We start from the raw sequence: 115,029 nt of genomic DNA on the forward strand, positions 1-115,029 counted from the left end.
AGGTGAGTATCGAGGGCACGACGCACGCACTCCCGCGCCCATTTCACGTGCTCGCAACCGCCAATCCCGTCGAAACCGAAGGGACCTATCCCCTGCCCGAGGCCCAACTCGACCGTTTCCTCATGCGACTGACCTTCGGCTACCCGAGCGCCGACGACGAATGGGATGTCATCGCACGCCGAATCGAGCGCCGCGAGGAGAGCATCGACGTCGAGCGCGTGCTCCAGGCGGGCGAACTCGAAAAGCTGCAGCGCTCAGTCGAAACAATTCACGTGAGCGAGGCCGTTGGCCGCTACGCCGTCGCGCTCGTGCGCGAAACGCGAGAGCACAGCGAGACCGCGATGGGGTCTTCGCCTCGCGGCTCGCTCGCGCTCATTCAGTGCGCACGCGCGCTCGCGCTCATCCAGGGCCGCGAATTCGTGATTCCTGAAGACATCAAGACTTTGGCCCACGCGTGCCTCGAGCACCGCGTTGTGATCCGGCCCGAACTGTGGCTCCAGAACATTTCACCCGCGAGCGTGATCGACTCGATTCTCACGCGCGTTCCCGCCCCCGAAGCTGCCGCTTGAGAATGCGTACAACCCAGGCCTACACGCGCGCGGTACTCGCAGCCGCGGCGTTCATCCTGTACGGCGTGCTCGGCTCACGCCTCGACGCCCTCCTTGCTGGGTGTGCGCTCGTTGCCTGGATTGCGGTCGCCCACATCATGCGGCCGAGCGAGGCGAAGCCGGCAACGCTCGAGGCCGCGGAAGCCAAAGTCAACGAGGGTGAGAGCGTCACGGCGATCGCTCGCGGTGCTCGCGGAACACTCGTGACCGTGGGCGTCCACATGAACAGCGGGCTCGAGTATTCGCCTCGATGGGCGGTCATCACGGGTCTCGAAAGTACGTGGGTTCGGGCGACGCCCCGGGTGTGGGGCACGCACGAGTTCGGCCCGTTCACCGTGCAAGAAACCGATGCGCTCGGGGCGTTCCGACGCCACCGGCACCACGCAGCGCGCAACGTTTCTGCCGTCGCGAGTGCAACGGCGAAGCCTCGCCCCCTTCCCCTTGAGCGCGTCCTCGGTGTGAGCGGTCCCCATACTTCCCGCACGAAAGGTGAGGGGACGGCGCTCGCCGACATCCGCCCCTACCGCGCGGGCGATCGACTCAAAACAATCAACTGGCGCGTGACCTCACGCCGGGGAGTACTGCACACGAACGAGACCTTTTCCGAACGAGACACGGACGTCCTCATCGTCGTCGACACGATGGCCGATATCCGGCCGATCGGTGCCGAGCCCGGGGATGGCCGCGCCTCGAGTCTCGATATGAGTGTTGAAGCCGCGACGGTGCTCGCGCGTCACTACCTCTCGCTCGGCGACCGCGTGGGCCTGCACGATGCGGGAGCGTTAATCGGGTCGATCCCCTTCGGCACGGGCGAGCGTCACATGCGACGCATCCTCGAAGCGCTTTCGGCCGTATCGCGCGACAAGTCCGTGTCTCCTCGTTTACGTCGGGCCCCGCGCATCCGCTCCGGCACACTCACCATCGCGTGCACTCCCCTCCTGAGCGAAGAGTTCATCGGGCAGATTGGCCTTCTACGCACGATCGGCGCGAACCTCACAATCATCGACACACTTCCCGCAGAACTCACGAATACCGCGCGCCTCACGGGTGCTCCCATGCGCCGCATCGACGGGATCGAGGACACTCATCTGTGGGACGAGGCATGGGTTATTCGCGGATTTGAGAGGCGCTTCGTCATCGCCGATCTTGAACGACGCGGGATTCCCGTGCGCCGCCTCGAGGAGGCTCTGTGATCCGTTCCCTCACCGATCATCTTCTCGATGCTTTCGACCTCGTTCGGGCCGTCTCTCCCACTCAGTGGTGCGCGAGGATCGGCGCGCTCGCCGCGCAAATCGCCGCTGCGCTCGTCGTCGCGGCGGGTGCAACGACTGGTTTTACGGCACCTCTCACGATGGGGATCATACTGCCGTTTATCGCGCTCGCCGTACTCAACCTTCTTCAACTAGCCCAGCCGGGATCAGAGGCGGGACTCGTCACGTTCGCGGTGTGGATCTTCGCTCTGTGGGCCTCGCCTCCGCTTTCGCTCGCACCGGCAATCGCCTTCGCGATCCTTGTGCTCGCGTCGCATTCCCTGTGGGCACTCGCCGCGCGTTCGCCCGCCCACGGGCGAACGAGCACGAAGGCCCTGATTCGCGTCGTCGGCGCGCTGAGCCTCGTACTCGGTCTCGCCGCGGCGCTCATTGCAATCGCCCTCGTTCCAGTCGCCTTCATGCGCCCGGAAGCAATCCCGAGCGTCATGATCCTCGTCGCGATCCTCGCTGTTTTCGGAGCGCTCGCGTGGCTGCTTCTACCGCGTACGAGCTCGAAGTAGCGGGGCGTCTTTCTCGCTTAATCGCCCTAGTCGCTCACGCGTTCGGCAAGGCCCGGCGCGGCGTGCATGATTTCGTCCATGTCGCACGGGCGCACGAAGGCCGACGCGCCATTTTCACGCGCGGGGTCGGCCGCCCGTCGCCGCGTAACCGCGAATGCGAAGCCGCGAGCCTCGCGAGCGGCGTAGCCAAGCTCGTTCCACGCGGCAAGGACGTGCCTCATCGATCTCTCGACCGCGCCCGCCGTCGCCAGGAAGCGAATCTCGACGCCTCTTTCTCGGGCGTCGGCAAGCGCCTCCCACGCACCACCAACGGCCGCGAGGTCTCTCGAGAGTGGATCGAGGGCGATACTACGCACCCCCGCATCGAGGGCCGCACGCACGATCCCCACTCGCGCGTCAACGGCGAGCGTGAGTTCTTCCGTTCCAATCCCCCGCTCGGCGGCCCCGGTTATGCAGGCCGAAAAAAGATCGGTGAGCCCCGTACGGCCTATGGCGCGGTGGAAACGATAACCGGAGGCGGTACGCACACGCCCCTCAACGGCCCGAAGTGCTCCTCGCTCATCGAGCATGACGCGCGGCCGTGCGCCAGATACGCGTTCGCGAAGCACGGAAACCTCGGAGCCGATGCCCTCGGCAATGAGGGTGGGAAGCTCCCGCACGAGCCCCGCATCGGCGAGCGCGAGCTCGCCGGAAGCCATAAACACCGAAGAGGCGCACGACACGGGCCCGAGGCGCACAAGGCTCAACGGCCCCTCATACTCGAAAAATGCGAGGCGAGCCGCGTCGAGGCGCGCAAAGGCCGCATCGCGGTTGGCGCGCCATCGTGCGCCTTCGCCCGGGCCGATCCGCCAACCGTACGGGGCGAGGTCTCCCGACACCGGCAGCATCGCGAGGCTCGCCGGAAGAACGTGATCGAAGGAGTCCTCGCCTCCGAGCGCGAGCGAGGGCTCCACCCCGAGACCCGCCTCAGGACTCGAACCGAGAAGGGAGCGCATCCGCGTCAATCGACCGAGGAGGCGGCCACCATCAATGTCCGCGGCGGACTCGGTGAGAGCGAGGGTGCCGTCGGAAAAAATCGTCACGAGCGAATCGGGCGCTCCCCCGTGTGCTGTCATGCGCGCGCGTCGAGAGTTGCCGAGGCGAGCACGCGGTCGCCCGCGTACAGCACGAGGGTTTGACCGGGCGCGACCCCGCGGATCGGTCGAGCAAGCTCGACACTGACAGAGGCGATTTCTGCCTCGCCCTCCCGGCCGGCCTCGACACTCGTAATGACGCCCCCTATCGCCTCGCCGTGTGCGCGAATCTGCGCCTCAACTTCGCGGCCCTTATCAAGATCCTCGAACGGCACCACATCGCTCGCGATGAGCGTGCGCGTCGAGAGCAGTTCGGCGGCCCCCACGACGACCTGACGCGTCTCGGGCTTGACGTCGAGTACATAGCGCGGCTTGCCATCGGCGGCTGGTCGGCCCAGGTTGAGCCCTTTACGCTGCCCCACGGTAAAGCCGTACGTGCCCGAGTGCTCGCCGAGCACCCGACCGTCCGTATCAACGATCTCCCCGGGCTGCTCACCGAGCTCACGCTCGAGGAAACCACGCGTGTCCCCGTCGGGGATAAAACAAATGTCGTAGCTATCAGGCTTGTGGCCGACGCCGAGCCCACGCCGATCCGCCTCGGCACGCACCTGGGCCTTATCGGCGAAGTCTCCGAGCGGGAACACCGAGCGCGCAAGCCCTTCGGGCCCCATCACCGCAAGCACGTAGCTCTGGTCCTTGAGCATGTTCGCGCTCCTGTGGAGCGAGCGCGCCCCTTTCGGGCCCTCGTTCCTAATCGAGGCATAGTGGCCCGTGCACACAGCATCGAATCCAAGCAGACGAGCGCGGTCCATGAGCGCCGCAAACTTGATCCGCTCGTTACAGCGCACGCATGGATTCGGGGTGCGGCCGCGCGAGTACTCCGAAAGGAAATCCTCCACCACGAGGTCGTGGAAGTCGTTAGAGAGGTCCCACACGTAATACGGAATCCCAATATGATCCGCCGCGCGGCGGGCATCCGAAGCGTCTTCGACCGTGCAGCACCCGCGCGAACCGTTGCGGGTCTGTTCGCGGTTTTTCGACAGCGCCATATGCACACCCACGACATCGTGGCCCTGCTCAACGGCGAGCGCCGCAGCCACAGCCGAATCGACACCGCCACTCATCGCGGCAAGAACCTTCACCTCGCGCCTTTCACTCGCATGCGTTGCAAACGCCTCCACTGTACAAAGCGAAAGCCCCGCACACACGATGTGCGCGGGGCATCTCACGAAAGAATCAGCGGTTCGACGCGACCGCTCGCGCCTGCTCGAGAACCCCCGGGAGGACGCGTACGAGCGCCTCGACATCCGCTCTCGTGCTCGTCCACCCGAGTGAGAACCGGATAGCGCCGCGCATCCGGGTCTCCGAGTACCCCATTGCGCTGAGCACGTGGGAGGCCTGCGTGACGCCAGCGTGGCAGGCCGATCCCGCCGAGCAGTCGATGCCTTCCTGGTCGAGGAGGAACAAGATCGCGTCCTGGTCGGCGCCCTCGAAGCACACGTGCACGACGTGCGCAGAACGCGGGGCGTTCTCGGCCGTGAAATGGGCGCGGGGATCGATCTGGCGGATGCTCTCACGCAAATACCCGGCAAGCGCCTCCCTTTCTTCGCCTTGTGACTGGCGCTCCTCGGCGCTCTCGCGAAGTGCCGCCGCGAGCGCGGCAGCGTGGGGCGCATCGAGCGTGCCTGAACGAATACCGCGCTGCTGCCCGCCACCTGTGCCGAATGCCGACAGCTTGATCGACGGGTCGGCGACGAGCAGGCCCGCGCCCACGGGAGCGCCGATCTTGTGGCCCGTAATCGAGCACAGCGGCACCTTCGCAAAGTCCGGTGGCGCCATGTGTGCCATGGCCTGCACCGCGTCGGTGTGGACGACGGCGCCATAGCGAGAGGCGAGCTCGGAAAGCGCCTCGAGGTCCTGGATGACTCCAGTCTCGTTATTCACGAGGGCCGCGCTCACGAGAGCGGCAGAGTCTCGCCCCTCGGAAGGCGCCAGGAGCTGCTCGGTCGCGGCGAGATCGAGGCAGCCGTCGGAATCCACCGGCGCGAGATCCCCGCCAAGCGCACGCACCGTATCCACGACCGCGGGGTGATCCGTCGCAAGCCCAACGACGCGCCCTCCGATCCCGCGAAGGGCGAGATTGTCGGCCTCCGTGCCACCGGAGGTCATGATGATCCAGCTGCGCGGAACGCCAAGGACATCCGCGATCTCCGCGACGGCGTCGTCGAAAATCCCGCGCACGCGGCGCCCCGAGGCGTGCTGGCTCGAGGGGTTGCCGAGGGTGCGGGCGGCCTGCGCGTACGCGTCGAGCGCGCTTGGGCGGATTGCCGTTGTCGCAGCGTGATCCAAATACACGCGAGTTCCTACCATGGTTTCGTTACTCCCTTGTCGTCGCCCTTGCCGTCTTCGTCTCCCTCGCCGTTCGAGGGGTCATCGCCGCCGTTCTGCTTCTTGAGCTCCTCCTGTTTCTTTTGCTCCTCGGGATCGGGCGTAGGGGTGTGGCCCTCGTTCCCCTTCCCCTTCGGGTCATTCTTCTTGGGATCGTTTTCGGGGTTTTCCTCGTCGTTTTTCCCTTTGTCGCTGGGCCCCTCGCGCTCCTCGTTCCCAGCTTCGCGGTCGGCTTCCTTCCGCTCTTCCTCGATCTGCTTGCCCGTTTTCCCGGTCGATTCCTTATCTTCGTTGGAATCCGAGGAGCTTCCCCCGTTTTGGCACGGCTCGAGGATCTCTTCGGCCCTATACAGAAGGTCCGCGCGCTCATTCGGGTCTTCAATAGCCTTCGCTTCTCCAGCCATCGCGACCGCGAGGTTGTTGCGGATCTTGCACTCGGCATGCGGTGGTTTGTTGAGGTCCTTCCCCGTCGTCCACTCGCTCAACGCCTTTTCAAGCTCTCCGCGCGCCTCGGGGAACTTGTTTTCGCGCAGGAACGCTGTGCCTTTCGTGAGATGCGGAAGGTAGGGCTCGAAAAGGTTGAGCTTTTCGACGGGACCGAGACGGTCGCGCGTATCTTCGTACTGCTCGTTCGAATACGCTCCCAGAGCCCACGCCTGGGTGAGCGGCATCGAGACGAAGCGCACGATACCCGCGAAAAGGAGGAGAACGGGGATCGCGATCAGAAATGTGCCGATCACCCGCAGGGTAAGAAAGCGCCCGCGATCAATTCCGAAGCCGCGCCCTTTTCGCGCCGAGCGGCGAAGGCCGAAGCGCTCTCGCACCGTAAGCCTCTGGTCGTGCGAGCCTTTCGACATGGCTATCTCCTTCCGGCACGCGCGACGTCCGCGCGAGACAGGGGCTTGGGCAGGCGCAGAGTGAGAGTGACAAGCTCCCACACCGCCAGGAGCGTGAGGAGGATCGAGGCGATCCAGTACCAATCCTCAAAGCTAGGCGTGGGTTGCTCCTCCGTCGAGTCGATGAACGTGAGTTTGAGGTCCTTCCACGTTTTCTCGAGGGTTGCTCCATCCTCGCCACCGGTGCGGTGGACGTAGGCAACGCCCATTTGCTGCGCGATGAACTGGAGGTTCTTTTCATCGATTTTTGAAAGTCCCCGACCGCCCGCAGGGTCCTTGATGTATTCGCCGTCATGCTCACCACCTACGGTTTTCATGGGGCCGCCCGCGGCGGTGCCGTATCCGAGCACTGCGCCGCTGTCGAGCTTTCCGCCGAGCGCCCCGAAGGGCTCGGATTCCTTCTGGTCGGTGTTTTCGCCATCGCTCAAGAAGTACACGATGACGCGCGATTCAGGGTCTTCCTTTTTGGTTTGATCCACGAGCTTCTGGAGGGCGCCTCGCGGGCGGTCAACGTTCGATCCTCGCGAGTAAGCGGTTGTTTCGGTGCGTGCCGTGTCGATCCACGACTTGACCGCGCCTGAATCGGTCGTGAGCGGAAGCTGCGCAGAGGCACTCGAATCAAACGTGAGGATTGAAAAACGCGCTCCTTTGAGGCCCTCCATGATCCGAGCCATGTCGGCTTTGGCCCCCTCGAGGCGCGGCTTCGAGCCGTCGTAATCTTCGGCGTTCATCGAGCCCGTGAGGTCCACAACGAAGATCACGTTCGCATTGAGGCGCTGGGTGCTCAGCGTTTCATCGCCCGTCACGGGCCGCAGAGCCACGACGGCGAGAACGAGCACCATAAGCAGGCGCCGCAACCAGTCGAGACGCGCCCCCTTGCGCACCCCGAGGAGCACGGCGCACGTGACCGCGAGCGGAACGAAAATGAGGGCGATAGCCCACCACGGCATGAGGGGATGCAGTCCAAAATTCATCGCTGCCTCCACCCTACGACGACCACTCCGATCAGCATTGCGAGGCAGAGCCCGAAAAACATGGCGGGATGGTCAGTGCGGATGACTCGCGCAATCGCGCCCATGTCGCGCGCCTGTGCCTTTTGAATCTGGGCGATAATCGCTGGAATCGCCCCCGGGTCAGACGAGGCCGAGAAGCCACCGCCCGATCGTTCTGTCTCGCTTTTGAGTTCATCCGCGCAGTGCCCCTGGCAGGCCGACGCCCCCGGATAGAAGGTCCACATCGTGATGTCGCGCTCGATCAGGGTGTCGACGGCTCCGGGGAGTTCGTAAATGCCGGTGCCGCCCGGTTCGTTATCCGTTGCGAGGACTACGAAGCGCGAGCGTTCCTCTTCCGCGTGGTCGAACAACTGACCGCACGAGGCGACGCCGTTACCAATAAGCGAGGGCGGGTAGGTCTCCGAGTAGGTGCCGCCCACGTAGTCCCAAAACTTCTGGATGTCCTCATCGCTGTACTGGGCCGTGCCGAGCCTGTGGGCGACGGGATTGTAGTTGAGAGCTTCGATCCCCCGCTTGAGCTCGCGTCGGATCAGACCGTAGTCATTCGTGAGCGGGAAGACCGTGCGCGAGTTCGAGTTAAAGATCGACAGCCCGACGCGCTCTCCCTTGAAGCCATCGACAAGCTCGAGGTAGCTTTCGAGAATTTCACGGTCGAAGGGGAGCATCGAGCCGGAAATATCGAGGCACAGCACGATGTCGCGGTTCTTGAATGACGGGGTTTCAACGCGTTCGCTTGCGAGGCGCCCGGAAAGGAGGGCCCCGGACAGCACGAGTATGCCCGCGAGCGCGACGCTCACGAGGCGCAGAACGCGCGAGGTTTTTTGTGCGCGCCGCACGCTCGGTAGGTGGTCGAGGTAGCTCGTGTTCGCGACGAACAGCGCGCGATTACGCACGGCACGGCGGTTGAGATAGGCGAAGGCCCACGCGATGAGGCCCGCGATCAGGAGGAGGCAGCTCACCCACCAGAAACTCATGACCATGCGCGCACCACCCCTCTAGCCGCGTGCAGACTTTCGGAAAGGCGCGTGCGACTGTCGCGGGCATAGCCTGCTTCGTGGGTGCGGGCGAGGAGATTTCCGACGGTCTGCGTGCGCGGGTCGGCCTGAATCCGTTCGACGGGTTCTTGGCGAATATCGAGCCCCTCGCTGCGAAGAACAAAGACACGCAGGATGGCTTCGAGATCGCGATGTCCCTCGCGCGCGCTCTTCTCGCCTGCGTCGACGGCTTCCCCGAGAGCGTTGATCGAGCGGAGGAATTCGGCTTTGAGGGCGTCAGTTGCGCCGGGGCGCTTCGCGTAGGCGCGTCGCTCAACGAGCCAGCGGGTGAGCTTCACAAGGGTCGTGATGAGCGCGATGATGACGAGCGCGCACAGCACCGCGAGGATGAGCCACGCAATCGAATACTGCGGCGGGTCGATGATCTCAAGGCCGTCCATTACGTGCCCCCTGTCTGCGAAACATCGCGATCATGTCGTCAACGATCTGAGAGTCGCCGTCGGTAAGGGTGTGGACGATCCCGAGGGAGTCGAGCATCGCCGTGATGTCAGCTTCGCGCTTCTCGCGAAACGCGTCTGCTTCCTTTTGCACGGCCGCGACCGTGCGCGTGTGGCGAAGGATTTCGCGCGGGTAGCCGGGGTCGATGAGTGCGGCATCGAGGTCCAGGCGCCCGAGCGGGTCGGCGTCGCGGATGCGCACGACCAGCACGTCGTGGCGCGTCATGAGACGTCGAAGAGCCCCTTCACATTCTGGTCCGGGGTTCGCCTCGTCGGTGATGAGGAGCATGAGACTTGAGCGACGCGTGAGCCTGAGGGCCCGCGTGAGTGCCCATTCAACATTCGCGGGGGCCCCGCCGAGGACGGTGTTCTTCTGGAGAGTTCTGAGGAGGAGTTCGAGGTGGCCGCGCGAGCTGCGCGCAGGAAGCTGGAGCTGATCGCCCGGGGTCCCCGCAACGAGTCCCACGAGATCGCCGTTGGAGTGGGCGAGGTAGCACAGCAGGCCCGCGGCGGTCACGAGGGCGTCGCGCTTGGAGGTTCCGTCGGCGGCGCTCGCTGCCATCGCACCCGACGTATCGCCGATGACGCACAGGTAGCGTACGCGCTCCTCGTTGAATTGGCGGATGAGCGGCTCGCCGCTTCGCGCGGTCGCCTTCCAGTCGATATCGGAGATTTTGTCGCCGGGCTGGTAGTACTTGAGGTCGTCGAAGTCTTCGCCGCTGCCTTTAAACAGGGAGCGCCCGCGACCCGAGATAAGACCACGCACCTTCTTGGTGGTCGTGATTTCTATCTTGGCCTTGACCTTTGTTAGAAGCGACGCCAAAGCGGCTCCTACGGAAGCGGAACCGCGGAGAACACCGCGTCGATGATCGTCTCGGGCGTAATTCCGCTCGCGAGTGCGTCGAAGGTCATCACGAGTCGGTGGCGCAACACCGAGTAGCGCAGGGCCCTCACGTCGTCGGGGGTAGCGTAGTCGCGTCCTTCGACGAGCGCGTGGGCCTGCGCGACGCGCATGAGTGCGAGCGAACCACGCGGCGAAGCACCGACGCGCACCGATTGGGTGATGTTTTGAATCGGGCGCGGGCCCGAGCCGCGGGTCGAGAACACGAGGTCGATGATGTAGCGCTTGACCGCGGCATCCACATACACGCGGTCGACCGCACGCTGAAGGAACTCGATGTCCTCGAGGCTCACGCTCGGCCTCGTGCTCTTTGGCGCAGCGAGCGTGCCCGAGGTCGAGCGATCGAGAATCTCATGCTCTTCCGCGGGCTTGGGATACGTGAGAATTTCCTTCATGAGGAAGCGGTCCATCTGGGCTTCGGGCAGCACGTAGGTGCCCTCTTCCTCGATGGGGTTCTGGGTCGCGAGCACCATGAACGGGTGCGGGAGTGGATAGACCTCACCGCCGATTGACGTCTGACGCTCCTGCATCGCTTCGAGCATCGCCGACTGGGTCTTTGCGCTCGAGCGATTGATCTCGTCGAGAAGGACGATGTTCGCGTGCACCGGGCCAAGCTGGGTCGTGAACTCACCGGTGCCATAGTTGAAGATCTGCGTACCGATAATGTCGTTCGGCATGAGGTCGGGCGTGCACTGGATTCGGCGGAACGAGCCGCCGATCGCGCTCGCGAGCGCCTGCGCGGCAGTTGTCTTCGCGAGACCGGGCACAGACTCGAGCAGCACGTGACCACCGGCGGCGAGGCTTGTGAGAAGCGCGAGCCGCAGACGCTCCTGGCCGACGACCCGCGTGCCGAACACCTCGGCGATACTCGCGACAATATGCGCCGCCCGTTCCCGCTCAGCGGGGCCGAGCACGGGGCTTTCCGGTTGGAACGTCCGCGTACGGGAGGGCCCCTGCCCCACCGGACGAGGCGAAGGCGCCTGACCATTCATACTCATGCACGTACCTCTTTTGCCGCTTCCCGATCGGTCACACGTGCGCGAGCGCGCGCACTACGGCATGACAATACCGAACCGGACTCGACGCCACGTCAAAAACACGGCAAACGCCAGATCTCTGAAACAATGTGTGCGTGACTGTCCCCCCTCCACCAACGACGCCCGGTCTCACCGTGAACGAGGCAGGCGTCGGAACGTATTCGATCCCTGCCCCGCGCGCCGAACGGATTGAGCTGTGCATATTCGACGCAGGCCGCGAGCGCCGCATCCCGCTCCCCCACGTCGACGCGGGCGTGCACTGGGGAGCCGTCGATGGCCTCACCGAAGGGACCCACTACGGACTACGCGCCTACGGTCCTTGGGCGCCCGAACTCGGCCTCGTATTCAATCCCAACAAGGTACTCGTCGATCCGTACGGGCACGGCATCGATCATGCCTCGGCGCTCCTCGAATCGATGTTCGCCCACACCGTCGATTCGGCACTTCGACCCACGCAGCCCCTCGAGCGCGATCCGCATGATAACGCCGACTCAGCGATCCACTCCGTCGTCACGCGCGTCAATCCCGACCGCTTCGACCCCGCGCTGCGCCCCCGCACCCCACTTCGGGACACCATCATCTACGAAGCGCACGTCCGCGGCTTCTCGAAGCTCAACCCGGATGTTCCACCCGAGCTTCGCGGCACCTACGCGGGCCTCGCCCACGAGGCCTCCATCGCCTACCTGCGCGAGCTGGGCATCACGGCGATCGAGCTGCTGCCGATCCACGCGGCCCTCGACGAAGTCCACCTCACGCGCCTCGGGCTGAGCAACTACTGGGGCTACAACACCCTCAGTTTCTTCGCCCCCAATCCGCGCTACGCCACCCAGGCCGCACGTGACGAGGGCCCGAGCGCAGTCCTCGCCGAAGTCCAGGACATGATCAACGCGCTTCACGCCGCCGGCGTCGAGGTCATCCTCGATGTCGTCTACAACCACACGGCTGAAGGCGCTAAAGACGGTCCGTGCGTGTCCTTCCGCGGGCTTGACGCGCGCGAATATTACTGGCAGGACTCGGGCCACCTCGCCGACTTCACCGGCACGGGCAATACCCTCGACGCGCGAAGCCCCTACGTCGTGGACCTCGTCATGCGCTCGCTGAGGTTCTGGGCAAACACCGTGGGAGTCGACGGGTTCCGCTTCGATCTCGCCACCACCCTCGCACGTGGTGAGCACGGCTTCGATGCACAGCACCCTCTTCTGACCGCCATGCGCACCGACCCCGCGCTCGCGGGCATCAAGCTCGTCGCCGAGCCGTGGGACGTGGGCAGCTTCGGGTGGCAAACGGGCAACTTCCCGGCGGGCATGAGTGAATGGAACGACTCCTACCGCGACGACATTCGAGGCTTTTGGCTCTCGAGCACCCGCGAGCTGAGCGAGAACGGCGCGCCGCAGCACCCCTATATTCGCGATCTCGCCACTCGGTTTGCGGGCTCCGCAGATATTTTTCGACGCGCCGATCCGCACGATCTACCCGAGGGTCGGTCGATGCGCTCGCCGCTCGCGTCGATCAACTTCGTGACCGCCCACGATGGCTTCACGCTCACTGACCTCACGACCTACAACGACAAGCACAACCTCGCCAACGGCGAGGACGGCCGCGATGGCACCGAGAACAACCGCTCCTTCCACCACGGCACGGAGGGTCCCGATGCGGCGCTCGAGGCCGTGCGCGATCGAAGCGCCCGCAACCTCCTCGCAACGCTCCTCACGAGCGCTGGCGTTCCTATGATCACCGCGGGTGACGAACGCTTGCGGACCCAAGAGGGAAACAACAACGCGTATTGCCACGACGGTCCTCTCACGTGGCTTTCGTGGGACTCGAGCGAGCGCATTGAACGCCACCTCGCCTTCACAAAAGCAGCGATCGCCGCTCGGCGCGCCCTCAGTTCCCTTCGCCCCTCCACCTTCTTCGACGACGCTAGCCTCGAGGATCGCGAGCCGGGAGGCATCAGGTGGCTCAAGGGCGATGCCTCGGCCATGAGCCACGCCGATTGGTTCAACCCCGAACGACGCCACTTGAGCATCGCGATCCCCAACCACGACGGCCTCACCATCGTGGTGATGAGTAACGAACAGGGACCTCGAGAGGTGCGCTTGCCCGCGAGCGCTTGGGGTGCCGGTCCGCTCAGCATCGCACTGGACTCTTCGCTCGGAGGCGCACGTCTCGACCGGGCGAACGAGAGCCTCCACCTCGACGGACCAACGGTCGTCGTCGTGCAATCCGACGGTTGGCGATCGCCCGCCTCTCGAGACGAAAGTGCAGACAATCTCCCAGCGCACCCCGATAAACTTTGAGGCGCAGATCACGACCATGCCGAGATTGGGAGGCACCATGGCCACGAAGGCGAAAGCAGCGATGACCACCGGGATCGGGCGAATCCCGATCACCTCTGTCTCACCGAACGTCGACGGCGGTCGCTTCCCCGTCAAAGCGGTCGTGGGCGAGCGCGTGCGCGTTCATGCCACGAGCTTTCGCGAGGGCCACGACCAGATGGGCGTGCAGCTCCTCGTGACGAATCCCGAGGGCGACACGGTTCGCTCCCCGATGACGTGCACGAATCCTGGACTCGACCACTGGGAGGGCAGCTTCCGCCCCGATCGTGAAGGCGAATGGTCGTACAGGGTCGAGGCCTTCGATGCCCCCTACCTCACGTGGGCCCACAACGCCGAAGTCAAAATCGCCGCTGGCGTCGACGAAGAACTCATGTGCGCCGAAGGCGTGATCGTGCTCAGGGCTGCGCTCGCCGAGATCCTCAAGAAAAAACGACCCAAAACGCACAGGGCCCGTCTCGAAGCAGCGATCGACGCTCTCACCAATACGAGCCTGCAACCGTCGGCCCGCATCGCCCCGGCCCTCGCCGCCGACATGCACGAGGCGATGACCGAATACCCCCTACGCCGCTGGCCCACGCGTTCCAAAAAAATTGCCGTGAGAGTCGAGCGCGAACGTGCACTGTATGGCTCCTGGTACGAGTTCTTCCCGCGGTCCGAAGGCGCGCACTTCGACCCTGAACAGGGTGGCTGGGTATCCGGCACGCTCGAAAGCTCACTCCCCCAGCTTGATCGCATCAAGCGCATGGGCTTCGACGTCGCCTACCTCACTCCCATCCACCCCATCGGCACAACGCACCGCAAAGGGCGCAACAACACGCTCACCGCGCTCGAGGGCGATCCCGGATCGCCCTACGCGATCGGCTCACCCGACGGTGGCCACGACGCCATTCACCCGGACCTCGGCACGATCGAGGACTTCGACCGCTTCGTCGCGCACGCGAAAAGCCTCGGCCTCGAAGTAGCCCTCGATATCGCGCTCCAGTGCTCCCCCGATCACCCGTGGGTCAAGGAGCACCCCGAATGGTTCGTCGTTCGCGCTGACGGCACGATCGCGTACGCCGAGAACCCACCGAAGAAGTATCAGGACATCTACCCCTTGAGTTTCGATACCGACTATCGCGGTCTGTACGAGGCGATTCGCGACGTCCTCGAATACTGGATTTCGCACGGCGTCACGCTCTTTCGCGTCGACAACCCGCACACGAAGCCGGTGCGCTTTTGGGAGGAGCTGCTCGCCGAGTTCCGCGAAACCCACCCCGAGGTGCTCTTCCTCGCCGAGGCCTTCACGAAGCCGGCGATGATGCACACGCTCGCCAAGGTCGGCTACCACCAGTCCTACACGTACTTCGCGTGGCGCCACAGTCCCGAAGAACTTCGCGAATACATGGAGGAACTCAAGGCCGCGGCCCACTACATGCGGCCGAGTTTTTGGCCCACGACCCACGACATTTTGACGCCTTTTATGTCCGACGGCGGCTGGAACGCATTCCGCCTCCGCGCGATCCTCGCGGCCACACTCTCCCCCACATGGGGAATCTACTCGGGCTTCGAGCTTGTCGAACACCAGCCGAGACCGGGGGCACAGGAGAACATCGATAACGAAAAGTACGAATACAAGCCACGCGACTACGAGGGCGCACTCCGCTCCGGCCGCTCGCTCGAGCCGCTCCTCACGCGGCTCAACGAGATCCGCAAGGCCCACCCCGCGCTCCAGACCCTCACGACGACCCGCTTCCACGGCTCAGACGACGACCGTGTACTCGTGTTCTCCAAGCACGTCGAAGGGCGCGACACCGAAAGCGGGCTCGACGACACGATCATCGTCGTCTCGATGACCGAGACACACGGGGGCACGTCAACGTGGGTCCACATCGACACCGAGGCGCTCAACATCCACTCCGACTTCATGGTCGAGGACCTGCTCACGGGTGAGCAGTTCCTGTGGGACCGCGACAGCTACGTCGAGCTGAACGCCGATTTCCGCCCTGCCCATATCCTTCGTGTTATTCGCTACTGAGCGCCGTCACCAAAGGAGATAGACATGAGCGCACCACTTCCCCTTCTGCCCGCAAGCGAACACGAACTCGGTTCAGTCGCGACCGGTTCGTACTATTCGCCGCATTCGATCCTCGGCCTGCACGAATACGAGGGTGGGTACACGATTCGCACGCTCAAACCGTTCGCCGACCAGGTTGTGGCCCTTGTTCGTCTCGAGAACGGCGAACGCCTCGAGATCGAACTGCACCACGAGTACGACGGCATCTTTAGCGCCGCCTTCGAGGCTCCCGATTCCCCGATTGTGCTGCACCGCTTGCGCGTGACGTGGCCCGGTGGCGGCACCGAAATCGTGGACGAGCCCTACCGCTTCCTCCCGACGATCAGCGACTTCGACCTGCATCTCATCCGCGAAGGGAGGCACGAGGAGCTTTGGCGTGCGCTCGGCGCGCACGTGCGCACCCTCGACGGTATTCAGGGAACCAGCTTCACCGTGTGGGCACCGAACGCCGCTGCCGTTCAGGTGATCGGCGACTTCAACGGGTGGAATGGTCGACGCACGGCAATGCGATCGCTCGGCGATTCGGGCGTGTGGGAGATCTTCCTTCCCGGAGTGCGCGCGGGCGCGGTCTACAAGTTCCGCATCCTCGGTGCCGACAGGGTGTGGCGAGAAAAGGCTGACCCGATGGCCCGCCTGGCCGAGGTGCCGCCCGCGACCGGCAGCGTCGTCGTCGAATCAGATTTCGAATGGAGCGACGATGCGTTCCTCGCCGAGCGCGCCGCGAAGAATCCACTCGAATCGCAAATGTCGATCTACGAGGTTCACCTCGCCTCGTGGCGCCCCTTCGCCTCCTACCGGGATATCGCCGAACCCCTCGTTAAGTACGTCAAGGGTATGGGCTACACGCACGTCGAGTTCCTTCCGCTCGCTGAACACCCCTTCGGCGGCTCGTGGGGTTACCAGGTCACGGGCTACTACGCGCCCACCTCACGCCTCGGTCACCCCGACGATCTCCGCTACCTCATCAACGCTCTGCACGAGGCAGGAATCGGGGTCATCATGGACTGGGTTCCCGCTCACTTCCCGAAGGACGAGTGGGCGCTCGGTCGCTTCGATGGCACCGCGCTTTACGAACACGCCGATCCACGCAAGGGTGAGCACCCCGATTGGGGCACCTACATTTTCGATCTCGGCCGCACCGAAGTGCGCAACTTCCTCGTTGCCAACGCGTGCTACTGGCTCGAAGAATTCCACGTTGACGGTTTGCGCGTCGACGCCGTCGCGTCGATGCTCTACCTCGACTATTCGCGAAACGAGGGCGAGTGGATCCCGAACCAATACGGTGGGCGCGAGAACCTCGAAGCGATTGATTTCCTCAAGGAGGTCAACGCCACCGCGTATAAGCGTGCCCCGGGCATCACGATGATCGCGGAGGAATCGACCTCATTCCCGGGAGTCACGAAGCCCACCGACCAGGGAGGCCTCGGCTTCGGGTTCAAGTGGAACATGGGCTTTATGCACGACACGCTCGAGTACCTTGGCCAAGACCCGATTTACCGCCAGTACCGCCACCACGAGCTGACGTTTGCGATGGTCTATCAGTACTCGGAGAACTTCATCCTGCCGATCTCTCACGACGAGGTCGTTCACGGCAAGGCACCGCTGCTGCGCAAGGCGCCCGGCGATGACTGGCAGCAGGCCGCGAACCTCCGCGCCTACTTGAGTCTCATGTGGGCCCACCCGGGCAAACAGCTACTGTTCATGGGCTGCGACTTCGCGCAGGGAACGGAATGGAACGAGAACCAGGCACTTCCCTTCTTGCTCCTTGACTTCCCGCTCCACCAGGGCGTCAACGATTTCGTGCGTGACCTCAACCGCGTACAGCGCACCTACCCGGCACTGTACGAGCTCGATCAGGAGGGTGCGGGTTTCCGATGGCTTGATGCTGATGCCGCTGGCCACAACCTCGTGGCGTTCGCACGTTTTGACCGCAAGGGCGATCCGGTCGTGGCAATCATCAACTTCTCACCCGAGCCGTGGCGCGGCTTCCGGATCGGCCTTCCCGAGGGCGGCGCGTGGGCCGAGGTGCTCAACTCCGACGCTTTCGCTTATGGCGGCAGCGGCGTGGGGAACCTCGGCCGGGTCCAGGCGGAGCCGGTCCCCTACGGCGGCCTCGACTACTCGGTTCGCCTGAGCGTTCCGCCGCTCGGTGCGGTGTTCTTTGTTCCGGAGCGCGCGGCAAAGCAGTAGCGTCGACGGATACGGAAGAGGCCTGTGCTCCCCGAGGGGCGCAGGCCTCTTCTCCAGGCGTTGCCGGTCTCTTGGTGCCTTAGAACATGAGGCGGCTGAGCTTCTTGCGGGCCTGAAGCACGCGCTCGTCTTCGACGCCTACGACGTCGAAAAGCTCGAGCAGACGCTCACGGATGCGATCGCGCTCCGAGGGAGTGTCGCGGAACGACGTCAGAAGGCGCGCGAAAGCATCATCGACGTGTCCCCCAAGCAGGTCGAGATCAGCGGCTAGGAGTTGAGCGTCGATGTCCTTCGGGCGCGAGGCCGCGGCCTCGCGCCCGGCCTGAAGGTCGACGCTTTGCGTACGGCGCATAAGGGCAATCACGGCGAGGCCCTTCTTCGCCTCCGAATCACCGGGGTGCTCGTCGAGGTACGTGGTGAAGGCCGTTTCGGCGTCGTCCATATCGCCGCTCTCCATCGCGGTGTAGGCCTTTTCAAGGGCTTCGGGCAGCGCGGCTTGCTCCGCAGTCTCGCGCGGGGCCTCGGTGTGCATGCCTTCCTTCGCGGCGAGACCCGCGAGTTCCTCCATGACGGGGGCAAGCTGCTCTTTCGTGACTACGCCTTCGAACAGCGGCTGGATCTGTCCCTTCATGAGAAGCACGGCCGTGGGCAGTGACTGGATCCGAAGTGCCGCCGCGACGCGCGGCTGCTGATCCGCATCGAGGATCGCGAGACGGATCGTGCCAGCATGCTTAGCCAGAACCGAACGTAGATCGTCCGTGAAGGCCGCTCCCCCGTTGACGCGTGCGCTCGTCACAAAGAGGATCGTGAGGTGCTGATCGGAGTCTTTGATGAGGCTCTCGAGGTTCGCCTCATTGACAGCGACTTCGCCCTCGAGAGGATCGGAGGTGCCGCCGGTCTGGTTTTCCTTTTTAAGCGTGTTGAAGTCCATCACGCCGTACGAGCTCGTCATCGTTTTCTCCTTTGTCGAGTCTTTCGTGGGGCGCTCAGCTGCCGGAGACCGACAGGAGCACCTTGTAGGCCCCGATTGGCTGGATCTTGGCGCCGGAGTCCGCCGCGGGAATGTGCATGAGTACGGTCGTGCCGTAGGTACGCACGAGCTCCTTCTCGAACTTCTTCGTACCCGCGAGCTTCGTGTAGAGGTTCTCCTCCGTGTAGGAGATCGATCCGGAATTCACGCTCACGCGCCGAGTCGAGGTGATGGTCCCCATGACAACGGCTCCGCCTTCGGCAGTGGCGAGGCCGAGGAACTCGCCGTCTTTGACCGCATATTCTTCGCGGACTGAGGCGACTTCATCCCAGTCCACGCCTTCGTTCATTTGCGCGCGCTCCCCTTGGATTTCAGCGTGGGCGCTCTGCTGGAACGGGTCCTCGTTAATGAGATCGTCCGGGTCGGCTTTGTCGTGGCCGTCCGTAAGCACAGCCGCATACTTCGCGAGGGCTTCCTTGGGGGTCAGCACCAGTCCCTGCTGCTCGAGGTCGACCTGTGTGGTGCCGGCCTCGGCACTCGGCACGGTCGGCATCTCGATACCGGCAGCCTGGCGGGCCCAGCCCCACGAGGTGTAGTCGGAGCGAGCGTCTTTCTGCTGAAGTCCCACGAAGAAGCGTGCCTCGCCCGCGTTTGCGGCATCGTCCACGAGCGCGAGGGCATAGCGGGGAAAGCCTTCCGAAGTCGAGGCGATCGGCACGACGAGCTTGTCGCTAGGCCTTTGGAGGGCGCTTTCATGTTCGGGAACTTTGCTGATGATCGCGTAGGTTGCGCGGCGAAATTCCGCGGCACTTCCCGAAATACGCGGGGCGAGAAGATCCGCGTTTTTGTCCGCATCGGCTTTTTCGAGCGCCTTCGCGTATTGGGTGAGAATCTCCCCGAGTTTCGTCCCCGTGAGTTCGGGGGTCGGGCTCGCGAGTTTCGGCCCGGGATCGACCTTCGGCGGTTTCTTTTCGCTTCCGCACGCGGTGAGCGCACCTGCGGCAGTGAGTGCAGTCAGCCCGAGGAGGCTGCGCCGTGAAAGTCCTGTCATCGTTCCTCCTCGATTCGCGTCGCGATGGGGTCGGTCATTGTTGTCGTGGCGTCAGAACCGTCGGCGGCGCGCCTGCGCCCATGCCGAGTGCTCACGCCGCTGCCACCCGTCTCGTGGTTCTCAAGTTCGAGCGCTTTGAGTCGGTCGGTCACATCGTCGGGAGTACCGCGGCGGCGTCCCTTACACGCGACGGTGACGGGGGTGTCCACGTCGTCGTGAGCCGGGCGAGCGTCTGCGGTCTCCTGCGGCACTCCCAGTGCGGGCTCGGCTTGCTCGGCTGGCTCGGCGTCGCCAACGGGCTCTGTCGCGGTAGCCGGTTCCGTTTCGGAAACGCTCGCGGTTCCGACGGCAGCCTGCGCACGACGGGAGCCCTTACCTTCGGGGGCTTCTGTCGCCTCGTCGCTCTCGCCGCTACCGGATTCGCGGCTCGTGTTGTCGCTCTGTGCGTCGGTTCGCGCCGTCGCAGCGTCGTCGTTGTCTGTCGCGTCGACCTCGGCGGAGCCAGCGTCGGACTCCCCTGCCTCCTCCTGCTGGCGGGCCTGACGCTCACTCATCATTTCTTCAAGCACGTCGTCATGTGTGGAACGCGAGCGCGACGTGAGCGCGATCAGAAGCAGCACGAGGCCGATGATGAGCAGCACTGCGCCGGCAGCGTACGCATAGGGCGTCCACGCGTTCGTGGCGTTGGTCGGCCACGTGATCTCCACCTTCGTGATGGTCGAGGCATCGCCATCGTTGGCGAGGAGGATTGCGCGATACGGCTGCGGCTTCTTCGGGTCGAGCTCCGCCTTCGACCAGTCTTCGATCGTGAAGGACTCGCCCGTCTTCTTGGGCTTGATGTCGGTCCACAGATCCGAGTTCTGGATACCGGCGGTGCCCTCCTTCTTATCGGCATTTTCGGTGCTCGTCGCGAGCGTTGCCCAGTTCGATGCGCCCGTAATTGCCGTGTATTTCGAGTTTTCGAGGTAGCTCTTTACGGTGCCCTCGGGGGCGGAAATCATGTAGTAGTCACCGCTCGACGTAATCGTCACGGTGCCTTTCTTTCCACCCACATACAGCACACCGGGATTGATCACCACGGCTGCACCGGGCTTCTCAAAGCTCGCGCGCGCGGTGTGGTTCCCTTTCGGCGCCCACACGGTCTGGCCGGCCCATCCAAGTGCAAGCCCCGCGAGACCCAGGAGGATGAGGACGCCCGCTAGCCACTTTCGCACGAGGACACGACCTTTCGCTCATTCGACGTCTACGACGCTGTCAAAAACAGTACTCACCCATTTTGGCGGAGTTTCCCGGCGGTGGGCTGAAGGCCACAAGAAGCAGTGGGCAGGTCAACATTTCATGTAAAGAGCATTCAAAGACCCATCGCGTAGTCTTTACCAGTGCGATTAGTTCTAGCGGAATGTTCTGTCAATTACGTCGGGCGGCTAACGGCGCACCTCGCGCGGGCCCCCCGGCTCCTCATGGTGAAAGCCGACGGAAGCGTGCTCGTGCACTCCGACGGCGGCAGCTACAAGCCCCTCAACTGGATGGCCCCTCCGTGCACCCTCACAATCGAGCCCGCAGAGGCGGAGGATGCACTCGAAACGTGGAAGGTCACGCATAAGAAGACCGGCGACAGTCTCGAAATCACGGTATTCGAGATCATTGAGGAAATGAGCCGCGACTTGGGCATCGACCCAGGGCTCGAAAAGGCCGGAGTCGAGGCGCATCTTCAAGCGCTTCTTGCCGAAAATATGGCGAGCATCGGTGAAGGGTGGAAGCTCGTGCGCCGCGAATACCCCACCGCGATTGGGCCCGTCGACATTCTCGCGAAGAACCCCGAAGGCGGCACGGTCGCGATCGAAATCAAGCGCCGCGGTGAGATCGACGGCGTTGAGCAGCTCACCCGGTACGTCGAACTCCTCAATCGCGATCCGCTCCTCGCCCCCGTGACGGGCATGTTTGCAGCACAGGAAATCAAGCCGCAAGCACGCACCCTCGCGAAGGACCGCGGCTTCGAATGCCTCACCCTTGATTACGACGAACTGCGTGGAATCGACAACTCCGAAATGAGGCTCTTCTAAATGACGCAACGCATCGACGGCACCGCTTTTATCTCCGGCTCTTTCCTTTCCGAAGCCTCGATCCTTATCGACGGCGACACAATCACGTACGCGGGGCCCGAGAGCGCACTCCCCTCGGACCTCAAGGCCTATGAGCACGTGCGCCACGATGGCCTCATTTTCCCGGGGCTCGTGGACATCCACTGCCACGGCGGTGGCGGATTCTCCTTCCCCGATACCGAGGACCCGGCGCAAGCGGCGCCGGCGATCGCGGAGCACCGCGCCCACGGCACGACGAGCATCGTTGCCTCACTCGTGACGGCCGCGCAGGACACGCTCATGTCGAGGGTGCACGCGCTACGGTCTCTCGTCGAGGCCGGCGAACTGGCGGGAATCCACCTCGAGGGCCCTTTCATCTCCCACGCCCGCAAGGGCGCTCACGACCCCCAGTTCATCGCTGAGGGGGACGCCGCGCGCACTCTCGCGCTCCTTGAAGCGGGAGGCGGCACGATCGCGACGATGACGATCGCCCCCGAAGCGGACCTCGATGGCAGCGTGTCCCGGGCCCTGATCGCGCGCGGAGCCCTCCCGAGCTACGGCCACACGGACTGCACGGGTGAACAGATGGTCACCGCAATCCAGAAGGCACACGAGGAGCTCGCAAGCGTCGGCCCCGTCGCCCGTTCCACGAAGCCAACCGCCACCCACCTGTTCAACGCGATGCGCCCCATCCATCACCGGGATGCCGGTCCTGCATTCGCCGCGATCGACCAGGCCGCCGCCGGCACGGTCGTCGCCGAGCTCATCGCCGACGGCGTCCACACCTCCGCCGACACCGTGCGGTACACGTTCGATCTCATCACCGACGGGCACATCATGCTCATCACCGACGCGATGGCCGCGACGGGGATGGCCGACGGTGACTACGTTCTCGGCTCGCTTCCCGTCACGGTCAAAGACGGCGTCGCGACCCTCACCGAAGGCGGCGCGATCGCGGGAGGCACCGCCCACCTGCTCGATGTCGTACGCTTCGCCCATTTCGAGGCAGGCGTGTCGCTCGAGCGCGCAGTTCTCGCCGCAACCGCGACCCCCGCGCGCGTCCTCGGCCGCCACGACATCGGCGAGATTTGTGAAGGTGCCCGCGCTGACCTCGCGCTCGTGAGCGCCGAGGGGCTCGAGCCTGAACGGGTCATGCATGCGGGTGAGTGGTGGAGTTCCGACGCCTCCTAAGCGGCCCCGTTCCTTTCGTTCTCGCACCGCGGCATTCGACCGCGTGGAAACACGGCACAGGAAAGCGGCCCCGCCGCGCACACGGTGCGCTGGCGGGGCCGCTTTTCACGGAGAGGAGGAAAGACCCTTAGTCGGTCTCGGCCTCTCCTTCGAGCTCTGATGACGGAGTAGAGCGTGCAAGAGCCGCCTCGCGGGCCGCCTCCTCGGTGAGAACCTCGTCGGCAACGACGTTCACGACTTCCGCATCAACGGAGCAGAAACCGCCCGTGACCTGGAACTCGTGCTTCGCTCCGCCGACTTCGGTAATCACCACGGGGCCCTCGCTCAGGAGCGCAAGGTGGGGTTCCATGCCGGCCATGATGCCCATCGCGCCGTCGATGGCGAACACCGAAACGTACTCGGCTTCGCCTTCCCAGATGCTGCCCTCGGCCGACACGAAGTTGACCTTCATGGCGCTCACTTCGAGGTTTCCTTCTGGATGCGGTCCCAGTTACGAAGCACATCGTCGATACCACCGACGTTGAAGAACGCCTGCTCGGCGATGTGGTCAAACTCGCCGTCGCAAATGCCCTTGAAGCCTTCGATGGTGTCGCGCAGCGGAACGTCCGAACCGTCGACGCCGGTGAACTGCTTCGCCATGTGGGTGTTCTGCGAAAGGAACTGCTGGATGCGGCGTGCGCGCGCCACGATGACCTTGTCCTCTTCGGAAAGCTCATCGACACCGAGCATCGCGATGATGTCCTGAAGCTCCTTGTTGCGCTGGAGAATCTGCTTGACGCGAACCGCAACATCGTAGTGATCCTGCCCGATGTAGCGCGGGTCAAGGATGCGCGAGGTCGAGGCGAGCGGATCGATCGCGGGGTACAGACCACGCGAGGCGATCTCACGGCTCAGCTCGGTCGTTGCGTCAAGGTGCGCGAAGGTCGTGGCCGGAGCCGGGTCGGTGTAGTCGTCAGCGGGAACGTAAATCGCCTGCATCGACGTAATCGAGTGGCCGCGGGTCGAGGTAATGCGCTCCTGGAGCACGCCCATCTCGTCCGCGAGGTTCGGCTGGTAACCCACTGCCGACGGCATACGGCCGAGCAGCGTCGACACCTCGGAGCCCGCCTGCGTGAAGCGGAAGATGTTGTCGATGAACAGGAGCACGTCCTGGTTCTGGACGTCACGGAAGTACTCCGCCATCGTCAGCGCCGAAAGTGCCACGCGAAGGCGCGTGCCCGGCGGCTCGTCCATCTGGCCGAACACAAGGGCGGTCTTCTCGATCACGCCCGATTCGGTCATTTCCTCGATGAGGTCCCAACCTTCACGGGTACGTTCACCGACACCTGCGAACACCGAGACACCGTCGTGGTTGTTCGCCACGCGGTAAATCATTTCCTGGATGAGAACGGTCTTGCCCACGCCGGCGCCGCCGAACAGACCAATCTTGCCGCCCTGCACGTAGGGCGTCAGCAGGTCGATCGACTTGATGCCGGTCTCGAACATCTGGGTCTTCGACTCGAGCTGATCGAAGTTCGGGGCCTTGCGGTGAATGGGCCAGCGTTCGTTGATCTCGAACTTCTCGCCCTCTTCTCCGTTGAGCACGTTGCCGACAACGTCGAACACGCGCCCGAGGGTGAAGTCGCCAACGGGGACGGAGATTGGCGCGCCCGTGTCGCGCACGGCCTGACCGCGCACGAGGCCGTCGGTCGGCTTGAGGGCGATTCCTCGCACCATGCCGTCGCCGAGGTGCTGGGCAACCTCAAGCGTGAGGGTCTGGGTGGCTGAGCCACCGTCCTCGTCGCCAGTGGGCAGCTCGATCTCGGTGACGAGCGCGTTGTACATGTCGGGGATCTGGCCCGCGGGGAATTCGACGTCGACAACGGCGCCGGTCACGCGAGCGACACGACCGATGGCGGCGCTAGCCTCGGTCTGAGCCGGGGCGTTTTCGGTGATGGTCATTCTTCTACTCCAAATGTGCTTTCTCGCTCAGCGTTCTTTCCTGCCGGAGGCATTGAGGGCGTCCGCTCCGCCCACGATCTCCGTAATTTCTTGCGTGATCTCGGCCTGGCGAGCGGAGTTCGCAAGGCGAGTGAACTTCTGAATCTGCGTTTCCGCATTGTCGGTCGCGGTCTTCATCGCCTTCTGCCTGCTCGCGTGCTCCGACGCGATCGACTGCAGAAGGATATTGATGATGCGCGATTCAACGTACCGCGGCACGAGCTGCTCGAACACCTCATCGGCGCTCGGCGTGTACTCATACAGCGGGTACTGGCGGGTCAACCGGCTCTCGGCACCGTCGGCACTCAGCTGAAGCGGGACGAGGCGCACGACGTTCACATCCTGGCGGAAACGATTCGTGAACCGGTGCCCCACGACGTACAGCTCATCGAGGTGCTCCTCGATCTCTTCCGCAAGGAGTGCCTCGCGGAAAAGTGCCGAGATTTCACGACCGAGCTTCGGAAGGTCTTCCTCTTTGACACCGATCCACGATTTTTCAGCGGGACGGTTGCGGAAGCGGTAGTACGAATCGCCCTTGCGGCCAACGACGTACAGGACCGGCTGCTTGCCCTCTTCGCGCAGCTTATTCGTGAGGTGTTCGGCCTCGCGGATCGCGCTTGGCGAGTAGGAACCGGCCATGCCGCGATCCGAGGTAATGAGGAGAACACCGACGCGGTTGGAGAACGTGCGGTCCGCTTCGAGGAACGGGTGGTTCGTCTCCTCCGCGTGCTGGACGACCGAGGCAATCGCGTCCGTAATCGCTTTCGCGTACGGGGTCGTGGCCTGCACGCGTGCGTGTGCCTTCGAGATTCGGGCAGCCGCGATCATTTCCTGGGCCTGGAAGATTTTCTTCATGCCCTTCGCGGAGCCGATCCGCTTCTTGTATTCCCTTTGCTGGGCTCCCATATCTCTCCCTCGTGACTAACGTTCTATTTCTCGAACATCCGCCACTACTTGGAGGACTTCAGGATCGACTCTTGCTCGATGTCCTCGTCTTCGATCACGCCGGTGTTGTCGTACACGGCGTCCTTCTGCTTCGCAGCGAAGTAGTCGCGCTTGACGTTTTCGATCACGGTCTCGAGTTCCGCTTCGGTCTCCGGGGAGAACTTCTTGCTCTCGCGGATCGTTTCGAGGATCGTGCCGTTGTGGCGCAGGAATTCGTGCAGGCGCTCTTCGAACTCGAGGATCTCGTCAACCTCGATGTCGTCGAGCTTGCCGCGCGTGCCGGCCCAGATCGACACGACCTGTTCCTCCATGGGCATGGGGTTGGCCTGGCCCTGCTTGAGGAGCTCGGTCAGGCGAGCACCGCGCGCAAGCTGCTGCTTCGAAGCGGCATCGAGATCCGAGGCGAACATCGCGAACGCCTCGAGGTCGCGGTACTGCGCGAGCGAAATCTTGAGGGTACCGGAGACGCCCTTCATGGCCTTGGTCTGGGCCGAGCCGCCGACGCGCGACACCGAGATGCCGACGTCCACGGCGGGGCGCTGGTTCGCGTTGAACAGATCCGACTGGAGGAAGCACTGACCGTCGGTGATCGAAATGACGTTGGTCGGAATGTACGCCGAGACGTCGTTTGCCTTCGTTTCGATGATGGGGAGACCGGTCATCGAGCCGCCGCCCATGTCGTCCGAGAGCTTTGCGCAGCGCTCGAGCAGACGCGAGTGGAGGAAGAAGACATCGCCCGGGTATGCCTCGCGGCCCGGCGGACGGCGAAGAAGAAGCGACACGGCGCGGTAGGCCTCGGCCTGCTTCGACAGGTCGTCGAACACGATGAGGACGTGCTTGCCTTCATACATCCAATGCTGGCCGATCGCCGAGCCCGCGTAGGGCGCGATGTACTTGAAGCCGGCCGGATCAGAAGCTGGGGCCGCAACGATGGTCGTGTATTCGAGCGCGCCGTTTTCCTCGAGGGTCGCACGCACTGAAGCGATCGTCGAGCCCTTCTGGCCGACGGCGACGTAGATGCAGCGCACCTGCTGTTCGGGGTCGCCCGATTCCCAGTTAGCCTTCTGGTTGAGGATCGTATCGACCGCGATCGTGGTCTTACCGGTCTGGCGGTCGCCGATGATGAGCTGACGCTGGCCTCGACCGATCGGGGTCATCGAGTCAATGGCCTTGATGCCGGTCTGGAGAGGCTCCTTCACGCTCTTGCGCTGCATAACGCTGGGGGCCTGAAGTTCGAGGGCGCGGCGGCCGGTCGTCGCGATCTCGCCAAGGCCGTCGATCGGGCGGCCCATCGGGTCAACGACGCGGCCGAGGTAGCCGTCGCCAACGGGAACCGAAAGGACCTCCCCGGTGCGGCGCACCTCCTGCCCTTCCTCGATGCCGGTGAATTCACCGAGCACAACGACGCCGACCTCGCGAAGTTCGAGGTTAAGAGCGAGGCCAAGCGTGCCGTCCTCGAAGCGCACGAGTTCGTTTGCCATGAGGTTCGGCAGGCCCGAGACGCGTGCAATGCCGTCTGCTGATTCGGTGACGCGGCCGATTTCTTCGCGACCTGCGTTCTGGGGCTGGTAATTCGACACCGCAGTGTCGAGAGCGTCCCGGATGTCTTCGGGACGAATGGTGAGCTCGGCCATCGCGCTCCGCTTCCTTCTTGGTCATTCCCGGTGGTACCGGGAGGGGTGATACGTGTTCTCGTTGGTGATTCTTAGGCGGAAATGCGTTCGCGAACATCGCGAACACGGCCGAAGATCGTGGCGTCGTAGAGGTCGTCGCCGATGGTGATGCGGAGGCCGCCAATCACGCTCGGGTCGATCTCGTAATTCAGGCTCAGCTCGCCGCCGTAACGGGCGGAGAGGATGCGCGTGAGGCGTTCCTGCTGCTCGGGGCTCAACGCGATCGCGCTCGTGACGACGCCGGAGCGGCGGTCGCGTTCGGCGCTCGCGAAGTTCGCGAACTCGAGCAGACGGGCGGGAACCTTGGCTTCGGGCTCGAAGCTCACCGCTTGCGCGGCAAGTGAGACGGTCGCCTTATCCACCTTGCCGCCCAGAAGACGTTCGATGATCCCTACGCGCGCCGAAACGTCGTCGCGCTTGGAGTCGAATGCTTCAGACAGCTCCGGGGTGTCCTCGACGAGGCGCGCCACCTGGAAGAGTTCTTCTTCAACGGCGTGCGCCGTGCCGCGCCCTCGAGCTTCGTCGAGAACGAGCGAAACACCCGCGAACTCGATGCCCTCGAGGAGATGGTTTTGCTCGGACCACGTGCACCGCGAGGCCTCAAGAAGAACCTCGAGAGCGGCCTCGCTCACGCGGCCGCCAAAAAGGCGCCGCACGACATCGGCTTTAAGGTCCTCATCACGACCGGGGTCGCTCAAGAGGCGCACGAGCTGGTTGCTCGAGTCAATGACGCGCACGGCTTCGAAGAGCTCGCTCGCGATTTCGGTGCTGGGGGTGTTCGCCGAGGTGGACTCCCCTGCGCGCCGTAGCACGCTCTGGAGCGACTTGGCGGAAACTCCGCGCATGTGCTGTGCCTTCCTTACTTCGCCGCCGTCGACGATTCGAGCTCGTCGAGGAACCGATCGATCACGCGGCGCGAACGCTCATCATCGGTGAGCGATTCGCCAACGATCTTCGAGGCGAGGGTACTCGCAAGCGAGCCAACCTCACCGCGAAGCTCGGCGCTTGCCTGCGCCTGTTCAGCTTCGATCTGCTGCTTGCCGAGCCCGATCATGCGTTCGGTCTCGAGGCTTGCGCGCGTACGTGCCTCTTCGATGATGCGAGCGCCCTCTTCGCGGGCCTTCTCGCGCATCTCTGCGGCTTCACGGCGTGCAGAGGCGAGTTCGCTTTCCTGCATTGCCTTGAGACGATCGGCCTCGTACTGGGCCTCCTCCGCCTTACGGATTCCTCCCTCGATCTTCGCTGCTCGCTCGTCGAGAACCTCGTTCATCTTCGGGAGCACGAACTTCATAAATGCGAAGGCAAAGATGAGGATGAAGCCGGCGCTCCAAACAATTTCGGGAACCTCGGGGATCAGCAAGGCGTACTTGCTGACCTCTCCTTCTCCACTTGCCAGATACATTCGGAATTAACCTCAGGAGAAGAGGAGGCCGGTCACAACCGCGAGGAGCGCGATGATCTCGACGAACGCCATGGCGATAAGCATCGTGGTCTGGAGCGAACCGCGGATCTCGGGCTGGCGCGCCATCGACTCGACGGTCTTAGCACCGATTAGGCCGAGGCCGAGGGCCGGGCCGAAAGCGGCGATGCCGTAGCTGAGCGAGGAGAGGTTGCCGTTGATTTCAGCGAGGATGGTGGTGCCCACGAGGGTATTCCTTTCAGTTTTCTGCCGCATTGCCGGGCAGGGTTTCGGTTGTGAGCCGAAGCTCGGGGTGGAAAATCGGAAAAATCTAGACGCCTTAGTGGCTTTCGCTCGTCGCCATGTTGATGTACACGGCGGAAAGCACTGTGAAGATGAAGGCCTGCAGAAGGGCAACGAAGATTTCGAAGCCGAAAATGCCAAGTGCGAAAGCCCCCGCGAAGGGGGTCGCGGCAATGAGCCATGTCCCTGAGAACAGGAGCGCTTGCGAGAGGGAGATGAACACGACGAGCATCATGTGGCCCGCGACCATGTTGGCGAGAAGACGCACGGTGAGCGAGAACCAGCGCACGACGGCGAGCTGGAGGAACTCGATCGGGGCGAGCAGGATGTACACAGGCTTCGGCACGCCCGGAGGCATGGTTTCGTGCTTGAAGTAGCCGAGGAAGCCGTGCTGCTTCATGCCGCAGTACACGTAGGTGCCGAAGGTCCACATCGCCAGCAGGAATGGCATGCCGATCACGGAGGTGCCCGCGAGGTTGAGGCCCGGGGTCACGCCGGCAAGGTTCATCGCGAGGATGAGGAAGAAGAGCGTGTAGAGCATGGGAGCGAAGCGGCGCCCCTTTGCCTTACCAAGGACGGGCTCGATCGCGTTGTCGCGAATGAAGCCCATGAAGATCTCAAAGATGCTTTGGATGCGCCCCGGCACAACCTTGGCGCGTGAGGCGATCGCGTACGTGATCGCGAGGCATCCCACGACCACGATGAGGCGAATGAGCTGCACGCGGTTGAACTCAAACGGGGTGCCCGCAAAGAGAATCGCATCGGGGAAAAAGTCGGCGAGGGAAGGGGTATGAAAATCCAGCCCACCTTCAGCGACAAGGCGCGAAGTTTCGCTAGGAATCAACTGCTCTTACTCCAGAGTTGTCGGCGCGCGTTTTGCGCGCCACGGGCACGGGACGATCTGGTCGAGGCGGTTTGCACGCCATGCAGGTGCATTCAGCACCTGTGCAGACTGCGCCGCTATTCGCTCAGCATTCTGAATCAATATAACAGAGGACAAGGCGGACCTTTGACTCAGTTCGGTGCCTCTTACACCTCAATTTTCGGTCGTGTTCGCGCGAGCAGCGCTCCTTCGACCGCAATCGGGGCGACAGCGCCGAAGAGAAGCGCAATCCCCACCCACTGCATTGAGAGCCATGTCTCCCCTTTGAGCAGGATGAGGCACAGGATGAGAGCAAGCATTTTGCCTCCCCACGTGCACGCAACCGTTCCGAGCATGATGAGCGGGCTTTGGGCGATACCCCAGTACGCGACGATGAGCGCTGGCAGCGTCACCACGAGAGACAGGAGAGCACCGACGATCGCGCCGTTGCGGGCGAGCGAATCGAAGCCGATCCAGGCAACGAGCACAACGACGGCAGCGATGACGGCCCCCACGATCACCGCGCTCACGATCGCTTTTTGCACCAGTGCGTTGTTGTACGCGCGGTTCTTTTCTGCGGTGCTCATGCGGTTTTCTCCACGTCTTGGTTGCGGCGAGCACGGTGGAGCGCTCGCAGGGGGTCAAGCGTCACGACTATAGCGACGACGAGCGAGCCGATCCAAATAAACGCGGCGGTCTTCGCTTCGAAGAACACGGGTGCGAGCAGGCACAGCGACACGAGTGCCGTCCACGTGTACATGATGAGAACAGCGCCGAGTTTTGAGTGCCCCAGGTTCAAAAGGCGGTGGTGCAGGTGCCGACGGTCGGCGTGAAACGGCGATTTTCCACTTCCCACGCGCCGGACAACCGCGAGCACCATATCGAGAGCTGGAAGGATCATCACGCCCACGGGCATGAGGATCGGGAGAAGCTGGCCAAAGGCATCGGCGGGGGCAAGGCGCGCCGGATCGACCTGGCCCGTGACGGCGATGGTTGCCGAGACCAACAAAAGACCGAGAAAGAGCGCTCCCGAATCCCCCATGAAGATGCGCGCTTTCGAAAAGTTGTGAGGCAGGAACCCAAGGCACGCCCCGATCATGACCGCAGTGATGAGAGCCGCCATCGAGGAGTAGTCGGTGGAGGATACGTCTCGCGTGAGGAGGTAGGCGTAAATGAAGAAGGCCAATCCGCCGATCGCCATGACTCCGGAGGCGAGGCCGTCGAGCCCATCGATGAAGTTCACGGCGTTCATCGCTGCCACAATCACGATGACGGTCAAGATGAGCGATGAGCGAGCGGAAATGAGCGTGAGGCCACCGATCGGGAGGGTCGTGAGTTGCACTCCTTGCGAGGCAACGAAGAGCGCGATGAGCACTTGACCGGCGAGCTTCGTCAGCCAGTCGAGGTCGAATTTGTCGTCGAGGCCGCCAAGCAGGCATATGAGTCCACCTGCGATGAGGATCGACCACACCTTGAACGAGCCCCGAAAGATCGGTTCGAGGAAGGGCACGTTCGAGGCAAGAAGCATCGCGACCGCGACCCCCGCGAACATCGCTACTCCGCCGAGGCGCGGTGTCACGTCCCTGTGCACGTCGCGTTCGCGCACGGCGGTCATTGCGCCGATGCGTCGTGCAACGACGCGCGCCGCGGGCGTCACGAGATAGGTGACGGCCGCGGCGATGAGCAGGAGAAAGAGGTAAACCCTCAAGCGTCAGCCTTATCCTCGCCGGCAGGTGACTGTTCTTGGGGTGCCTCGGCCCCCTCGCCTTCTTGTTCGTCTTCGGGTCGTGCGGGTTTTTCGGGGGTGAAAATCTCGCCGAACTTCGCGACGATCTCCTCTTCGCTCAGTGCGCCGCGACGGAGAATCTCAGGCGGATTCACGGTCGCGTCGATGATCGTGGAGGACTCGCCGATGCGACTCTTGCCGCCATCGACGTAGACCTCAACCGCATCGCCGAGTTGCACGGCCGCATCCATGACGCTCTTGGCGGCATCGCCGCCGTGCTTGTTCGCGCTCGAAACGGCGAGCGGTCCCGTTTTCTTGAGCAGTGCAATTGCGGCCTCGTGATCGGGCATCCGCAACGCGACGGTGCCTTTGGTGTTGCCGAGGTCCCAGTGCAAAGACGGCTGGGCTTTAACGATCACCGTGAGCGCGCCAGGCCAGTATTCTTCGACGAGGTCTTCGATGATCGGCGGAATATCGAACCCGAGCGCGTGCATGACATTCGGGTCGCCGATGAGTACGGGCGGCGGGAATTCGCGGCCTCGCCCCTTCGCGTCGAGGAGCGCCTGTACGGCGTCTTCATTAAAGGCGTCGGCGCCGATGCCGTACACGGTGTCGGTCGGCAAAACGATCAGTTTGCCATCCTTGACCGCGGTGGCAGCAGCCTCAAGGGCTTCGTCACGCGTGGATTCGTCGGTGTAGTCGTATACGCTCACGTGCGTCATTCTCTCACTTGTTGTGCTGCGCGCGCCACGAGGAAGCGGTCGCGTCCCGTGAGGTCGCGCGTGGTCTCAATCGTGTCAAAACTCTGTGTCTCTGCGGCGAGGGCCCGCGTCGGCGCCCCCTGGCTTTCGTCGTGCTCCATGATGAGCAGGCCTCGTGGCCGCAGCACGCGCGCGGCAAGGTTGATCACGGCGCGAGGAACGTCGAGGCCACTCTCCCCTCCCCCGAACAACGCCTCGTGCGGGTCGTACTCGCGCACCTCGGCCTCGGCGGGAATCGCGCGCGCGGGGATATAGGGCGGGTTCGCGAGGACGAGGTCGAGCGGACGATCAGGAATGTGCATGTCGATGAAACCGTCGAGCCCAGTGAGACCGGTGGGCAGTTCGGCGTGAAAAACGCGGAAGCGCCCCGGCCCGGATACGGCGCAGTTGCGCTGCGCAAGTTCCACGGCACGCGAGTTCACGTCGAACGCACTCACGCGGGCGGCAGGGAATTCGTCAAGGAGTGCTGCGGCGAGGGTTCCACTTCCGGTGCAGGCATCGAGAGCGTGCAGTGGGTCCGACGCTCGCCGGCCTTCCTCGCGCACCCAGTCGTGGGCAATATCGAGTGCCGTTTCGGTCTCGGGCCGCGGGATGAACACGCCGCGGGCGGTCTCGAGTGTGAGGTGCCGAAAGGGGGCTTGACCGAGGATCAGCTGAAGGGGCTCGCGCCTTTCGCGTCGCGCGAGGATCGCGTCGACGTCAGCCTCGAAGGTCTCGGGGAGCCGGTCAAGGAGCACGAGGGAAGTCTCGGCCTGCGCTGCATGGAGAACGATGAGCCGCGCTTCGGCTTCGGCTGAAGCGATGCCGGCCGCGTGAAGCCGCGCGCGTGCTCCTCGGCGTGCGAGCGCCACTCGCTGCGAAACGCTCAGGCCGTTGTGTGCAGCGGGGGCACAGTGTTCGTTCACGTGCTCTTACTCGTTCGAGCCCGCAGCGGCGAGCATCGCTTCGCGATCGGCATCCATGAGCGATTTGACGACGGGATCGAGTTCGCCATTGAGCACCTGGTCGAGGTTATTCGCCTTGTACCCGGTGCGGTGATCGGCGATGCGATTTTCGGGGAAGTTGTAGGTCCGGATGCGCTCGGAGCGGTCCACGGTGCGCACCTGGGAGCGGCGCGTCGCGGATGCTTCCGCTTCTTGCTCAGCGTGCACGGCATCGAGCAGGCGCGAGCGGAGGATGCGCATCGCCTGCTCCTTATTTTGGAGCTGGCTCTTTTCGTTCTGGCAGCTCACGACGAGTCCCGTAGGCAGGTGTGTAATGCGAACGGCCGAGTCGGTCGTATTCACGCTCTGGCCACCGGGGCCGGAGGAACGGTAGACGTCGATGCGAAGATTGTTCGGGTGGAGCTGTTCGGCGAGGAACTCGTCTTCATCGGCCTCATCGGCTTCGGGGACGACGAGGACACCGACGGCCGAGGTGTGAATGCGCCCCTGCGACTCGGTCACGGGCACGCGCTGCACACGGTGCACACCGCCTTCGTACTTGAGGTGAGCCCACACGCCTTCCGCGGGGCCGACGTTGCCTCGCGTGCGGATCGACATCGCGAGGTCTTTGTAGCCACCGAGATCCGATTCGGTCTCCGTGATGATTTCGGTGCTCCAGCCATTCTTCGTCGCGTACGCCTCGTACATGCGCACGAGATCCGCGGCAAAGAGCGCGGACTCATCGCCACCTGCACCGGCCTTGACCTCGAGGATCACGTCACGAGCATCATTGGGGTCACGCGGGGCAAGCAGCTCTTCGAGCTTCGCCGTGAGCTCCTCACGCGTGCGTTCGAGAGCGTGAGCTTCCTCCGCCATCGAGGGATCCTCTTCAGCGAATTCGCGAGCGGTTTCGAGATCCTCGCCCGCCGTGAGCCATTCGCGGTACGTGCTGACCACGGGCCCGAGTTCGGCGTAGCGGCGCCCCACTCGCTTGGCCTTGTTGTGGTCATTATGGAGGGACGGGTCGGCCATTTGCTGCTCGAGGGCCGAGTATTCGTCAACGAGCGAGGACACGTTCTCAAACATGAGGGTCTTTCTTGGCGTAATGAGGCGGACGTAGTGGTTTCGCGTACGCGAAAGCGGCGCCGGCATCCCACATGGAGGCGGGGTGCCGACGCCGCTTTGAAAAGCTACTTCTTGCGCTTGCCGTAGCGCGCTTCGAAGCGGGCCACGCGGCCACCGGTGTCAAGAATCTTCTGCTTACCGGTGTAGAACGGGTGGCAAGCCGAGCACACTTCGGAGTTGATCTTTCCGTCGGCTTTCGTGCTGCGCGTCACGAACGTGTTGCCACAGGTGCAGGTCACCGTGGTCTCCACGTATTCGGGGTGAATCCCCTTCTTCATGTGATGTCTCCTTTTCGATCATGGCCGCTGGGTCGGCGCCGGGATGCGGGCCGTGAACCAGAACCGTCGTTTAGTTTCCCACGAATGGGACTGCTAGCTCCAGTGCGCTGCCTGTAACTCTGCTTACAGACCCCGCTCGGAGCGGGGCTATTCGCTCTGGCGAGGAACGCTCGGGGTCGTCTTCGAAACGGCGAGAAGGAATTCGCTGTTCGACTGCGATTTCTTGAGGCGCTCGAGGAGAAGCTCGATCGCCTGCTGCTGTTCGAGCTGGCCGAGCACGCGGCGGAGCTTCCACATAATGGCGAGCTCTTCGTTGCCCATGAGCTCTTCTTCGCGACGCGTTCCCGAGGCGTTGACGTCAACGGCCGGGAAGATGCGGCGCTCAGCGAGCTTGCGGTCGAGCTTGAGCTCCCAGTTGCCGGTGCCCTTGAACTCTTCGAAGATCACTTCGTCCATCTTCGACCCCGTGTCCACGAGGGCTGTGGCAAGGATCGTGAGCGAGCCGCCATTTTCGACGTTGCGAGCCGCGCCAAAGAAACGCTTAGGCGGGTAGAGCGCCGAGGAATCGACACCACCGGAGAGGATCCGGCCCGAGGCGGGGGCCGCGAGGTTGTAGGCGCGGCCAAGGCGCGTGATCGAGTCGAGGAGCACGACGACGTCGCGCCCCATTTCCACGAGGCGCTTCGCGCGCTCAATCGCGAGCTCGGCGACGGTCGTGTGGTCGTCGGCGGGGCGATCGAAGGTCGAGGCGATGACCTCACCCTTGACCGTGCGCTGCATGTCGGTAACTTCCTCGGGGCGCTCGTCCACGAGAACAACCATGAGATGAACCTCGGGATTGTTCTGCGTGATCGCATCGGCGACCTGCTGGAGGATGATGGTCTTACCCGCCTTCGGGGGCGCGACGATGAGGCCACGCTGGCCCTTGCCAACAGGGGCAACGAGGTCGATGATGCGCGGCGTGAAATTCGTGGCCTTGTTCTCGAGGCGAAGACGCGTATCGGGGTACAGCGGCGTGAGCTTGTTGAACTCGACGCGCGCCTTAGCCTTCTCGGGAGTCATTCCGTTGACGGTGTCGACGCTTACGAGCGCCGCAAACTTCGAGTGGCGGTTGTTGTTGCGCCCGCGCCCGCGGCCTCCACCACCGTGGTGGAAATCCTGCTGGCGCTGCTGTTCCTCGCCATCCTTCGGCGCCTTGACCTGGCCGACGATCGCATCGCCCTTGCGCAGGCCGTACTTGCGCACCTGGTTCATCGACACGTAAATGTCGCTCGGGCCGGGCAGGTAGCCGGTCGTGCGCACAAACGCGTAGTTGTCGCGAATGTCGAGAATGCCCGCGACCTTGACGAGGACGTCGTCTTCGTGGATCTGCGGCTCGCCGTTATTGTCGTTGTCGCGACGGTTGCGGTTGCGGTTGCGGTCTCGTCCGCGCGAGCGGCGGCTACGGCGATCGTTGTTGTTGTCGTCGCTGTCGTTGCCGGAGCGGTTGTTGCGACCGTCGCGGCGGCCTTCGCCATCGCGGTTCTTCTGGTCGCCCTGCTTGGTATCGCGCCCTTTATCGTTGCCGCGCTCGCGGCGATCGGGGCGCTCCCCCTTGCGGCGATCGCGCGTGGTTTCTGAATCGGGAAGCTCGATGTCTTCAACGCGGCGGGGGCGTTCACTGCGGCGGCGGTCGCGGCGCTCGCCGCGCTCATTGTCGTCGTGCTCCTCGGCAGAGCGGTTTTCACGGTTCGATCCGCGCCCCTCGCTCGGTTCTTGCTCCGCGACCTTGCGGGAACGCGCGGGCTTCTCTGCCTGCTCAGTGCTCGTGTTGCTCTCGGCGTTTGCGGGGGCAGCTTCGGCCGCGCCTGCGTTCTCGGCGACGCTCGCTTTGGCGGCACGTGCGGCGGGGGCCGACGGTGCCTTGCCCGTACGGATTGCCTCGATCAGCTCGCCTTTGCGGAGCTTGCGCACGCCGCGGATGCCCATGGAAGTCGCGATGGCCTGAAGCTCAGGGAGCCTCTTTGCCGAAAGTTCGGCGGCGTCGGTGTAGTTGTCGTTCACCCGGGGTCCTTTCTGAGGTGTGTGTCCCGTGGTTGTACTCAGTTTCGTGAGATGACCGTGCTTTTTCGGGGGAAAACGCGCACTCGGGCACTGGGGCGGGAGGCTCGTGTGCTTCACGCCGAAATAGGGGCACCGGTCGGTGTGAGGAATGCTCGACCACCATGAGAGGTTCTCTTCTGCGAGCGCCTACCGCCGAGGGAAGGATTGTGGCTTTGCGCGGGGCGGTTTGCCAGCCTTCAACGAGGGCGGGGCCACGTTCGCGTGGCCGAGCAACCTCACGATAACACAGTGTGAATGCCCTCTTGTGCAAGCGGCACGCGCGCCAGGCGCCAGTCGTCGGGCTCTTCGACGACTTCGCGGACGATGCGCGCGATGTCGTCCGGTGCGTCGAGAGGGATCAGCACCGTCGGCCCCGCCCCCGAAATCACGGCGGGGACACCCTGCGATCGCAGCACGTGGACGAGACCCACGCTCTGAGGCATATGGGCGCTGCGTCCATCCTGGTGGAGGCGGTCTGCCGTAGCCGCGAACAGGCGTGAGGGATCCTCCGCAAGAGCGTGCACGAGAAGAGCGGCACGGGCGATGTTGTGGGTCGCGTCCCGGCGGCGCACCTCGGGGCTCAGTATCGCGCGAGCCGTGGTGGTCGCAAGCGTGCGGTTCGGGCACATGATGAGGGGGCGCAGAACGGGTCGACCGTCGGCAGCATTGGCGACGCGCACGCGCACGGTGTGGGGATTTTCGCCATCCATATAGCTAAGGCACACGCCGCCGTGGATAACGGCGGCGACACTATCGGGATGCCCCTCGATCGATGTTGCGATCTCGAGCATTGCGCGTTCGTCGAGCGCATTCGGTTCCTGAATTATGGCTCTCGCGAGGGCAATGCCGCCCACGATCGCCGCGGCGCTCGAGCCGAGCCCCGCGCCCTGGGGAATGACGTTCGTGCACGTAAGCCGCACGCCGATCTGGGGCGCGCCCACCCATTCGAGGCTTTCGCGCAGCGTGCGCACGATGAGATTGGTATCGTCGGTGGGCAGCTCGCCGGCTCCCTCGCCACGAATGGTGACCTCGGTTTCCCCGGTGGTGACCTCAAGCGTGTAACGGTCACGAAGCTCGAGAGCGAGGGCGAGGCTGTCGAAGCCCGGGCCGAGGTTGGCGCTCGTCGCGCACGGCTGCACCGTGACGCGTTCTCTCGCGATTCTCACACATCCCTCTCTTGCGCGCGGTGGTGCTCGCGGCGCTTCGCTTACTCACTCGCACGGGCCTATCGCGTGCGTGCATCACCTCAAGCGTAGCGAGTGTCGGGGACGAGGGCCCGACACTTCCCACTCCCCTACCGTTACCCCAGGTCGCGCGCGAGCAGGTCCTCGAGAGTTTCGCGGCGGATCATCTCGCTCACCTCGCCGTCTTTCACGGAGACGACGGCGGGCCTCAACGCACAGTTGTAGTTGGAGGCGAGCGCGTAGCAGTAGGCCCCCGTGACGGGTACCGAGATGAGGTCGCCTCGCTTCACGTCACCGGGCAGGTATTCATCTTTCACGACAATGTCGCCACTTTCACAGTGCTTGCCCACGACGCGCACAACGCGCGGCTCTACGTCGGAGGTGCGGTTTGAGAGCAGGCATGAGTAGTCGGCGTCGTAGAGGGCGGTGCGGATGTTGTCGCTCATGCCGCCATCGATCGACACGTAGAGGCGCTGTTGCCCGGCGCCGAGCTCGACTTCCTTGAGTGTTCCCACCGTGTAGAGCGTGTGCGTGGAAGGCCCGGCGATCGCGCGCCCAGGTTCGAAGCCGAACCTTGGGATCTCTAGCTCAAGTGCGCGGCAGGAGTTTTCGACGATCGCAGCGAGTTGCCCCGCCAATTGCTCGGCCGTTCGGGGAGTGTTTTGGGTCGTGTACATCACCCCGAAGCCGCCGCCGAGCACGATGTGGGTGATCGGGCGTCCGATCGTCTCGCGCCCTTCCTTCGCGAGCGCGAGCACGCGCCGCGCTGCTACCTCGAAGCCATTCGTGTCGAAGATCTGCGAGCCGATGTGCGAATGCAGGCCCTCGAGCCTGAGCGCGTCCGCGGCCTCGACGCGACGGATCGCTTCGAGGGCCTCCCCCGTCGTGATCGAGATGCCAAACTTCTGATCCTCGTGCGCGGTCGAGATGAACTCGTGTGTGTGTGGGCTTCAACGCCCGAGGTCACGCGCAACAGCACCGGCTGGGAGGTCCCTAGGCGAGCGGCAATGGCGTTGAGGCGCTCGATCTCGTCGAGAGAATCGATGACGATGCGCCCGACCCCGGTCTCGACGGCGAGGGTGAGCTCAGCATCGCTCTTGTTGTTTCCGTGGAAGGTGAGGCGGCTGGCGTCGGCCCCCGCGCGAAGCGCAATCGCGAGCTCCCCACCCGAGCACACGTCCAACCCGAGCCCCTCCTCGCGTACCCACCGCGCGACCATGGTCGAAAGGAAGGCCTTGCTCGCGTAGCTCATGTCCACGCCGGCAAGCGGCGCAAAGCTCGCTCGAACGTGTCACGGAAAAGCCGGGCGCGGTTGCGGAAATCTTCTTCGTCGATCACGAACGTGGGCGTGCCGAACCGTTCCTTGATCTCACGAACGCTCACGCCGGCGACCTCGACCTCTCCGCGTGAGTTGCGTGTCGTGTTCGCACTCCAGAGCCCTTCGATGAGGTGGTTGACGTCGCTTGGATAGGGCAGCCACTGGGGAACGAGATCATTCCCGTGAAGAGCTCCTGCCTCGTGTGCGCGCATGCCTACTCCTTGCTCTAGGGGACATTCGTTGGCCAAAACCCTAGGTCGAGGCCCCGCGGCTCCGAGGTCGTGTCCAGGTGCAAAGACGAACGCCTTTACATAAGCATCCATCCGGGATTGGTAGCGTCAGGAGGTGAAGCACGCGCCTCGGAAAAGGAGCATCATGTCCCGCGCATCCCTCGTTGTCGTCGCCAATCGCCTCCCGGTCGATCGCAAAACGGCCCCCGATGGTTCGACCGAGTGGGTCACGAGCCCGGGCGGTCTCGTGACCGCGATGGAGTCGGTCATGCGCAACGCGGAATCGGCCGCGTGGGTTGGCTGGGCCGGCGGCGCAGATGAGGACATCGATCCATTCGACATCGACACCATGCATCTCGTGCCCGTGACCCTCACGGCCGAAGAGGTCGAAAAGTACTACGAGGGTTTTTCGAACGACACGCTTTGGCCGCTCTACCACGACGTGATCGCCGACCCGAACTTTCACCGCACGTGGTGGGACGTTTACGTCGAGGCGAACCGGAAGTTCGCGAAGGCCGCTGCCGCCGCAACGGCTGAGGGCGGCACGATCTGGGTGCACGACTACCAGCTACAACTGGTTCCCGAGATGATCCGTAGCCTCCGCCCGGACGTGACGATCGGCTGGTTCAACCACATCCCCTTCCCCCCGTTCGAGCTTTTCGCGCAGCTGCCAAAGCGAGACTCGGTTCTGCGCGGTCTTCTCGGCGCGGATCTGCTCGGCTTCCAGCGCGAGCGCGACGCTATTAACTTCACGACGTGCGTGCGCCAACTGCTCGGCTACCGCGCGAACGAGCACCAGATCATCGTCCCGGGCCTCGGCCTTGAAGACGACCGGACGGTCGAAGCGCGCTGCTTCCCGATCTCCATTGACGTGAGCGTGTACGACGAGCTCACGAAGGACCCGGCCGTGCTCGCGCGGGCGAAGGAAATTCGCGAGCAGCTCGGCAACCCGAAGAAAGTTGTGCTCGGCGTCGACCGCCTCGACTACACGAAGGGCATCCGCCACCGCCTCAAGGCCTACGGCGAGCTCCTCAACGACGGCGCGATCGACCCGCACGAGGTCACGATGATTCAGGTCGCGACCCCGTCACGCGAAAGAGTCGATGCCTACAAGCAGCTGCGCGATGAAATCGAGCTGACCGTCGGACGCCTCAACGGTGACTTCGCCCCGATTGGCCGCCCCGCCATCTCGTACATGCACCGCACGTTCCCCCGCACCGACATGACCGCGCTGTACATGTGCGCGGACGTGGTGCTCGTGACGAGCCTTCGCGACGGCATGAACCTCGTGGCGAAGGAATATGTGGCTTCCCGCATCGATGAGCGCGGCGTTCTCGTGCTGTCGGAATTCACGGGCGCCGCCGACGAACTGCGCGCCGCAACCCTCGTGAACCCGCACGACATTGACGAGCTCAAGTCGGCGATTCTCCACGCTCTCGCGATGAGCGAGGAGGAGCAGCAAGACAACATGCGCTCTCTTCGCCGCCAGGTGTTCGATCACGATGTGCAGCGGTGGGCGTCGGACTTCCTCGAGGCGCTTGAGCGCGTGGGTGGGGATCGCGGTGCGGAAGCCAGGAAGGCTCCGGCCCGCCCCATTCTCGGTGCCGACGCTTGCCCGCCTCGCGCTGAGCTCGATTCTGCACTCGAGGCTTTTGCGGCCACGCCGCGCGTGCTGATCGCTTCAGATTTCGATGGTGTTCTCGCGCCAATCGTGGAGAACCGCGACGAGGCGCGTGCCCTTCCCGAGTCGCTCCAGGCGCTTCGTTCCCTTTCGGGCCTCGATGGCACGAACGTCGCACTCGTGTCGGGCCGTTCCCTCGAAGATCTCGATTCGCTCACGGAGATGCCGAGCTCGGTTGTGCTGATTGGTTCGCACGGCGCCGAGGTTGGGGCGCTCCCCGACAGCATGGATGCGGGAATTCTCGATTCGTCGTCGCTCTCGATGACAGATGAGCGCCGCTCGCAGCTCGCCTCGATCACGGCGGCCCTCCAGCGGATCTCCCGCAAGTACCCCGGCACGGATGTGGAGAAGAAGCCGACCGCGGCCGTGCTCCACACGCGCAATGCGAAGGGCCGCGGCGCCGCGAACGCGACTGAGGAAGCGCTGGAATACGCGCGCTCGATTCGCCACGCGAAGGTCACGCCCGGCAAGGCCGTCGTGGAGTTCTCCGTGATCCCCGCCACGAAGGGCGAGGCGATCGAAGCTCTCGCCCGCGCGTGCGCGTGCGATGCGTGGCTCTACCTCGGCGACGATGTGACCGACGAATCCGTGTTCCACCGCGCGAGCGATAGCGACCTCACGATCAAGGTTGGCGGCGGCGAGACCGCGGCGAGCTTCCGCATCGCCGATCCGGAAGAGGTCAAGGAGCTGCTCGGGCAGCTGCTCGCGAAGCGCGCGGAGTAGGGCGGGCGTGACACCTTAGGGCCTAAAGTGTCACCGCCGAGGCGTTCGTGAAACTTTAGGTCTCAAGGTTTCACCGCTCGCGCGGGATCATTCGCCTAGTAGTTCTGCATCGCGTACGTCGCGACGCGCTCGAAGAGCACCCCGTCAACGGGCAGGGCGTTCGCGACGAACTCAGCGCGGAGGACCTCGAACACGTTGGTGCTGCCGCGTGTTGTGAGCGCCTGATCGAGCTTCATCGCAAGTTTTTCCTCCACGATGCTGCCATCGGTGTTCTCGCGCAAAACATCAAGGAGTCCGCGAAGCCGCTTTTCGACCGCGGATTCCCCTTCTCGCGGCTCAATACCGTTTTTCTTGTCTTCATTTGCAGCGGCGGCGAGGCGCGACATTCCCTTGACGAAGATGTCGAGTGCGTCCTCGCTCCCCTGCATCATTTGCGAGAACTGTTCGTTGTCGCTGTCCACGCTGAAGAGTGCCTCGATGACCTTTCGGCGCATTGTGTGGGATTTCGAGAGCGCACTTTCCGAGTTCTTGCTCGCAAGCTGTTCAACCTCGTGATCGCCCGCGAGGCGCTCCCACACGGCACCGACGTTGCGCCGACTCGTCGAATTCGAAATGTCGATTCCCGCAGCAGCGAACAGCTCATTCACCTGCTCGACTGCCAGCTGAAATGCTCCCTGGAGCGGATCACTCTCACTGCCGGAGGACACGCGCCCATCGAAGCCAGGAACGGGAAGCGGCGTGCGCGCTTCATCGATGTCGAGCTCAAGAGACTCGCCGTGCTCGACGTCGCCTGTGACAGCGGTGGCGACGATGTCAACACCGGTCACGAAGTCTTCTGCTTCTGCGCGTTTTCCGAGTTTGAGGTTGCGCGCGAGGATGTCCGCGAATATTGCGCGCTTGTGGAGCGTGACTTCTTGGAAGTCGATGAACTGGCTGAGGAAGTCCCACGCGTGCACGTATTTCACGAGGTTTGCGCGGAAGTCGGTGGTAATGGCTTTGGCGTCAGCGTCGTCATTAAGGATGGCGGCGTGGTACATGTCCGTCCACCGCGTCACAATCGGGCCGATCCTGCCTTGAAGGAGCGAGTCCTTGCGCCTCACGTCGATGTCGCGATCGAGAATGACGTTCGCGACCGCCTCCATTTCGTCTCTGTCGTAAAAGGGCGAGGAGTCGAGCAGCCGCCCGAGATCGGGCAGCGCGTTCGGGTCGACGCTCGTGTCGATCGTCGCTTGCGAATAGTAAGGCTGGAATGCACCGAGGATCGCTTCGGGTGAGTTCACGAAGTCCACGACGTAGGTTTTGGTTTTATTCTTCGAGGGCAACGTGCGGTTCAGCCGCGAGAGCGTCTGCACGGCCAGAACTCCAGAGAGCGGCTTGTCGACGTACATCGCGGAGAGTCGCGGTTCGTCGAACCCGGTCACCAACTTGTTGGCGACGATGAGGAATTTATAGCTGTCCCCATCGAACATCTTGGTCGTTTCCATGCGCCGGGAACCGTCGGCTGCGTTCTCGTTGTTGAGCGAGGATTCGGTGACGATCTGCTCAACGTCGGGATCCTTGGAAACGTCGAGCGGCTGGGAGAACGCGACGAGGGCCTGCATCCCCTGGTACTTCGGATTACTCGCGATGACGTCCTGCACTGCCCTGAACCACGTGTAGGCGCCCATCCTGTCGTCGCACACGACCATGGCCTTCGCGGTTGAACCGAGCAGGGGTCGCACGTTGTTGTGGAAGTGTTCGACTGCCACTTCAGCCTTCGCATGAATGGTCTTTTCGTGCGAACGCACGAACCGCACGAGCGCAGCGGTGGCCTCCCCCAGCACGACGTCGTCTTCGCGGCCAAGCTTGTCTTCGATCCTCGCGTAGAGATCGAGGGAGATGTAGTTCTGCAGAACGTCGAGGATGAAGTTTTCGTCGATGGCCTGCGCCATCGAGTACAGGTCGAACGGGTAGCGCCGATCGACGTTCTCGGGATCTTTCTCGCCGAAAACGGCGAGCGTTCGCGCCTTCGGCGTCGCAGTGAACGCCACAATTGTGATGTTGGTGGCTTTCGCGACAGCCGAATCTTCGAGCCGAGTGCGGTAGTCCTTTTCGACGCGCGTCAGGCCGCCGTCGCTTTCCTCTCCCTCATCAGCGGCGTCGTCGGCAGCGCGTCGCGCGGCTTCCGCGACGTCGCCAGGGAGGTCCGAGAGCGTTTCGAGGAGGGAGCGCGAGGCTTTGCCGTGCTGCGAGGAGTGGGCCTCGTCGATGATCAAGAGCCACCTGCGCCCGCGCAGTGCCGGCGAGTCTTCGATGAGCTTCGCGAGGGCGGGGAAGGTTTGAATTGTGGTGGAGAGGATCCGCTTGCCTTGCGTGAGGTAGTGGCGGAGCTTTTCCGATTTTGAGGTGTCGTCACTCGTGATGTTTTGGACCATGCCTTCGGCGGCTTGCAAAAGCGAGAGACCATCGGCGACGTTGCGGTCGAGTGACGTGCGGTCGGTGACGACGATGACGCAGTCGAACAGCTTCGAGCCGTCTTCGTGCAGCATTTTGTTGGCGCGGTGGGCGAGCCAGGCGATGGTTTTTGTTTTGCCTGATCCGGCGGAGTGCTGGATGAGGTAGCGCCTTCCGGCGGCACCTTTGCTCATGTCTTCGGTGACGCGTTCCACTGAGCGCAACTGGTGAAAGCGTGGGAATACGAGCCTGCCGTCGTTGCCTTTGGAGGAGGGTTCCCAGAGCGCGTAGTCCTTGAGGATTCGCAGCAGCAGATCGGGCGAGAACACTTTCTCCCACAAATATGCGACGCGGTACCCTTCGGGGTTGGCGGGGTTTCCTGCGCGGCCCTCTTCGGTGCCTTGGTTGAAGGGCAGGAACACGGTGTCTTTGCCCTTGAGTTCGGTGGTCATCATGACTTCGCTCGAGGAGACTGCGAAATGCACGAGGCACCGACCAGGATTCAAGAGCGGGCGCGAAGATTTTTTGGGTTTTCGGTCGCGGCGGTATTGCGCGACGGCGTCGTCGATCGACTGGGTGTTGTCGGTTTTGAGCTCCATCGTGACAACGGGGATGCCGTTGACGAGCAGAACGAGGTCGATTTCGCTCCCGTTGCCCTTTTCGAAGTGGACTTGTTGGAGCACCCGAAGGCGGTTCGTCTGGGCTTTTTCTACGGCGTCTGTTTTCGCAGGGTCGTAGGGAAAGAATCCCGCCATGTCGGGAAAAGCTACGGTTCCGAGATCGGCCTGTGTGAACGAGAATCCGTCGCGCAACGTGCCAAGCAGCCCGCCGTCGACTTTCCTGGTGATCCCATCGAGGCGTGGTTTCCGATCGAGCTCTTTCGCGAGCCGCCCGAGCAGCCTGCTCTCTCGCGATTTTTGCTCTACCTCACTTGCGTCAACGGGAATTGCGCGCTCGTATTCGCGCGGGTATTGCGTGGCCAGCCAGTGGTGCACGTCTTCCGGGAACAGCCCGAGTTCCGGGTCGAAGCCGCGATCGTTCGCGCCTTCGTTCCAGATCCATCCCTGCGCCGCAAGAGCACGGCAGATCGTGAGCTCCATTGCCTCTTCGTGAATCGGGTTCACCATGATCTAAACCTTCTTCCGTCCCGTCACCACTTCAGTAATGAGCGCCGTCTTACGCGCCTTCAGATTCTCGATCAGCTCTGTGGCCTCCTTGATGAGGAAGTCCATCTCGGCAGTCTCGCGATCCAGCTCGTCCGCGATCTCCCGCTGCTTCTCAAGGGAAGGAACCGGGATCCGAAATCTCGACACTTTCTCACTAGTGAAATGAGGGATCGTCGCAGTGTCACACACCATTTCGATACGACCATTCATCTTGGCGCTTTGCAACATGTAGTACACGAACTTTGCGTTTACCATGGATTTTTTAACTCGAACCCGATTTACAGAGTTCTGAAATCCCATATTAGGTAGATCTTCAGAAAGCAACACACTACGTCCGTACCCGGCGCCGCCTTCCACGATCAAGATGTCCCCTTTTCGAAGGGAGAAGGCTTCACGCTCAGCCGCAGAGAATTCCATTCGCTTCTCTTCAACACTTAGATCCAGTCGACCAGCAGGTTGAATGTGAGCCGCACGCAAGTACGGCAAATCTTTGCTTTCTTCATCCGAGGACGCCGCAAGCATTTTACCGATTTTTATGTCTGCAATGATCCCAAGCGGCAAATCGTTGCTGCCTGAAGCATTCACGAGCGCATCAGTCTTCGCCCCCCTCCTCAGTTCCAGGTTTTCAATCAATTCACCAAGCTCTGTGGCGAGGTCGTCTATCTTGCGAACTTCATCGTCGAGGTAGTCCGCGATGCGTCGCTGAGTGGCATATCCGGGAACCGGAAGTTTCATCATGTCGAGCCACTCCGGACTCAAATCCCACTGATTAACACGAATACCCGTTGAGTGTGCTGCATAGTAATCAATAGAGTCTTGCGAACGTAACGCATAATGCATGAAAGTCGAATCATTGTCCAACAAAGGCTCGTAGACAAAATACGCAGGGGACACAATGCCTCGAATGGATGAAATCCCCAGCGACCCCTGCCATGCCTTCATCTTATTAAATACCAAGTCGCCTGGTCGTACAAGTTGATAATCTTCTAACGCGCCAGGTCGATTATGATTATCATCTCGATCAGTTTTTCTAATAACGCCGAAGTCTCTATAAACCGATAGCAGCTCTTCATGAGGATGCCCAATTCTTCGGGGAAGTCTCCGAAATAGCGCACCAAAAGGCGTTGGTTGCCAGTCAGTCATCTGAACGCACGTCCTTGAACTTCGTGTAGATCCGCTCGAGGGAGGCAGCTATTGCGGCGTCGAGCTCTTCGAGGGACCGGGTCTCCTCGGGTTTGTAGAACAGGCGGGTGAGGGGCAGCTCCGTGCCAACCTTTGCGGCAGATTCATCCCATTGCATGTCGGGGACGAACGGGAGCACTTCGCGTTTCATGTGCTCAGCAACGTTCTCGGTGTAGGGGATCCGCTCGGTGAGTTTAGTGGAGGAATCAATGACAGGATTCCCCTTCTCATCGAGCGATTCTGGTGCGTTTTCGTCAACGATTGCGAGTGCTGCCATGATGTGCTTCAGCAGAAGTGCGCCCATCTTGACCCCGTGCTTTCTCGCCTGGGCTTTCAGCGCCTTCGGCAGCTCGTTGTACGCTCGGCCAGCCATGTTGCGAACGACTGGCTCATGCTCGGAGAATGCCGACTTATGCTCAAGCGCCTGTTCGACCGTTTCATCGGTGACAGACACCGAATAGTGGGCAGTCTTGAACATCGGCACGTCGCGGTACGTGAGTTCGTCGGGAGTGACGATGATCGAGTGCTCGTTCGGTTCGAAGTTCTTATAGAGCTTTGTGATCTCCCGAATATTCGCATCACTGAGTTCCACGCGCTTTTGGCCCATGTTTTTGCGCATGGACGCGCACATCTCGGTCGCGTCAATGAACTGAATCTTCCCCCGCCTGCGGGGTTCCTTGTTGCGATCGAGAATCCACACGTAGGTCGCGATGCCGGTGTTGTAGAACATATCGTTCGGCAGCGCGATAATCGCATCCAGGATGTCGTTGCCGCCCTCGGCACCGATAAGGAATTTACGGATGCCATCAGGGCCCGACTCTGCATCGCCGGTAAACAACGGGGAGCCGTTGGTGACGACTGCGGCTCGCCCGCCTTTGGTAGGACCATCCGCGGGGGCGAGTTTGTGTGCGATGTGCATGAGGAAGAGCATCTGCCCATCACTTACTGACGGCAGACCCTCCGAAAACCGAGGATCACCCAGCTCTTGAAGCTCTTTGACTTTTCCCTGGAACGCCTTCCACGACGAGCCATAGGGAGGGTTCGCGAGGATGTAATCGAACTTTTGATCCTTGTACTGATCGTTCGTCAGGGAATTACCGAACTTGAGAACCTCCGGATCTCTGAACCCCTGCATGAGCAGGTCCGATTTGCCGAGTGCATACGACGACTCCTTGAGCTCTTGGCCCGCGATCACGACATCGATGCCCGGGTTGATTTTGCGGAGCGCGTTGCGCGCAGTAATGAGCATGCCACACGTGCCGGCCGTCGGATCGTAAACCGTGCGAATGATGCCGTCGTCTTCAAGCTCCGTGTCGTCCGAAGTGAACAGGATCGAGGTCATAAGCCGCACGGCATCGCGCGGCGTATAGAACTCACCGGCATCTTTCGCCTTGCGGGCGAACGAGCGGTACATGAGGTTCTCAAAGATGTCACCCATCGTGTGATCCTGGAGGGCTGCGTCGCTCATGTCGATCGAGGCGAAATGATTCACCATGTTCCACAGTTGATCGTTGCGATCAAGGAAGTCGATGAGCTTTTCGAACTCGAACGCATCCCAGATGCCCAGGATGTTTGCCGAGAACGAGTGGAGGTATTGCTTCAGCCCGGAGTTCAATTCGTCGTCCGAGGTTGCGAGACGCTCGAGCGATAGTTTCGAAGTGTTCCAGAACCGCAAATCAAACAGACTCTCGATCTTCATCGCAAGGACATGCGGAAGCGTACCCTTCGCGGTCTCGCGACTGACGAGGTCGAGTACCTGAGGCTTCGTAGGCTCGAGCCTTCCTTCGAGGCGACGCAGCACCGTGAACGGGATGATGTAATCGCCGTAGTTTTCCGCGGGAACGATGAGGCGAAGGAAATCGTCGGCAGTTTGCCACACCGCCCTCTCCAACACGTTCACCTTGGCCGTTTGTTTCGGAGTGATCGAATCGAGAAGTTCAGAAGTGTCGGTCATCGCCCGTTCCCGTAATTCATGCAACTGACCGTTCGATTCTCTCATAGCCGCAGGCTGGGATTAGCGGGCACCCTAGGCGAACACCTGGAACTACGCCGCGCTGCCACGAAGCGCGTCCAGGACTCGGATCCCGCGACCGTGACCTACGCGCCGAGCAAAATCACCACTCCAAGCACTGGACACGAAAGAGAAGATGGGTAGGCTGGCAGCATCAGGTCCAGTGGTTGCTGGACTCGTCCGGGAAACGGGCGGCGCACAACGCCGCGCTCCTTAAGTGGATCCGCCCCGGGGAGTCCAGGAGCTGCTGGATTTTTGACGAAGTCGCCCTTGCCAGCGAGACAATCGAAGGCGTCCACCTAATCATCCACAACAATCACTAAATGTCGAGTGGGCTCCTAACACTCCACTATCAACCGCCACACCAAACCAGCGATCGACGTAGTCGTGAAGATCAGCTTTCAGTGCAGTTAGACGTATCAAGTCTGTAATCGATCACGAATAAACACCGCACCGCCCCAAGCAACTTCACTCTCAAGACCAAGATCCCAGGGCTTGACACCATTCTTCCGATCATCTCAATTAGAAGATCATGATTGTGTAAACTTGAAATATGAGCAGCGAGCTAAAAGCTTTCATCATCGAAAACGGTGAAAATTGGATTCGCCGGATAAATAACCCAGGCGAAGCGCCACTGTCAGAGTCCGCGAAGCTCTACGACCCTACCCCTCTCCCTGGGGAGAAGATCGACCTGGCGACCTTCACATGGCGAATTCTTTCTCAAGGTGGCGAGGCATACGTTGCCCACCACAATTTCCTAATGGCGACCGCTGGGGGACTCTCCCTACGGCCCTCCTTCGTATTATCCCGCACAGCCGCGATTGCCGCAGTACGTACACTCTACATATTAAGCGGAGAATCACGCACGGAAAGACGAAAGAGAGCACTTCAGATCATGAATGACGACGCTGATACTCTTACGAAATTCTCAAAGATAGACTTTGATCACAAGAGTCGTGTCGATACCTCGTATCTGAGCAACACGGCTAAGTCGTATCAAAAAGCCATTGGTGATGAGTTGGAAAAGTTGGGGCTCAAAGCTCGCTCACACAAGTCCGACAGTGATCTTTTCGAGTTGGCAGCAGAGTGGTACGGCAGCAAACGATCTGAAGCTCTGGAGAATATCAGCCTTTATTGGAATCACTCGTCAGCAATTGTTCACGCACGCGCGCTTACTTGGAATACCGGCCTGGACACTCTTGAACTAGATGAGCAGCTTTGTAAAGCTTGGGGAGTGCCGGCAGAGCTACTCGAGTACGCATGGGATGCATGGCAAGCGGCCGTAGCACCGACCCGAACTCAATCGACCACGCCCGACGCACTTCCACTCGAACATAAACCCCTTAGAACACTTGCAAGGCGCCTGTTGACTAGGGGTCGCCGAGCAACCCGTTCATGAGACTCTGATCGGGTCTCATATCTTCACCTCCCGCTCCAGCACCCGATCAGGAATCATCACCTCACGGGCGGATTAGTCGAAGATGGGGACAGCGTAGACCGCGGTCTTTGCTTCTTCGGAGTAAACCTGGCTACTCGGGTAATGGGGGAGTGGATCACCGAAATTTCATCATCCTCCGGCTATTCGCGGCAGAGAACAAAGTGCACGTAGGAATCGTCGGACTTGGTATACCGACACTCGATGGTACTCTCTCCCCAACCCGGCCCCATCGAAGAAATCCAGCCCACTCACGACTACTATCGTGGCGGGCTGAACTGTTGGCGTCATGCTAGCAAAGTTTCGGCGCCGACGCGGCGGCGGCGACGCGAGACTCCTCAGGGGTTCTGCGAAGCTGCCCGCGGAAGCTACGCCACATTGAGCGTAGTTTGGCAAAAATGACTCGAGAATCAACCGTCGTTTCGGCGGGGAAATCGCAGGCAATTGGGGCTCTTGGGGGCCGTTACAGGATTCGAACCCACCATCGCTCAACGACCACTGCTTCTGCCTCAGCGGTGCCCTAGGTCATGCGAAGAACCCTCTCAGGCCAAAACGCCTTTGAGATTCACAAGTCAATTTCCCGCCCCAGCACCCAATCTGGAATCATCACCTCGCGGGCGTAGTAATCGAAAATGGGGGCGGCTTCTGCTGCGGTCCAGACATCCTCGGGATAAACCTGGATGCTCGGGTAGCGGGGATGGATCGCCGAAGTTTCATCGCCCTCCGGCTCTTCGCGACAGAGAACAAAGTGCACGTAGGTGCCGTCGGACCTGGTGTAACGAAACTCGATCGTGAGGCGCTCGGCAGTGCCCGCACACTGAAGGTACTGGTCGAGATAGTCGGGGATGGCAAAATCCTCGTCTGCCGGATAGTGCCACAGCACGAGCGAGTGGAGATTCTCGCCGTCCATGCGCTCGAGGGTGCGCTCTAGGCCGATTTCGCACTCATGCTTCGCCTCGTACGAGGTTTCACCATTGATCGTGAGGGCCGGTACCCATTCTGTATCCGTCATGAGGCGACTCTACCGCGACGGCAAAAAAATAGTGGCGCCCGCGACAGGACTCGAACCTACGACCTTCTGCTCCGGAGGCAGACGCTCTATCCACTGAGCTACGCGGGCAACCGTGCCAGTCTAGCAAGATCGGGCACGGGGCGCGCCCTGAGGGCGCGAAACGTGATGCGCTAGGCGGGAACAGGCAGCTGGGCGCCGTGAAGAACCGCCGACGGATCCGCCGCGATACCGAGGCCACTCGGCTCGGCGCCGCTGCGCACAAGAAGATCGCCGACGGCGGCAATCATCGCGCCGTTGTCGGTGCACAGGCTCGGCGGTGGCACACGAAGCTCAATGCCGAGCTTGTCGCACTGCTCCTGCGCCTTCTTGCGAAGATGCCGGTTCGCGGCGACGCCACCAACCATGACGAGGGTGCTCAGCTTCTTCTCCTGGCACGCCTTCACAGCCTTGGTCACGAGCACGTCTACGACCGCCTCCTCGAAGGATGCAGCAATGTCCGCGACGGGAACAGCGGCGCCGGTGCGCTCGATCTGCTCCACGGTCCGGGCCACGGCCGTCTTCACTCCCGAGAACGAGAACGTGTACGGGTGATCACCCGCACGGAGCATCGCGCGCGGGAACCGGAACGCCTCGCGGTCCCCCTCGAGGGCAGCCTTCGAGATTGCGGGACCGCCGGGGTAACCGAGACCGAGCAGGCGGGAAACCTTATCGAAGGCCTCACCCGCGGCGTCGTCGAGAGTGTCACCGAGGTGCACGATCGGGTCACGAACGAGGTCGCGAACCTCGAGAATAGACGTGTGGCCGCCAGAGACGATCAGGATGATGCTGTGATCGGGAAGCGGGCCGTGCTCGAGCGTGTCGGCAGCGGCGTGACCAGCGAGGTGGTGGACGCCGTACAGAGGCTTATCGAGAGCCCACGCGATCGACTTCGCCGCCGCGAGGCCCACGTGTACGGCCGTGGCAAGGCCCGGGCCGGAGGTTGCGGCGACGTGCGTGATGTCTTTCGGCTCAACGCCGGCGTCTTGAAGCGCGATCTGGAGAGTGGGGACAACCGCATCAAGATGCGCGCGTGCAGCGATCTCGGGAACGACTCCCCCGAATTCCGCGTGTTTCGAAGCGGATGAGGCAAGCCCCTGACCTAGAAGCTTTCCCTCACTGACAATGCCGAAGCCGGTCTCATCGCACGAGGACTCGACTCCAAGAACGACCGGGCTCAACGCCACAGCGACATCGGATCGACGTGGCTTTCGCCCTTCTTCAGGCCGAAGTGAAGGTGGCAGCCGGTCGAGCGGCCGGTGGAGCCAACCTTGCCCACCTGCTGGCCCTTCTCAACCGTGTCGCCCGCGCTCACAGATACGGATGAAAGGTGGTAGTACTCGGTCTGAGCACCGTTGCCGTGATCGAGCACGACGGCAATGCCGCTCCCGGAGCTCTTGTACCCGGCGATCTCGACGGTGCCGGACTCAGCGGCGTAGACGGGGGTGCCACAGTTCGCGCCGAAGTCAACGCCATCGTGCATTTTGCGATACCCGAGAGTCGGGTGAATGCGGTAGCCAAACGGTGACGTTATAGGCGCGCCAGGAGTGGGCTTTTGCCACTGACCCTCGCCGGCGACATCGCCAGCATTGAGAGCGCTTCCGGTGAGAGGCGAATCAGCCTTGGCCTCAAGGTTCCCCTCGATGGTGCTATCCGCGTAGCTGACCTGGTCAGTCTGGGTGGCTGCCGGGATCGCCGCGTTTGCAACGGGAGAAGGCGAAGCAACTTCCTGCGCCTTGGAGGCGACGGGCTGCGATGTGGCCTCGACACTCGAGGGAAGAGCCGTGCCCTGATCGGCGGCGGCAGCGGCGAGAGGAACGGCAATTGTCGCCGTGGCGAGGGCGCCCACAACGCCGACCTTCATGGCCGAGCTCGCAGCCTCCGAGTTGCGTCGTGTCCCCTGTGCCGGCTGGAGGGGCCTCATCTGTGCCCTTCCGGCTGCGCGATGCTTCGCCACGTTGAGTGTCCTTCTGCCTTGCCAATGTTCGGTGGTCGCGCGAGCATCTCTCGCGCGAGCTCTTGCGGAGGGGGAAGCTCCGCTTTTCAAGCCACTACTAACGTAGGCCCGCGAAGAGCCCCAACCGTCCCACCTGGCCGAGTGATTGCCGAATTTTTACCGTCGGCGTCTCTCCCATCACGGTTCAGGCGCGCAAAGCCCCTCCACAGCACTTAACTGCCCACAGTCACCCGTGACGAGCGTCACACGTCTTTACTGTGCGGGTGAGGGGCGCGCGGCCGTCGGTCGCGATCCCCCGAGCCGCTGACGCTGCATGACGTCATTGACTTCGCCCACGAGCTCTTCAAGGACGTCCTCGAGGAATACCGCGCCCACGCTGCGATGGTTCGCGGAGTCGACGCGAGCCATGTGCGCACCGTTGTACTGCATCGCGCGCAACACCTCTTCCACGTCGTCGTCGTCGGCAACCGACACGACCGCGCGCACCTTCCCGGGGCTTACCGGTGTGGTGTAGACGGCCGGGTCCTCGTCATCGAGCACGATCATGTCCTTGAGGTGCAGGTAGCCCACGAGGTCCCCCGCATCGTTCTTCACGCCGAGGCGGCTGAAGCCCGTGCGCGCCACGATCTCCTCGAACTCCTGGGGGGTGATGCCGTAGCCGACGGTCACCACATCATCCATGGGCACCATGACATCACCCGCAACGTGATCGGAGAATTGGATCGCTCCCTTGAGCAGACCCTGTTCATCGTCAAGGAGCCCCTCGCGTTCAGATTCGTCCACGATCGCGGCGATGTCCTCGGCCGTGAACTGTGAGGATACTTCGTTTTGTGGCTCAACTCCGATGAGACGCAGCGAGGCGTTCGCGGTGGCATTGAGAAGCCAAATCACGGGTCGGAGAATCTTGGTGAGCCACACGAGCGGGGGTGCGAGGAGCCGCGCCGAGCCCACCGGAAGCGCGATCGAAAGGTTCTTCGGCACCATTTCGCCGAGCACCACGTGAAGGTAGCTCGCGATCAGAAGCGCAATCGTGAACGAGATCGGGTGCACGAGCGCCTCGGGAACGTTGAAACTCTCGAAGATCGGTTCAATCAAGTGCGCGATCGCGGGTTCTGCAACCGCACCGAGCGTCACGGAGCACACGGTCACGCCGAACTGGGCGGTTGCGAGCATGAGCGAGACATGCTGGATCGCCCACAGCGCCGTCTTCGCGCCGGGCTTGCCTTCGGCCGCGAGTGGCTCGAGCTGACTGCGGCGCACACTCATGACGGCAAACTCGGCCCCCACGAAGTAGGCGTTACCAACGAGCATCGCAAGGCCGATGAGGAGCGCGGAAAGATCACTCATGGTCGTCCCCCTCCTCGTCGTCAACGCGTGCACGCGCTTCGTCAGAGAGCAGTTTCATATCGACCGTGTCCACGCGTCGGCCGTCGAGCGCAGTGACCGCGAATCGTACGCCGGGGACCTCCACGACGTCGCCAACCTGCGGGAGTCGCTCGAGGCGGTCCATGATGAGCCCGCCGAGCGTCTCGTAGTCGGGCGATTCGGGAACGATCACGCCCATATCGCGGCGAATTTCGTCGGGTCGCATAAGGCCCGAGAGGGTCCACTCGTCGATCCCGCCCTGCGCGAAACGTTCGGGCTCATCGGTGTCGTGCTCGTCAGATACCTCACCCACGATCTCTTCGATCACGTCTTCGAGGGTGACGATGCCTGCGGTTCCGCCGTATTCGTCGATCACGACGGCGAGCTGCGCACCCTGGGCGCGGAGGTCCTCGAGCAGAGAATCAAGACCGACGGTTTCAGGAACCCGTACGACCTCGCTCATGATCTCTTTCACGCTCGTGCTCGAGCGCTCGGAGCGAGGAAGCTTGATCGCCTGGCGCGCCTGCACGATACCCACAACGTCATCTTCGCTCTCGTCAGTCACGGGAAAGCGGGACTTGCCGGAGTCAGCGGTGAGGGCGAGCACTTCCGACGCCGGCTCGCTCATATCGATGCTGATCATCGCACCGCGGTGCGTCATCACGTCGGCGGCAGTGCGATCGGCCAGCTGTAGCGTGCGCGAAAGAAGAATCGCCGTGCCCTCATCGAGCGTGCCCGCCTGGGCCGAGTGCCTCACGAGCGAATCGAGCTCGGCGGGTGAGCGCGCAGCCGAGAGCTCCTCTTGCGGCTCGACTCCAAGCAAGCGCAAAAAGAAGTTCGCGGTCGCGTTGAACATCATGATGAGCGGCTTGAGCGCGATCGTGAAGCCGTGCTGAAGGGGCGCCACGATCTTCGCCGTTTCAAAAGGCGCGGCGATCGCAAGGTTCTTGGGGATGAGCTCACCGAACACGACCGAGAAACCGTAGGAGAGCACCATCGCGAGAGTGAGCGCAGTGGTGGCGACAAGTGATGCTTCCATGCCGGTGAAGGCGAGTAGGCTCGAGAGGACTTCGGTCAGCGGGTCTTTAACCGCGAAACCGAAGATCAACGTCGTGATGGTGATACCCACCTGGGCACCCGAAAGGTTCGTGGAAAGGTGCGTGAGAGCGCTCATGACGCCCCTCGCGCCTTTATCACCGCGCGCCACGGCCTTTTCAACCGTGTGCTTATCGAGCGCAACGAGGGAGAACTCAGAGGCCACAAAAATAGCGGTGCCGGCGGTGAGGAGAAGCCCCACGCCGAGGAGGATCCAGGTCATGATGCCCGCTCACCGCTCACGACACACAGGAATGAAGCGCCGCACGAGCGACCTCGGTGAGGGGGCATGCAACTTCGAGGGGGTGAATCGTTCTCGTTCATCGTAGGCGCCACTATAGTGCACGATTCCTTCACAGTGACGGGTCGATTCACACAATAGGCTTGGGAGCATGATGAGGACCTCAATCACCCCCGCGAGCGCCGCGGAGCACCACGCCCGGATCGTCGTTGTCGAGGATGAGCGCACGATCGCACGCACGATTAGCGACCGCCTGAGCGCTGAAGGTTGGGCTGTCGCCATCGCTCACGATGGCCCCTCGGGCGTCACGGCGATCGAAAACTTCAAGCCCGATGCCGTCGTCCTTGACGTCATGCTCCCCGGCTTCGATGGGCTCGAAGTGTGTCGGCGAGTCCGTGGTCTCGGCGAGTTCGGGGTACTCATGCTCACGGCCCGCGATGAAGAGGCCGACATGCTCGTGGGGCTCGGTGTGGGAGCCGACGACTACATGACCAAGCCCTTCTCGATGCGCGAACTCGTCGCTCGACTCAAAGCTCTCGTGCGGCGCGTGCGCCGAAGCTCCTCCGCACCCGCAACCGCCAATGCGCCCTCCACGATCGAGCTCGGCGACCTCCACATCGACCGCGATTCGAGGCGAGTCACGCGGGGCGGAACCGAGGCACACCTCACCCCCACCGAATACGACCTGCTCGTGTGCCTCGCACTCGCCCCCGGAACCGTGCTCACGCGCGAGCAGCTCCTCGAGGACGTATGGGACTGGGTCGATGCAACCGGAACGCGCACGGTTGATTCCCATGTCAAGGCGCTTCGCCGCAAACTCGGAAGCGATCTTGTGAGGACCGTGCACGGGGTCGGGTACGCGCTCGAAGTTCCGGAGGGCTCGCTCGCGTGAAGGTTCCGACGCAGGCTCTCGACGGATCGCCCCTTCAGCGCTTTGGCGCGTTCAAGGTCAAACTCGGGGTCATCGTTGCCGTCTCCGTGCTCGTTGCTGCCCTCCTCGGTTGGGCCGGATCGGCCGCAGGACTGAGCCCCCTGCTTTTCATTCCCCTCACGGTTTTCGCTGCGCTCCTCGTCACCCAGATCCTCGCGCGTGGCATGACGCGTCCCTTGCGGGAAATGACCGTCGCCGCAAAAGCGATGGCGATGGGTGACTATGGCAGGCGTGTCACGACAAAATCCCGCGACGAAGTGGGCCAGCTAGCGTCGGCCTTCAACTCAATGTCCGCCGAGCTCGCCCGCACGGACGAGCTACGCAGAGACCTCGTGGCCAACGTCTCCCATGAACTTCGCACGCCCGTCGCGGCGCTGAGGGGTCAACTCGAAAATATGGTCGACGGCGTTACCCCCGCCACGACGGAAAGCCTCGCGATCGCGCTCAATGAAACCGAACGCCTCACAAGGCTCGTGACCCACCTGCTCGACCTTTCGAGACTCGAAGCGGGAGTCGTGGATATCGAACGCGAGCGGATTGAACTCACGCCGTTTTTGCATGAGGCTGTCGATACCGCTCAGCTTGCCGCCCGGACCCAAGAGCGCGACGTGCGCTTCGTGATCGACGTGCAGCCGCAAGAATTGACCGTCGATGCCGATCCCGCACGCATCCACCAGGTCATCGCGAACCTCCTCGACAATGCGTCCAGGCATTCGCCGAGCAGAGGAACGATCTACGTGCGGGCGTGGAGGCTCGAGGACCGCGAGCATGTTGCCATAGAAGTGCGAGACCAGGGGCCCGGAATCGCCGAGGCCGACCGCGAGACCGTCTTCGAGCGGTTCGAGCGAGGTGGGAGCCCCGATCACAGCGGCGGTACGGGTCTCGGCCTCGCTATCGCCCGCTGGGCGGTCGAGCTGCACGGCGGAACGATCGACGTCATCGACCATCCCGGGCGTGGCGCGAGAGATCCGAGTTCAACGATTCGTGTCGTGCTACCGAGCACTCCCCAAAGTGAAGAGCGCACATTCCGTTAGTCTTGGTCGTTAGAAGTTTTCTCACATCGGAAGAGGCGATGGTCTGTGCATGAGGCCCACGAACAAGCATCGGACGAATCTTTCGGGCCGAATCAATGGCTTGTCGACGAGCTGCGCGCGCAGTTCGAGAAGGACCCCCGAAGCGTCGACCCCACATGGGCCGCGTATTTCACGTCCCACCCGCGCACGGGCACACACCCGGACCCCGAGACCGCCGCAACGACAAAGGCTCACGAGCCCGCTGAGGCACGCCCGGCTGCCAAGCCCGAACCCGCCGAACGCTGCTCGCGTGAAAAAGAGTCGACGGTGACCCACAGCCACAGCGGCATCTCGTCAGCGTCGGACCGCCCCCGCAACCCGACCACCGAAATCCCCGCCCTCACCGCGTTCGAACCAACCGAACCCGAGCCGAGCCGAATGCGCGGGCCCGCCGCCGCGATCGTCAAAAACATGGACGAATCGCTCACGATTCCCACGGCAACGAGCGTGCGCGACATTCCCGTCAAGCTCATGTTCGACAACCGCGAGGTCATCAACGGACATCTGCGCCGCATGCGCGACGGAAAAGTGAGCTTCACCCACCTCATCGGCTACGCGATGGTCGAGGCGATCAGCGAAGTCCCCGACATGAACAACGGCTTTGAAATGCGGGACGGCAAGCCCACGCTTCTCACGCGCGAAGACATCAACTTCGGCCTCGCGATCGATATTCGCAGGGCCGACGGCCGCCGAGGCCTCGTCGTGCCCAACATTAAAGGCGCCGGCCGCCTCTCATTCCGGCAGTTCCGCAATGAATACGACAGGATCGTGAAGCGCGCCCGCGCGGGCCAACTCACAATTGCCGACTTCGAGGACACGACGGTCTCGCTCACGAACCCCGGCGGCATCGGCACCGTCCACTCGGTGCCGCGCCTCATGAAGGGCCAGGGCGTGATCGTGGGCGTGGGCGCTATGAACTACCCGGCGGCGTTCCAAGGGGCAAGCCCCGAGACACTCTCACAGCTCGCCATCTCAAAGGTCATGACACTGACCTCGACCTACGACCACCGCGTGATTCAGGGCGCAACCTCCGGCGAGTTCCTCAAGGTCATGGCGGCCAAGCTCATGGGCCTCGATGGTTTCTACGAGCGCATCTTCACTTCGATGCGCGTACCGTACGAGCCGATCCAATGGGTTCCCGACAACCCGCTCAAAGATTCCGAGCAGGAAAAGTTCGCGCACGTCATGGATCTCATCCACGCGTACCGTACGCGCGGGCATCTCGTCGCCGACATCGACCCTCTCCAATATCGCCAGCGGAAACACCCCGACCTCGACGTCTCCACCTACGGCCTCACGCTCTGGGACCTCGACCGCACATTCCCCACGCGCGGCTTCGGCGGAACCGAGAGGGCGACCCTTCGCGACATCATCGAGAAGCTTCGCGATGCCTACTCGCGCACAACCGGGGTCGAGTACATGCACCTCACCGACCCCGAAGAACGACTCTGGTTCCAGGCGCAAATTGAGTGTCCTCGCGAGCCGTTCACGAAACAAGAGCTCACGCACATCATGGACCGCCTCAACGCCGCCGAGGCCTTCGAGCAGTTCCTTCAAACGAAGTACGTGGGCCAGCGGCGCTTCTCGCTCGAGGGCGGCGAAGCGATGATCCCGCTCCTCGACTCCATCATGTCGGGCGCTGCGCGCGCCGGGATGGACGAAGTGTGCATCGGCATGTCCCACCGCGGGCGTCTCAACGTCCTCGCAAATCTCGCGGGCAAAAGCCACGCGCAGATCTTCCAGGAGTTCGAAGGCACGGAGGATGCCGATGAACTCGGTTCGGGCGACGTCAAATACCACCTCGGCACCGAGGGCTCGTTCACGTCGTGGGATGGTCACAGCACAAAGGTGTATCTCGCCGCTAACCCGAGCCATCTCGAAGCCGTCAACCCCGTTCTCGAGGGGATCGTGCGCGCAAAACAAGACCGCTCCACGAACCGCACGCTCGACTTCCCCATCCTGCCGATCCTCGTGCACGGCGACGCGGCGTTTGCCGGCCAGGGTGTCGTGACCGAAACGCTCAACCTTTCCGAGCTTCGCGGGTACCGCACGGGCGGCACGATTCACGTAGTGGTCAACAACCAAATCGGATTCACGACATCGCCGGATTCATCGCGCAGCTCGTTCTATTCGACCGACATCGCGAAGGGCACGCAGCTGCCGATTTTCCACGTCAACGGCGACGACCCCGAGGCCGTCGTGCGGGCTGCTGAAATCGCATTCGCGTACCGTCAGCGCTTCCACCGCGACATCGTGATCGACATGGTGTGCTACCGCCGCCGCGGTCACAACGAGGGGGACGACCCGTCGATGACCCAGCCGCTCATGTACAAAATCATCGAAAACAAGCCGAGCGTACGCAATCTGTTCACGGCAACGCTGCTCGAGAGAGGCGACCTCTCCGACGACGAGCTTCAAGGCGTCGTCGAGAACTTCCACTCTCACCTCGAAAACGCTTTCGCCGGCTCCCGCGCGGGCGCCCGTGTGACGGGGGCGAGCGTTCGCGGGCTCGAGCTGCCCGACTCGCAACAGGCGAGCGAACCACCGCACGAAGCGCCCGCGTTCGACACGGGCGTGAGTCGTGACATCCTCGAGAAGATCGCCGACGCCCACGCCGCCTACCCCGACGAGTTCACGCCGCACCCCAAGATCGCGCAGCTCGCGACCAGGCGTATTGCGATGAGCCGCCAAGGCGGCATCGATTGGGGCTTCGGAGAGATCCTCGCATTCGGCTCTCTCCTCGTCGAAGGTTGCTCGGTTCGCCTCGCCGGCCAGGATTCACGGCGCGGCACGTTTACCCAGCGCCATGCCGTGTTCATCGACGGTAAAACCCAGGACACGTGGACCCCGCTGCAGCACATCGACCGCCAGCAAGCAACGTTCAGCGTGTTCGATTCCTCGCTGAGCGAGTTCGCGGCCCTCGGATTCGAATACGGCTACTCGGTCGAAGCGCTCGATTCCCTCGTGCTGTGGGAGGCGCAGTTCGGCGACTTTGCGAACGGCGCCCAAACGATCATCGACGAGTTCATCGCAAGCAGCGAGCAAAAATGGGGTCAGCGTTCCGGCGTGACGCTCCTGCTCCCCCACGGGTATGAAGGCCAGGGCCCCGACCACAGCTCCGCGCGCCCCGAACGCCTCCTCCAACTGTGCGCCGAACAGAACATGCGCGTCGTCGCCCCCTCAACGCCGGCGAACTACTTCCACTTGCTTCGCCGACAGGCAAAACGCCCACAAAAGCGCCCCCTCATCGTTCTCACGCCCAAGTCGATGCTGAGGAACAAAGCTGCAGCGAGCAGCGTCGAAGAATTCACCTCCGGAACGTTCATGCCGGTGGTTCCCGACCGAGGCCGCAACGCCGAGAGCGTGACGCGCGTGCTGCTGTGTTCGGGCAAGATCTACTGGGAACTCGACAAGGAGCGAAAGAAGCGCGGCGATGAAACCACGGCAATCGTGCGCCTCGAGCAGCTCGCCCCGCTCCCGAGCGACGCGCTGCGCGACGCCCTCGCTCCATTCGGCGACGTCCCGCTCACGTGGGTCCAGGAGGAGCCACTCAATCAAGGCGCGTGGGGCCACCTCGCGATGAATCTTCCCCGCGACATTTCCGCGCGGCTGCACGTGCTCGCACGCCCCGCCTCGGCGAGCCCCGCAGCGGGTACCATGAAGAGGCACCTTGTTGAGCAACGCGAACTTCTCGACCGCGCCTTCTCACAGGACACACTCGAGAGGTAGAGGGAAATCCCACTCGCGTAGGAGCACCATCGGGTCGTGGGCAAGCGTCGGAACCCCGCCCCAAGGCCTCCACCGCCGCAACCGCCATCGAAGCCAACCGAAGGGACCGCACGTGACTTCTTCCCCCGCCCCAGCACAGCCGCGCGTTCGCGTCATCGCGCTTGGCGATGAAATGCTCGCCGGCGCCGGCGACCAGCGCGCGATGGGATGGTTCACGCGCGCCCTCGCCCAGCACAATGGTTCGGGCGATCTCGTGGACTCCTACACCGCCGCGATCCCCGGCGAAACCACCGCGGAACTCGCACGGCGATGGGAAGCCGACGTCACTCGCTTGCTCGACACTCACAACACGGGCGAAAGCGATGACACGCAGCACCGCGTCGTGGTTGCTCTCGGCTGCGCCGACCTCGACGCTGGCATCAGCATCGCGCGCTCGCGCCTCAATCTCGCAACGGTCCTCGACGGCCTCGGCCACCTTCGGATCCCCGTCTTCGTCGTAGGCCCTGCCCCCTCGAAGGACCGTGAACGCACCGACGCGATCCTGGAGCTTTCGCACGCTTTCCACGACGTGTGCGCACGCCGCCGCATCCCCTACGTGGACCCAGCGGCCGCGCTTGCCCACCACGATCAATTCCTCGCCGATGTCGCGCGCTCGCCGCGCGATTTGCCGTCGCAAACCGGATACGGGCTCATTACGTGGCTCGTGCTTCACGGCGAATTCTCGGAATTCCTCGCGGCGCAGTAGGCATCAACCCCGCGTGATGTTGATCCCCTCGCGGCATGACCCCCGCGGTCACGCGCGTGAAGTGTGAGACAATACCGGGGTTGCCTTCGCACCTGATGTGCGGGCAGTGACTCACGAATCGAACGAGAAGGAGAGTGCCATGAGCAAGCGCGGACGCAAGCGCAAGTCGCGTAGGAAGAACAACGCGAACCACGGTAAGCGCCCCGGCGCCTGAGCAACGCGCTCGGCACGCGAATCCGTAAAACGCCCGGCTGACGATGTCAGCCGGGCGTTTCTTCGATGATGGTGGCGGAGCAGTCAGCCGCGCGCGGGACCCTCACTCGTGCGGGTAACGGCGATCGATTCACTGCGCACGGTGCCGTCGGGCCCATAGCTCACGCGCACCTCGCGATAGGTGAGGGTGCGCGCCGAGCCACGCACGCGCTCGCGAAGTTCTTCGGAGGCACGACCCGCGCATGACGCGCGCAAAAGCTGGCGTACAAGTCGCGCCTGCTCGATTTCTCGCGCACATGCGGCGCACTCTCCAAGATGGCTTTCGAGTTCAACCGCTTCGGCGTCGCTCAGCCGCCCGGTGAGGGCGCGATCGACCCGATCCATGAGGCGCTCAAGCGCTGGATCACCCACGAGTAGCCCCTTTCGTTGGTCTCAGCCCTGCCGACTCGGTGCCGCGTCTCGCGGCATTTACACGGACATTGAACGCCTCACATGCACCTTTTATTCCCCTCACGCTTGCGTCTCCTCGCCCGCGGCGGAATCGGAATCGCGCAAATAGCCGCGCTCGCGCGCGTACTGCTCGAGCGAAGCGCGCAGGAGCCCGCGCCCCCGGTGGATACGCGACATCACGGTGCCGATCGGCGTGCCCATGATCTCGGCGATTTCCTTGTATGAGAACCCTTCGACGTCCGCAAGGTAGACCGCTTCGCGGTAGTCGTCACGGAGGTCGTTCAGCGCGTCTTGAATATCGCCTTCGGGAAGGAGCGCGAGTGCTTCGGCTTCAGCGCTGCGAAGCCCCGTGCTGTCGTGAGAGGCTGCGCGGGCAAGCTGCCAATCTTCAACCTGCTCGCCTCCGGATTCCTTGGGGCGGCGCTGCGCTTTTCGATACGACGAGATGAAGGCGTTGTGCATGATGCGGAAAAGCCAGGCGCGCATGTTCGTCCCCGCCTTGAAGCTCGTGGAAGCGCGAAATGCCCGCACATAGGTATCTTGAACCAGGTCCTCGGCGTCGTGCTGATGCCGCGTGAGGCGAAGCGCACCCGAATACAGTGCGTCGATGTGACTGAGCGCCTCGTGCTCAAATTCCTCGGGGCTGAGCGTCGTGGGTGACTCGGTGTCCGCCTGTGCTGCGGCAGCCTGTTCATCGCGCTCCACAGCACCCTCCACATCGCTCCCCGGACCGGGGAACTTCTCGTTCTCGCTCATCGCTTCGACTCTACGCTGTTCAGGTGGGAGTTTCATGCGGTGCGGTAGTCTTGGCGTGTTCCGATTCGCATGGCTTTACAAAGGAAGCTGAGGAAAGCATGTCCCTCGTTCGCCGCATCGCACGCCCCCTTCTCGCCGCACCGTTCATCTTCGAGGGTGTGCAGACCGCCATCCGCCCGGATCGCGTTCTCGATGCTCTTCCCGTAACGATCGCCGACATCGACGAGCAGGTCTCCAAGAGCCCGCTCCCGACCGACGCCGAAACGATTCTTCGCGCCGCCGGTGGCCTTGCCGCTGTCGCTGGCGCTGCCTTCGCGCTCAACAAAAAGCCGCGCCTTGCCTCCGCCACCCTCCTTCTCACCACCACGGTCGGCCTCGCAGGCCGCAAGCGTGTCTGGGAGCTCAAGGGCACCGAGCGCACCGAGGAACTGCGTGCGATCGCCGGTGACCTCGGCCTCCTTGGTGGCATTCTCCTCGCGGCTGTCGACACCGACGGTAAGCCCTCGCTCGCCTACCGCGTCGACAAGGCCATCGAGCGCGCCCAGAAGTCCGCTGCCGAAAAGCAGCGCGAGCTCGAAAAGGCCGCTAAGAAGAACAAGAAGAAGTCGTCGAAGAGCCTCGACGAGCTCGACCGCACGCTCGCGAAGAAGATCAAGCGCGCTGCCTGAGTTCGAGGTTTTCCGTGTCTGACGTTCAGTGGACGGCGCCCGTTGCCCACGGGCCCATCGACGCTCACGTCAGCATTCCCGGCTCAAAGTCCCTCACGAATCGGTGGCTTGTGCTCGCCTCTCTTGCGAGCACACCCACCGCGCTCGTGGGGGCACTTGCGTCTCGCGATTCACACCTCATGATCGAGGCGCTCGAGGCGCTCGGCGGGAATGTGCGCAAGAGTGATCGCGCACTCGTCGTGGAGCCGCTCATGCCCGGCGCACCGAGCATCGATGACGAGACGCCGCTCGAGATTCACTGCGGCCTTGCGGGAACGGTCATGCGTTTCGTGCCGCCGCTTGCCGCGCTCTCGGGCCGACCCGTGACGTTCACGGGCGATGAGGGCGCGCTCGTGCGCCCCATGGCAGCGCTTCTCGATGCGCTTCGCCAGCAAGGCGTCGAGGTGACATGCCACGGCCAGGAAGGGTTCTTGCCCTTCACGGTGCACGGCAACGGCCTTCGCGGCGGCACGGTGACGATCGATGCGAGCGGCTCGAGCCAGTTCGTCTCTGCCCTCCTTCTCACGGCCGTCCGCGCCGATTCCCCCCTCACCATTCGCCATGTCGGCGAGCGCCTCCCCTCACTCCCCCATATCGAGATGACCCTCGCACTCCTTCGCGAGTGCGGCATCGACGCTCGCCATGAGGTCACGGATGGTCATCACGAATGGACCGTGACACCAGGCGAGCTGCGCCTGCCCGATCCGGTTACCGTTGAGCCCGATCTTTCCAACGCTGGCCCGTTCATCGCGGCGGCCCTCGTTGCCGGCGGCACCGTCTCGATCGAGAACTGGCCGGAACAGACAACCCAACCGGGAGATGAATTCCGAAGGATCCTCCCCCTCATGGGCGCGCGCGTCGAGCGCATCGGGCCGGACGTCGAGTTTTCGGGCACGGGTCCCCTTCGAGGGATCGATATTGACCTGTCGGCCGTCGGCGAGCTCACCCCCACCATCGCAGCCCTCGCCGCTCTCGCCGACACTCCGAGTCGCCTTTCAGGCATCGGACACCTGCGCGGCCACGAGACGGACCGCGTCCACGCCCTCGCCGTCGAGCTCACAAAACTTGGCGCGCGCGTTCACGAGGGCGAGGACTTCCTCGAGATCACACCGGGCCCCATGACGGGCACCGTTTTCGAAACCTACGAAGACCACCGCATGGCAACCGCCGCCGCGATCATCGGGCTGCGCGTTCCCGGCATTCGGGTCGTGAACGTCGACACGACGAACAAGACCCTTCCCGACTTCGTGGGGATGTGGACCTCGATGCTGCACACGGAAAGCCCCGCGGGGAACACGTGGTGAGGCGCGCAGGAAATCTCACAAACTACGAGGATTTTGATGAATCCTCGGTGCGCTCGCGCCCCAATCGTCGCGGCTCCCGACCCCGCACGAAGGAACGCCCCACCTATGCCGATGCCATCACCGCGCGTGTCGTGGGAGTCGACCGTGGCCGCTGGCGCACCATCGCTGAGGAAGGCACCGCGAACGAACGCGCAGTGACCGCCATGCGTGCCCGTTCCCTCGGGCGCACCCCCATCGTGCCCGGCGACCTCGTGCGTCTCACGGGCGATACCTCCGGGCGCACCGACACGATCGCCCGCATCGTCGAGGTTGGCGAACGCACGAGCTTCCTGCGTCGAAGCGCCGACGATGACGACGCGAGCGAGCGCCCCCTCGTCGCTAACGCTGACACTCTCGTGATCGTGACGGCCCTCGCGAACCCCGAACCGCGCGGAGGCATGATCGACCGCTGCCTCGTCGCTGCCTATGTCGCGGGCATCACTCCGCTGCTGTGCCTCACGAAAGCCGACCTTGCTGACCCCGCGACATTCCTCGAAAGGTACGCGCCGCTCGGCATTGAGCACCTCACCACTCACATGAATGCCGACGGCAGCATCGCCGGTATCGACGCGCTACGCGAACGCCTCAGCGGGCACCTGAGCGTACTCGTGGGCCACTCGGGGGTCGGCAAATCGACGCTCATCAACGCGCTAGTGCCGGGCACCGACCGCGCAACGGGCCATGTCAACGCCGTCACGGGCCGCGGGCGCCACACCTCGAGTTCCGCCCTCGCGTTGCGCCTTCCGGGCAGCGACGGCTGGGTGATCGACACGCCCGGGGTACGCTCGTTCGGCCTTGGCCACGTGAGCCCCGAAGAACTCGAATCCGCATTCGAGGACCTCGCTCCCCTCATGGAGGAGTGCCCGCGCGGCTGCACCCACATCAGTGCCGACGAGGGCTGCGCCCTCGATGCACTCGTCGCCGACGGGCGCGCGGGAAGCGCCGGCCCCGCCCGACTCGCAAGCTTCAGGCGCCTCAACTCGACGCTGCGCACCAATGACCCCTGGGCCCTGTAGCTGCCCACCAGAGCGAAGGAGAAACCACGTATGGCCTCGGCACACCAGGACGATATCCGCCTCGCCCACGTTCTCGCCGACTCCGTCGACCAGCTCACGATGTCGCGTTTCAAGTCTGAAGACCTCACGCGCGAGCGCAAGGACGACGACTCGATCGTGACCGATGCCGATCGAGCGGCGGAAGAACTCATTCGCGCTCAGCTTTCTCGTACCCGCAGCCGCGACCAGGTCATCGGCGAAGAGTTCGGCTCGCACGGCGAGAGCAACCGAAAGTGGATCATCGACCCCATCGACGGCACCGCGAACTTCGCGCGCGGCGTTCCCGTGTGGGCGACGCTCATCGCCCTCGAGGAAGACGGCGAGGTCGTCGTGGGCGTCGTGTCAGCGCCCGCTTTGAATCGGCGGTGGTGGGCAGCCGTCGGAGCCGGGGCCTTCACGGGCCCGCGCCTGTCTGCCGCCCAACGCCTTCATGTCTCCTCCACCGAGCATCTTGAGCAAGCCGTGCTGTCCTACGGGAGCCTCGAGGGCTGGGCCCGCGCCGGGAAACTCCGCGAGTTCGTGAACCTCCTTCAGAGAGTCGAACGCACCCGCGGGTTTGGCGATTTTTGGAGCTACATGCTCCTTGCCGAGGGGGGAATTGACGCCGCGATCGAACCCTCCCTCAAGCTCCACGACATGGCGGCTCTCGTACCGATCATTGGCGAAGCAGGCGGGCGATTCACCGATCTCGACGGCACAGACGGCCCCTACGGGGCGAGTGCAATCGCAAGTAACGGGCCACTTCACGGCGCGATCCTCGAGGCTCTGCAGTCCTCTCGCTAGGCTTCTGCCTCGGCAGACGCGAAGGAGAAAACTGTAGAATAGTGGCGCACACGTGCGGCGTTATCGCCGCGCACCACACCACCTGGGAAGGACCCTCATGAGCGTCAAGCGCGTTGCTCTCCTGACCGCGGGCGGTTACGCCCCGTGCCTCTCGTCCGCCGTCGGCGGCCTGATCGAGCGCTATAACGAGCTGAACCCCGAGATCGAGATCATCGCCTACAAGCACGGCTACTGGGGCCTGCTCTCCGGCGAGAAGATCGTGATCGACGATGAGGCCCGCAAGAACGCGCACCTCCTGCACAACTACGGCGGCTCGCCCATTGGCAACTCGCGCGTGAAGCTCACAAACGCGAAGAACCTCGTCGAGCGCGGCCTCATCAAGGAGGGCGAGAATGCTCTCGAGGTCGCTGCGAACAAGCTCAAGGCTGACGGCGTTGACGTGCTCCACACGATCGGTGGCGATGACACGAACACAACCGCCGCCGACCTCGCGAAGTACCTCGCCGACAACAACTACCCGCTCCAGGTCGTGGGTCTGCCGAAGACGATCGACAACGACATCGTCCCCATCCGCCAGTCGCTCGGTGCCCGCACGGCCGCTGAACAGACCTCCCTCTTCGCGCAGAACATCATTGCGGAGAACGGTTCGAACCCGCGCATGCTCATCATCCACGAGACCATGGGCCGCGCATGCGGCTACCTCACTGCGGAGGCCGCACGCTACTACCAGGATTGGCATTCGAAGCAGCAGTGGCTGCCGTCGATCGGCCACGATGAGCGTCGGTGGGATGTCCACGCCGTATTCCTGCCCGAGCTTGCTCTCGATATCGAGGGTGAGGCGGAGCGTCTCAAGAAGGTTATGGACGAGGTCGGTTGCGTCAATATCTTCCTCTCGGAGGGCGCCGGCATCCCCGAGATCATCGCCGAGCTCGAAGCCAAGGGCGAGGAGGTCGAGCGCGATCCGTTCGGCCACGTGAAGCTCGACAAGATCAACCCCGGCCAGTGGTTCGCGAAGCAGTTCGCTGAGCGCCTCGGTGCCGAGAAGGTCATGGTGCAAAAGTCCGGTTACTTCGCTCGCTCTGCGAAAGCTAACGCTGATGACCTGCGCCTCATCAAGTCGATGACCGACCTCGCCGTGCAGGTCGCCCTTGAAGGCGGCACCGGCGTGATCGGCCACGACGAAGAAAAGGGCGACCAGCTTCGCGCGATCGAGTTCGAGCGCATCGCCGGTCACAAGGCTTTCGACGTGGACCAGGAATGGTTCGCTGGCGTTCTCGAGCGCACGGGCCAGAAGCTCGTGAAGGCCGAGAAGCACTGATTTCTCCGCTAGGCGGGATGATCGCCTGAAGGGCCCGGGCACGTGCGTTTTGCGCTCGTGCCCGGGTTTTATTAACTGCGAAAGGGGTCCGACGCTTGATTCGCCACACGCTGACCGCACTCTTCCCGCCACATGCCCGCGAGAGTGGGGAGCCGCCGCTGGGGCCGCACGCTGATCACTACGAGGCTTGGAGCGGCGTCCTGAATTTCTCGCGGCGGCCGCGCCAGGGTTCCCTGGGCGATTGCTGGCTCATGGCGCCAATGCTCGCAATCCACGCGCTCGATCCCGAGTTTTTTGCGAACGCCATCAAGGTTCAGCCCGGGTCACCCAAAACGCTCGCGCGTGTGTTCGTAGAAGGCGCCCCGGCGTGGCGCAGCGTGAATATGCGCTTTCCTGCCACCGAAGGTGGCCACTTCGCCTACGCGACAGAAGAAGGGGGCGGCCCCGGCTGGCCCGGAATTCTCGAGAAGGCGTGCGCAGCGGAGTTCGCGGGATCATACGCCTGGATTGCGCGGGGCTTTGCGAAATGGGGCTTTCCGGCGCTTAGCGGCGTGCGCGCCTCGACGCGTCTCACGCTTCCCTCCCCCGGCGAGGTCGAGGATCTTCTCGCCAAGAAGCGGCCCATCGTCGCCTCCACCCACATGTTCTCCCCCGCGCTCTCGCGCGAGCGACAGTCGGGAGCTATTCCGCCGATGCACGTCATGGCGGTTGTGGGTGCGAAGCCTAATACCGGCGAGATCGTGCTGCGTAATCCGTGGCGCCCGGGTGCCTGGGTCACACTCAACAAGCGAGAGTTCCGCCGCGCGTTCCTCTCAGTCGACGTGCTTGACCAGCCACTCGGGCGCTCACGCAAAGGCTCGTAGGGTCAGCCCTTACAGTTGAACCCGTTCTGCTTCTTGCCGGTGCCGGAGCAGTAGGCGTGTCCGGCCTCGAGGCCTCCCGTGTTCAGGGTCAGCTCGCTGACCGTCACGGCAATGTAGCCGGCGTCGTTGAGCTGGCTGAGGATCTGCTCTGCCGCGTCCACGGTTGAATCGTGAATATCGTGCATGAGAGCGATCGGCTCGGCGTAGGCGTTTGCACCCTCGACGGCTGCCGCGATCGTTTTTGCCGTGTCCTTCGTTTTCCAGTCGAGAGTGTCGACGTCCCACTGGACGATCGCCATGCCGCGAGAGGCAACAATCTCATCCACGGTTTCGTTGTGGCTGCCATACGGCGGGCGGAACAGAAGCGGCTCGAACCCCGTGGTCTCGGCGAGAAGATCAGAGTTCTCGTTGACTTCCTTCTCCACGCGCTCGCGCGACTTGCGCTTGAGGTCGGGGTGGGTCACGGAGTGGTTGCCCAGTTCAAAGCCCGCTGCCGCGAGCATGAGAGTCGTCTTGCGGTGTTCTTTGATGCTGTTGCCCATTTCGAAGAACGTCGTTGCCGCTTTCGCCTTCTTGTAGACGTCAAGGAGCTCGGGAGTACGGGCGCCGGGGCCGTCATCGTAGGTCAGAGCGACGCAGTGCTCGAGGAACACGTCGTAGCCGATCGCGGTGGTCGGGCGCACAGCCCCACCGGGAGTGGGCGACGGTACCTCAGTCGAGGCGCCTTCGCCTTCGGCGCCGTCGGACTGCCCTCCATCCGATGCCGCGGGGCTTGCCGCTTCGGAACCGTCCGACGGTCGGTTCGGCGAATCGATCGGCTTTGCAACATGGCGCTTAGGCGTGAAGTGTTCGAGTTCTTCGCTCGGCTCACCCGTGAATTTCGCGGGCTTTGCGCTCGCGTCCTTCGCGAGCTTTCCAAGATCAGAAAGGAACGGTTCCGCGTCGACGACGAGCCGTGCCGGGGCCGCACCGGCCGCTCCCGTACGGAACGCGAGCACGAGTTTGCCCTCGGGATTGAACGCCATCGCCGGACCATTGCCGTACGGGGCACTCTTGTCAATGAGAGCTTTATCGACGGCCGAGGCATCAACCTTGGCCTTGCCTGCGGCATCGTGGACGGCTTTCGCAAACTCGCCCCACTTCGCGGCCTCGATAAGCGCGGCTGGGGCAAACGACTGCTTCTTTCGTGCGTCGTACCAGATCGAGCAGGGCACATCCGCCTCGTCGCCGAGGCTCCCCACAACCGCGACGCCCACGACGTCCTGAGCGGCGGCGAGAATCGTAGCCTTGATCTCGACCTTCTCGATGTCGCCCCAGTGCGCCTCGCGCAGCAGACGGTTTCGCACGACCTCGGTCGCCTGGGTCAGATTGCGTGCCTTCGGAAATCGCGGGGTCGTGACGGTCTTGCCTTCGGCTTCGGGGTTGAGCGTAACGTCAACCGTTTCGAGGAGCGAAGCATCTGCGCTCGTCCACTCGGTCGACGGTTCGGGACTCGTGCTCGGTGACTGCGCGCCACCCTTACCGGAGGCCTTATCGCCGTTCTTTCCATCCCCTGCATTCGAGCAGGCAGCGAGGCCGGCGACGGCACCAGCTGAAAGTCCGGCGAGAGCGGTGCGGCGGCGAATAGGACGGGTTTCAAGAAGCGGCGACACAATTCTTCCTTCGTCGAAAGTGTTGGAAAGCGAGTACTCGCACGAACCTGCACAGCTAAATAACATTGTCCGCGCGCGCCTCGCCGCCCACGAGTGTACTCCCCTGCGATTCACGAACCATCACGCCCACGCGCATCGCGAGCCCGGATTGATCCCGGAGTCCGCCAGCCCTCCCGAACATTGGAAACTTCGAGGTCGAGCCGTCGCTCGGCGCGTGGTGGTGCCGGTCCATCCTCCATAAAGAAATCGGCAAAAAAGAGGCCCTCGCCAGTCAATGCTGGCGAGGGCCTCTACTGGTAGCGGGGGCAGGATTTGAACCTACGACCTCCGGGTTATGAGCCCGGCGAGCTACCGAACTGCTCCACCCCGCGTCGGTGATCTCTAACTTAGTAGGCCTCCACCGCGGAGTCTAGTTTTGAGCGCGTAAACGTTCCGTAGTTCACGTTCACGCCCCGTTTACACTCCCGTTTCCTCTCTAATTCCCGCCATTAGAGAGCTGGGCGTTTGCCGCATCGGCGCGCTCAATGGCATCCTTCAGACGCTTCTGTGCCTCGCCGTACTTCGCCCAATCACCCTGAGCACGCGCAGACTCGGCGTCTTTCCAAGCGGCATCAAGATCCTTGAGCGCAGCGTCAAGATCTGCCTTCGGGTCGCCCGAACCTTCAGCCGGCGCCGGTGGTGCCGGGGCATCGCTCGGGCTGGGGCTCGGCTCGGGGCTTGGCGATGGCGACGGTTTTCCGTCGTTGCCGCCCTTAGCCGGATCCGAGACCGCGTCTTCGACGGCTTTAGCCTCGCCCGTCGTGGGGACCTCGGCGTCGCCTGCACTCGCGCCCGAATCGCCGCCAAAGACGGCATCGAGCGCCTCGTCGAGCGTGTCAGCGTAGCCCACCTTGTCACCGAAACTCACGAGCACCTTGCGCAGCAGCGGATACGAGGTGCCACCACCTGCACTCGAGCTCATGACGTACACCGGCTGGACATACAGGAGACCGCCGCCAACGGGAAGCGTAAGCAGGTTGCCGTTGATGACCTTCGAGTTGCCTTGCCGCAAAAGGTTCAGCTCATTCGAGACCTGCGGGTTGGAGTTGAACGTATTCTGCACCTGGCGCGGGGCACTCACCGGATTCGAGCTCGGGAGCACGAGGAGCGTGAGCTTGCCGTAGTCCTTCGCGGGATTGCCCGCCTTCGTCCCCGTCTCGGAATTGACAGCGAGCAGGCCCGTGAGAACATCCTGGCCGGATTCGGGGATATAGCTCGAGGAGAGCGTGAACTGTGGCGCGCTCTCGTCGGGCATCTGCATCGTGAGGTAGTGCGGGGCTTGAAGCGGCGCCGAGCCACTCTCGCTATCGCGCGCCTGGGTGGGGTCCGGGGTGGTCTGCCAGAAGTCCTGGCCCACGTAAAAATCCTCGGCTTTGTCGATGTGGTACTTACCGAGAATCGAGCGCTGCACCTTGAAGTAATCTGCCGGGTAGCGAAGGTGGCTCATGAGTTCACCGGAGATGTCGCTCGAGGGCTTGACGGACTCCGGGAAGGACTTCTCCCACGCCTTGAGGATGGGATCTTCCGTATCCCAGGCATACAGGGTCACGCTGCCATCGAAGGCGTCGACGGTGGCCTTCACCGAATTACGCATGTAGTTCACGCGCCGCTCACGAAGACCGGCCGTATCGGCGCCGTTAACCTTCGAGTCGGTCACGACAGCGTCGAAATTAGTGGCCTGTGCGTACGGGTAGCGATCGCTCGTGGTGTAGGCATCGATGACCCACTTGAGCTTGCCGTCCACGACTGCCGGGTACATCTCGGTGTCGAGCGACAGGAACGGCGCAACCGTTTTCACGCGCTGCTGCGGGTCGCGATCGTAGAGGATCTGCGACTTTTCGTTCACGTAGCTCGAAATCAAGATGTTGAACTCGCGGAACTTAATGGCAAACAGCATTCGGTTAAAGAAGTTGCCGACACTCGGGCCACCGTTACCGGTATAGGTGTTCGAAACCTGGCTGCCCTGATCATCGCCATCTGTTCCGGACTGGTAGTCGAACTCCTGGGGATCGGCGCCTTCGGGGGCACCGACGATCGAATAGCTCGGCGAATGACGCCCGAAGTACACGCGCTCTTGGAAGTCGCCGAGCTTGCCCGAGCCGGGAACACCGGACTGATAGAAGGCGGGCTCGCCATCGGGGCGCCGCTGGTTACCGTAGGCCGCAGCAACGCCGAATCCGTGGGTGTACACGACGTGCTGATTCACCCACGACTGCGAGGAGAGCTCGAGCTTGTCGGGCCGTAGCTCGCGCACGCCGATCACGGTGTCTTGTTTTTGCCCGTCGATGTCGTAGCGGTCCACGCTCAGTGTCTCTTCGAACCCCCAGTAGCGTCGGTTCGCCTCGCGCTGGCCGAATGTTGGCGACACCACCGCGGGGTCGAGAAGGCGGATCTGCGCCGTCGTCGCGGCATCCTCGCGCAGCTGACCCGACGTTGCCGTCGACTTTGCGCGATAGGAAATCTCGTTGACGTCTTCGAGCCCATACGCCGCGCGCGTGGCAGCCATGTTCTCTTCGATGAACGGCTTTTCGAGATTGCGCTCGTTCGGCTCCACCTTGAACGTCTGAATGAGGTAGGGGTAGACCATGCCCACCGCGACTGTCGAAAGCACGATGAGGCCCGCCGCGGCAGCGGGAAGTTTCCAGTTGCCCTTGAGGATCCACGCGAGCAGAAGGAGTGCGACGATAATCGCCGAAATCGCGAGAATCGTTTTCCCCGGGATCAGCGCGTGAACGTCGGTGTAGGCGGCGCCATCAAACTTCTCGTGCGAGGCAGTGAGGGCCGCATACCGTTCGAACCAGTGCTGGGCCGCAAGCACAAGCATGTACGCCATCGCGATGATGCCCACGTGCGTGCGCGCTGCGCGAGTAAGTTTGAGGCCCTTTTTCTGATCCCACTCGATGCCGCCGTAGATGAAGTGCCCGAGAACGGCGGCGAACGCGCTCGCGAGAATCACGAAATTGACGAGCCCGAGCGCCGTCTCGACCACGGGAAGGGTGAACACATAAAACGCGATGTCTTTATGGAAGATCGGATCGGTTTTCCCAAACGGCTCCTGGTTGAGCATGAGCAGGATCTCTTGCCACTGCCGAGTCAGGGTCAGTCCACCAAAAATCCCGAGAATTACCGGGGCAGCGATAGTGATGATCTTGCGAAGCGGCTCGACCGCGTCGCGGAACCCCGCGATCGCGATGTCTTCACGGGTGACGGGCACGATCTGCGGCCTGTACTTGTGGCTCACCCACAGGCATACGAAAATCGGGGCGGCAACAGCCACGAGCCCCACGAGGAACAAGATCCCCTCCGTCACCCACTTCTTCACGAGGAAGTCGTTGAAGCCGAGCTGGTCGAACCACATGTAGCTCGTCGCAACCTCGGCGAACCATGCAAACGCCACGATCAGCGCAACGATCACGACGAGTGTGATCGTGAGCGGCGAAACTTTCTTCGCGTTCTTCTTACTCGCCGAGCCCGCGGGCCTTGGACCTGGCTGGGCAGCACCGGCAAAGGGATTCGTAAAACTCAACGGCGACCTCGGCTCACATCGTGGGGAACTATCGTGGGAGGAGTACTCACCCCGCCTAGAGGCAAGTGCCACTATTGTCCCAGTAAGGAGCAAGCGCTGTGCATTCAGAAACGCGAGACCTCAACTTGAGCGAAACCGAAGGGGCCCTCGCGGCCGCGGTACTCGAGCTCGTTCGCCACACGCGCGAACAGGATTCCCCGGGACCCGAACACATCGCGCGCTTCGCCCTCTTCAGCACCGAAGCCCTTCTCGAGGAACGCCCCGAGCTTTCTCGCCTTCTCCCGCAAGAGACGCTCGACCTCGCCAGCGGCGACCCCCACCATCTCACGAGCATCGAGACCGGCACACAGCATGGCGATGTCGCCGACGAGCTCGAACACGCGCTCTGGCCCGAAGGCTGCGCGGGCGGCTACATTCAAGCCCGCATCCGCGGCGCGATCGATGGCGCGCCCGGCGCAGGTCCCGCACCCGTGTTCGTCGCCGCGGGCGCCTTGAACACGGGCGAAACGTTCAGCGCGGTCGCACGTGAAGGCGAGGATCTCCGCGTTGGCCGCGACCTGATCCCCGAACTCGTCGCGGCACTCTGCGCGAGCCTCGGCATTGACTCACCGAATGCTCGCGCCGCAGCGCAAACCGAGTAAACGCGCGAAACGAGCAAGCGTCGGACCCCGCACCCCCGCATAAGCGCACGTGCGGAAGCCGACGCTCCACTCCACGTTCAGGCGTAGCTGGGTTCCTCCACCTCGGTGAGCGCCTCGAGATCGCTCTCACTGAGTTCCCCCTCAACGCCTGCATGGCTCTCCAGTCGAGCATGCACCGTTTCATTCTCCCCGGCCTCTGCAGCCTCATCTTCGGCATCGGGTGAAGTGGTGCGAACCTCACCGGTGTTCTCATCCACCCACGACGGCGCACTTTTCGCGTACTGCGCGGTTCCGTAGGTGAGGTCGATCGCGACGTGATCGGCGTGCATGAGAAGCTCCGTGCGAGTGTTGCCGTCACGGTCCTCCCACGTCTGTGTCACGAGGCGGCCCGTGCACAGGAGTGGCTGGCCACGCTTCACCGATAGCACAACGTTGTTCGCAAGCGATTCGCGTCGCACCTGCACGCGCACGTATTCCGGCTTGCGTTCCTTCCATTCCTTCGCCTGCACGTCGTAGTACCGATCATTGACGGCGACGGTAACGGACGTGCGGCAGCCGCCACCATCAAACTTGAAGATTGTGGCATCCGCGGTCGCGTTGCCCTGGATGGTTGTGACGATTGCGTTCATTGAAGTTCCCCCTGGGATCGGTCGCCGCCTGGTGCGGCGCTCACCCACGAGCATGCCGCTCGCTCGCGTCCTCGAAAAGAGCCTCATACATGTACGTGGAGGGCACTGCATTGTGGAGCGCGAGCCGCCGCGCATTCGGCTCCACCGTGCGCTCCCGGTACACTGGATCCGCCCGCGCGGCATGCCTCCATAGCTCAATGGATAGAGCAACGGCCTTCTAATCCGTAGGTTGCAGGTTCGAGTCCTGCTGGGGGCGCGAAAAAGCGCCAGTGTTCTCCACTGGCGCTTTCGCTTTGTGATCCGTGCGGATCAGTGGGCTCCCGGCTTGCGGGATACGAGAGGGTTAGCCGCTTCGGCCGACGGTTGCCGCACCTGTAGCGGACGCATCTGCTGCGGCTCGGGGTAGGACTGACCGAAGGGGAAGCGACCAAACTGTTCCTCCCCGATCACATGCCCCTCTGCCCGGGCCCGGTCAAGGAGTGCGAGCGCCTCCTCGGGGGTCGGGTACTTGCCGCTGAAGGTGGAGCCGGCGGGAAGGTAGGGCTCGAAGATTCGATTCTTGGGACGCAGCCACATCCGCCCGGGCTTGGAGCGATCTCGTAGAGCGTGGGCGCGCCACGTGATGACCGGGTGGGTCACCGAGAGGTTGACGAGGTGGATCCACAGGCCTTTTTCGGTTGCGGCGCGATCGGCGAGCTCATGCACGTTGACGTGCGCGTTGAGGTACTTTCCTCCCGAGAGAAGGGCCATCGTTCCGGGTGCCCCCGCGGGCACGTGGGCGTAGCCGTAATTGTCGGCCGTGTACTCCTGGGCACGAGACAGGGCCTTGCCGAGGATCGGAATGCGCATCATGAAATTCGAAAACAGCAGGCGGAAATACGAGGTGTGGCCGGCAGCGTGGTGGCCAACCTCGTGCGCGATCACAAAGCGAAGGGCCTCGGGGTCGCGGACTTTGCCGCCCACTTCGAAGAGGTCGGAATAGACACACACGAAGCGCCTATAACCGTGGCCGGCGGCAAAGGCGTTGATCATGCCGTTACCGGAGAGCACATAGGCGTCGGGTACGCGGCGCATTCCGAACTGTTCGGCAGCTTCGGCGACCATCCGGTATCCCTCGGGGAACTGCGTGGGGCTCATGCGCACGCCGGAGGCTCGAAGCTGCGCGTACATGAGCGCGCGGGCGATCCATAGCACCCATGGGATCAACATGAAGGCAACGAACAGCTGGATCCCGATGGAGATGGGGCTGTAGGGGTTCGAGAGCCCGCCGTCTGCCGACTCCCCCTCGAAGGCGGGCTGGATGCTCGACCACTTTCCCGTCGCCGCCATGTAAATGATGAACACGACGGCACCGACCCACGCGACGAAGAGAAGGCACGTGATGAGAACTCCCACGGCAAACAGCGGGATGTCCCACGGATGCCGAAGGGAAAGATCCCCCAGCAGCCCGTGGCGCGTGGAGCCGTTAAAAAGGCCCGGCTTCCCTGCCGGTTTCGTGTGCTCGCTTTCGAAGGTGGGCGGGTCTTGAGATTCGATTTCGGTCATGACTCCACCGTAACAACAGCGACCTTCCGATCCCTACCGCACCACCAACGCGAGAAGAGTGGCGGCGGAAGAATGATTGTGGCGTGTTGGTGCCTGCTGCCGATGGGGCATAGCGCGCGAAAGCACAAAGGTGGGGCGCCGCCGTCGCGACGCCCCACCCACACAATTGAGATGCTCAGGCCACCGGGGTGATGAGGCCCTTCGTCTGGGAGGTCGCGCGCGAGAAGCGCTCAGCGACATCGGCCCAGTCGACGATGTTCCAGAATGCCTTCACGTAGTCAGCCTTGACGTTCTGGTAGTCGAGGTAGAAAGCGTGCTCCCACATGTCGAGGAGGAGCAGCGGCACGGTTGCCGCTGCAAGGTTGCCCTGGTGGTCGTAGAACTGCTCGATGATGAGCTTCTCGCCGAGCGAATCCCATGCGAGGATCGCCCATCCGGAGCCCTGAATGCCGAGCGCGGCAGCGGTGAACTGGGCGCGCAGGCCATCAAACGAACCGAAGAACTCTTCGACTGCCTGAGCGAGCTCACCCTCGGGCTTGTCGCCGCCTTCGGGCGAAAGGTTCTCCCAGAAGATCGTGTGGTTCACGTGGCCGGCGAGGTTGAACGCGAGGTTCTTCTGAAGCTGGTTGATCGTGCCGAAGTCGTTCTTGTCGCGAGCTTCCGCGAGCTGTTCGAGCGCCTGGTTCGCGCCGTTGACGTACGTCTGGTGGTGCTTATCGTGATGCAGCTCCATGATGCGGCCCGAGATCGAGGGCTCGAGAGCGGCGTAGTCGTATCCGAGATCGGGAAGAGTGTATTCAGCCATGGTGGCCACCTTTCTTCGACGCTGACGTGCGGGGCATGCGCAAAGCACATACGCACAGGTGAAACCCTATCGAGTCCCATTGGGTGTTCAGTGTGAACTCGGGTTTACGATAGAGGCGTGAGTTCTACAACGACGAAACCAGGTAACGACCGCATCATCTGGGTGGATTGCGAGATGACGGGCCTCGATAAGACAAACGATGCTCTTATCGAAGTCGCCGTTCTCGTGACCGACGGGGACCTCGAAATCCTCGGCGAAGGGGTGGATGTCGTCATCAAACCCCCGGCAGGCGCGCTCGAGTCGATGGATGATTTCGTGCGGAACATGCACACGACTTCGGGTCTGCTCGAGGAGCTCGACGGTGGCATCACCCTCGTCGAAGCCGAGGAGGCGTGCCTCGCCTATGTCAAGGAGCATTGCCCCGAGCCCGGCAAGGCGCCTCTCGCGGGCAATTCGGTGGGCACCGACCGTGCTTTCATCGACCGCGACCTCCCGGAGTTTGCCCAGTTCATGAGCTACCGCACGATCGACGTCTCAAGCCTCAAGGAACTCGCCAAGCGCTGGTTCCCGCGCGTGTTCTTCAATACGCCGGAGAAACACGGCGGCCACCGCGCGCTCGCCGACATTCGCGAGTCGATTCAGGAGCTCAAGTACTACCGCGAAGTTCTCTTCGTGAAGGAGCCCGGCCCCACGAGCGACGAGGCCCGAGCAGCCTCGAAGAAGTTCGAGATCGCCCCTCAGTAGACTCTTCCCGCACTCTCACACCACACAGGAGTTTTGACAATGACGACACCCCTCCTTCTCGAGGCAATGAAGACCGACCCCGCGCATGCCGCGTGGCTCGAGGAGGTGGGGACGGATCTACTCGAGTGGGGCGCGGCTTCGCGCACGGAGCATGGCTTCGGGTGGCTCGATTCAAACGGCACTCTCGACCCGGATCACGACCTTGAACTGTGGATCAATTGCCGCATGACGCACTGCTTCGCTCTTGCGAGCATCCGCGGCACCGAGTCCTCTCGCGATTTTGCCGAACTCGCAGCCCACGGGCTCTCGGCGCTTTCGGGCGCGTTCCACGATGACGAACACGGCGGTTTCTACTCGATCATCGCCCGTGAAACGGGTGAGCCGGTCGATGATTCGAAGCAGGCTTACGCCCACGCGTTCGTGGTACTCGCCGCTTCGAGTCTCGTCGAGGCACAAATCCCCGGCGCCGAAGAGCTCCTCGAGACCGCGCTCGAGGCGCATGCACGCTTTTTCGAATCCGAACACGGGATGTTTGCCGACACCTACTCGCGCGATTTCTCGAACTGCGAGGACTACCGCGGGATCAACGCGAATATGCACAGTGTCGAGGGGCTTCTCGCAGCCTCGGCAGCGACCGGCCGCCTCGAGCTTTTCGAGCGCGCCGCGGTCATCGTCGAGCGCGCGCTCGCATTCGCGAAGGACAACGGCTGGTTCCTGCCCGAGCACTTCACGACCGCGTGGGAGCCCCGCCCCGACTACAACCGGGAGGAGCCCGCCCACCCGTTCCGTCCCTATGGTGCGACGATCGGCCATTCGTTTGAATGGGCGCGCCTCGCCCTGCACACCGCAGCCGGTTTCGAGGGGCAGTTTTCCGACGCCACCCGGGCCCAGGAACGCGCCTCAGCTTTGCGCGATGGCGCGCTCGCCCTCGCCGAGAAAGCGTGTGAGACGTGGGGCATCGATGGTGACGGCGGCTTCCCGTACACGGTGGACTGGGATGGCTCACCCGTCGTGCACGAACGCATGCACTGGGTCGTCGCTGAGGCCATCGGTGCGGCCGCTGTGCTGTTCCGCACGAGCGGCGATGCTGCCTGGGAAGAACGCTATGAGTCCTGGTGGCAGTGGGCGAAGACGACAACCATCGTTCCCGGCAGGCTCGGCAGCTGGGTCCACGAGCTCACCGCCACGGGCGAGATCAGCGAAACGACCTGGAAGGGCCAGCCCGACATCTACCACGCCTACCAGGTCACGCTTATTCCGCGCCTGCCCGCATGGCCGCCTCTCGCTCACGCCGTCGCTACGGAAGCTCGCTCTCGATAAACCGCGCGTTCGACCCCGCGAGCCTTCGCTGCATCACGTCGAAGGCTTGCGGGTTCGAGTCGATCGCAAGGAACCGTCGGCCCAGTTTGTGCGCGACCGAAGCGGTCGTACCCGAGCCGGCAAAGAAATCGAGCACCCAGTCGCCCTCGCGACTGCTCGCTTGCACGATTCGCCTGAGAATCCCCTCGGGCTTTTGGGTCGCGTAGCCGGTCTTTTCGCGCCCCGTGGGTGACACGATCGTGTGCCACCACACGTCGGTGGGAAGTTTGCCCCGCTCCGCTTTTTCTTTCGTGACGAGGCCAGGCGCCATGTAGGGCTCGCGATCGACGTCCTCCGAGTTGAAGAAATAGCTTTTTGGATCCTTGACGTACACGAGGATCGTGTCGTGCTTCGCGGGCCATCGCTTCTTCGTACGCGCTCCGTAGTCGTACGCCCAGATGATCTCGTTGAGAAACGACTCGCGGCCAAAGAGCGCATCGAGGAGAACCTTCGCATAGTGCGCCTCGCGATAGTCGAGGTGGAGGTAGAGCGTTCCCGACTGGGCGAGCACGCGATGTGCCTCGATGAGCCTCGGTTCGAGGAACTCCCAGTAGTCCTCGAACGCGTCGTCGTAACCGTAAAGGGCGCCCTTGATGCTCGTGTAACTGCGCCCTTTGAAACCGACTCGCGAGCCCTCGGTGCCGTCGACTGCGCGCACAGTCTGGAGGGACTGGCGCTGTTGGCGCCTGCCCGTGTTGAACGGCGGGTCGATGTAGATGAGCTGGATCGACTCGTCCGGGAGAGTGCGGAGTACCTCGAGGTTGTCGGCGAGCACAACGCTCGAGGCAGCGCCCTCTCCCACGAGGGCCTTTGTGTCGCTCATGTGTCCTCATTTCGCGAGTGCCGGTTTTGCGCGCTTAAAGGAAAGAGCCCCTCGCTCGAGGGGCTCTTTAGCGGGGTGATCGACGGGATTTGAACCCGCGACCGCCTGGACCACAACCAGGAGCTCTACCAACTGAGCTACGACCACCATTGTGCGGGGTCTCCCGCAACGGATAAATACTTTACCCGGCCACCCCGGGACTTCGCGAATCCTTGCAGGAGAAAGGGATGTGAATCTCACCGCATGTCAGAAAGCGGGGCGAGGGCGCGGAACGTGCGGATAGCCGCCTCGGCCGCGGCATAGCCAGCGTCCTCGCTCGCGCCTTCCACACCCGAACGGTCAACGGCCTGTTCGCGGGTATTGACCGTGAGCACGCCATTGCCCACGGGGGTGGACTCATCGAGGGCGACGCGTGCGAGAGCCTCCGTCGTCGCGCCGGAAATGTACTCGAAATGCGGGGTCTCGCCGCGAATCACGACGCCGAGCGCAACCACGACATCGCACGTGCGCGCAAGCGCTTGCGCGGCAACCGGGAGCTCGAACGAGCCGGGCACACGAACTTCCGTCACCGTGCAGCCCGCATCGGCGGCCGCGCGCCTGGCACCGTCGAGCAAGCCATCCATGATGTCCGCGTGCCAGCTCGCCGCCGCGATACCGATCGTCGCCGGGCCGGCATCATGCGTGCCAAGCGCCGCGGAGGGGGTGCCGTATCCAGCCATAGGGTTCTCCTTCGATGTCGTGGGGTTAGTCGTGCGAGGGGGCGAGGCGATGCGCCATCTTCTCGCGTTTGGTTTCAAGGTAGCGCCTATTTGCCACGCGCGGTGCGATGACGCTCGGCACGATCTCGGCAACGTCGATGCCGAGGCCCGCAAGCGCGCCGTCCTTTTCGGGGTTATTCGTCATGAGACGCACGCGCCCCATGCCCAGGGCGCGAAGAATGTCCGCCGCATCGTCGTAGCGGCGCGCGTCGACGGGCAGGCCTAGGTGGACATTCGCCTCGACCGTGTCGTCACCGAGATCCTGAAGGTGGTAGGCGCGAATCTTCTCGAATAAACCGATGCCTCGCCCTTCGTGGCCGCGCATGTAGATCACGGCCCCGCCTTCGCGCTGGATCGTCTCGAGCGCTTTTTCCAGCTGCTCGCCGCAATCGCACCGGTACGAGCCGAAAATATCGCCCGTCGCACATTCGGAGTGCACGCGCACGAGAGGAGGCTGGGAAGCGTCGGACCCCTCCCCCGGCCAAGCGGCGCCACGCGCGAGCAGACTCACGTGTTCCGCATCGCGACCCCGCCACGCACGCACCTCAAACGTGCCGAGAGGCGTTGGCATCTGAATCGGCTCAGTGCCGCAAACGCGCACCTCGCTCACTGGGCTGCCTCGCGGGCGTCGCGATCCTCAAGATACGCCGTGAGCTGCTCAATCGTGATGATGCCCAGCCCGTGCTCGCGAGCGAACGCCGCGAGGGCTTCCGCGTGCATCATCGATCCGTCGTCATACACAACCTCGCCGATGAGCCCCACGGGCCTCAGGCCCGCAAGCCGCGTGAGTTCAACAGCGGCCTCGGTGTGGCCGGGGCGCTCGCGCACGCCGCCGTCCTTCGCGATGAGGGGAAGGACGTGACCTGGGCGAATGAGGTCTGCCGCGCTTGCGGTCGCGAGCGTACGCGCAGTGATCGCCCGATCCACCGCGGAAATACCCGTCGCTTCAACCGCGCGCGCATCGCAGCTAATCGTGTAGGCGGTGCGCAGCGGATCCTCACTGTTCGGAACCATGAGCGGAAGCTCAAGGGCAGCGGCGCGCTCAGCGGTCATGGGCGCACACAGGTACCCGGAACTGTGCCGCACAAAGAAACCGACCTTCTCGGGGCTCGCGAGCTCGGCGGCCATGATGAGATCGCCTTCGTTTTCACGGTTCTCGTCGTCGAGCACCACGAGGATCTCTCCGCGCGCCAGCAGGGCGAGCGCCTCGTCCATAGGAGTCAGGTCAATCGCAAAGCTCATTTCGTGCACTCCTTGCGAGCGGCGCGCACGGCTACTAGACGCGCCGTGTATTTGGCGATTACGTCGGTCTCGACGTTCACTCGGGTTCCGACGGTTGCCTCGCCGAGCGTCGTAGCCTCGAGCGTCTCGGGGATGAGGGCCACCTCGACGAACGCGGGGCTCTCCCCCGGCGTATTCACGGCCGTGACGGTGAGCGAAACACCATCGAGGGTGATCGAGCCCTTTTCGGCGACCTGCTCTTCAAGGTTGTCGGGGATCTCGATGCGCATGCGGCGCCACGTCCCCTCATCGTCAATGCGGGCAACGGCTCCCACGCCGTCGACGTGCCCCTGCACGATGTGGCCGTCGAGGCGGGCGCCGACCTCGGTGCAGCGCTCGAGATTCACGCGGCTTCCGACGGCGAGGTCGCCGAGGCTCGTGCGCGCGAGGGTCTCCCCCATGGCGATCGCGGTGAAGCGAGCCTCCTCGCCCTGGGTTTCGGGCGTTTCAATCGCCGTCAGGCACACGCCGTTCACGGCGAGAGATCCGCCGAGCGCGAGGCCGTCGAGCAGAGGTGCCGGTGCCGCGAGGGTGAGGCGCGCCGTGTCGTCCGCCCCTTTCTCAAGCCCCGTCACGGTGCCCTTCGCGCTGATAATTCCTGTAAACATTGTTCACTCACCTTTCGTGGGAGTTTGCTGCCGCGCACGCGGGATCGCGTGGAAGAGAAGATCTGAACCGCTCACATGGAGTGATTCGGGAACGATGTCGAAGTCGAGCCGGTTCTTGAGGGTTCCGATACCGAGGCCCGCGACGGAGGGCGTGCCCGCGCCGAGCATGGTCGGAGCCTGATGGATCCAGAGGTCGTCGACGAGGTCGAGCTTGAGCGCCGCGGATATGAGGCGCGGACCGCCTTCGATAAGGAGGTGCTCAACTCCGTGGTCGGCGCGCAGGTCTTCGAGCACGCCGCGAATATCGCGCGTGCGATAAAGAAGGGGGCGTGCGTGTTCAGGGCCGTGTACGGCTTTCGCGAGCCGTGAGTGCGGCTCGAGCGGGCTTTCACCGATCACCACGCGGCGCGGTTGACGAGCGCCGAGGCGGCCGTGCGCGTCGCGTGCCGTGAGTGCAGGGTCATCGGCGCGCGCGGTTCCCGTGCCCACGGCGATCGCATCCACGACGCTCCTGAGCGCGTGGCCCTCTGCGCGGGCATCCTCTCCGGTAATCCACGCGTTCGTGCCATCGGCCGCTGCGACGTATCCATCGAGGGTTTGCGCGATCTTTGCGGTGACGAACGGACGCGACTCACGCGTGGCCTGGAACCAGCGGCGGTTCAGTTCCGCTGCGCGGGCAGTGAGGTCCCTTCCGACGCTAGCCGGCAGCGCGTCACTCCACAGACGGGTGTCGATGCCGGCGCTACGAAGAATGGCACTACCGTTCGCGGCGACGTCGTGCGGGTCGCGAACGGCGTAGAGAACGCGGCCGATGCCGGCGTCGACGAGAGTGCGCGCGCACGAGGGCGTACGGCCGGCGTGGGCGCACGGTTCAAGAGTCACGATGCAGGTCGCACCGTGCACATCGAGGCCACGTTCCCGGGCGGCTAAGAGGGCATCTGCTTCGGCATGCGGGGTTCTCGCTCCTCGGTGAAAACCTGTGACAAGGAGCTCCCCGGAGGGACTTAGGAGCGCTGCGCCAACGCGCGGATTGGCACCGAGGGGTCCGCGGCGCGCCTGTTCAAGCGCGCGCTCACACCCCTCAAGCAGGGCGCTTTCGCGCGCGGCGTCGTGAGGGGGCTGATTCATGCCCATGGTCCTCGCCTCCCGCATCGCTCATCTCAATCGATGATCCGGGAGAAGGGAAACTTGCGAGAGCACGGCGCGTAAAAGCGGCATGCTTCGCCCGCATGAACCTCCCATCCAGACTGTACTGTCGGCACCGGAATTCCACCGGTCAGGCCCAAGGCTCGCCCCACGGAGTGAAACGCGCCCGGGTTAGCGGGCTTTCACCGCCAGTTCGGAATTGCACCGAGTTCCCGGAACATGCGCCACCAGTTTAGCGCGCATGCGGGAGGGAACGACAAAACCCCCACTCTTTCGAGCGGGGGGTTTCCGTGTCGTGCGCCATCAGGGATTCGAACCCCGGACCCACTGATTAAGGTGTTCTCCCACCCGAGTCGTTTTCCTCCGTGTAATTGGCCGTGTGCATATCCTTCGCGAGCGGGATCGACGCGCACTGGCGGAGCCGAAGCCCCTTCGATGGCGTCAACAAAGCGGTCGCGGGCCGGACGAGTCGAGGAGCCGCTCTCTCCCCTACATCGAGGAGAACCCCCATGTTTTCCGCTCCTTCATCATCACGGATCATGACGAGGTCGAAGGTGACCGAATTGCCGAGCTAAAAGGGCTCCCTGAGCCCTCCTCCATCGCGCAGAACCCGTACACCGCAGCCGAACACGACGTTATGGGTGAGCTCTTCAGCCGCGGCCGCAGCTGCGCAGCCGCAATAATCGCGGAAGAGTCTGTTGCGACCTCTCAAAAGACCAAGAAAATCATCACTTCCATTCCGCCTGCCCGCAGTGCTGCTAAAATGCACCAAGATGGAACGCATCACCTTTGGTTGGGACTACACGAGCTGGCCGATATTTAGCAGCACGACCGGCAGCGATCCGTATCCAGACATCCGCTCCCAAATATCTCCCGATCTCGCCAATGCTCTCGCGCAGTGGGCCGAAGAGATGTGCGAAGCGTATGCGGATGAGACTGGTCTCGTCCGACCATCACCTTCAACAGCCGCCAAACTCGATAACAAGTTTGATGAGCTGACTTCACGACTTCTCGCTGAAGGAATCGACGTTGAGCAAGACGCTCGTTGGTGGCATTCGTAACCACTGGGGGTGTCAATTCATCCGGCCTACGACCTACGTGGGTTCAATGCAGGCCGCATGTTGCCGTACCTTTGCGAGGGCAAGCGCTGCGGGTAGGGGTATGTGCGCCGCGTTCCCAAGGGGCAGTTTTGGCATGCGCGCGGAAATAAACGCGCAGGGAAACAATCATGCTCAAACGCAAGTGCTCACAGCGGCATAGGCGACTGGAGACCAGAACCGGTCGTTTCACATAGCATTTGGGGCACTTTGCATCCGGTTGCAACAAAAAAACCAAATGACACTACAGCACAACGCGGGTCAATCCACATATCGGAAGGCCCTAGGAGCTGCGTAGAGATAGTTCAATTCGTTGGCGGCTCTGGGTCGAAGCGCAAGATGTCTCCGGGCTCGCACTCGAGCGCCTGACACAGAGCCGCCAACGTGGAGAACCTAATGGCCCGAGCATGACCATTTTTTAGGACACTTAGATTTGTCGGAGAAATATCTACACGCTCCAACAATTGCTTAACCGTCATTTTCCTCTAGACTAGCAAAATGTCTAAATCTACTCTGATGGTCATCAGACTAAACCTTGCATGTCAGATTGCAGAGCAAGGTAGGACCGTGCGGAGGCCCTCAGGGCGAGAGTAAAGCAGACCGACGCTACACCAACAATGACATTCGCTGCCAGAAGTAGAACAATCCCTGGCCCACCTACCTGCACGACCGCAAGAAGATGAAGTAGCACTAAAGCTGGAATTCCGAATACTCCACAGAAAAGGACACCTATACCCAGCAGAAAATCTGGAGTTCGCAGTGGCAGTAGCTGCTTTGCTCGCAGTTCCCGCACGAGGAAAAAAGTAATGACAAGCACGCACTCGAGGCAGAAGAGAGCTGCTATTCCCGCAAGCGCGTAGGGAAGAGTGAGAGGCGCGGTCTCCGCGTACGCCCCTCCGAAGGCCTCGGTTAGCTCGGGAAGAAGGATCTGGAGCAGGAGGCAGCCTAGGAGCAGTGCTATGAGTGCGCCTTCACTGGCGCGGCCAACCAATCGTGACATGTAACGATTATCGGTAATGACGTAACGATAGTCAGTATGCATCCGAAAGCGAACAACCTCAAGACTTGAATGAACTGGTCACCGTGGGCGGCGTTGCCGGGGATGGGCACGGGTGAGCCAGGAAGGAACACTTGGCCACCCGCACCCATGGTGTTCGTGTGAGCGGGGTCGGCGGTTGCCGTCATCGATATCGGCCTGGCGGATCCATTTATGGAGCGCCATCTCGTGGATTCCGAAGTCCTTCGCGATCTGCGCGAGCGTGACGCCGTCCTCACGGGACCGGGCCACCCGTACGACGTCATCGCGGAACTCTCGAGGGTAGGGAGCGGGCATAGGGCACATCGTTCCAGGCCGCCCTGCGGGCAAGCCAGATCAGATGTCACCTTTCCGCGCAGCAGTCCCTCCTGATTGCTTTTCAAATCGCGCTTAAACTCCTGCGCCGAGGAAGAGCCTGGTGCATACGTTGTTGGGAGGTGCTCGTGCGTCGGCTACATCTGCCTGTTGATGGGTGCGCTGCCGAATGTGATCGCATCGGCAGCGCACCCGCCGCGGGGGCGTTTTCAGCCGCCCGAGGCCCTAGGAGTCGACCCGGTTGGGCTCTGCCGCAGTGCGCGTGCTGCGGTTCGGTCCGCGTTCTGCCTCTCGTGGCGGCGACGGCTGTGAGTGTGCACTGCGTGCCTTGAACACGAAGCCCCCGGTCGCGACAAGGACTGCGAGTGCCCCAATGCTGGACCAAATAGCATGCGTCTGTTGAGTGAAGGCATCACTTACTGCGATGGAACTCGATACGCCCAAGCATATGCCGAATAGCGCACCGATTAACCGGTCTTTCATCATGGCGGTTCCTATCTCTCGGGCCGTCGTGTTAGGGAAGGCGCATGCACGGAACGCAGACATTGGGGGCGCCAAACTTTGAACAGCATGCTCGCAACGCGGGACCGCATGAAGCGAAGGCGCACGCTAGGCAGAGGGCGATACCGGCGCCGGTGGGAGATGAGGCGCATGGTGCCGCGCATGTAGCGCATCCTGCTGCTCGCTCCAGACACTGCATGACGTTCTTTGACTGGCAGGATCCACTCACCTGATAGTTCGTCTTCGCGCAACCGCCACAAGGATCTTTCTTTGATGCTCTCGCTGTGTGAGCATCGTACGTGGCAGCTAATTGGGCAGCTGGGATTGGCTTTTCCGCGCGACCATTGACACTTGCGGCTGAAAGGGAGAGAGCGTCGTTTTCCTGGTCATACCTATATATTTCGACGCCGACTCCGGTGGAGCCGTCTTCGGCGGTCTCTTTTGTATAAACGAGGAACCGAGAGTCGGGAAGCTGGAGGGCTGCGACGGACCGGTGGGAGCCGTCGCTGAAGCTTGTCCGGGCGAACTCCGATTGCATTGCTTCGGGCGCATCGGGACGCTGCCCGGCCTCGGTGGCCTCCTTACCACGTAATCCCTTCTGAGCGATGGCTGTGCTCCGCGGGAGACTCGTTGCCAGGTCGAGGTCAAGTGCGGCGAGGGCAGCTCTTGTGTTGCTATCTTCCGAAAGCTCTTGCATCAGCTCGTCGATGCTGGGCTGGTCGAGACCACTAGTCTTGGACTTTAGCGGCTTCGGCTCGAGGGCATGCGCCACCCCTGAGCCAACCCGTGTATGGATGGTTGCAATGGTAGCGACGGCCGCGAGCCCGGCTGCGCTTTGAAGCGCGGCGCGCCTACTGAAGAACCGTCGCTCCGCATGAGGAGTAGTAAATGCTAGATGTTCATTATTGCGGTGAACTCCGATAATTCGGGCCAACAGAAGGGACGTAGTCGGGCCAAAGCGGCGGGCCATGAGAGCAACAAGCCGCGGGCCTGAGTATACCTTTGGGGTAGTACGATTGAACGTGATCGCCACGGGGATGTGTGGCGGGTTTGGGCCGAAGTGGTTGATGCGGATCTGTTCGACCTCTGGGTCGGAAAGAGGTCGTGCGAGGAGTTTGCCGTTGGTTTCCTGCTCCAGTGAGTGAGAGATGGCGCTACATTCCCCGCACCCTGAATCAAAGGCGATGTAGGTTTCCGAATAGTCCAGTGAGTCCTGCGTCATTACTGTACTCCTGTGGCTTTTTCGGAAGGCACCGGTTGGTCACCCCTGAGTCAAACTAGCAGCCGACTCTAGTGTGGTCAAGATCTCAAGTGAGCTTCCTCTGAACTCCGGGCCAGTTCTAAGGACCAAGCATGGGGAGTTGGTCAAACGTGTTGCTCTCGGAGATCGGTTTGGATTTCGTGAACAAACGAGGTGTGTAGTCGGGCGGCGATAGCCCTTTGTGGAGGCGCATACCGCCGAGGCTATTTCCCGACTAACCTGGCCGCGATGACGTCGTCCGTGTCGCCCTGAACCGTGAGCACGGCACCCACCTGAAGGACATCGCCGAGGACTTCGGCACCAGCTTCTCCTGCCTGACGAACTGGGTCCGCCAGGCCGAGGCCGAGGCCGGCAACAAGTCCGGCACCACGAAAGCCGAAGCCGAAGAACTCCGCGCCGCATCCCCACGCCCCCAGATGCCCATGAGCACCACTGAAACGTGGCAACCGAGCCACCCGCGACACCACGAGCCCACGCATCCTGCATCAGCACATGGTCAAAACCGTCGCCGTCATCAGCACGCGACAGCTCCGAAAACCGTGTCACCGCCTCAACTCCAGGCCCCACCTGACGAGACCCAACCCCCATCACGTCCTCAACCGCAGCCCGATCAAGATTCGTCGCGACACTCGTAATCACGTAACCGAGAGGGTTATCCATCGCCAGCAACCGCGCCGCGAAAACCCCTAAATCACCGCCACCGCAGCCAGCCACAACCAAGACCGCTTCGCTCACGCAGTCCCCACTGCATTCGAGCGTCGAAGACTTAGCTGAAAGCACTTCACCGATGAGCTCCACGAACTCAGGACCTGCTTCGCCGTGCCAGCCGTCTTCGGCTAGCCCGCCCAAGATTCCCCGAAACCTCGCTTGGTCAGTCATCGCGCTACCGCCTACTGCGCCGAGCCCTCGTCGGACTCACGCGCTTGCTCGGCAGCTTCACCCCATCGGCGAAGCATTTGGCCGCGAACGTTAATTTTTTCGTCAGTCGCGGCTCGTAAGGACAATGCGACTTCGTCCCAGGTCGCAGGCCGAACGGAACGCCTTTGGTCCATTGCCCAGTCATAAAGTCCGGGGTAGCCCTTTTGTGTGAGCAGGATGTCTGCAATTCGAGCACTAGTAGTCATAAGGACAACGGACTACTATTTTTAGTAATCTCGCACCATCTTAAATACAAATTGGTAACGATGCAGTTAGCGCCCACCCTGAGGGTATGTTGACACTGAATCAGGTAGGAATCATAAAGCAAACGGTAGACGAACGAATTTCTGCGGCCACTCGCGCACTGGTAGCACTCCACGGCATGAGGAACGCCGACCTAGCAGATGTGCTTGGCATCGGGCAGAACTCTGTGTTTATGAAGTTGCGCGGCGACTCACCTTGGAAGGCGGCTGAGGTGGCACTGGTGGCGGAATACTTCGGTGTGCCGATCTCTATCATTTTCGATGGGATGACTGCCGTTAACAATGAAGAAGCCCCCGCTCTTCCGAGCGGGGGCTTCCGTGTCGTGCGCCATCAGGGACTCGAACCCCGGACCCACTGATTAAGAGTCAGTTGCTCTAACCAACTGAGCTAATGGCGCCTAACGAAGAAATACTTTACGCCGCACTGTGCCGCTTGCGCCAATCGAGCCTGGCTTTTTATGCCGAAGCACACATTCAGTGCCGCCACTTAGACTGTGACGGTGAGTCGTAGCCGAACCATAAGGAGCTGAGCGGTGAGGATCGCAGTCACGGGTGCCACGGGAGTCCTTGGGCAGCAGGCTGTCGAGGCCCTCGTCGCGGCCGGGCACGAAGTCACGGGTGTCACGCGTCGCGAGCGCGGCCTTCCCATTGTCGAGGGGCGCGGCGCTCACGGCGTCATCGCCGATGTCTTCTCCGCAAGCGACCTCGAGCGCGCCTTTCGCGGCCACGACGTCGTGATCAACACCCTCGCGAAGATCCCCACGGGAATGGGCGCACTTCGCCCCTTCGCCTGGCGCGAGGACGACCGTCTCCACCTCGAGGCTTCCGCAGCAATCGCGAAAGCAGCCGCACGCGCGGGCGTTCGCAAACTCATCCAAGAATCCTCGATGTTCATGTACCCCGATAACGGGAGCAAGTGGATCAGCGAGGATCACCCTCTCGCCGTGAAAAACCAGGCCTTCAAACCCCGCGTGCGCGAAATGCGCGCGGCGGTCGACTTCGCGGAAAATGGACGCAGCGCCGTCATCCTCCGCCTCGGGCAGCTGTACGGCCGCGACCCGGGCACCACCTACGCTCTTCGCAAGACTCGCGAGGGCGAAGCGGTTCTCCTCGGCAAGCCGAGCGACTACATCACTCTCGTGCACCACATCGACGCGGGCCGAGCCTTCCTCGCGGCCCTCGATGCCCGATCCGGCTTCTACAACGTGGGCGGCGAGCCCATTACCCGTGCACGATGGGCGAAGGACCTCGGTCGTGAGGCGCGCGCGGGCATGGATGCGAAGTTCTTTCCCGCAGCAACCCAGGCCGTACTCCCCGCAAAAATGGACGTGCAACGCCGCTCGCTGCGGGTCTCCTCGATTCGATTCATGCGCGAAACGGGCTGGCGACCCACGATCGGGCCGTCGAGTCTCGGCTGGTCGCGGATCTAAACCGCCGACGCACGACGATTCATGACACCTGTCACGTCAATGTCGTGACAGGTTCCGATAGCGAGAAATTCGTGCCTGAAAAAGACTTGAGGCATGAACGAAGTAGCAGTGGAGATCACGGGGATCCGTAAACAATTCCCCTCGGTGCTTGCCGTCAACGACATCGACCTCACGGTCGAGCGCGGCGAGATTCTTGCGTTTCTCGGGCCGAACGGCGCGGGAAAAACCACGACGCTCGACATGGTGCTCGGCCTCTCGCACCCCACGTCGGGAAATATCCGGGTGTGCGGCACCACGCCGCACGAAGCGATCAAGGCCGGCAAAGTCTCCGCGCTTTTGCAGACGGGCGGACTCATTGCCGACATCACGGTGGGAGAAACCGTCGATTACATCGCCTCGACCTTTCCGAAGCCCACGATGGGCCGGCGTGCTCTTGAGCTCGCGGGCATCACGGACCTCGCGGATCGCAAAGTCAAGGCGTGTTCAGGCGGCGAGCAGCAACGCCTCAAATTCGCGCTTGCTCTCCTGCCTGACCCCGAAGTGCTCATCCTCGATGAGCCAACGGCCGGGATGGACGTCACCGCTCGCCGCAGCTTTTGGGATCGCATGCAAGCCGAAGCAACCGTCGGACGCACCGTCATTTTTGCCACCCACTACCTCGAGGAGGCCGAGCAGTTTGCCCGGCGCGTCGTTTTCATCTCCGAGGGCTCGATCGTGGCCGACGGCCCCACGGATCAGATTCGCGATCTCACCGGCGCGCGCGAGGTGCGCGTGTGCGCGAACCATCCCGAAACTGTCATGGCCGCCCTTCGCGGGCGTTTTCCGAGCCAGCGCGTTGAGATCAATGGTTCGAGTGTGGCGACCGTCAGCAGCGAAAGCGACAGCGTGGCCCGGTTCCTCCTCGCCATGGATGGCGTGAGCGCACTCGAGATTTCACGCCCCTCCCTCGAAGACTCCTTTGTTCGCCTCACACAAGATCGGAAGGTCAGCTAATGTTTGCGATCGAACTCAAGCGCCAATTCAGGGATCTCGTCAATCTTTTCTTCATCGTCGGTCTGCCGGTCATCATTTACATCGCTATCGGTACCACGAATGAATTTGCCGATATCGAGATCGGCGATGGCAATATCGCAATGACAATCATGATTGCCCTCGCCGCGTACGGAGCCGCAAGCGCGACAACCGGCATTGCCACGCAGGCTGGCGTTGAAAAAATCCGTGGTTGGGGCAGGCAGCTCGGACTCACGCCGCTGAGCGACATGCGCTACGCCGCGGTCAAGGTGGGGGTTGGAAGCGTCATCGCTCTACTCCCCCTCGTGATCGTGTATGCGATCGGTGCCCTCACCAAAGCCGAGGCCCCGCTCGAGGATTGGATCGTCTCGTTCCTCATTCTCTTCGTGGGGTCAATGATGTTTGGCTTCTACGGCCTTATTTTTGCCTTCGCCATGCGAAGCGAGGGCGCTGCCAACGCCTCCACCGGACTACTCGTGCTGTTCGGCTTCCTCGGGAATCTCTTCATCCCCCTCAGCGGCACGCTTCTCCAGATCGGTCGATTCACGCCCCTTTACGGTTACGCGATGCTCGCGCGATACCCCGTCACCCATGGGAAGATGTATTCCACCGGCCCGGGCTTTTACGAGGACCCACTGTGGTACGGCCTCGTCAACGTAGCGGTGTGGCTCGTGATCTTCGTGGTCCTTGCCCTCGTGCTTGCCCGGAAGACTCGCGAAAGGCAGTAATGCTCGAGAACAGGGACCAGGGAGCCACCGTGGAGCGCAGGCGCGTCATCGCGTATGCCATGTCGCTCGTGTGGCTCCTTTTCCTCACCTTTCCGCTGGTGACGGCTTTTCAGGGAGGGCCCCCGACGCTTGCCGGCGCACTGTCGATCCTCCTGACGCTCGCGTTTGCCGCGCTCTATGCGATATCGATGATTCGGCACTTTCGCGATCCCGATAGGATCACCGAATCGCTCACGTGGCAAAGCGTCGCGTTCATCGCGCTGCTCATCGCGATGTGCGTCGCGCAAATGTTTCTGATCGGCACGGATGCCTTCTCACTCGCGGTATTCGTCGTGCCCGTGACGGTCTTCCTCCTCCCCCCCCCCGCGCCCCGGCTACATCGCAGGCGCGTGCGTCGTGATCGCGATTCTCGCCTACCCCGTATTCGCCCGAGAGTTCTGGCTATTGCCGTTCGGCATCATCGCTTCGGGCGTGTTCCTCGGCTGCGCGGGCTCGGTTTTCTTCACCAAGGCTGCCCTCGACGATTCGCGAGTCGCCTCGCAGGAGGCTGTTTTGGACGAGCGTGAGAGAGTTGCGCGCGATATCCATGACGTTCTCGGGCACACTCTCACCGCGATCGCGCTGAAATCCGAACTCGCTGAGCGGCTCGTGGATAAGGATTCGGCAGCGGCGAAACGCGAAATCGCCCTCATCACCCAACTCTCACGCGAGGGCATTGCCGATGTGCGCTCCACGGTGCTCGGTCTTCGCGTGCGGCAGCTCGAGGCTGAGCTCGAGCAGGCGCGAACCGTTGCGCGCGAAGCCGGGATCGAGCTCACGGTACGCGGCGACGCCACCGACGTCGACCCGCAGTACAGGACCCTCTTTGCGTGGGGCCTGCGCGAGGCCTTGACGAACATCGTGCGCCACTCGCACGCCAAAAAAGCGGTCATCACGATTCATCCCCGCAGCATCGATATCGAAGACGATGGCGTAGGGTTCTCGGGCACGAGCGGAAACGGCCTGCGCGGCCTACGCGAAAGGGTCGAAGACGCGGGCGGAACGCTCACGCTCACGGGCGGCGACGACGGAACGACAGTACAGGTGCGAATGTGATCAGGGTTCTTATCGCGGACGACCAAGCAATGGTACGAGGCGCACTCGCGGCGCTCCTGAGTCTCGAAGACGACATCGAGGTCGTCGCGCAAGCGGCACACGGCGAAGAGGCACTCGCGATTGCGCGCACAACCGACATCGACGTTGCGCTCCTGGACATCGAAATGCCCGGCCTCGACGGCATCGAGACGACTGCCGCGATCGCACGCGAGGGACTCGATGTGCGTTGCCTCATCGTGACGACCTTCGGCCGTCCCGGCTACCTTCGCCGCGCGCTCGATGCCGGCGCAAGCGGCTTCATGGTGAAGGAAACTCCCGCCGATCAGCTCGCCGAAGCCGTCAGAAAAGTTCACGCTGGCGGGCGCGTCGTCGATCCCGCGCTCGCGACCGAGTCGCTTTTCGACGGAGCAAACCCCCTCACCGAACGCGAGCAAGAAATCCTGCGCATCGCCCGCGACGGCGACAAGATCTCGACCATCGCGAAAAAGGTTCACCTGAGCGAGGGAACGGTGCGAAATTACCTGTCCTCAGCTATCCACAAAACCGGCGCCGCGACGAAGGCTGCCGCCGCAAAGCGCGCCAACGAACGAGGATGGCTCTAGAAGGAAGGCAAGCGTCGGGCACCCCACTCACACGCGCGAACGCGCGTTGACCTCGAACCTATCGAGCATGTCCTCTACCGCGTGAAACGCGTGATGAGAGTAGGCGCCCACCGACCGTTCCTCTTCGAGGGCAAGCCGAAGTGCTTCCAGATAGCGCGTGAAGAGCGCCCAGTAGACATCGCGCGTATCCCTCTCGAGCCGAAGAGCTTCCGTGTTCGTGCGGTTATTGAGCGCCGCCATTCGCCTTTCAAGCTTCGTGATGACGTGCGGCGGAACGGGCTCCCCGTCGATCGTTTGCTCGGCAAGGGGCCCGAGTTCTCGGTTCACGGTCTCGAGCATGCTCCGTACGAGCATCTTCTCCTCGTTCCTGCGCTCATCAACGCCGGGGGCCGCGAGGCCAGTGGAACGGATCACGAACGGGAGCGTGCCGCCGAAGAGTAAGAGCGAGGCTACGGCCACGAGAAAGGCCACGAGGATCACGGTGCCGCGATGCTCAACGAGCTGACCACCGGCAACGTACGGAAGCGTTTGAATCGCAGCGAGAGTCACGACGCCCCTCATACCGGCCCACGCGAGCACAACCCCGCCCTTCGGGGAGATCTGTTCAGTGAGCGCGTAATCAATATCGGCGCGCGTGCGGTTGAGCCAACGAGAACTCTCGAGCTCCCAGTTCTCTCCGAAGCGCGCACGAGCACGCTCCTCGCCCTTTTCAGGAAGCCCATCCTTGAGGTAACGGCCGAGGGTTCGCGCGCGGGCCTCGCGATGGTTCGACATCCACACCACGACCGCCACGCCAATGGCACGCAGAACAATAAGCACAACGAGGACCACGAGGGCCATGAGCCACACGCGCCCCATGCCGCCACTCGAGCTGGAATCGCTCACGAGCAGCGTGATTTGCATGCCCATGAGGAGGAACACCGCGTGTTCGAGCACGTAGCTCACGGTCGCCCACGTCGACCTCACCATGGTCCGTTCCTCGGCATTGAGCGAACGCGGCGCAAGGTGCGTCATGACAACCGAACTGACGACGACCGCAATCACGCCCGAGGCGTGCACTTGCTCCGCGGGGATGTACGACGCCCACGGGCTTGCGATCGTCGCGACCGTCACGAGGATGGGATCGCCAAGGCGGCCACGCGCCCAGTTGATGATCCTGCCAACCACGTGCCCGATCGCGAGGCCACCGACAACGGCCCACAGGAAGCCGAGGCTCGCCTCGACGAAAGAGAACCCCGCGGCGAGCGCCGCGACGGCCATGCGCATCGTCACGAGTGCCGCGGCGTCGTTAAAGAGACTCTCGCCCTCGAGCAGGGTCATGATGCGATCGGGCAAGCCGAGCCTTCGGCCTATGCTCGTCGCCGCAACCGCGTCGATAGGAGAGACCGCGGCGCCCAGAGCGATCGCGAGCGGGAGCGAGATCTCGCTGAAGAGCGCGTTCACGATGAGGCCCACGACGACCGCGGGCACAATCACCATGATGATGCTGAGCCACGCGATCGGCTTCAAATTGCGCCGAAGCTCAATCACGGGGACGTTGCGCCCCGAGGCGAAGAGGATCGGCGGGAGGATCCCCAAAAGAACGACCTCATTCGAGAGCTCGACGTCCGGAACCCACGGGATGAAGCTCGCGGCAATGCCGAGCACGAGCAAAAGCAATGGCGCCGCGATCCCCGTTCGCCGAGAAAAGAGCGCCGAAGCAACGAGGACGGTGAGTCCGATGAGGGCCAGAACAATGAGTTCCATAACTTCCTTCTACCCCAGGGCTCTCGCCCCTCACATCCTTAGTTCGACTGCACCTGCGCGAGGAAGTCCTGTGCGCCGCCCACGAGCTCAATGTGCCCCGTGGGCAGGTCGGCCGTCGCGAGCTTCGCGATCTCTTCTGCAAACTCGCGCACCGAGTACAACTTCCCGGCTGCCTCGCGACGTGCCTCGAGCGCACCCGGCTCCATGCGGTTGAGGAGGGTTGCCGTGACCGTTCCCTCGATCATGTCGCCCGAAACGACAACGAAGCTCACGCCTTTTTCGCTCATCTCGGGGATGCGCGACGTCAGCTCATCCTCGCCCGCGCGCTTCGACTTCGCGACCGCATCGTACGCGTCCATGGTGTCAACCTCGTTGATGAAGTGCGCCTGGTGGCTCGTCACGAAGATGACGCGACCGCCGGGATTCATGCGCGAGAGCGCAGCGGTGAGTGCGTTCGATTGTGCGTCGCGGTTGAGGCGAAGCGCGTAGTTGTCGCCGAGATCCTTCTCCATACCGCCCGAGGCGTTGAGAACGAGCAGATCGAGCGAACCAAACTCGTCGATCGCCGTTTGCATGAGGCGGTCGAGATCCTCTTCGTTCGTGAGGTCGGCGCCCACGGCTACGGCGCGACCGCCGGCCTCTTCGATTTCTTTCACGACCTTGTTCGCCCGCGGCGCCTTTTGACGATAGTTGACGACGACGTTGTAACCTTCCGCGGCGAGAATCTTCGCGGTGTCAGCACCCACGCCTCGCGACGAACCTGTGATGACGGCGGTTTTTGTGGTGGTCATGAATGATTCCTTCCAATCGGAGGAGCAAGAGGTTCAGAGATAGAGGCCGGTAACGTCGCCTTCGTGCGCATCTTCGTACACGGCGTGTACGTCGCGTTCGCGAAGGAGCACGTATACCTTCGCGTCGAGTTCGACCTCGGCACGGTCACCCGGATCAAAGAGCACGCGATCGCCTACGCGCACCTGGCGCACGTTGCTACCGGCGGCGACGACGTTCGCCCATGACAGGCGAGTCGACACGCTTACGGTTGCCGGGATCAGAATCCCGGACTTGCTGCGGCGCTCGCCCTCGGGATCCGGCTCGACCAGGAGGCGGTCGTGAAGCATCCGGAGCGGAAGCGCGGGTGTGTCACTCACTTCTGACGGTAGTCCCGGTCGAAGTAGTCGCCGTCCTTCGGCGTGCGCGTCACGAGGACAATCGCGCCAGCGGTGATCGCGAGGAGGCCGAGAGCACCACCGATGAGGCCCGCGACCGGTGCGGGCTTCACGGCGCCGCTATCGGCGACGAAAAAAGACTTCGCGGTATCCGAAGCTTCGTTCTTCCAGCGCTGGATGGCGTTGACGGGGTTGATGCGGTCGAGCAGCTCGTCGATGTCAGCGGCGAGATTGTCCTGGCGGCGCAGGGCCTCGCCCTTCATCTCCTCGAGGCTTTCCTTCTTCTTTCCCACGAGTTCCTCCCGGGATGTATGGTCGCGTGGTCGTACCGCTCGAGTCTACCGGTCGTCGGCTGGACTTTCACCGCGACCCCTTGGCCGGGTAGGCTAGGCGGGTATGCGCACGTGGCGGAATTGGTAGACGCGCTGGATTTAGGTTCCAGTGCCCTCGGGCGTGGGGGTTCAAGTCCCCCCGTGCGTACTCCCTCTCATCTCGACAACGCGCCAGCGTTGAGGAGGAAGCGATGACCCTGATTGGCCTCGTCCGTCACGGCCAGACGGACTGGAACCTCGCGCACATCTTCCAGGGGGCAAGCGATGTTCCCCTCAACGCGACCGGGGTTGAGCAGGCCCATCGCGCTCTCGATTCCACCCCGGAGTTCGCCTGGGACGGCGTCATGAGCTCACCTCTCATTCGTGCCCGCCTCACCGCCGAAGTGATCGCGACCGACCACAGCCTTCCGTTGATCGGCGTCCACGAGGGGTTCCGCGAAGTCGATTTTGGCTGGGCGGAAGGCAAACCCAGCGCCGAGGCCTACGCGGCCTATCCAGAGCGTGATTTTCCCGACCGGGAAAGCGTCGATGCCGTCCTCGAGCGCGTATGCGCAGCGGTGCGCGACGTATCGGCGCAGCACCCCGATGGACGGATTCTCGTGGTCGCGCACGGGACTCTCATTCGATACCTGGCCAGTGCCGTCGCACAGCGCGACTTCACCTCGCTCCCTAACACCTCGCTCACGCTCCTCGAGGTCTCCCCCACGCTCTGGCGAGTCCCTATGATCGCGGGCTATTCGCTACGCGAACCATTCGAATGGGCACACGAGGAGGGTGCGCTCCCCCGCTTCGATCCCGCCTGGGACGCGCCAAGCGGCATTGACCCGGCCACCCTCCCGCTCGCCGAACGCTCCGCACTCGAGGAGTACCGCCCGACAACCGAAAAAGCACCGAGCCACACCGCCGAGGAGTCACGATGACGCGCACCGCAGTGGGAACCGAATCCAACTGGTTTGACGACGACGAGATCCGTGAGCTCCGTCGTAAGCTCCCGATCCTCTACATCGATGTCGTCCCCGTTCGACTCGACCCCTACGGGGCGATCAAGGACATCGGTCTGCTTCTTCGCGCCGACGGTTCCGGGCGCATCATTCGCTCCCTCGTCTCTGGCCGCGTCCTCGTGCACGAGAGCCTTCGCGAGGCCATCATTCGCCACGTCGAGAAGGATCTCGGTACCGTGGCGCTTCCGAAGGTCCCCACGTCGATGGTGCCTTTTACCGTTGCGGAATACTTCCCCACCCCGGGCCAGTCGCCGTTCGTGGACCCGCGCCAGCACGCGGTTTCACTCGCGTACATCGTTCCCGTCGAGGGCGACTGCGCCCCGCAAGAAGATGCACTGGATCTCGGGTGGTTCGATGCGGCGACGATCCTTGAGTCAGCCGTCATGAACGAGCTTGAGCAGTCGCATGCGATTCTCGTGCGCCGCGCCCTTGCAGCCGGGGGCATCAACTAGCAGCACACGCCTAGCGTCTCAGGCACGCAAGCGCCCCGCGGGAATCAGATCAGGTTCGCGAGTCGCCCGGCCAACGCGCGAAACGCCTTGCCGCGGTGGCTGATCGCGTTTTTCTCCTCGGCAGTGAGTTCAGCCGACGTCTTCTCGTACCCCTCAGGGACGAAAAGCGGATCGTAGCCAAAACCTCCCTCACCGCGCGGCTCACGAAGGAGGGCCCCTCTCATCGTGCCGAGCTCGACCACCTCTCGAGCGCTGCCACCGTCGGAATGGGGAATGACCGCCGCGGCCGCACACACAAACTGCGCCCCGCGGTGGGCCGGCGCGATATCGGCGAGCTGAGCGAGAAGGAGGGCGTTGTTGGCGGCGTCATCGCCGTGGCGGCCCGACCAGCGGGCACTGAAGATCCCCGGGCTTCCGCCGAGAATATCAACGGCAAGACCCGAGTCATCGGCGATCGCGATGAGGCCGCTCTCTCGCGCCGCCGAACGTGCCTTGATCAGAGCGTTCTCCTCGAAGCTCACGCCATCCTCAACCGGGTCGGTGAGACCCAATTCGGCACTGGAGACGACAAGAGCCGGGTCGAAGCCGTCGATCGCCCCCGCGAGTACCTCGCGCAGTTCCTTGAGCTTCTTGGCGTTGTGGCTCGCGAGAACGATCTTCGCGTCGGTACTCACTGGCGTTCCTCAAAGGCCGCGAGCTGCATCTGGATCAACTGTTCACAGCCCTGGGAAGCAAGGCCAAGGAGTTGGTTCAGCTCGTCGTAGCTGAAGGGTGCTCCCTCGGCTGTTCCCTGTACCTCAACGAACTCGCCCGAACCGGTCATGACGACGTTCATGTCGGTTTCAGCCTTGACGTCCTCGCGGTACTCGAGGTCAAGCATCGGGATGCCGTCGATGATGCCGACGCTCACCGCCGACACGGAGTCGCGCAGGACATCGGCGAGCACCGGGATCGAGGCATGGCGTTTGCCCCACGTGATCGCGTCGACGAGGGCGACATACGCGCCCGTGATTGCTGCGGTGCGCGTTCCACCGTCGGCTTGCAGAACATCGCAATCGAGCTGGATCGTGTTCTCGCCAAGCGCCTTCATATCGACGACGCTTCGAAGCGAGCGGCCGATGAGTCGCGAGATTTCGTGGGTGCGCCCACCGATCTTGCCCTTGACGCTCTCGCGATCCGAGCGGCTCCCGGTCGCGCGCGGAAGCATGGCGTATTCCGCCGTAACCCAGCCCGTGCCGCTGCCCTTCTTCCAGCGCGGCACACCCTCCGTGAAGCTCGCCGCGCATAGCACGCGCGTGCGTCCAAATTCGATCAGGCAGCTGCCTTCGGCGTGGTCAAGCCAACCGCGCGTGATCCTCACGTCGCGGAGCTGATCGACGGTGCGTCCGTCGACTCGGGTGATCTGCTCGGTCATGGCTTTCTCCTCGTTGGTCGCGAGCTGGGAATTAAAGCGTGTAGGTGCGAAGTGACTCGGCGAGTTCGAGAGGACCGTCGAACTCGGCCCTCGCCTCTTCGAGCGGGACTTTGCGATCGGTCCACGGCGGGATGTGGGTCAGCACAAGCTTCTTCACCCCGGCTTCGCGCGCCAGAATTCCCGCACGCTTGCCCGTCAAGTGGATGCCCTGGAAGTGGTCGTCGCGCCCCTCAACGTACCCGGCCTCGCACAAGAGAAGGTCAACGCCACTTGCGAGAGCCGAGGCGCCCTCACACACGTCGGTATCGCCCGTGTAAGCGAGTACGGTGTCGCCCACGGCGATACGGAAGCCGAATGCGGGAACGGGGTGCTCCACGGGCACTGCCGTGATGATCGCACGCCCCGCTTCGATACTGTCCCCCTCCGATAGCGCAATGAACTCGTAGGGGGCGCGGATTGCGCCGGGCGGGATGGGGTCGGGATTGCCGGTCGCGGCGCTCAAACGTTCGTCGATGCCTTCGGGCGCGAAAACGCGGACCGTCGGACAGTTGACGAGCGGGTGATAGGCGAGGTAGACCTCGAGTCCCGCGAGGTCGAGGAAGTGATCCGCATGCAGGTGCGAGATGAGAATGATGTCGATGTGAGACGGGTCGATGACCTTGTGAAGGTTAGAGAGGGCACCATTGCCGCAATCGATGAGGATGCGAAACGGCTTACCGCGTTTACCGGGCACGGTCACGAGGTAGCACGAGGCCGGCTCGCCCGGACCCTCATAGCTGCCGGAGCAGCCCACCACTGTCAATTCGATGCTCATGCATTCTCCTCACGGGCGGGGATGGAGGTCGTGTGGGTAATCGCGGGGCCGAGGAAGCGCTGCGAGAGGCGCGCGAAGTTGCTCGTGCGGCCCACGCGCGGCGCCGTCTCAGCGAAGATGTGGCTCGGCGCGGTGGCCGCCGTGCGCATGAGGTTTTCACCCTGAAGTGTGCGGTACACGTCGATTGCGGTTTCTTCCGAGGACGACACGAGCGTGACGTCCGGCCCCATCACGTAGCTGATGACGCCGGCGAGCAGCGGATAGTGCGTGCAGCCAAGCACGAGCGTGTCCACGCCCGCTGCTTTGAGGGGCGCGAGGTACTCCTCCGCGGCAGCGAGGACCTCCTCGCCCGAATCGGTCCCGCTCTCGAGGAACTCGACGAAGCGGGGGCAGGCTGCGGCCTCCACATGGACGTCAAGCGCCGCTGAAAAGGCATCCTGGTAGGCCCCCGACTTCACGGTCGCGCGCGTACCGATCACGCCGATCCGCTTGTTGTGGGTCACGGACACGGCGCGGCGCACGGCCGGTTTGATGACTTCGAGAACGGGAACGCTGTAGCGCTCGCGCGCGTCGGCGAGAACCGCCGCGGTTGCCGTATTGCATGCGATCACGAGCATCTTGACGTCGTGCTCGACGAGTTCGTCCATGACCCCGAGAGCGTATTCCCGCACCTTCGCGAGCGGTTTGTCGCCATAGGGCGTGTGGGCCGTGTCGCCGATGTAGAAAAGCTCTTCATTCGGCAACTGATCGATGATCGCGCGTGCGACAGTGAGCCCGCCGATCCCGCTATCAAAAATCCCGATGGGTGAATCGTTCACGCTTTCAATCTATCGATCTGCGCGCTGACCGAGAGTGCTTCGGCCCACCCGTGCAAGGGATCTCACAGGCATCTAGGAGCGAGCGTTCAGGGCCCCGATCAACGTCGCCTGGAGCCACGAGGCGAACTCATACAGTGTCGCGAGGAACTCCAAACCGGCAACTCCCGGCTCGGCCTCAACCTGTTCGAGGTCGTTCGAACACAAAAGCTGGAGCGCTTCGAAGTCACCGTCGTTCTCGATCCCCATGCGGTCCGCGAGAACGAGGCGAATAACATTGAGCGCCTTGAGCCATGAGACCGCATCGGAGCGCTCGATCACGATCTCATCGTGCGGCCCTTCGCCCCCGATGTCGCCGGCAACTTCCAGGCTCGCGCGAAGCACGCTCAAGTTCGCGATATGGGCATCGGCGAGGTTGCCTTGCGTGAGGCGCCGGTACTCGCCCGCCTCTTCATCGTTCTCGCTCGCGGGCGGAAAAAGCCGTTGAGTTGCGCTGTCGCGCGGGGCCTCCGTCCGCGCGCGCGAAGTTTCAGCCTCGAGCCTCGCGAGCGGGTCCTCTGACATCACCTCGCTCGGGCGTTGCCCGGTCTCATCACTCTCGCCGATTTCAAGATCGGCGCGAATGAGGTCGGTAATTTCGCCCGCTACTTGCGCGAGTACGGCGCGCTCTTCCGCTTCGAGCCTGCACATCAGTCGACCGTCGGCCCGCGCGATGAACGAATGCGCCACTACGCCTCCTCGAGGATCGCGAGGAGGCCGAATTCGTGCATCGCACCCACGTGAGATTCAGCGGTCTCTCGCCCGTCGCACGACACGATCGCACGCCCCTGCGTATGGACCTGCATCATGAGCGCGTGGGCCTTGGAGCGGGCGTACCCGAAGTGAGTGCGAAACACGTAGGTCACGTACGTTTGCTCGTTCACGGCGTCGTTTAGCACAACGGTGTTCCACTTTCGGTCGGTTTCAGTTCCGACGCTTGCCAGGGACTCGCTCTGGCGGTCTTCGCGCACGGCGTTTCCTCCCTCGCCTCTCAACTTCGGGCTCCACTACGGGTATGAACACTAAGACTACCCGGCTTCCTCGTTTAGGCTTGCTCTGTGCCAACGACCTCACTAAAGACCGATTTGTACGAACTCACCATGATCCAAGCCGCGCGTGATGCCGGTGTCGCGGATCGCCAATGCGTGTTCGAGGTGTTCACCCGCTCGCTTCCCGAGGGGCGACGCTACGGCGTGTTCGCAGGGATTGGCCGTATTCTCGATGCGCTCGAATCGTTTCGCTTCGAGGCTGAGGATCTCGATTTTCTGCGGTCGACGGGGCAGTTCACCGAGGACGTGCTCGCCTATCTCGCGGACTACCGGTTTGAGGGCAGCATCGATGCGTATGCGGAAGGCGAGCTCTTTTTCCCGAGCTCCCCCGTCGTGCGCGTCGAAGGCACCTTCGAGCAGTGCGTGCTTCTCGAAACTCTCGTGCTCTCCATCCTCAATCACGACTCGGCGATTGCGTCCGTGGGCTCGCGCATGATCCAGGCTGCGGCGGGGCGCCCGTGCATCGAGATGGGTTCGCGGCGCGTGCATGAGGATGCCGCCGTCGCCGCCTCGCGGGCCGCGGCCATCGTGGGATTTTCGTCAACCTCGAACCTCGAGGCCGGTCGAACCTACGGGATTCCCGTCGTGGGCACCTCCGCCCATGCCTTCACTCTCGTGTTCGATACCGAAGCGGAAGCCTTCCAGGCTCAAGTAAACTCGCTAGGTGCGCACACGAGCCTGCTCGTGGACACATTCGATATCTCCGCGGCGATCGAGTCCGCGGTAGCCATCGCGGGCCCCGACCTCGGCGCGGTGCGCATCGACTCCGGCGCCCTCGGCGAAACGGCCCGCGAGGTGCGTGCCCAGCTCGATGCGCTCGGCGCGACGCGCACCTCAATCACCGCGACAAGCGACCTCGACGAATACCGCGTATTTGCACTTCGCGACAGCCCCGTCGACAGCTACGGGATCGGCACTCGCCTCGTGACCGGCGGCGATCACCCCGCGCAGGGCTTCGTTTTCAAACTCGTCGAACGCGAGAACTTATCCGGCGAGATGGAGGCCGTCGCGAAGAAGTCCGCGCAAAAGGCCACCGTCGGGGGAAGCAAACGCGCCTATCGTGTGTGCGGCGCCGAAGGTGAGGCATGCGCCGAGCTCGTCCTCGCCGATAACCAGGGCGATCAGCCATCGCAAGCCCCGGGCTCCCGGCCTCTTCTCACACGCCTCGTCGAGCGCGGCAACGTTCTCGACTCACGCAGCCAATGGGAGCGTATCAAAGCCGCACGCAGTGTGCACGAGCGTGCTCTCGACGAACTTGCACTCGCCGATCCGCATATCCGCACGGGGCAGGACGGCGATGTCGCGCTGCCGGTCGTCCACTCCCTCGAGGAGCTTGCCTACCTGCGAAACGCCGGGAAGCGATAGTTCCCGGCAAGCGTCGGGCTACTTCTTGCCCACGAACCAGCCGCGAAGAATGTCGATCCTCTTTTGAATCTGCTCCGCGCTCGCCTGCGGAACCGCAGGGCCACCCGAGCGGCGGCGCAGTTCGTTGTGCACCTGACCGTGCGGGGTTCCGGTGCGGCGCGCCCAGCCCGATACGAGCGAGCTGAGCTCCTTGCGAAGCGCCGTCACGTCGCGGTGCGTTGCTGCCGCGGGCGCGCTCGAGCGCGCTGACGAACGCCGTTGCTGGCTCTTTTGACGCTCGCGCAAGAGCGTCGTCACTTGCTCTGGCTCAAGCAGGCCTGGGATTCCCAAAAACGCCTGCTCTTCCTCGCTCCCCGCCATCGCGAGGGTCCCGTACTCGCCACCGTCGAAGAGGACGCGGTCAAAGTGGGCATCTGATTCGAGGGCCTCGTAGCTGCCCTCAAGCTCACTACTCGCCTTCTCCTCGCGATTGGCCTCGCGCAGCGCCTCCTCATCGAGGCCTGTCTCCGGGTCAAGCTGGTCTTTTTCGCGCATATCGAGGACGTGGTCGCGCTCGACCTCCATCTCGTTCGCGAGGCCGAGAAGAACGGGAACCGAGGGAAGAAACACGCTCGCCGTTTCACCACGCGTGCGAGAGCGCACGAAGCGGCCCACCGCCTGCGCAAAGAACATCGGGGTCGAAGTCGACGTTGCATACACGCCCACGGAAAGGCGCGGAACGTCGACTCCCTCGGACACCATACGCACCGCGACCATCCAGCGATCCTGCGAGGTGCTGAACTCTTCGATCTTGCGGCCCGCGGTCGCGTCATCCGAGAGGACGAGAGTGGGTTTCTCACCCGTGATGCGCTCGAGAATTTTCGCGTACGCGCGCGCAGTGGACTGATCCGTCGCAATCACGAGACCGCCCGCGTCGCTCACGCCGCGACGAACCTCGGTGAGGCGTTGATCGGCGGCCGCAAGAACAGTGGGGATCCACTCGCCCTTCGGATCGAGCGCCGTGCGCCACGCCTGCTGCATGATGTCTTTCGTTTCGAGGCCGCCAAGCTGCGCCGAAACCTCGTCCCCGCTCTTCGTCCGCCAGTGCATTCGCCCCGAATACGTCATGAACAACACGGGCCGCACCACGTGGTCCTGCAAAGCCTGACGGTAGCCGTACGTGTAGTCGGCCTTTGAGCGCATGAACCCCTCGGCGTCAGGTTCGTAGCGCACAAAGGGGATGTGGGCATCGTCCGAGCGGAACGGGGTACCCGTGAGTGCGAGGCGACGTTTCGCGGGGTCAAAGGCCTCGCGGACACCATCGCCCCACGTGAGCGCGTCGCCCGCATGGTGGATCTCATCAAGGATGACGAGGGTCGGAGCCGCCTCGGTTCTCGCTCGGTGCAACCTCGGGTTCGCCCCCACTTGCGCGTAAGTGAGGGCAACGCCTTGATAGTGATCGCCGTGCCGACCCTGGGAATTAGAGAAGTTCGGGTCGATCTGAATGCCCACGCGTAGCGCGGAATCCGCCCACTGGGTCTTCAGGTGCTCGGTCGGGGCAACCACGGTGACGCGGCGCACCACCCCTTCCTTGAGCAGGCCCGCGGCGATCTGCAAAGCAAAGGTTGTTTTGCCGGCGCCCGGGGTCGCCACGGTCATGAAGTCGCGCGGCTGGCGCTCTTGGTAAAGGTTCAGGGCTTCGGCCTGCCACGCACGGAGCTTCGGCGCCGTGCCCCACGCTGCGCGCTCGGGGAATGCGGGCGGCATCTGCTGCGCCGCAAACGACGAGGGCTTGCGGGGGGTCGACTGGGTGTGCACAGCCGGCGCGTGTTGCTCGCTGGTGCGCGTCGACTCCAGATAGCTCGAGAACAGGTCGGGCGAAGCGGAAGAATCGTGGGCATTCATAAGCGCCATCCACGATAAACCCGGCAGCGGCTAGAGCATCTCAGCGACCCGAGCCGAAAAGCCCCCGAAAGCCGCCAAAGCCGCCTTTACCTCGGCCTTTATCCTCGCCGTCGCCCGAGTTGCTTCCGTCACCAATGCCGTCGTAGATCTCTTTGCACTGCGGGCACACGGGGTACTTCTTCGGGTCGCGGCCAGGAACCCACACTTTGCCGCACAGCGCGATCACCGGCGAGTTGTTTAGCGCGGCCTTCGCGATCTTTTCCTTCTGCACGTAGTGAGCGAAGCGATCGTGATCGCCTGGATCGGCGTCCTCCGTCTGTTCCTCACGTTCGAGCACCGCTGTCGAGCTCGGCGCAGCGCCGGGGGCAGCGGGTGCCTGCGGGGCACCGTGGTCCGGGGAGTTCGGGTCCGAGATCGAGGCCGTGAAGCGAATGCGTGTCGTACTCATGCCTCGATCCTAGCGGGGCTCCCCCGCGCGGGCCACGGCGCGCGCAACCGCGGGCGTGACGCGCTCGTCAAACACGCTCGGCACAATGTGGCGCGCTGAAAGCTCGTCGTTGCTGACAACGGAGGCGATCGCCTGGGCCGCCGCGAGAAGTGCCTCGTCGGTGACCTCGCACGCGTGGGCGTCGATAAGCCCGCGGAACACACCGGGGAACGCAAGGACATTGTTGATCTGATTCGCAAAATCACTGCGTCCCGTCGCTACGACGGCGGCGTGCTTCCAGGCGATCTCAGGGTCGACCTCGGGCACGGGGTTCGAGAGCGCGAAGACGATCGCGCGCTCGTTCATGCTCCTCAGCATCGACTCATCGAGAATGTTCGGGACGCTCACACCGATAAACACATCGGCTCCCTCAACGGCCTCGCGCAGCCCACCCTCCACTTTGCGAGGGTTCGTGTGGCGAGCGATCCACTCGAGACGATCTCCGGCCTCGCGACCCTCTCGAACGATGCCCTTCGAGTTTGTGACGATCACATCGCGCGCGCCCGCCGCAAGGAGAAGCCGCAGGATTGCCGTGCCCGCAGCGCCCGCACCCGACATCGCGATGCGGACCTCTTCAATCGGCTTTTCCACGATCGTGAGCGCGTTCGTGAGCGCCGCAAGAACGCACACGGCGGTACCGTGCTGGTCGTCGTGGAACACAGGAATGTCGAGCTCGGCACGCAGTCGGTCTTCGATCTCGAAACAGCGCGGCGCGGAGATGTCTTCGAGGTTGATTCCCGCGAAAGCGGGTGCGATCGCCTTGACGTGCGCGACGATGTCCTCAACCTCGTGCGCATCGAGGCAGATCGGGAAGGCATCCACGTCCGCGAAACGTGAAAAGAGCGCCGCCTTTCCTTCCATCACGGGTAGCGCGGCGAGGGGGCCTCGATCGCCGAGCCCTAGGATGGCGGAGCCGTCGGTCACGACCGCGACGGTGTTCTTCTTGATCGTGTACTCGCAGGCTTTCTCGGGCTTTTCCGCGATTTCCTCGACGACGCGGGCCACGCCCGGCGTGTAGACGATCGCGAGGTCGTCAGCGTTGTCGATCGGAGCGGTGGGCTCGACTGTGAGCTTTCCGCCTTCGTGGGCCTCAAAAATGCGACGTTCGACGGCTTCGGTTCCGGTCTCAAGACGCGTGGGTTCGGTGCTGTCAGGTGTGTGCGTAGCCATGATTTCATCCTTCCACGGCCGCGACCTTTCCGCCGGGACTTAGCGAAGATCCGCAATCGCGCGGCGCACTCTCTTTTCCGAAACCGTGTACCGCGTTCCAAGTTGCTGCGCAAAGAACGAGACTCGCAGCTCTTCGAGCATCCAGGGAATCTCGCGCGCCTCATCGCTTTCGAGCGCCTCGGTCGAGAGTTTCGATTTCGCTTTCTCGAACATGCCGACAAGATCCTCGATCTGCCACGCAAGTTGGGCATCGCGCGCAGGGTTGTCCTGCATTTTCTCGATCCTGTGGATGTCTGCCTTCAGGTAGCGAGGAATCTCGGGAACGATGTGCGCAGGCGTGCGCGAAATGAACCTCCCGGAGGTGAGTGAGTCGGCGTGCTCGCGGATCTGGGTGAGCTGCTGCAGCACCGAGAGGCTCGACACTTTGGAAATAGCCCGCTGAAGCTTCGCGTGAAGAGCGAGAGCGTCGACGGCGGCGAGCACGAGCGTGCGTGAAAGGCCTGCGTGCTCGGCACGCACGGCCTCGACGAGCGCGTCGAATTCAGCCTTCGTCCACACAAGACCACCGTTTTCCGTTCGGGAAATCAACTCGGCGCTCGCGGCGAGCGCCGCATCGCTCAAAAGCGCCTTTGCGCTCCCGTAACTGGATTGAGAAATCGCGAGCTTCGTGGGATTCGGGAGCGAGCCGAGCACCTGCGCCGACTTCGACCCGAGGGCTTCGGTCACGAGGTGCGTCACGGCACGGACGTGCTCGCGGCGCTGATCGAGGGCAGTCGGCATCGCGGTGAGGTCGACACTCACACCGCCGCTATCCTCGCGGAGTTTGAGCGCGGGATACACGACAACATTGAGCCCACCTTGCCGGTTGCGTTTCGTGCGGGGAATCTCGAAGTCAGGAAATCCGTCGAGATCGCGGTCGCCAAAGGACTCGGCTTGCCGGGCCGCGCTTGATTCGACACGTGCGCGGTGTGCCTTCTTGAGTGCGAGAAGGTCATCGCCCGAGCCGATCTCGCGCCCGCGATCATCGCGCACCGAGAAATGCATGCGAAGGTGCGCGGGAAGTTTGCTCGCATCAAATTCATCGCCGTAGAGCGGCAGGTCGTCGGGGACACCGGGAAGTGCCACGAGTTCGTCGGCAACAGCTTCGACGAAGCGCTCGCCCGTATTCGGGTCGTCGTCGCGCAGGATCTGGGCGACGGCGCGTGCCTTGTCCGGCGCGGGGATGAGGTGGCGGCGAATTGGCTTCGGGAGGGTCCGAATGAGCTCGGCAATTTTCTCTTCGCGCATGCCAGGCACGAGCCAATCAAAGCCCTTCGGCTCGAGTCTGCCGAGCACGGCGAGGGGAACGAGGGCCGTGACACCATCCTTGAAGTGGGCCGTCGATTTCGGCTGGTCACCGTCGCAGGCACCTCGAGCCGAAGGCTCGAATGCATAGCGAAGCGCGAGCGTGATGTCCCCCTGCACCCATGTGTCGGGGAAACCTGCGGCGTGGTCCTCCGCGTCGCCCTCGAGCAAGATTTCACGAGTGAGATGCAAGAGCTCGGGAGTCTCGTGACGCTGCTTCTTCCACCACGCATCGAAGTGCCGCCCGCTCGTCACCTTCGCGGGGATACGCGCGTCATAAAACTCGAACAGGGCGGCGTCGCCCGCGATGAGGTCCCTGCGCCGCGCCTTGTTTTCAAGCTCTTCGAGTTCCTCTATGAGTCGCACATTGTCGCGAAAGAAGTGGTGGCGGGTGTTCCACTGCCCCTCGATGAGGGCATGCTGAATGAAAATCTCGCGCGAAAGTTCGGGATCGATGCGGCCGTAGGCGACGGGGCGGCGCGCGAAAATCGGGACGCCAAACAGGGTCGCTTTTTCGTACGCCATCGCGCTTGCCTTCTTCGAGCTCCAATGCGGCTCGGAGTAGCTGCGCTTCATGACGTGAGGGCCGACGTCCTCAATCCACGCGGGATCGATCTTCGCGGCCGTGCGGGCGAACAGGCGTGATGTTTCCACGAGTTCCGCGGCCATGACGTAATCGTGGCGTTTTCTCGCGATCGTGCTTCCGGGCCAGATCACGAACCGAGAATTGCGCGCGCCCTGGTAGTCGCGCGTGCGCTCGTCGTAGAGCCCCACGTGGCTCAGAAGCCCGGCCAGCAGGCTTTGGTGGATGGTCGCGTCGCTCGCCGGGTTATCCGACGGCCGCAGCCCCACGTCGCGGCACATGTCTTTGAGCTGCGCGTGGAGGTCCCACCATTCACGGATACGCACGTAGTGCAGGTACTCGCTCTTGACTTCGCGCTTGAATGCCGAGTTGGAGAGCGCCTTGCGGCGCTCGCTCAAGTGCCGCCAGAGGTTGAGGTAGGTGAGGAAGTCACTCGTATCGTGAGTGAAACGCGCGTGCAGCTGATCCGCCTGCGTTTTCTTCTCGAGGGGACGCTCGCGCGGATCCTGAATCGAGAGTGCGGCGACGATCACGAGGACTTCGCGGAGTGCACCGCGCTTATCGGCTTCGAGGAGCATACGCGCCATACGCGGGTCGAGCGGAAATCGCGAGATCTGCTCGCCGATCGCCGTGAGCGCTCGTCCACCGGGGGCATTTTTCTCGCTGCGGATCGCACCGAGTTCCTCGAGGAGGCGCACGCCATCACGCACCGCGCGCTTATCGGGGGCTTCGACGAACTCGAAGCTCTCGATGTCGCCGAGCCCAAGAGCGGTCATCTGCAGGACGACGCTCGCAAGGGCTGTACGAAGAATTTCTGGTTCGGTGAACTCGGGCCGCGTGTCGAAATCTTGCTCGGAATAGAGGCGAATCGCTATGCCGGGGCTCGTGCGCCCGGATCGCCCCGAACGCTGCTTCGCGCTCGCCTGACTGATCGGCTCGATCGGGAGGCGCTGCACTTTCGTGCGCTGCGAGTAACGTGAAATGCGCGCGAGGCCCGAGTCGACGACGTATTTAATGCCCGGAACGGTGAGGGAGGTTTCCGCGACGTTCGTCGCGAGAACGATCCGACGGCGGCCGTCTTTCGGCGGGCTGAAGATCTTCTGCTGGTCCTGCTCTGAGAGGCGGCCAAAGAGAGGCAGAACGTCTATTCGACTCGCCGCCCCCACTCGTTTCTTCACGTGCGTTTGGAGCTCCTCTCCCACCTCGCGGATCTCACGCTCACCCGGGAGAAACACAAGGATGTCGCCGGGCCCCTCGGCGATCAGTTCATCGCACGCATCGACGATCGCCTCGGTGAGGTCGCGCTCCTCGCTGCGGATGTCTGCGAGTTCGTCCACCTCACCGATCTCGGGCTCGAGGACGAGCGGCCGGTAGCGCACCTCAACGGGGTAGGTGCGGCCCGACACCTCGATGATGGGGGCGGGGTGCAGGTCACCCGCGCGATCCTTCTTTCCGAAGAATTCGGCGAAGCGCTCGGGATCGATTGTCGCCGAGGTAATGATGATTTTCAGCTCGGGCCTACGGCGGGCGATGCGCTTGAGGTAGCCGAGCAGCATGTCGATCGTGAGACTGCGCTCGTGAGCCTCGTCGATGATGATGGCGTCGTATTTCTTCAGCAGCCTGTCGCCGTGAATCTCCGAGAGGAGGATGCCGTCGGTCATGACCTTGAGACGCGTGGATGTGGCGGTGTTTTTCGTAAACCTCACCTGGTATCCGACGCTTCCCTCGCCAAGCCTCTCGCCCAATTCCTCCGCGATGCGACTCGCGACGCTTCGGGCGGCGATCCTTCGGGGCTGCGTGTGACCGATCATGCGCCCGCGGCCACCGTAGCCGAGTTCGAGGAGCATTTTCGGAAGCTGCGTGGTTTTGCCCGAGCCTGTCTCGCCAGCGACGATCACGATTTGGTTGTCGCGAATCGCTCGCTGGATTTCCTCACGCCGCTGAGAGACGGGAAGGTCAGCGGGGTAAGTGATCGCAAGACGCGGCTTCGCCGTACCGGGGCGCGCGCCAGTATTCTCGTTGCTGGAGGTCATATCGCCTCCATCGTAGTCGCCGGATCGCCGCATTCGTCCGTGGGAGTGGACACAAGCATCCCTCACATGCGGCAGGTGCGTCCGCATCCGAGTCTCGTTCAGCACGACACCCCTACCATTGAGGCGCATCCCTACCGAACAGAGAGGTTCTTATGAAAGCCCTTCGCAAGTCCGCCCCACAAAAGGGACTCGAGATCGTTGACATCCCGGAGCCGCAGGTCGGCCCCAACGATGTCAAAGTGCGTGTCATGCGCGCCGGTATCTGCGGCACCGACCTGCACATCCTCGAGTGGGATGCTTCCGCACAGGACATGTGCGATTCGGTCCCGTTCACGCCGGGCCACGAGTTCTACGGGGAGGTCACCGAGATCGGTGACGACGTCGTGGACGTGCGCGTTGGCGATCGCATCTCGGGCGAGGGCCACGTCGTGTGCGACATTTGCCGCAACTGCCGCGCGGGACGCCGCCACATGTGCATCCGCACGCGTTCGATCGGTGTGCAGCGCGATGGCGCGTTTGCCGAGTACGTCGTCATCCCACAGCAAAACGTGTGGGTTCATCACAACGATGGTGGCGAAAAGGTCATCACGCCCGAGCTCGGCGCGATTTTCGATCCGCTCGGCAACGCCGTGCACACGACGCTTAAGTTCCCACTCGTTGGCGAGGATGTTCTCATCACCGGCGCTGGCCCGATCGGGCTCATGTGCGCCGCCGTTGCTCGGCACGCCGGTGCACGCTACATCGCGATCACCGACGTCAAGGAGCACCGCCTCGCGATGGCAAAGGACATGGGCACGGATGCCCAGATTGATGTCTCTAAAACGAGTATCCGCGACACACAGGCGTCCCTCGGCATGCGCGAGGGCTTCGATGTCGGCCTCGAGATCTCCGGGCAGGCAAGCGCACTCCAAGACATGATCGACAACATGAACCACGGCGGCAAAATCTCCATGCTTGGCCTGCCCTCGAAGCAGTTCGAGATCAACTGGACGACCGTCGTGACGCGCATGCTCACCCTCCAGGGCATCTACGGACGCGAAATGTTCGAAACGTGGAACGCCATGAACGCTATGGTGCGCACGTCGAAGATTCTTCGCGAGCGCGTGCTCTCGACCGTGACCGACGTGCTGCCCGCTGAAAAGTGGGCGGATGCCTACGCGCTCGCGCGCTCAGGCGAAGCTGGCAAGATCGTTCTCGACTGGGAAAACATTTAAGGAGTATCGATGTACACGAGCATGAAAGACGAGCTGACCGCGGAACTCAACGCCATTCGCGAGGCAGGAACGTACAAGAATGAGCGCCCGATTCTCACCCCGCAGTCGAATGCGGTCTCGGCGGCTTCTGCGCGCGATGAAGAAGGCCGCGACGTCCTGAAC

102 protein-coding genes, 6 tRNA genes and 1 pseudogene (2 of these 109 cut by a window edge) are annotated in these 115,029 nt (G+C 63.0%); 38 read left to right on the plus strand and 71 right to left on the minus strand.

Going from position 1 to position 115,029, the window contains the following annotated elements:
* The 3 genes in view from E6X30_RS02095 to E6X30_RS02105 are tightly spaced (at most 2 nt apart) and all read left to right on the plus strand, a layout consistent with a single transcriptional unit that may run on beyond the window.
* Positions 1 to 569 carry the 3' portion of a MoxR family ATPase gene (locus tag E6X30_RS02095; RefSeq protein ID WP_016664789.1) on the plus strand. Its footprint begins 397 nt before the window's first position, so only the last 569 of its 966 coding nucleotides appear in the window; its start codon lies off the left edge, out of view; it ends in the stop codon at positions 567 to 569.
* A gap of 2 nt (positions 570 to 571) precedes the next feature.
* Positions 572 to 1,801 (plus strand): DUF58 domain-containing protein, encoded by a 1,230-nt coding sequence (locus E6X30_RS02100; RefSeq protein ID WP_016664790.1) that lies wholly within the window; start codon positions 572 to 574, stop codon positions 1,799 to 1,801.
* Positions 1,798 to 2,379 (plus strand): hypothetical protein, encoded by a 582-nt coding sequence (locus E6X30_RS02105; protein WP_316335647.1) that lies wholly within the window; start codon positions 1,798 to 1,800, stop codon positions 2,377 to 2,379. The genes E6X30_RS02100 and E6X30_RS02105 overlap by 4 nt, the downstream gene beginning before the upstream one ends.
* 26 nt (positions 2,380 to 2,405) lie before the next feature.
* On the opposite strand, the gene E6X30_RS02110 is transcribed toward E6X30_RS02105, so the two are convergent.
* The 9 genes from E6X30_RS02110 to E6X30_RS02150 all read right to left on the minus strand — a co-directional run bounded on the left by E6X30_RS02110 (position 2,406) and on the right by E6X30_RS02150 (position 11,140).
* Positions 2,406 to 3,494 (minus strand): hypothetical protein, encoded by a 1,089-nt coding sequence (locus tag E6X30_RS02110; protein ID WP_016664792.1) that lies wholly within the window; start codon positions 3,492 to 3,494, stop codon positions 2,406 to 2,408.
* The gene (gene mnmA / locus E6X30_RS02115) at positions 3,491 to 4,594 is read right to left on the minus strand and encodes a tRNA 2-thiouridine(34) synthase MnmA (RefSeq protein WP_070458369.1); all 1,104 of its coding nucleotides are present in this window, start codon (positions 4,592 to 4,594) and stop codon (positions 3,491 to 3,493) included. Before mnmA ends, E6X30_RS02110 begins: the two co-directional genes overlap by 4 nt.
* A gap of 94 nt (positions 4,595 to 4,688) precedes the next feature.
* Complete coding sequence (locus E6X30_RS02120; RefSeq protein ID WP_316335648.1) at positions 4,689 to 5,822, minus strand: cysteine desulfurase family protein; 1,134 nt, start codon at positions 5,820 to 5,822, stop codon at positions 4,689 to 4,691.
* Positions 5,816 to 6,697, minus strand: a complete 882-nt coding sequence (locus E6X30_RS02125) for a hypothetical protein (RefSeq protein WP_096882804.1) — start codon at positions 6,695 to 6,697, stop codon at positions 5,816 to 5,818. The genes E6X30_RS02120 and E6X30_RS02125 overlap by 7 nt, the downstream gene beginning before the upstream one ends.
* Positions 6,698 to 6,699: 2 nt before the next feature.
* Positions 6,700 to 7,710, minus strand: coding sequence for a VWA domain-containing protein (locus E6X30_RS02130; RefSeq protein WP_096882803.1), 1,011 nt, complete (start codon positions 7,708 to 7,710; stop codon positions 6,700 to 6,702).
* Positions 7,707 to 8,723 (minus strand): VWA domain-containing protein, encoded by a 1,017-nt coding sequence (locus tag E6X30_RS02135; protein ID WP_316335649.1) that lies wholly within the window; start codon positions 8,721 to 8,723, stop codon positions 7,707 to 7,709. The genes E6X30_RS02130 and E6X30_RS02135 overlap by 4 nt, the downstream gene beginning before the upstream one ends.
* Positions 8,720 to 9,184, minus strand: a complete 465-nt coding sequence (locus E6X30_RS02140) for a hypothetical protein (protein WP_061211714.1) — start codon at positions 9,182 to 9,184, stop codon at positions 8,720 to 8,722. Before E6X30_RS02140 ends, E6X30_RS02135 begins: the two co-directional genes overlap by 4 nt.
* Positions 9,171 to 10,064: a DUF58 domain-containing protein gene (locus E6X30_RS02145; protein ID WP_016664799.1), complete on the minus strand. Its 894-nt coding sequence runs from the start codon at positions 10,062 to 10,064 to the stop codon at positions 9,171 to 9,173. The genes E6X30_RS02140 and E6X30_RS02145 overlap by 14 nt, the downstream gene beginning before the upstream one ends.
* An 8-nt stretch (positions 10,065 to 10,072) precedes the next feature.
* A complete protein-coding gene (locus E6X30_RS02150) occupies positions 10,073 to 11,140 on the minus strand; it encodes a MoxR family ATPase (protein WP_070436178.1) in 1,068 nt (355 codons plus the stop codon).
* 134 nt (positions 11,141 to 11,274) lie between these two features.
* On the opposite strand from E6X30_RS02150, the gene glgX reads away from it, so the two are divergent.
* Genes glgX through glgB form a run of 3 tightly spaced genes read left to right on the plus strand, consistent with a single transcriptional unit; the run spans position 11,275 to position 17,761 of the window.
* The gene (glgX, locus tag E6X30_RS02155; protein ID WP_084813960.1) at positions 11,275 to 13,476 is read left to right on the plus strand and encodes a glycogen debranching protein GlgX; all 2,202 of its coding nucleotides are present in this window, start codon (positions 11,275 to 11,277) and stop codon (positions 13,474 to 13,476) included.
* Between the two features lie 37 nt (positions 13,477 to 13,513).
* Positions 13,514 to 15,532 carry an alpha-1,4-glucan--maltose-1-phosphate maltosyltransferase gene (locus tag E6X30_RS02160; protein WP_316335650.1) on the plus strand — a complete coding sequence of 673 codons (2,019 nt, stop codon included), beginning with the start codon at positions 13,514 to 13,516 and terminating at the stop codon, positions 15,530 to 15,532.
* A 24-nt stretch (positions 15,533 to 15,556) separates the two neighbouring features.
* Entirely contained in the window at positions 15,557 to 17,761 is a 2,205-nt protein-coding gene (glgB, locus tag E6X30_RS02165; RefSeq protein ID WP_316335651.1) for a 1,4-alpha-glucan branching protein GlgB, read from the plus strand.
* 79 nt (positions 17,762 to 17,840) lie between these two features.
* Here the strand turns inward: glgB and E6X30_RS02170 are convergent, their stop codons facing one another.
* Genes E6X30_RS02170 through E6X30_RS02180 form a run of 3 tightly spaced genes read right to left on the minus strand, consistent with a single transcriptional unit; the run spans position 17,841 to position 20,996 of the window.
* The gene (locus tag E6X30_RS02170; protein WP_316335652.1) at positions 17,841 to 18,713 is read right to left on the minus strand and encodes a tetratricopeptide repeat protein; all 873 of its coding nucleotides are present in this window, start codon (positions 18,711 to 18,713) and stop codon (positions 17,841 to 17,843) included.
* Positions 18,714 to 18,747: 34 nt separating this feature from the next.
* On the minus strand, positions 18,748 to 19,782 hold the full coding sequence (locus E6X30_RS02175) for a hypothetical protein (RefSeq protein ID WP_070458336.1): 1,035 nt from the start codon (positions 19,780 to 19,782) through the stop codon (positions 18,748 to 18,750).
* A complete protein-coding gene (locus tag E6X30_RS02180) occupies positions 19,779 to 20,996 on the minus strand; it encodes a hypothetical protein (protein WP_316335653.1) in 1,218 nt (405 codons plus the stop codon). The genes E6X30_RS02175 and E6X30_RS02180 overlap by 4 nt, the downstream gene beginning before the upstream one ends.
* 165 nt (positions 20,997 to 21,161) lie before the next feature.
* On the opposite strand from E6X30_RS02180, the gene nucS reads away from it, so the two are divergent.
* Both nucS and E6X30_RS02190 read left to right on the plus strand, forming a co-directional pair.
* On the plus strand, positions 21,162 to 21,845 hold the full coding sequence (nucS, locus tag E6X30_RS02185) for an endonuclease NucS (RefSeq protein WP_259911934.1): 684 nt from the start codon (positions 21,162 to 21,164) through the stop codon (positions 21,843 to 21,845).
* Positions 21,846 to 23,054 (plus strand): N-acetylglucosamine-6-phosphate deacetylase, encoded by a 1,209-nt coding sequence (locus E6X30_RS02190; RefSeq protein WP_070458329.1) that lies wholly within the window; start codon positions 21,846 to 21,848, stop codon positions 23,052 to 23,054.
* 127 nt (positions 23,055 to 23,181) lie between these two features.
* On the opposite strand, the gene E6X30_RS02195 is transcribed toward E6X30_RS02190, so the two are convergent.
* From E6X30_RS02195 to lysA, 17 genes and pseudogenes are all read right to left on the minus strand, one after another.
* The gene (locus E6X30_RS02195) at positions 23,182 to 23,505 is read right to left on the minus strand and encodes a F0F1 ATP synthase subunit epsilon (protein ID WP_070436287.1); all 324 of its coding nucleotides are present in this window, start codon (positions 23,503 to 23,505) and stop codon (positions 23,182 to 23,184) included.
* 5 nt (positions 23,506 to 23,510) lie between these two features.
* Positions 23,511 to 24,995, minus strand: a complete 1,485-nt coding sequence (gene atpD, locus E6X30_RS02200; RefSeq protein WP_016664810.1) for a F0F1 ATP synthase subunit beta — start codon at positions 24,993 to 24,995, stop codon at positions 23,511 to 23,513.
* A 27-nt stretch (positions 24,996 to 25,022) separates the two neighbouring features.
* Positions 25,023 to 25,940: a F0F1 ATP synthase subunit gamma gene (locus tag E6X30_RS02205; RefSeq protein ID WP_316335654.1), complete on the minus strand. Its 918-nt coding sequence runs from the start codon at positions 25,938 to 25,940 to the stop codon at positions 25,023 to 25,025.
* A gap of 44 nt (positions 25,941 to 25,984) precedes the next feature.
* The gene (gene atpA / locus E6X30_RS02210; protein WP_316335655.1) at positions 25,985 to 27,613 is read right to left on the minus strand and encodes a F0F1 ATP synthase subunit alpha; all 1,629 of its coding nucleotides are present in this window, start codon (positions 27,611 to 27,613) and stop codon (positions 25,985 to 25,987) included.
* 71 nt (positions 27,614 to 27,684) lie between these two features.
* Positions 27,685 to 28,497, minus strand: coding sequence for a F0F1 ATP synthase subunit delta (locus E6X30_RS02215; RefSeq protein WP_316335656.1), 813 nt, complete (start codon positions 28,495 to 28,497; stop codon positions 27,685 to 27,687).
* A gap of 14 nt (positions 28,498 to 28,511) precedes the next feature.
* Complete coding sequence (locus E6X30_RS02220; RefSeq protein WP_316335657.1) at positions 28,512 to 29,054, minus strand: F0F1 ATP synthase subunit B; 543 nt, start codon at positions 29,052 to 29,054, stop codon at positions 28,512 to 28,514.
* 12 nt (positions 29,055 to 29,066) lie between these two features.
* Complete coding sequence (atpE, locus tag E6X30_RS02225) at positions 29,067 to 29,297, minus strand: ATP synthase F0 subunit C (protein ID WP_016664815.1); 231 nt, start codon at positions 29,295 to 29,297, stop codon at positions 29,067 to 29,069.
* Between the two features lie 94 nt (positions 29,298 to 29,391).
* Positions 29,392 to 30,198 carry a F0F1 ATP synthase subunit A gene (atpB, locus tag E6X30_RS02230; RefSeq protein ID WP_316335658.1) on the minus strand — a complete coding sequence of 269 codons (807 nt, stop codon included), beginning with the start codon at positions 30,196 to 30,198 and terminating at the stop codon, positions 29,392 to 29,394.
* Between the two features lie 185 nt (positions 30,199 to 30,383).
* Positions 30,384 to 30,803 carry a hypothetical protein gene (locus E6X30_RS02235; RefSeq protein WP_101686273.1) on the minus strand — a complete coding sequence of 140 codons (420 nt, stop codon included), beginning with the start codon at positions 30,801 to 30,803 and terminating at the stop codon, positions 30,384 to 30,386.
* Positions 30,800 to 31,924: a glycosyltransferase family 4 protein gene (locus E6X30_RS02240; RefSeq protein WP_101686272.1), complete on the minus strand. Its 1,125-nt coding sequence runs from the start codon at positions 31,922 to 31,924 to the stop codon at positions 30,800 to 30,802. The genes E6X30_RS02235 and E6X30_RS02240 overlap by 4 nt, the downstream gene beginning before the upstream one ends.
* Positions 31,921 to 32,664, minus strand: coding sequence for an L-threonylcarbamoyladenylate synthase (locus tag E6X30_RS02245; protein ID WP_259893197.1), 744 nt, complete (start codon positions 32,662 to 32,664; stop codon positions 31,921 to 31,923). Before E6X30_RS02245 ends, E6X30_RS02240 begins: the two co-directional genes overlap by 4 nt.
* Positions 32,661 to 33,608: a peptide chain release factor N(5)-glutamine methyltransferase gene (gene prmC / locus E6X30_RS02250; protein ID WP_316335659.1), complete on the minus strand. Its 948-nt coding sequence runs from the start codon at positions 33,606 to 33,608 to the stop codon at positions 32,661 to 32,663. The genes E6X30_RS02245 and prmC overlap by 4 nt, the downstream gene beginning before the upstream one ends.
* A gap of 6 nt (positions 33,609 to 33,614) precedes the next feature.
* Positions 33,615 to 34,712 (minus strand): peptide chain release factor 1, encoded by a 1,098-nt coding sequence (gene prfA, locus E6X30_RS02255; protein WP_034373636.1) that lies wholly within the window; start codon positions 34,710 to 34,712, stop codon positions 33,615 to 33,617.
* Between the two features lie 104 nt (positions 34,713 to 34,816).
* On the minus strand, positions 34,817 to 35,029 hold the full coding sequence (gene rpmE / locus E6X30_RS02260) for a 50S ribosomal protein L31 (RefSeq protein ID WP_016664822.1): 213 nt from the start codon (positions 35,027 to 35,029) through the stop codon (positions 34,817 to 34,819).
* A 147-nt stretch (positions 35,030 to 35,176) separates the two neighbouring features.
* Positions 35,177 to 37,072 carry a transcription termination factor Rho gene (gene rho, locus E6X30_RS02265; RefSeq protein WP_316335660.1) on the minus strand — a complete coding sequence of 632 codons (1,896 nt, stop codon included), beginning with the start codon at positions 37,070 to 37,072 and terminating at the stop codon, positions 35,177 to 35,179.
* A 275-nt stretch (positions 37,073 to 37,347) separates the two neighbouring features.
* Positions 37,348 to 38,277, minus strand: a complete 930-nt coding sequence (thrB, locus tag E6X30_RS02270; protein WP_316335661.1) for a homoserine kinase — start codon at positions 38,275 to 38,277, stop codon at positions 37,348 to 37,350.
* A gap of 134 nt (positions 38,278 to 38,411) precedes the next feature.
* Positions 38,412 to 39,825, minus strand: a pseudogene (lysA, locus tag E6X30_RS02275) (diaminopimelate decarboxylase).
* 163 nt (positions 39,826 to 39,988) lie between these two features.
* Here lysA and E6X30_RS02280 point away from each other — a divergent pair.
* On the plus strand, positions 39,989 to 42,247 hold the full coding sequence (locus E6X30_RS02280) for a bifunctional alpha,alpha-trehalose-phosphate synthase (UDP-forming)/trehalose-phosphatase (RefSeq protein WP_316335662.1): 2,259 nt from the start codon (positions 39,989 to 39,991) through the stop codon (positions 42,245 to 42,247).
* 95 nt (positions 42,248 to 42,342) lie between these two features.
* On the opposite strand, the gene E6X30_RS02285 is transcribed toward E6X30_RS02280, so the two are convergent.
* Genes E6X30_RS02285 through E6X30_RS02295 form a run of 3 tightly spaced genes read right to left on the minus strand, consistent with a single transcriptional unit; the run spans position 42,343 to position 48,982 of the window.
* Positions 42,343 to 45,807 (minus strand): type I restriction endonuclease, encoded by a 3,465-nt coding sequence (locus E6X30_RS02285; RefSeq protein ID WP_316335663.1) that lies wholly within the window; start codon positions 45,805 to 45,807, stop codon positions 42,343 to 42,345.
* 3 nt (positions 45,808 to 45,810) lie between these two features.
* Entirely contained in the window at positions 45,811 to 46,989 is a 1,179-nt protein-coding gene (locus E6X30_RS02290) for a restriction endonuclease subunit S (protein ID WP_316335664.1), read from the minus strand.
* Positions 46,982 to 48,982: a class I SAM-dependent DNA methyltransferase gene (locus E6X30_RS02295; RefSeq protein WP_316335665.1), complete on the minus strand. Its 2,001-nt coding sequence runs from the start codon at positions 48,980 to 48,982 to the stop codon at positions 46,982 to 46,984. The genes E6X30_RS02290 and E6X30_RS02295 overlap by 8 nt, the downstream gene beginning before the upstream one ends.
* A gap of 610 nt (positions 48,983 to 49,592) precedes the next feature.
* Between E6X30_RS02295 and E6X30_RS02300 the strand changes: the two genes are divergently transcribed.
* Positions 49,593 to 50,438, plus strand: a complete 846-nt coding sequence (locus tag E6X30_RS02300; protein WP_316335666.1) for a hypothetical protein — start codon at positions 49,593 to 49,595, stop codon at positions 50,436 to 50,438.
* Between the two features lie 601 nt (positions 50,439 to 51,039).
* Here the strand turns inward: E6X30_RS02300 and E6X30_RS02305 are convergent.
* The 6 genes from E6X30_RS02305 to E6X30_RS02330 all read right to left on the minus strand — a co-directional run bounded on the left by E6X30_RS02305 (position 51,040) and on the right by E6X30_RS02330 (position 56,162).
* The gene (locus E6X30_RS02305; protein ID WP_316335667.1) at positions 51,040 to 51,486 is read right to left on the minus strand and encodes a hypothetical protein; all 447 of its coding nucleotides are present in this window, start codon (positions 51,484 to 51,486) and stop codon (positions 51,040 to 51,042) included.
* A gap of 32 nt (positions 51,487 to 51,518) precedes the next feature.
* Positions 51,519 to 51,594, minus strand: a tRNA-Arg gene (locus tag E6X30_RS02310).
* 62 nt (positions 51,595 to 51,656) lie between these two features.
* Complete coding sequence (gene tsaD / locus E6X30_RS02315; protein ID WP_316335668.1) at positions 51,657 to 52,709, minus strand: tRNA (adenosine(37)-N6)-threonylcarbamoyltransferase complex transferase subunit TsaD; 1,053 nt, start codon at positions 52,707 to 52,709, stop codon at positions 51,657 to 51,659.
* Positions 52,700 to 53,479 carry a M23 family metallopeptidase gene (locus tag E6X30_RS02320; protein WP_316335669.1) on the minus strand — a complete coding sequence of 260 codons (780 nt, stop codon included), beginning with the start codon at positions 53,477 to 53,479 and terminating at the stop codon, positions 52,700 to 52,702. The genes tsaD and E6X30_RS02320 overlap by 10 nt, the downstream gene beginning before the upstream one ends.
* 252 nt (positions 53,480 to 53,731) lie before the next feature.
* Positions 53,732 to 54,826: a hemolysin family protein gene (locus E6X30_RS02325; protein WP_316335670.1), complete on the minus strand. Its 1,095-nt coding sequence runs from the start codon at positions 54,824 to 54,826 to the stop codon at positions 53,732 to 53,734.
* On the minus strand, positions 54,819 to 56,162 hold the full coding sequence (locus tag E6X30_RS02330; RefSeq protein ID WP_070436196.1) for a hemolysin family protein: 1,344 nt from the start codon (positions 56,160 to 56,162) through the stop codon (positions 54,819 to 54,821). The genes E6X30_RS02325 and E6X30_RS02330 overlap by 8 nt, the downstream gene beginning before the upstream one ends.
* A gap of 169 nt (positions 56,163 to 56,331) precedes the next feature.
* Between E6X30_RS02330 and E6X30_RS02335 the strand changes: the two genes are divergently transcribed.
* From E6X30_RS02335 to E6X30_RS10330, 5 genes are all read left to right on the plus strand, one after another.
* On the plus strand, positions 56,332 to 57,072 hold the full coding sequence (locus E6X30_RS02335) for a response regulator transcription factor (RefSeq protein ID WP_316335671.1): 741 nt from the start codon (positions 56,332 to 56,334) through the stop codon (positions 57,070 to 57,072).
* Positions 57,069 to 58,145, plus strand: a complete 1,077-nt coding sequence (locus E6X30_RS02340; RefSeq protein ID WP_316335672.1) for an ATP-binding protein — start codon at positions 57,069 to 57,071, stop codon at positions 58,143 to 58,145. The genes E6X30_RS02335 and E6X30_RS02340 overlap by 4 nt, the downstream gene beginning before the upstream one ends.
* Positions 58,146 to 58,190: 45 nt before the next feature.
* Entirely contained in the window at positions 58,191 to 61,913 is a 3,723-nt protein-coding gene (locus E6X30_RS02345; RefSeq protein WP_316335673.1) for a multifunctional oxoglutarate decarboxylase/oxoglutarate dehydrogenase thiamine pyrophosphate-binding subunit/dihydrolipoyllysine-residue succinyltransferase subunit, read from the plus strand.
* Positions 61,914 to 62,025: 112 nt separating this feature from the next.
* A complete protein-coding gene (locus tag E6X30_RS02350) occupies positions 62,026 to 62,658 on the plus strand; it encodes a GDSL-type esterase/lipase family protein (RefSeq protein ID WP_101686255.1) in 633 nt (210 codons plus the stop codon).
* A gap of 139 nt (positions 62,659 to 62,797) precedes the next feature.
* Complete coding sequence (locus E6X30_RS10330) at positions 62,798 to 62,872, plus strand: 50S ribosomal protein bL37 (RefSeq protein WP_369707162.1); 75 nt, start codon at positions 62,798 to 62,800, stop codon at positions 62,870 to 62,872.
* 83 nt (positions 62,873 to 62,955) lie between these two features.
* Here E6X30_RS10330 and E6X30_RS02355 read toward each other — a convergent pair whose 3' ends face one another.
* Together E6X30_RS02355 and E6X30_RS02360 are read right to left on the minus strand one after the other, a co-directional pair.
* Complete coding sequence (locus E6X30_RS02355) at positions 62,956 to 63,282, minus strand: hypothetical protein (protein WP_034373682.1); 327 nt, start codon at positions 63,280 to 63,282, stop codon at positions 62,956 to 62,958.
* Between the two features lie 99 nt (positions 63,283 to 63,381).
* Positions 63,382 to 64,077: a sigma-70 family RNA polymerase sigma factor gene (locus E6X30_RS02360; protein WP_034373684.1), complete on the minus strand. Its 696-nt coding sequence runs from the start codon at positions 64,075 to 64,077 to the stop codon at positions 63,382 to 63,384.
* 98 nt (positions 64,078 to 64,175) lie between these two features.
* Between E6X30_RS02360 and E6X30_RS02365 the strand changes: the two genes are divergently transcribed.
* From E6X30_RS02365 to E6X30_RS02390, 6 genes are all read left to right on the plus strand, one after another.
* Positions 64,176 to 64,745 (plus strand): hypothetical protein, encoded by a 570-nt coding sequence (locus E6X30_RS02365; RefSeq protein WP_259853251.1) that lies wholly within the window; start codon positions 64,176 to 64,178, stop codon positions 64,743 to 64,745.
* A 14-nt stretch (positions 64,746 to 64,759) separates the two neighbouring features.
* Positions 64,760 to 66,088: a 3-phosphoshikimate 1-carboxyvinyltransferase gene (gene aroA, locus E6X30_RS02370; RefSeq protein ID WP_316335674.1), complete on the plus strand. Its 1,329-nt coding sequence runs from the start codon at positions 64,760 to 64,762 to the stop codon at positions 66,086 to 66,088.
* The gene (gene rsgA / locus E6X30_RS02375) at positions 66,085 to 67,143 is read left to right on the plus strand and encodes a ribosome small subunit-dependent GTPase A (RefSeq protein WP_316335675.1); all 1,059 of its coding nucleotides are present in this window, start codon (positions 66,085 to 66,087) and stop codon (positions 67,141 to 67,143) included. Before aroA ends, rsgA begins: the two co-directional genes overlap by 4 nt.
* Positions 67,144 to 67,173: 30 nt before the next feature.
* On the plus strand, positions 67,174 to 67,965 hold the full coding sequence (locus E6X30_RS02380; RefSeq protein WP_316335676.1) for an inositol monophosphatase family protein: 792 nt from the start codon (positions 67,174 to 67,176) through the stop codon (positions 67,963 to 67,965).
* 97 nt (positions 67,966 to 68,062) lie between these two features.
* Positions 68,063 to 69,283 carry a pyrophosphate--fructose-6-phosphate 1-phosphotransferase gene (locus E6X30_RS02385; RefSeq protein WP_316335677.1) on the plus strand — a complete coding sequence of 407 codons (1,221 nt, stop codon included), beginning with the start codon at positions 68,063 to 68,065 and terminating at the stop codon, positions 69,281 to 69,283.
* 95 nt (positions 69,284 to 69,378) lie between these two features.
* Positions 69,379 to 70,146 carry a C2 family cysteine protease gene (locus E6X30_RS02390; RefSeq protein ID WP_316335678.1) on the plus strand — a complete coding sequence of 256 codons (768 nt, stop codon included), beginning with the start codon at positions 69,379 to 69,381 and terminating at the stop codon, positions 70,144 to 70,146.
* A 2-nt stretch (positions 70,147 to 70,148) separates the two neighbouring features.
* On the opposite strand, the gene E6X30_RS02395 is transcribed toward E6X30_RS02390, so the two are convergent.
* The 3 genes from E6X30_RS02395 to E6X30_RS02405 all read right to left on the minus strand — a co-directional run bounded on the left by E6X30_RS02395 (position 70,149) and on the right by E6X30_RS02405 (position 75,363).
* Complete coding sequence (locus E6X30_RS02395) at positions 70,149 to 71,798, minus strand: polysaccharide deacetylase family protein (RefSeq protein WP_316335679.1); 1,650 nt, start codon at positions 71,796 to 71,798, stop codon at positions 70,149 to 70,151.
* 294 nt (positions 71,799 to 72,092) lie between these two features.
* Positions 72,093 to 72,169 (minus strand) — tRNA-Met (locus E6X30_RS02400).
* A 104-nt stretch (positions 72,170 to 72,273) separates the two neighbouring features.
* Positions 72,274 to 75,363, minus strand: coding sequence for a UPF0182 family protein (locus E6X30_RS02405; protein WP_316335680.1), 3,090 nt, complete (start codon positions 75,361 to 75,363; stop codon positions 72,274 to 72,276).
* A 98-nt stretch (positions 75,364 to 75,461) separates the two neighbouring features.
* On the opposite strand from E6X30_RS02405, the gene E6X30_RS02410 reads away from it, so the two are divergent.
* On the plus strand, positions 75,462 to 76,004 hold the full coding sequence (locus tag E6X30_RS02410; RefSeq protein ID WP_016664848.1) for a hypothetical protein: 543 nt from the start codon (positions 75,462 to 75,464) through the stop codon (positions 76,002 to 76,004).
* A gap of 77 nt (positions 76,005 to 76,081) precedes the next feature.
* Here E6X30_RS02410 and E6X30_RS02415 read toward each other — a convergent pair whose 3' ends face one another.
* On the minus strand, positions 76,082 to 76,633 hold the full coding sequence (locus E6X30_RS02415) for a single-stranded DNA-binding protein (RefSeq protein ID WP_016664849.1): 552 nt from the start codon (positions 76,631 to 76,633) through the stop codon (positions 76,082 to 76,084).
* Between the two features lie 183 nt (positions 76,634 to 76,816).
* Here E6X30_RS02415 and E6X30_RS02420 point away from each other — a divergent pair.
* Positions 76,817 to 76,889: transfer RNA gene (locus tag E6X30_RS02420), tRNA-Arg, on the plus strand.
* Between the two features lie 53 nt (positions 76,890 to 76,942).
* On the opposite strand, the gene E6X30_RS02425 is transcribed toward E6X30_RS02420, so the two are convergent.
* Both E6X30_RS02425 and E6X30_RS02430 read right to left on the minus strand, forming a co-directional pair.
* Positions 76,943 to 78,178: a M48 family metallopeptidase gene (locus E6X30_RS02425; RefSeq protein WP_016664921.1), complete on the minus strand. Its 1,236-nt coding sequence runs from the start codon at positions 78,176 to 78,178 to the stop codon at positions 76,943 to 76,945.
* Between the two features lie 175 nt (positions 78,179 to 78,353).
* The gene (locus E6X30_RS02430) at positions 78,354 to 78,983 is read right to left on the minus strand and encodes a superoxide dismutase (protein WP_016664922.1); all 630 of its coding nucleotides are present in this window, start codon (positions 78,981 to 78,983) and stop codon (positions 78,354 to 78,356) included.
* 117 nt (positions 78,984 to 79,100) lie between these two features.
* Here E6X30_RS02430 and orn point away from each other — a divergent pair, with 117 nt between their 5' ends.
* On the plus strand, positions 79,101 to 79,727 hold the full coding sequence (gene orn, locus E6X30_RS02435; protein WP_232049705.1) for an oligoribonuclease: 627 nt from the start codon (positions 79,101 to 79,103) through the stop codon (positions 79,725 to 79,727).
* Positions 79,728 to 79,766: 39 nt separating this feature from the next.
* Complete coding sequence (locus E6X30_RS02440; protein ID WP_016664924.1) at positions 79,767 to 81,047, plus strand: AGE family epimerase/isomerase; 1,281 nt, start codon at positions 79,767 to 79,769, stop codon at positions 81,045 to 81,047.
* Here the strand turns inward: E6X30_RS02440 and E6X30_RS02445 are convergent.
* From E6X30_RS02445 to ribD, 7 genes are all read right to left on the minus strand, one after another.
* A complete protein-coding gene (locus tag E6X30_RS02445; protein ID WP_016664925.1) occupies positions 81,025 to 81,909 on the minus strand; it encodes a site-specific DNA-methyltransferase in 885 nt (294 codons plus the stop codon). The two genes, E6X30_RS02440 and E6X30_RS02445, sit on opposite strands and share 23 nt — an antisense overlap.
* Before the next feature lie 74 nt (positions 81,910 to 81,983).
* Positions 81,984 to 82,056, minus strand: a tRNA-His gene (locus E6X30_RS02450).
* 89 nt (positions 82,057 to 82,145) lie between these two features.
* A complete protein-coding gene (gene ribH / locus E6X30_RS02455; protein ID WP_016664926.1) occupies positions 82,146 to 82,628 on the minus strand; it encodes a 6,7-dimethyl-8-ribityllumazine synthase in 483 nt (160 codons plus the stop codon).
* Positions 82,629 to 82,653: 25 nt separating this feature from the next.
* Entirely contained in the window at positions 82,654 to 83,277 is a 624-nt protein-coding gene (locus E6X30_RS02460) for a GTP cyclohydrolase II (RefSeq protein WP_016664927.1), read from the minus strand.
* Positions 83,274 to 83,909: a 3,4-dihydroxy-2-butanone-4-phosphate synthase gene (gene ribB, locus E6X30_RS02465; protein ID WP_016664928.1), complete on the minus strand. Its 636-nt coding sequence runs from the start codon at positions 83,907 to 83,909 to the stop codon at positions 83,274 to 83,276. Before ribB ends, E6X30_RS02460 begins: the two co-directional genes overlap by 4 nt.
* The gene (locus tag E6X30_RS02470; RefSeq protein ID WP_016664929.1) at positions 83,906 to 84,556 is read right to left on the minus strand and encodes a riboflavin synthase; all 651 of its coding nucleotides are present in this window, start codon (positions 84,554 to 84,556) and stop codon (positions 83,906 to 83,908) included. The genes ribB and E6X30_RS02470 overlap by 4 nt, the downstream gene beginning before the upstream one ends.
* A 3-nt stretch (positions 84,557 to 84,559) precedes the next feature.
* On the minus strand, positions 84,560 to 85,684 hold the full coding sequence (ribD, locus tag E6X30_RS02475) for a bifunctional diaminohydroxyphosphoribosylaminopyrimidine deaminase/5-amino-6-(5-phosphoribosylamino)uracil reductase RibD (protein ID WP_051120719.1): 1,125 nt from the start codon (positions 85,682 to 85,684) through the stop codon (positions 84,560 to 84,562).
* Positions 85,685 to 86,475: 791 nt separating this feature from the next.
* Here ribD and E6X30_RS02480 point away from each other — a divergent pair.
* Positions 86,476 to 86,763, plus strand: a complete 288-nt coding sequence (locus tag E6X30_RS02480; protein WP_034373726.1) for a hypothetical protein — start codon at positions 86,476 to 86,478, stop codon at positions 86,761 to 86,763.
* A gap of 341 nt (positions 86,764 to 87,104) precedes the next feature.
* Here the strand turns inward: E6X30_RS02480 and E6X30_RS02485 are convergent, their stop codons facing one another.
* The 3 genes from E6X30_RS02485 to E6X30_RS02495 form a co-directional block, all read right to left on the minus strand.
* Positions 87,105 to 87,278, minus strand: coding sequence for a helix-turn-helix transcriptional regulator (locus E6X30_RS02485; protein ID WP_232049706.1), 174 nt, complete (start codon positions 87,276 to 87,278; stop codon positions 87,105 to 87,107).
* A gap of 599 nt (positions 87,279 to 87,877) precedes the next feature.
* Positions 87,878 to 88,132 (minus strand): transposase, encoded by a 255-nt coding sequence (locus tag E6X30_RS02490; protein ID WP_197736232.1) that lies wholly within the window; start codon positions 88,130 to 88,132, stop codon positions 87,878 to 87,880.
* Positions 88,133 to 90,115: 1,983 nt separating this feature from the next.
* Positions 90,116 to 90,367 (minus strand): hypothetical protein, encoded by a 252-nt coding sequence (locus E6X30_RS02495; RefSeq protein WP_126846445.1) that lies wholly within the window; start codon positions 90,365 to 90,367, stop codon positions 90,116 to 90,118.
* A 755-nt stretch (positions 90,368 to 91,122) separates the two neighbouring features.
* Here E6X30_RS02495 and E6X30_RS02500 point away from each other — a divergent pair.
* A complete protein-coding gene (locus E6X30_RS02500; protein WP_016664937.1) occupies positions 91,123 to 91,452 on the plus strand; it encodes a helix-turn-helix domain-containing protein in 330 nt (109 codons plus the stop codon).
* Here E6X30_RS02500 and E6X30_RS02505 read toward each other — a convergent pair.
* A tRNA-Lys gene (locus tag E6X30_RS02505) sits at positions 91,418 to 91,491 on the minus strand. The two genes, E6X30_RS02500 and E6X30_RS02505, sit on opposite strands and share 35 nt — an antisense overlap.
* 135 nt (positions 91,492 to 91,626) lie before the next feature.
* Between E6X30_RS02505 and E6X30_RS02510 the strand changes: the two genes are divergently transcribed.
* From E6X30_RS02510 to E6X30_RS02530, 5 genes are all read left to right on the plus strand, one after another.
* Positions 91,627 to 92,523 carry an NAD(P)-dependent oxidoreductase gene (locus E6X30_RS02510; protein WP_016664938.1) on the plus strand — a complete coding sequence of 299 codons (897 nt, stop codon included), beginning with the start codon at positions 91,627 to 91,629 and terminating at the stop codon, positions 92,521 to 92,523.
* A gap of 93 nt (positions 92,524 to 92,616) precedes the next feature.
* Positions 92,617 to 93,516, plus strand: coding sequence for an ABC transporter ATP-binding protein (locus tag E6X30_RS02515; RefSeq protein ID WP_316335681.1), 900 nt, complete (start codon positions 92,617 to 92,619; stop codon positions 93,514 to 93,516).
* A complete protein-coding gene (locus E6X30_RS02520) occupies positions 93,516 to 94,262 on the plus strand; it encodes an ABC transporter permease (protein ID WP_316335682.1) in 747 nt (248 codons plus the stop codon). Before E6X30_RS02515 ends, E6X30_RS02520 begins: the two co-directional genes overlap by 1 nt.
* A 396-nt stretch (positions 94,263 to 94,658) precedes the next feature.
* On the plus strand, positions 94,659 to 95,357 hold the full coding sequence (locus tag E6X30_RS02525) for a sensor histidine kinase (protein WP_316335683.1): 699 nt from the start codon (positions 94,659 to 94,661) through the stop codon (positions 95,355 to 95,357).
* Positions 95,354 to 95,959: a response regulator transcription factor gene (locus E6X30_RS02530; RefSeq protein WP_316335684.1), complete on the plus strand. Its 606-nt coding sequence runs from the start codon at positions 95,354 to 95,356 to the stop codon at positions 95,957 to 95,959. Before E6X30_RS02525 ends, E6X30_RS02530 begins: the two co-directional genes overlap by 4 nt.
* Positions 95,960 to 95,986: 27 nt before the next feature.
* Here the strand turns inward: E6X30_RS02530 and E6X30_RS02535 are convergent, their stop codons facing one another.
* The 4 genes from E6X30_RS02535 to E6X30_RS02550 are packed head-to-tail and all read right to left on the minus strand — an operon-like array spanning position 95,987 to position 99,164.
* On the minus strand, positions 95,987 to 97,705 hold the full coding sequence (locus E6X30_RS02535; RefSeq protein ID WP_316335685.1) for a sodium:proton antiporter: 1,719 nt from the start codon (positions 97,703 to 97,705) through the stop codon (positions 95,987 to 95,989).
* A gap of 38 nt (positions 97,706 to 97,743) precedes the next feature.
* Positions 97,744 to 98,496: an SDR family oxidoreductase gene (locus E6X30_RS02540; RefSeq protein ID WP_316335686.1), complete on the minus strand. Its 753-nt coding sequence runs from the start codon at positions 98,494 to 98,496 to the stop codon at positions 97,744 to 97,746.
* Between the two features lie 33 nt (positions 98,497 to 98,529).
* The gene (locus E6X30_RS02545; protein WP_051120720.1) at positions 98,530 to 98,823 is read right to left on the minus strand and encodes a co-chaperone GroES; all 294 of its coding nucleotides are present in this window, start codon (positions 98,821 to 98,823) and stop codon (positions 98,530 to 98,532) included.
* A 26-nt stretch (positions 98,824 to 98,849) separates the two neighbouring features.
* Positions 98,850 to 99,164 (minus strand): hypothetical protein, encoded by a 315-nt coding sequence (locus E6X30_RS02550; protein WP_016664947.1) that lies wholly within the window; start codon positions 99,162 to 99,164, stop codon positions 98,850 to 98,852.
* A gap of 105 nt (positions 99,165 to 99,269) precedes the next feature.
* On the opposite strand from E6X30_RS02550, the gene E6X30_RS02555 reads away from it, so the two are divergent.
* From E6X30_RS02555 to E6X30_RS02565, 3 genes are all read left to right on the plus strand, one after another.
* Positions 99,270 to 99,351: transfer RNA gene (locus tag E6X30_RS02555), tRNA-Leu, on the plus strand.
* Positions 99,352 to 99,394: 43 nt separating this feature from the next.
* On the plus strand, positions 99,395 to 100,123 hold the full coding sequence (locus E6X30_RS02560; RefSeq protein ID WP_016664948.1) for a histidine phosphatase family protein: 729 nt from the start codon (positions 99,395 to 99,397) through the stop codon (positions 100,121 to 100,123).
* On the plus strand, positions 100,120 to 100,656 hold the full coding sequence (locus tag E6X30_RS02565; RefSeq protein WP_016664949.1) for a DUF4916 domain-containing protein: 537 nt from the start codon (positions 100,120 to 100,122) through the stop codon (positions 100,654 to 100,656). The genes E6X30_RS02560 and E6X30_RS02565 overlap by 4 nt, the downstream gene beginning before the upstream one ends.
* Positions 100,657 to 100,700: 44 nt before the next feature.
* On the opposite strand, the gene rdgB is transcribed toward E6X30_RS02565, so the two are convergent.
* The 6 genes from rdgB to clpS all read right to left on the minus strand — a co-directional run bounded on the left by rdgB (position 100,701) and on the right by clpS (position 104,709).
* Complete coding sequence (rdgB, locus tag E6X30_RS02570; RefSeq protein ID WP_016664950.1) at positions 100,701 to 101,330, minus strand: RdgB/HAM1 family non-canonical purine NTP pyrophosphatase; 630 nt, start codon at positions 101,328 to 101,330, stop codon at positions 100,701 to 100,703.
* Positions 101,327 to 102,070: a ribonuclease PH gene (rph, locus tag E6X30_RS02575; protein WP_016664951.1), complete on the minus strand. Its 744-nt coding sequence runs from the start codon at positions 102,068 to 102,070 to the stop codon at positions 101,327 to 101,329. The genes rdgB and rph overlap by 4 nt, the downstream gene beginning before the upstream one ends.
* A 31-nt stretch (positions 102,071 to 102,101) precedes the next feature.
* A complete protein-coding gene (locus tag E6X30_RS02580) occupies positions 102,102 to 102,884 on the minus strand; it encodes an MBL fold metallo-hydrolase (protein WP_016664952.1) in 783 nt (260 codons plus the stop codon).
* Positions 102,881 to 103,702, minus strand: a complete 822-nt coding sequence (gene murI, locus E6X30_RS02585) for a glutamate racemase (RefSeq protein ID WP_016664953.1) — start codon at positions 103,700 to 103,702, stop codon at positions 102,881 to 102,883. Before murI ends, E6X30_RS02580 begins: the two co-directional genes overlap by 4 nt.
* Before the next feature lie 72 nt (positions 103,703 to 103,774).
* Positions 103,775 to 104,428, minus strand: coding sequence for a DUF2017 family protein (locus tag E6X30_RS02590; protein WP_016664954.1), 654 nt, complete (start codon positions 104,426 to 104,428; stop codon positions 103,775 to 103,777).
* Complete coding sequence (gene clpS / locus E6X30_RS02595) at positions 104,428 to 104,709, minus strand: ATP-dependent Clp protease adapter ClpS (protein ID WP_016664955.1); 282 nt, start codon at positions 104,707 to 104,709, stop codon at positions 104,428 to 104,430. Before clpS ends, E6X30_RS02590 begins: the two co-directional genes overlap by 1 nt.
* An 87-nt stretch (positions 104,710 to 104,796) precedes the next feature.
* Between clpS and E6X30_RS02600 the strand changes: the two genes are divergently transcribed.
* Positions 104,797 to 106,152, plus strand: coding sequence for a nicotinate phosphoribosyltransferase (locus tag E6X30_RS02600; protein WP_016664956.1), 1,356 nt, complete (start codon positions 104,797 to 104,799; stop codon positions 106,150 to 106,152).
* 18 nt (positions 106,153 to 106,170) lie between these two features.
* On the opposite strand, the gene E6X30_RS02605 is transcribed toward E6X30_RS02600, so the two are convergent.
* The 4 genes from E6X30_RS02605 to hrpA are packed head-to-tail and all read right to left on the minus strand — an operon-like array spanning position 106,171 to position 113,653.
* Positions 106,171 to 108,036 carry a DEAD/DEAH box helicase gene (locus E6X30_RS02605; protein ID WP_016664957.1) on the minus strand — a complete coding sequence of 622 codons (1,866 nt, stop codon included), beginning with the start codon at positions 108,034 to 108,036 and terminating at the stop codon, positions 106,171 to 106,173.
* Between the two features lie 40 nt (positions 108,037 to 108,076).
* Entirely contained in the window at positions 108,077 to 108,484 is a 408-nt protein-coding gene (locus E6X30_RS02610) for a DUF3039 domain-containing protein (protein WP_016664958.1), read from the minus strand.
* Between the two features lie 9 nt (positions 108,485 to 108,493).
* Positions 108,494 to 109,693 carry an NADP-dependent malic enzyme gene (locus tag E6X30_RS02615; protein WP_016664959.1) on the minus strand — a complete coding sequence of 400 codons (1,200 nt, stop codon included), beginning with the start codon at positions 109,691 to 109,693 and terminating at the stop codon, positions 108,494 to 108,496.
* A 39-nt stretch (positions 109,694 to 109,732) separates the two neighbouring features.
* On the minus strand, positions 109,733 to 113,653 hold the full coding sequence (gene hrpA / locus E6X30_RS02620) for an ATP-dependent RNA helicase HrpA (protein ID WP_016664960.1): 3,921 nt from the start codon (positions 113,651 to 113,653) through the stop codon (positions 109,733 to 109,735).
* Between the two features lie 152 nt (positions 113,654 to 113,805).
* On the opposite strand from hrpA, the gene tdh reads away from it, so the two are divergent.
* Positions 113,806 to 114,867 (plus strand): L-threonine 3-dehydrogenase, encoded by a 1,062-nt coding sequence (gene tdh / locus E6X30_RS02625; RefSeq protein ID WP_316335687.1) that lies wholly within the window; start codon positions 113,806 to 113,808, stop codon positions 114,865 to 114,867.
* A gap of 9 nt (positions 114,868 to 114,876) precedes the next feature.
* Positions 114,877 to 115,029, plus strand: partial view of a glycine C-acetyltransferase gene (locus E6X30_RS02630; protein WP_316335688.1) — the beginning only. Its footprint extends 1,044 nt past the window's final position; the window shows 153 of its 1,197 coding nt (coding positions 1–153); its start codon is at positions 114,877 to 114,879; its stop codon lies off the right edge, out of view.

It is taken from the genome of Dermabacter sp., assembly GCF_032550575.1.
In the GTDB taxonomy this organism is placed as follows: Bacteria; Actinomycetota; Actinomycetes; order Actinomycetales; family Dermabacteraceae; genus Dermabacter; species Dermabacter hominis.

Excerpts from the sequence above, each read along its gene's own strand:
- E6X30_RS02500 (WP_016664937.1), top strand. The coding sequence starts at position 91,123 with ATGTTGACACTGAATCAGGTAGGAATCATAAAGCAAACGGTAGACGAA.
- E6X30_RS02215 (WP_316335656.1), bottom strand. The coding sequence starts at position 28,497 with ATGCGCGGAGTTTCCGCCAAGTCGCTCCAGAGCGTGCTACGGCGCGCA.
- E6X30_RS02160 (WP_316335650.1), top strand. The coding sequence starts at position 13,514 with ATGGCCACGAAGGCGAAAGCAGCGATGACCACCGGGATCGGGCGAATC.
- E6X30_RS02295 (WP_316335665.1), bottom strand. The coding sequence starts at position 48,982 with ATGACCGACACTTCTGAACTTCTCGATTCGATCACTCCGAAACAAACG.
- E6X30_RS02220 (WP_316335657.1), bottom strand. The coding sequence starts at position 29,054 with ATGTATCTGGCAAGTGGAGAAGGAGAGGTCAGCAAGTACGCCTTGCTG.
- E6X30_RS02415 (WP_016664849.1), bottom strand. The coding sequence starts at position 76,633 with ATGAACGCAATCGTCACAACCATCCAGGGCAACGCGACCGCGGATGCC.
- E6X30_RS02520 (WP_316335682.1), top strand. The coding sequence starts at position 93,516 with ATGTTTGCGATCGAACTCAAGCGCCAATTCAGGGATCTCGTCAATCTT.
- E6X30_RS02605 (WP_016664957.1), bottom strand. The coding sequence starts at position 108,036 with ATGAATGCCCACGATTCTTCCGCTTCGCCCGACCTGTTCTCGAGCTAT.
- E6X30_RS02580 (WP_016664952.1), bottom strand. The coding sequence starts at position 102,884 with ATGAGCATCGAATTGACAGTGGTGGGCTGCTCCGGCAGCTATGAGGGT.
- atpA (WP_316335655.1), bottom strand. The coding sequence starts at position 27,613 with ATGGCCGAGCTCACCATTCGTCCCGAAGACATCCGGGACGCTCTCGAC.
- E6X30_RS02610 (WP_016664958.1), bottom strand. The coding sequence starts at position 108,484 with ATGAGTACGACACGCATTCGCTTCACGGCCTCGATCTCGGACCCGAAC.
- E6X30_RS02380 (WP_316335676.1), top strand. The coding sequence starts at position 67,174 with ATGGCCTCGGCACACCAGGACGATATCCGCCTCGCCCACGTTCTCGCC.
- E6X30_RS02545 (WP_051120720.1), bottom strand. The coding sequence starts at position 98,823 with ATGCTTCACGACCGCCTCCTGGTCGAGCCGGATCCCGAGGGCGAGCGC.
- E6X30_RS02445 (WP_016664925.1), bottom strand. The coding sequence starts at position 81,909 with ATGAGCGACACAAAGGCCCTCGTGGGAGAGGGCGCTGCCTCGAGCGTT.
- E6X30_RS02565 (WP_016664949.1), top strand. The coding sequence starts at position 100,120 with ATGACGCGCACCGCAGTGGGAACCGAATCCAACTGGTTTGACGACGAC.
- E6X30_RS02110 (WP_016664792.1), bottom strand. The coding sequence starts at position 3,494 with ATGACAGCACACGGGGGAGCGCCCGATTCGCTCGTGACGATTTTTTCC.
- E6X30_RS02440 (WP_016664924.1), top strand. The coding sequence starts at position 79,767 with ATGACGACACCCCTCCTTCTCGAGGCAATGAAGACCGACCCCGCGCAT.
- hrpA (WP_016664960.1), bottom strand. The coding sequence starts at position 113,653 with ATGACCTCCAGCAACGAGAATACTGGCGCGCGCCCCGGTACGGCGAAG.
- rpmE (WP_016664822.1), bottom strand. The coding sequence starts at position 35,029 with ATGAAGAAGGGGATTCACCCCGAATACGTGGAGACCACGGTGACCTGC.
- E6X30_RS02480 (WP_034373726.1), top strand. The coding sequence starts at position 86,476 with ATGGAACGCATCACCTTTGGTTGGGACTACACGAGCTGGCCGATATTT.
- E6X30_RS02130 (WP_096882803.1), bottom strand. The coding sequence starts at position 7,710 with ATGAATTTTGGACTGCATCCCCTCATGCCGTGGTGGGCTATCGCCCTC.
- E6X30_RS02140 (WP_061211714.1), bottom strand. The coding sequence starts at position 9,184 with ATGGACGGCCTTGAGATCATCGACCCGCCGCAGTATTCGATTGCGTGG.
- E6X30_RS02540 (WP_316335686.1), bottom strand. The coding sequence starts at position 98,496 with ATGACCACCACAAAAACCGCCGTCATCACAGGTTCGTCGCGAGGCGTG.
- atpD (WP_016664810.1), bottom strand. The coding sequence starts at position 24,995 with ATGACCATCACCGAAAACGCCCCGGCTCAGACCGAGGCTAGCGCCGCC.
- E6X30_RS02330 (WP_070436196.1), bottom strand. The coding sequence starts at position 56,162 with ATGACCTGGATCCTCCTCGGCGTGGGGCTTCTCCTCACCGCCGGCACC.
- E6X30_RS02125 (WP_096882804.1), bottom strand. The coding sequence starts at position 6,697 with ATGTCGAAAGGCTCGCACGACCAGAGGCTTACGGTGCGAGAGCGCTTC.
- E6X30_RS02300 (WP_316335666.1), top strand. The coding sequence starts at position 49,593 with ATGAGCAGCGAGCTAAAAGCTTTCATCATCGAAAACGGTGAAAATTGG.
- E6X30_RS02560 (WP_016664948.1), top strand. The coding sequence starts at position 99,395 with ATGACCCTGATTGGCCTCGTCCGTCACGGCCAGACGGACTGGAACCTC.
- glgB (WP_316335651.1), top strand. The coding sequence starts at position 15,557 with ATGAGCGCACCACTTCCCCTTCTGCCCGCAAGCGAACACGAACTCGGT.
- prfA (WP_034373636.1), bottom strand. The coding sequence starts at position 34,712 with ATGTTTGAGAACGTGTCCTCGCTCGTTGACGAATACTCGGCCCTCGAG.
- E6X30_RS02195 (WP_070436287.1), bottom strand. The coding sequence starts at position 23,505 with ATGAAGGTCAACTTCGTGTCGGCCGAGGGCAGCATCTGGGAAGGCGAA.
- ribB (WP_016664928.1), bottom strand. The coding sequence starts at position 83,909 with ATGAGCTTTGCGATTGACCTGACTCCTATGGACGAGGCGCTCGCCCTG.
- ribD (WP_051120719.1), bottom strand. The coding sequence starts at position 85,684 with ATGAATCAGCCCCCTCACGACGCCGCGCGCGAAAGCGCCCTGCTTGAG.
- E6X30_RS02485 (WP_232049706.1), bottom strand. The coding sequence starts at position 87,278 with ATGACGGTTAAGCAATTGTTGGAGCGTGTAGATATTTCTCCGACAAAT.
- E6X30_RS02245 (WP_259893197.1), bottom strand. The coding sequence starts at position 32,664 with ATGACGCACGTGAGCGTATACGACTACACCGACGAATCCACGCGTGAC.
- ribH (WP_016664926.1), bottom strand. The coding sequence starts at position 82,628 with ATGGCTGGATACGGCACCCCCTCCGCGGCGCTTGGCACGCATGATGCC.
- E6X30_RS02170 (WP_316335652.1), bottom strand. The coding sequence starts at position 18,713 with ATGACGAGCTCGTACGGCGTGATGGACTTCAACACGCTTAAAAAGGAA.
- E6X30_RS02385 (WP_316335677.1), top strand. The coding sequence starts at position 68,063 with ATGAGCGTCAAGCGCGTTGCTCTCCTGACCGCGGGCGGTTACGCCCCG.
- E6X30_RS02100 (WP_016664790.1), top strand. The coding sequence starts at position 572 with ATGCGTACAACCCAGGCCTACACGCGCGCGGTACTCGCAGCCGCGGCG.
- E6X30_RS02150 (WP_070436178.1), bottom strand. The coding sequence starts at position 11,140 with ATGAGTATGAATGGTCAGGCGCCTTCGCCTCGTCCGGTGGGGCAGGGG.
- E6X30_RS02365 (WP_259853251.1), top strand. The coding sequence starts at position 64,176 with ATGTCCCTCGTTCGCCGCATCGCACGCCCCCTTCTCGCCGCACCGTTC.
- E6X30_RS02470 (WP_016664929.1), bottom strand. The coding sequence starts at position 84,556 with ATGTTTACAGGAATTATCAGCGCGAAGGGCACCGTGACGGGGCTTGAG.
- E6X30_RS02515 (WP_316335681.1), top strand. The coding sequence starts at position 92,617 with ATGAACGAAGTAGCAGTGGAGATCACGGGGATCCGTAAACAATTCCCC.
- E6X30_RS02205 (WP_316335654.1), bottom strand. The coding sequence starts at position 25,940 with ATGGGAGCCCAGCAAAGGGAATACAAGAAGCGGATCGGCTCCGCGAAG.
- E6X30_RS02280 (WP_316335662.1), top strand. The coding sequence starts at position 39,989 with ATGTCCCGCGCATCCCTCGTTGTCGTCGCCAATCGCCTCCCGGTCGAT.
- E6X30_RS02535 (WP_316335685.1), bottom strand. The coding sequence starts at position 97,705 with ATGGAACTCATTGTTCTGGCCCTCATCGGACTCACCGTCCTCGTTGCT.
- E6X30_RS02235 (WP_101686273.1), bottom strand. The coding sequence starts at position 30,803 with ATGAGCACCGCAGAAAAGAACCGCGCGTACAACAACGCACTGGTGCAA.
- E6X30_RS02120 (WP_316335648.1), bottom strand. The coding sequence starts at position 5,822 with ATGGTAGGAACTCGCGTGTATTTGGATCACGCTGCGACAACGGCAATC.
- E6X30_RS02615 (WP_016664959.1), bottom strand. The coding sequence starts at position 109,693 with ATGGCTACGCACACACCTGACAGCACCGAACCCACGCGTCTTGAGACC.
- E6X30_RS02430 (WP_016664922.1), bottom strand. The coding sequence starts at position 78,983 with ATGGCTGAATACACTCTTCCCGATCTCGGATACGACTACGCCGCTCTC.
- E6X30_RS02175 (WP_070458336.1), bottom strand. The coding sequence starts at position 19,782 with ATGACAGGACTTTCACGGCGCAGCCTCCTCGGGCTGACTGCACTCACT.
- tdh (WP_316335687.1), top strand. The coding sequence starts at position 113,806 with ATGAAAGCCCTTCGCAAGTCCGCCCCACAAAAGGGACTCGAGATCGTT.
- E6X30_RS02190 (WP_070458329.1), top strand. The coding sequence starts at position 21,846 with ATGACGCAACGCATCGACGGCACCGCTTTTATCTCCGGCTCTTTCCTT.
- E6X30_RS02325 (WP_316335670.1), bottom strand. The coding sequence starts at position 54,826 with ATGAGTGATCTTTCCGCGCTCCTCATCGGCCTTGCGATGCTCGTTGGT.
- E6X30_RS02490 (WP_197736232.1), bottom strand. The coding sequence starts at position 88,132 with ATGCCCGCTCCCTACCCTCGAGAGTTCCGCGATGACGTCGTACGGGTG.
- E6X30_RS02135 (WP_316335649.1), bottom strand. The coding sequence starts at position 8,723 with ATGAGTTTCTGGTGGGTGAGCTGCCTCCTCCTGATCGCGGGCCTCATC.
- E6X30_RS02305 (WP_316335667.1), bottom strand. The coding sequence starts at position 51,486 with ATGACGGATACAGAATGGGTACCGGCCCTCACGATCAATGGTGAAACC.
- E6X30_RS02285 (WP_316335663.1), bottom strand. The coding sequence starts at position 45,807 with ATGGTGAACCCGATTCACGAAGAGGCAATGGAGCTCACGATCTGCCGT.
- E6X30_RS02290 (WP_316335664.1), bottom strand. The coding sequence starts at position 46,989 with ATGACTGACTGGCAACCAACGCCTTTTGGTGCGCTATTTCGGAGACTT.
- E6X30_RS02425 (WP_016664921.1), bottom strand. The coding sequence starts at position 78,178 with ATGACCGAAATCGAATCTCAAGACCCGCCCACCTTCGAAAGCGAGCAC.
- rph (WP_016664951.1), bottom strand. The coding sequence starts at position 102,070 with ATGACCGAGCAGATCACCCGAGTCGACGGACGCACCGTCGATCAGCTC.
- E6X30_RS02360 (WP_034373684.1), bottom strand. The coding sequence starts at position 64,077 with ATGAGCGAGAACGAGAAGTTCCCCGGTCCGGGGAGCGATGTGGAGGGT.
- E6X30_RS02335 (WP_316335671.1), top strand. The coding sequence starts at position 56,332 with ATGATGAGGACCTCAATCACCCCCGCGAGCGCCGCGGAGCACCACGCC.